Here is a 113,104-nt window from a genome sequence, read left to right as displayed (position 1 = left end):
GCTGGTGAACTCCGACATGGCCATCTACACGGTGGTGATCGCCGGCGTGTGGCAGTCGTCGGGCTTTGTCATGGCCCTGTTCCTGGCCGGCCTGCGCGGCATCGATGATGAAATCATCAAGGCGGCGCAAGTCGATGGCGCGTCCCTGCCGACGATCTACTGGCGCATCGTGATTCCCGCCATGCGTCCCGTGTTCTTCAGCGTGCTGCTGATCCTCGCGCATATCGCGATCAAGAGCTTCGACCTGGTCATCGCATTGACGGCTGGCGGACCTGGCAATTCGTCGTCCGTGCCGGCCATCTTCATGTACCAGTTTTCCTTCACCCGCGGCCAGCTGGGCCTGGGCTCGGCATCGGCAATGATGATGCTGGCCACCATCGTGGCCGTGCTCGTGCCGCTGATGTACCTGGAAACGCGCAGCGCAAAGGCGATGAGATGACACCTACCCGCAATAATCGCCTCACCCTCGGACGGGTTGTGGTATACCTGCTGCTGATTCTGTTTGCGGTGTACTACATCGTGCCCCTGTACGTGACCCTGTCGACGTCGTTCAAGTCGCTCGACGAGATCCGCAGCGGCAATCTGCTGGCCTTGCCGCACGTGTGGCAGTTCGATTCCTGGTCCAAGGCCTGGTCCTCGGCCTGCACGGGCGTCACCTGCGACGGCATGCAGCCGTTCTTCTGGAACTCGATCAAGATGGTGATTCCCGCCGTGCTGATCTCGACCTTCCTGGGCGCCTTCAACGGCTATGTGTTCGCGCACTGGCGCTTCCGCGGTTCGGAAATCCTGTTTGCCGCCTTGCTGGTGGGCTGCTTCATTCCGTTCCAGGTGGTGATCCTGCCGATGGCGCGCCTGCTGGGCGAATTCGGCCTGGCCAATACGACTACCGGCCTGGTCTTTGTCCACGTGGTGTATGGCACGGCGTTCACGACCCTGTTCTTCCGTAACTACTATATCGGCGTGCCGGAAGAATTGATCAAGGCGGCGCGCATCGACGGCGCCGGCTTCTTCCTGATCTTCCGCAAGATCGTGCTGCCGATTTCGGGTCCGATTTTCGTCGTCTGCATCATCTGGCAATTCACGCAGATCTGGAACGACTTCCTGTTCGGCATCGTCTTCGCCAGCGGCGATTCGCAGCCGATCACGGTGGGCTTGAACAACCTGGTCAACACGTCCACGGGCGTGAAGGAATACAACGTCAACATGGCGGCCGCGGTGATTGCCGCGCTGCCGACCCTGCTGGTCTATCTGGTCGCAGGCCGTTATTTTGTGCGCGGTCTGACCGCAGGCGCAGTCAAAGGTTAAGGAAAGAATATGTCCAGTTTATCGATACGCAGCATCCGCAAGGTGTACACGAATGGCGTCGAAGTCCTCAAGGGCATCGACATCGAGATCAAGGATGGCCAATTCCTGATCCTCGTCGGCGGCTCCGGCTCCGGCAAGTCGACCTTGCTCAACATGGTGGCCGGCCTGGAAAGCGTCACGTCGGGCGAAATCCTCATCGACGGCAAGGTCGTCAACGACCTGCCGCCGAAGGACCGCGACATCGCCATGGTGTTCCAGTCCTACGCGCTGTACCCGTCGATGACGGTGCGCGAAAACATCGCGTTTGGCTTGAACGTGAAAAAAGTGCCGAAGGCGGAGCAGGAAGAAATCGTCGCCCGCGTCGCCGAAACCCTGCAGATCACGCATTTGCTCGACCGTCGTCCGGCGCAGCTGTCGGGCGGACAGCGCCAGAGGGTCGCCATGGGCCGCGCCATTTCGCGCAAGCCGTCGCTGTTCCTGTTCGACGAACCGCTGTCGAACCTGGACGCCAAGCTGCGCGTGGAAATGCGCGCCGAGATCAAGCTGCTGCACCAGCGCCTGAAGGCCACCATCGTCTACGTCACGCATGACCAGATCGAAGCGATGACCATGGGCGACCTGATCGCCGTTATGAAGGATGGGGTAGTGCAGCAGCTGGGCACGCCGCAGGAAATCTACGACAATCCGGCCAACCTGTTCGTGGCCGGTTTCATCGGTTCGCCATCGATGAACTTCATCACCGTCAAGCCTGTCATCGAAGGCAACGAGGTGTTTGTCGCCATCGAGAACGCGGGCAAGAGCATGCGCCTGGCCTTGCCGTTCGCGGCCGACAAACTGCGCAGCTATGCGGGCCGCGACGTGATCCTGGGCGTGCGCCCGGAGCAGATCACGGACATGAGCAGCGCGCACGGCGACGTGGGCCAGGAACTCGGTTGCCTGATCGACCTGGTCGAGCCGACCGGCCCGGATACCTTGCTGACGACGCGCCTGAACGGCGCCGCCGTGACTTGCCGCACGCACCCGCGCGAAGCCGTGCTGCCAGGACAGACCATGCAGCTGTCGTTCAACCTGTCGAAAGCGGCCCTGTTCGATCCGGCCAACGGCGAGCGCATCGCCTAAGCGTCGTTATCCATGAAAACGGCCCGCCTGTCAGCTGACAGGCGGGCCGTTGTCGTTTGCGCCGCGCTTATTTCGCCAGAGATTTCTTGTACGCGATGGAATAGCTGAGCTTGCCCGTTGGCGTGACCAGGTCGTCCAGCGCCGCCTGGCTGAAGACGCCAGTCCAGCCCAGGGTTTGCGCCGTCACGCCGCGGCTGACGATATCATTCGCTTTCAGGCCGGCCATCGCCGTCGATGCGCTCTTGATGGTGGCCATGTAGCTGGCGGCGTCGCGTGTATCCGTCTTGGCCAGGTCGATGCCGGCCTGTGTGCGCAGCCAGTCTGCCCAGTAGAATTCGAGGAATTCCGTGGCTGTCGACGGCACCACGTAGCCGGCGTCGCGCGTGAAGTAGACGAGCGAGCGGTACGGGTCGTTGCCCAGCGACTTCAAGCCGATGGACGCGGGCAGCTGGCTGGTGGCGATCGCCTTGTTGCTGCCGTCTTTCAGCCAGACCTTGTTGACCTTTTTCATCTGCGCCCAGAAATCGTATTCATTGAGCTTGCTGAAATTGTCCGTCACCTTGACCCACACTTTCAGCTGCAGGTTCTGGCCATTGTCGGCGTCGCGGAAGGCGGAAAACGTATGGTGGCCGTCCGTCAGGTACAGGGTGCCGTTCGGGCCGATGACGACGGTCTTCATGTCGCCCGGCTTGGTGCCCACGGCAGCCTTGCACTGGAACGTCGACGGTGGATTGGTCAGGGTGGCGCCGGCCACGTTGGCCGTCTTGCTTACCACGTCGTCCTGGCCGTTGGCTTCGCACAGTTCGGCGAATTTCTTCGGCTTGTTGGTCTTGGCCATGACCAGGTCTTCCGCGCCATAGCGGCCCAGCTTGTAGTACACCTGGTCGTAGCCGATGGCCGGTTGCGTGGGGTGCAGTTCGTCGAGCGACACTTGCAGGAAGACGGGCGCTGCATCGGTGCCGGCAGCCGTGGCTGCCAGGACTTGCTGGCGCGCGCTGAGCACGGGCGGCGTTTCCAGCACGCTCTTGCCGGTGGCGAGCGGCGCGCCGCCATCGGTGATCTGCGCGACGATGCTGCCGCTGGCGTTGACGATATCGATATCCGTACCGTTCTGCTTTACCTGCAGGTTGTCGAGCAGGACGTCTGCCGGGTCCTTGCTGTTCGGCGTCAGGGGGCCATTGACGAAATCATAGCTGGCCGCCATGCCCAGGGTTTGCAGGGGCGCCGCCAGGGCCGTGCCCAGCTGCGTCTGCGCCGTTTGCAGGCGTGCCGCATCAATGGCGGCCAGGCTGGCGGGGGATGCGCTCGACGGGATGCTGCCCAGCAGTTGCATGGCGATGACGGAGGTGAGCGGCGTCAGGTTGACGGCGCTTTCCTTCAGCGACAGTGCGTACAGCGTGGTGCCGCCTGCCGGCGTGACGGAGACGAGGAAGGGCGCCTTCGCCGTGGCGGCCAGGGTGATGGCCGCTTTGCCGTTCGCGTCCGTGGTGCCGCTGCCGACGGCATTCTTGCCGGCGTCGAGCACGGTGACGGAGGCATTCGCCACGGCCTTGCCGGTGGCCACTACCACGTTCAGGATGCGTGCGGGGGCGACGGGCTCCACCGGGGCGACGGGCGCCGTGCTGGTATCGCGGTAGTCGTTGCCGCCGCAGGCGGCCAGGCTGGCGCCCAGCGCGAAGGCGATGGCAATGGATAAGGTGCTGCGGCGGATATTGTGCTTGTACATGGTGTCCCGTGATGTCGGCCTGAAAAGTGCCGACATGCTAGCGGGCGCAGATGTCAGGATGATGACACGCCGGGAGGTTACTGGCGCAGCAGCGACTTGCGGTAGCCGATGGCGTAGCCCAGCTTGCCCTTGTCTTCGGTCAGTTCGTCGAATGCTGCGTGGTCGATTTCGCGCAGCGCGCCAAGGTCCTCCGCGCGCTTGCCGCCGCTGACGATCTCCGCCGGTTGCAGCGCCACCATCGCCTGCGCGGCCAGCAGGATGGCGCTGGCATACGCGGCGGGATCAAGCAGATCGGCACGTTCCAGGTTGAGCGCCGGTTTGCGGCGCAGCCAGTCGGCCCAGTAGAATTCGAGGAATTCCGTGGCCTTGTCGGGCGGCTCGTAGCCGATCCCGCGCGTAAAGTAGACGAGCGAGCGGTACGGATCGTCGCCCAGGGCCTTCAGGCCGATGGCGGACGGCAGCTGCTGCGGCGTGATGGCCTGGTTGCGGCCGTTTTTCAGCCACACCTTGTTCTCTTCGCGCATGCGTGTCCAGAAGGCCGCTTCGCCCAGCGCGCTGAAATTGTCGCTGACCTTGACCCAGACCTTCAATCGATGATTGCGCCCGCCATCGGCATCCCGGAAAGTGGAAAACGTGTGGTGGCCATCGGTCAGGTACACGGTGCCGCGCGGGCCGATGACGACGCTTTTCATGTCGCCCGGACGGCTGCCCACGGCCGCCTTGCAGCGGTAGCCGGCCGGCGGCGCGGCCAGGGTGGCGCCGGCCACATTGGCCGTGCCGGGCAAGACGTCGCCCTGGCCATTGGCTTCGCACAGGTCGGCGAATTTCTTTGGCTTGGCGATGTCGGTGATGTGTTTTTCCTCGGCCGCATAGCGTCCCAGCTTGTAGTACACCTGGTCGTAGCCGATGGCCGGCTGGGTCGGATGCAGTTCATCGAGGCTTACCTGCAGGATGCGCGGCTGGGCGGCGCTGCCCACGACGGTGGCCATCAGCGCCTGCTGGCGCGCGCTCAGGACGGGGGCCGGCGCGACGGCGGCATCGCGAGCCCAGGCCATGCTGGCGAAAGACAGGGCCAGCGCGGCGGCGACCCGGGGAAATGCGGTGTGCATGCGACCTCCGAAGTGAGCGGTATGGCGTGCAGCATAGCGCGGCACGCGATTTCGCGCAGTCCGACAGGCGCATGCACTGCGCCATATCAAGATGGCTAATTAAAACCAGCGCTTAAAACCACGTTTCCACCTGCAGGCCGAACGAGGTGCCGCTGGTGGCGTTGCCGTACACGGGGCCCGATTCATTGGCCTTGTTGACGGCGGCCGTGGCGGCGTCGTTCCATTTGCCGTAGGTGACAAAGGCGCGCAGCTCGGGGCGCGACCAGTAACCTTTGCCGGCTGTCAGGGTGGGCGCGAAGGTCAGCTTGGTCAGGCGCTGCGCTGCGCCGCCCGTGGGCGAGGTCACGCGGTCCGTGCCCAGCTCGAATTGCAGCTTGAAGTTGTCGTTGACGGCATACACGGGGCGCACGCCCAGGGTGGTCCAGGTCGAACTGCCGCCCGTGGCGTCGGACTTGTCGCGCTGCACGATGGCGATCATTTCCGCGCTCCATTCCGGCGTCGGCTGTATCCACAGCGAATTGAAGATGCGCAGGCGCGTGACGTCGCTGCCGTTGCGGATCGAACCCGTCGTGCCCATGCGGTCGCAGCACTGGCCGCCGGCGCCCGTGCCCGGCCCCACGCCGTACTGGATGCCGAAGGTGTTGGCGCCGCCCCACACTTTATCCTGCTTGTGCAGCACGGTGGCCTGCCAGCCGCTGTGCGAGGTGCTGTCCTTCTTGTCGGGCGTGATGAGGGTGGTCAGCACTTCCAGCGTGCCATCCTGGTTGATGGGGATGCCCTGGTAGACGAGATTTTGCCGGATGGCCGAGTTGCCGGGCTTGTCGTTATCCTTGAAGAAGCCATAGCTGATGCGGCCCGGTCCCAGCTTGTACTGGTCGATGCCGCCGCCCGTGCCGTTCATATTGATGTATTGCAAGTCCAGCATGTGGATGTCGGGACGCATGTAGTAGCGCTTGCCGATCCAGGCCGTGCCGCCGTTGAGCATGGCGATGTTTTTCGCTTCCACGTACATCTTCGACATGCTCAGTTCCGAATCGCTGACGGCGGAGCTGGGCGTGTAGGCGGCCACCATGATATGGCCGACGAAGCTGACGCCATTGGGCGACTTGGCCATTTCCTTCTGGTATTCGAACTCGCCATAGGTGTCGCATTCGTTGCCGAGCCGGTAGCGCATGGTGTTGCCGCCCAGGCCGTAGCAACTTTGCGGGCCGCGGCTGTCCGAGCTCGAGCCGAGGCCGGCGCGGAAGTAGCCGTGGTATTCGCCTTCGGCATCGCTGGCGTGGGCGGCGCCGCTGGCCAGCAGCATAGTGCAGGCCAGGGCCAGCGAGGTCTTGATCGGGTGTTGCATGGAATCTCCTTGTCGTTATCAAAATGCGTGCTTGGGCACGTCGTACCGGATCGCTGCCGATCCAATCGGGGGACTGCCTGGGCGGAAAGCTCAGGCGGCCAAAATCTGTTTCGATGAAATCAGGTTGCCGGGTTCGCGCCGCGTGCGCGCCACGTCTTGCGCGTCGAACAGATGGAAGGCGCTGCTGGCGGCCGAGACCGTGAATGGCTGGCCCAGCGGCACGCGGTTGTTGCCGTCGCCGCGTATCACCAGTTCCTGGCCGTTGTCCAGTGCCAGGTAGATGAAGTTGGCTTCGCCCAGGTGTTCCACCAGGCTGACGACGCCCTGGAACTGGGCGCTGCCATCGCCGTTTTCCAGGATATGTTCGGCGCGCAGGCCGACCGTGACGGCATCGCCCGGCAGCAAGCCGGCCGGATCGACGAGGGCCGTGATTTCCTGGCCGCTGGCCAGCGCCACGCGCACGCCATCGTCCTGCGCGGCGATGACCTTGCCCTCGAAGAAATTCATCATCGGCGCGCCGATGAAGCCGGCCACGAAGCGGTTGGCCGGCTGCTGGTACAGCTCGAGCGGCGTGCCGGCCTGCTGGATATGGCCGCCATGCATGACGACGATCTTGTCGCCCAGGGTCATCGCCTCGACCTGGTCGTGCGTCACATACACGATGGTGGCGTTCAACTGGCGATGCAGCTTGGCAATTTCCAGCCGCGTCTGCACGCGCAGGGCCGCGTCGAGGTTGGACAGCGGCTCGTCGAACAGGAACAGCTGCGGTTCGCGCACGATGGCGCGGCCGATGGCCACGCGCTGGCGCTGGCCGCCCGACAGTTCGCGCGGCAGCCGTTCCAGCAGGTGGTCGATCTTCAGGATGGCGGCCGCGTGGCGCACGCGCTGGGCGATGGCTTCCTTGCTGGCGCCGGCGATCTTCAGGCCGAACGCCATGTTGCGGTACACGCTCATGTGCGGATACAGGGCATAGCTCTGGAAGACCATGGCGATGCCCCGTTCGGCCGGCGGCAAGTCGTTGACAACCTTGCCGCCGATGGACAAGGTGCCCTGCGAAATGCTTTCCAGGCCGCACAGCATGCGCAGCAAGGTCGATTTGCCGCAGCCGGAAGGGCCCACCAGCACGACGAATTCACCGTCGCGGATGTCGAGGTCGATGCCGGCCAGCACATTGTGGCGGCCGTCGTAGGATTTGGTCAGTTGTTGCAGGCTTACATGGGCCATGGCGCACCTATTATTTGACCGCGCCGGACGTCAGGCCGCGGATCAGTTGACGAGAGAAAATGACGTACATGATGAGCACGGGAATGACGGCCAGCGACAGCGCCGCCAGCACGGAGTTCCAGTCCGTCACGTATTGGCCGATGAATTGCTGCACGCCCAGGGTGACGGTCTTGGTGCGGTCCGATGGCGCCAGGATCAGCGGGAACCACAGGTCGTTCCAGGCGGGAATCATGGTGAACACGGCCACCGTGGCGATGGCGGGGCGGATCAGGGGCAGGATCACCTGGAAGAAGATGGCGAATTCGCCCACCCCGTCGCAGCGCGCCGCATCCTTCAGTTCGCGCGGCACCTGGCGCACGAATTCGGACAGAATCATCACGGCCAGCGGCAGGCCCTGCGCCGTGTACACGAGCACCAGCGCGCTCAGGGTGTTGATCAGGTCGAGCCGCACCACCAGTTCCAGGATGGACACCGTGCCGAGGCGGATGGGGATCATGATGCCCAGCGCCAGGTACAGGGTCAGCAGGCGGTTGCCCGTAAACGTGTATTCCGACAAGGCCCAGGCCGCCATGGCGCCGAATAGCACGATCAGCAGCAGCGACAGCAGAGTGACGAACAGGCTGTTGCCGAAGTACAGCAGGAAGTCGGAATTGGCAAGCACCTTGTGAAAGCCCACGAGCGAAAAGGTGGAGGGCGTGGGCAGGGCCAGCGGATTGTCGAAGATGGCGGCCCGCGTCTTGACCGAGTTGATCAGGATCAAGACGATGGGGAACAGGGCGATGATGGTGTAGCCGGCCAGGATCGCATGCACGGCGGCGCGGCCCAGGGGGCGGGTGGAAACGTTGCGCATGGCGGCCCTTACAGTTCGTAGCGTGTCAGCTTGCGCTGCACGAAAAAGAAATACACGCCCACGCCCACGAGGATCACGAGGAACATCATGGTGGCCACGGCGGCGCCCATGGTGGGGCTGCCCAGCTGGGCCTGATAGCCGAAGAAGGTGCGGTAAAAGAAGGTGCCGAGGATGTCGGTGGCGTAGTTCGGTCCCGCCAGCGCGCCTTTCACGGAATACACGAGATCGAAGGCGTTGAAATTGGCGACAAAGGTGAGGATGGTCACCAGTCCCAGGGTGGGCCAGATCAGCGGCAGCTTGATTTGCCAGAAGATGCGCATGGCGCTGGCCCCTTCCGCGTGGGCCGCCTCGATGATTTCCTCGGGCACGGCCAGCAGGGCCGCATAGATCAGCATCATGGGAATGCCGATATATTGCCAAACCGAAATGAGGGCGATGGTCAGCAGGGCCGTCGATTCCTGGCCCAGCCACGGCGCGAAGTAACTGCCGATGCCGACGCCATCCATCAGCGACTGGCCCACGCCCCACAGCGGCGACAGGATCAGCTGCCAGATGAAGCCGATGATGACGACGGACAGCAGGGTCGGCAGGAAGATCAGGGTGCGGTAGCTGCGTTCGCCCTTCAACCCCTTGAGGCTGAAGAGGGTGGCCAGCAGCAGGCCGATGGGATTTTGCAGCAGCATGTGAATGAGGAAGAACTTGCAGTTGTTCCACATCGCATTCCAGAAACTTTGCGACCATTGCGGGTCGAACAGGATGGTGGCGTAGTTGGCCAGGCCGGCAAAATGGTGCTGGCCGCTCTCGTCGGTCGTGTACAGGCCGAGACGCAGGGTATCGGCCAGGGGCAGGGCGCTGAACAGCGAGTAAATGACCAGCGCCGGTGCCAGGAACACGAGCACGTGCCATGGGAAAGCTTTTTTCACGGCGAAACTCCAGACGAAGAAAAGCACCGGCGGCGGGGCCGCCGGCAAAACCGTGCCACCGGCTGCCGCATCGCTTTGCTCAGGCCGGTTGCGCGGGGAGGAGGGAGGGATTTATTGCTGCTGCGGCTTGTACCACTTGGCAAAGCCGGACTGGATCTGGCGCGCCGCGTCCTTCGGCGCCAGCTTGCCGTTCAAGACCTGGGCGTTGACGTTCCACAGCTCGTTTTCCATGCTCGGTTCGCCACGGTTGAGGATTTGCGCGTTCAGGCGGATGGTCGAGGCGCAGCTGGCGCGCCAGCCGTTCATCTGCTTGGCCAGCGGGTCCTTGATGGAGATCAGATGGTTTGACAGCGAGAAGAAGCCCGTCACCTTGTTGGTGTAGATGTCGGCGAATTCCTGCGAACCGAGCCAGGCGAGGAATTTGTAGGCGTCTTCCTTGTTCTTCGACTTTTTGTTGACGCTCATGCCGATGTCCGTGTGGTCCGAGATATAGCACTTGTCGCCGGCCTTGCGCACGGGCGGGTTGAAGGCGCCCAGCTCCAGTTCCGGGTCTTGCTTGAAGTAGGCGATGTCCCAGGAGCCGGACGGGTAGATGGCGGCCTTGCCCAGCGCAAACTGGTTCTGGCTGTCGCCATAGGTTTGCGCGCTGGCCCCCTTGGACAGGTAGCTGCCCAGGCGGGCCTCGTATTCCCAGGCGGCGACGAATTGCGGGTCGGTAAATTTGGCCTTGCCGGCGATCAGCGCCTTGCGGCCTTCTTCACCCTTCCAGTAATTGGCGCCGATGCTGGTGAAGACCACCTGGTTCGCTTCCCACTGGTCGGCCGTGCCCAGCGCCAAGGGCGCATATTTGCCGCTTTTCTTGACCGTTTCCAGTACCTTGAAGAATTCCTCTTCCGTGGCGGGTGGCTGCAGTTTCAGTTCGCGGAAGATTTTTTTGTTGTACAGGAAACCATGCATGACGGAGGCGATCGGCATGCAGAAGGTGTCCTTGCCATCGTCCGTCTGCCACGCCACCTTGGCCGAGGCGGGGAAGTTATCCATGCCGGCCTTGCCGTCGAGCTTTTCCAGCTGGCCCCGCTTGTACAGGGCCAGCGAGACGTCGAACGGGCGGCAGGCCAGCAAGTCGCCTGCCGTGCCGCCGCTCAGGCGCGCGTTCAGGGTGGAATCGTATTCGGTGGGGGCCGTGGGCGAGAACTTGATCTCGATGCCAGGGTGCTTTTTCTGGAAGGCGGGAATGAGCACCGTTTCCCACAGGGTCTTGTCATCCACGCGCCAGCTTTCGATGGTCAGCGTGCCAGCTTGTGCCGTGCCGCTGGCCAGCAGCAGGGCCAGCAATGTGTTGCGCGCGGCCACGCCGCCTTTTGCATGCAGTTGCATGTCGTCTCCTTGTTGATGTTGGTCTTGTTTTACTGCCGGTTACGCTGCAGTTGGCGGACAGTAGCATCGGAGAAAATGTGACGCCAGCGCCCGGCATTGGGCCGATGTATTTTTCTTATCCTGTTGATTCAAAAGGATAATTTTCAAATGCGCAGGTGCGCTTGCTTACCTTTCCTTACCGTCATCCGCTGCCGTGGCGCGCCGCGCGGGGCGTCGGGTGGCTGGCCCGGTTTATCCTCCGCGCAAGATAGGGCAACAAAAGCTCACATTTCTTTACAAATCAAGGTACTAAATTACCAACATGCTGTTTTGTAGTTGGGCTATAGTTTGTCGCGACAAGAAAAAGGGGACAGGATTGAAGACGCCACCGCGCAGCACCGCCGACCGCCATGCCGGGGCCGCCCGCCGTCGCGGCGTGGCGGCGCTGGCGTTGCTGGCTGCCATGTTCTGCAGCGTGCCCTTGCGGGCCGAGCCGCTGCAAGTGCTGCACTGGTGGACGTCAACCGGCGAACGCCGCGCCGCCGACGTGCTGGTGGCACGCCTGGCGCAGGAAGGCGTCGAATGGCGCGACGCGGGGATTGCGGGCGGCGCCGGGGTCGGCGCGGGCAAGGTCTTGAAGAGCCGCGTGCTGGCCGGCAATTCGCCGGAAGTCATGCAGCTGATCGGCTATACCCTGGGCGAGTGGAGCGACCTGGGCTTGCTGCTGCAGCTCGACAGCGTCGCCGCCAGCAACAACTGGCGCGCGACCATGTATCCCACCGTGTGGGGATTGCTGCAAAACCGGGGCCATACGATGGGCGTGCCGGCCGGCATCCACCGCATCAATACCCTGTTTTACAACCGCAAGATATTCCAGCGCCTGGGCCTGGCCGTGCCGCGCAGCTGGAGCGACTTCGAGCGCGTGGCCGGCAAGCTGCGCCAGGCCGGCATCACGCCGCTGGCGCAAAGCAGCGAAGCGTGGCAGGTGGCGACCTTGTTTGAAACGCTGGTGCTGGCCGAATCGGGGCCCGCGTATTACCGCGCCCTGTTTGTCGACAAGAAAGCCGAAGCGTATGCCGACCCGCGCCTGCGCCACGCCTTGCAGCGGCTGAGGTCGCTGAAGCAGTGGATGGGCACGCCGCTGCGCGAACAGGGCTGGCCCGAAATGGCGCGCCAGGTGGGCGATGGCGAGGCGGCCATGTACATCATGGGCGACTGGGCGAAGGGAGAGCTGAACGCCTGGGGCCGCGCCACGGACGAAGTGTTCGGCTGCGCCGCCGCACCGGACACGGGCGACTACCACCTGTACAGCATCGATACGCTGGCCATGTTCGCGTCCGACTACACGCACCAGGGCGCGCAGGAAAAGCTGGCGCAGGTGGTCGCTTCGCTGCCCGTGCAGCTCGAATACAGCCAGGTGAAGGGCTCGATTCCCGCCTTGCGCCAGGCCGACCTGTCGCGTCTGGACAGCTGTGCACGCGCCTCGGCGCAGGCATTCGCGCGCGGCGCCGCGTTCCAGGCGCCCAGCCTCGTGCACCGCATGGCCACCGATGAAACCAGCAAGGACGCCATCATCGCCGAAGTGCACCGCTATTTCCTGGACGAGACGATCAGCGCGGCCGACGCCCAGCGCCGTATCGGCAGCATGTTGCAGGCGCTGAATAAAAAAGGACGAGACCATGTCACGCAAAATCCTGGTCGTTGACGACGATCAAAAGACCCGCATGCTGTTGAAGGCCTACCTGGAAAAGAACCAGTACGAGGTGGGCCTGGCGCACGATGGCGCCACCTTCCTGGCCGAATTCCACCGCCACGTCGACAGCCTGTCGCTGGTGATCCTCGACGTGATGCTGCCCGACACGGATGGCTTTGCCCTGTGCAAGGTAGTGCGCGCCCGCTCGAACGTGCCCATCATCATGCTGACGGCCAGCTCCGACGAGACGGACCGGGTGGTGGGGCTGGAACTGGGCGCCGACGACTACATCGCCAAGCCCTACAGCCCACGCGAATTGCTGGCGCGCATCAAGGCCATCCACCGCCGCACGGGCATCGACGCGGCCGCGCCGCCCCGCTATTACCGCTTCGTCGGTTTCACCCTCGACACGCTGGAGCGCACGGTGACGGATGCCGATGGCGAAGCGCTGCAGCTGACGGGCCTCGATTTCCAGCTGCTGCGCTACTTTGTCGAGCATCCTGGCGATATCCTCGACCGCAGCGTGCTGTGCGAGCAGACGCGGGGGCGCGACGCGGGGCCGCTCGACCGCTCGCTCGACGTGCAGGTCAGCCGGCTGCGCTTGCGCCTGAAGGACGATGGCAAGCAGCCCATGCTGATCAAGACGGTGCGCGGCGCCGGCTATGTCTTTTCGGCCGACGTGAGCAGTGCGCATGCCTGAGCGGGGCGCGCGCCGGCTGCTCGAGCGCCTGTTGCCGCCGTCGCTGCTGGGGCGCTTGTCCGTGGTGATGGTCGCCGGCGTGCTGGCCACGCAACTGGTGGGCAACCTGATCTGGGCCGCGCAGCTGCGCCGCGACTCGGCGGTGGAGGCGCGCATGGCTTCGCAGCACCTGGCCCGCAGCGCCGCCAGCACCATCCGTTTCTTCCTCAGCCTGCCGGCCAACTACCGCCCCATCCTGATCCAGCAATTTCGCGAGATGGGCGGCACGCGCTTCTTTGTCAACGTCAACCAGGGGCCGCTGGCCATCCGCGAAATCGCCCCGCACGCGCTGGCCGATACGGTGGTGGCCACAGTGGGCGCGGCGCTGAAGAACGACTTGCCGCAACTGGCCGGCTACCGCGTGGGTTTCGCCTGGCCGGGCGACCTGGTGGTGGCCGACAGCGGCGCGCACATCGGCGACTTGCCGGAAAACTGGGTGCAGCACATCTTGCTGCTGAAACCGAATCCCGCGCCCGTCCTCGTGATCCAGGCCGAGCTGGAGCCTGGCAACTGGCTGTACCTGGCGGCACTGATGCCCAACCCGTATTTCTTGCAAAGCAGTAATCCGTGGACACTGGACCGGGTATTGCTGCAAGCGTTGTCGCTGGCGGCCGTGCTGCTGCTGTCGATCCTCGTCGTACGCTGGACAACACGGCCGCTGGCCGCCTTGTCGGACGCGGCCGAAGCGTTTGGCCGTGGCGAGACGCCGCCGCCCCTGCCGCAGACGGGCAGCCGCGAGTTCGTGCAGACGGCGCGCGCCTTCAGCGGCATGCGCGAACGCATCCAGCGCTACCTGGAAGACCGCGAACGGCTGTTCGTCTCGATTTCGCACGACTTGCGCACGCCCATCACGCGCCTGAAATTGCGCACGGAGTTGCTCGACGACGATGTGCAGCGCAACGAATTCCACGATGACCTCGATGAGCTGGACATGATGGTCAAGGGCGCGCTGCAATGCGTGAAGGATAGCGATATCCATGAAAACGCCACCGAGGTGCGCCTGGACCCCTTGCTGCAGCGCATGGTGCGCGGGACCCAGCTGGCTGGCCATGAAGTGCATTACGCGGAGACGGGCCTGAGCGTGAAGGCCAAGCCCCTGGCCCTGAAGCGCGCCATCGGTAATCTGCTCGACAATGCCCTGTTTTATGGCAAGACGGCCCACCTGTCGGCGTGCCGCGAAGGCGTCAACGTGGTGATCCGCATCCGCGATGACGGCCCCGGCGTGGCCGAAGAGGCGTTCGCCAGCCTATTCCAGCCCTATGTGCGGCTGGAACATGGCCGCGAGCAAAACGCGCATGGCATGGGATTGGGGCTCGGTATCGCGCGCAGCATCATCCAGGCCCATGGCGGCGAGCTGACCCTGGCCAACCACCGCGACGGCGGCCTGGAAGCGACCATCCGCCTGCCGGCACACTGAAGTGCCGCCATGCCTGCCGCGTCAGTGCGGCGTGCCCAGCATGCGCAGGCAGGCGTCGGCCACGTCAGCGGCGAAGGCGCTGCTGTCCTGTAACTGCGCGGCGATGGCGTCGTCCGTCACGCCGTGCACGGCCGAGTAAATCATCAGGGCCGCCAGGCGCGGCTGCGGCAGGGGCCATGCGCCCGCCGCCGCGCCGCCCGCCAGGATGGCGCCGAGCTGGGCCAGGATGGCGTTCTTGTCGGCATTGTCCGCAGGGGCGATGCCGATGCTGCGCCGGTGGCTCGTGTAGACGATGTCGTGCAATTGCCAGGTGCGCAGGTAAGTGGCGACATTCGCCTGCACCCACGCGCGCAGCCGGCCTTCCCAGTCGTTGGGCATGCACAGGCTGATGGCCGCTTCCAGGCTGGCCAGGAAATGCTGCGTATAGCGTTCGGCCAGCGCCGCCAGCATCTCGTGCTTGGACGGAAAATAGTGATAGAACGTGCCTTTCGCCACGCCGGCCAGGCTGGTGATGTCGCTGACGGTGGTCGCGTCAACACCCTTGTCGAGGAACAGGCGCTCGGCGGCGGTCATCAATTCATCGAGGCGCACTTCGGCTGGTTTGGTGCGGGGGCGTGCGGGCGTGTCCGTGGCAGGGGCGGCGTCGTGCATGGCGCGGAGGAAAGTAGTCATGCGTCTAGTATAAGTGAAGCGCTGGCGCTGCCAAAGCTCACCTGTGCACACGATTGGTTTTTAATTGACCGACGGTCAGTCGATTGTTATGATGAAGGCAAACTCATACATCGGAACCACTCATGCAACGTTATCGCCGGGCGGCTCTGGTAGCCGCCGCCTACCTTGGAACCTTTCTTGCCTCGCTCGATATCAGCATCGTCAACGTGGCCTTGCCCACCTTGCAAACGGCGCTGGCGACGGATATGGCGGGCTTGCAGTGGGTGGTCAACGCCTACGCGCTGTGCCTGTCGGCCTGCATGCTGTCGGCCGGTCCGCTGGGCGATCGGCATGGGCACAAGCGCATCTGGCTGCTGGGCGTGGCGTTATTTACAGTGGGCTCGCTGCTGTGCGCGCTGGCCGCCAGCCTGCCGCTGCTGCTGGCGGGCCGGGCCGTGCAGGGCGTCGCGGGGGCCTTGCTGATCCCCGGCGCGATGCCGATATTGAGCCACGCGTTTCCCGACCCGCGCGAACGGGCGCACGTGATCGGCGGCTGGTCGGCTTTCAGCGCGCTGGCGCTGATCCTGGGGCCGCTGCTGGGCGGCATGCTGCTGGAGACCACGGGCTGGCAAAGCATCTTCCTGATCAACCTGCCGCTGGGATTGCTGGCCATGCTGCTGGGGGCCTGGGGCATCACGGAGCGCCATTACCGTGAGCAGGCGGCGCTGGACCGGACGGGGCAGGTACTCAGCATCGTCTGGCTCGGCGCGCTCACCTACGGCTTGATCGCGCTGGGCGAGGCGGGCGGACCGGGCGGCATGGCTGCCTGGCCATCGCTGGGCGTGGCGCTGCTGGCCTTCATCGCCTTCCTGGCCGTCGAAGCGCGCGCGCCGCGCCCCCTGTTGCCGCTGCGGCTGTTTCGCGACCGGCCCTTTGCGGTGATCAACCTGGCCTCGCTGGTGCTGGGGTTTGCCTGCTACAGCAGCCTGTTCTTTTTCTCGCTGTACCTGCAGCAAATCCAGGGCTGGCCGGCGGGCGCCAGCGGCTGGCGCATTTTGCCGCAGTTTGCGGCCATGGGCATCGTTTCCCTGTGCTTCGGCCGCCTCAGCCGCCACGTGTCCCTGCGGCGATTGATGCTGGCGGGCTATGTGCTGGCGGGGCTGGTGCTGCTGGCGACGGCGACCTTGGCGCCGCGGACGCCCTACGCCATCGTCGGCAGCCTGTTCGGCCTGCTGGGCCTGGCCATGGGATTGGCCGTGCCAGCCACGGGCTTGCTGGCGATGGCAGCCGTGGAAGGCGAGCGGGCCGCCATGGCATCGGCCATCATGAATGCCTTGCGCCAGACGGGGATGACCATGGGCGTGGCCGTGCTGGGCAGCGTGATGAGCTTGCGCGCCGCCACCCTGCTGGAGCGGGCGGGGCAGGTTGCCGCCCTGGCCGCCGGCTTTCAGCTGGCGATGCTGCTGGCAGGGCTGGCGTGCCTTGCCGTGGCCTTGCCGCTGTACTGCTTGCCGCCGAAGTAAGGCTCAGGCACGCAAGGCGCTGGGCACGCGTGGCGACGACATCAGGTCGCGGAACGCGGCCCAGTGTTCCGCGCGCGTCGCGCCCTGGCGCTCGACATAGGTTTTCGCCATGTCCTGGCCCAGGTTGTAATTGATGACGTACGCGCCCATGGCGTCGTAGAACTGCAGGCGCTGCGCGGATTTCTCGGCCGGGTACAGGCGCACGTTGACCAGCCATTCCAGTGCCTCTTCGCGGTTCAGGCTGCCTTCGAGGTACTGGCGCGCGATATCGTTGTCGGCATAGCTCAGTTTGGCCAGCAGCCCATTGAGTTGCGCATAGCGGGGCGCCAGCGCCGGATCGAGGCCGGCCAGCGGGTACAGCACCTGCTGTTCGAAAGCCAGCCGCTCCGCATCCGTGAAACTCAGTTCGATGCCGTAATTGGCCGTGCCTTCGGCAATCAGGGATTGCGGAGAATATAGCGGATAGATGCAGTATTCTATCCAGCCCTTGCCACGCACCAGGTCGCGCTCGAGCAGCACGTTGTAGACGTGGTGGCCCGGATACGCTTCGTGGCAGCCGAGGTCGACGGCGCGGTCTATGTACACGGGCAAGTCCGTATTGATCTGGATCACGCTCTGGTAGTTGCCCTTGTACCAGTTGTAGCCGCTCCACGGCTTGTCGGTGACGAATTCCAGCACGAAATCTTCGCCTTCGGGCAGGGCGATGTACTGCAAGGTGCGTTCGCGGCCCGCGCGGATGGCCGCATCCATGACGGCGCGTAGTTTGTCGGCGGGAATGACAAGTTGCGCGCGCAAGGCATTGACCCGGTCGCTGACCGTGCCGTCGCCAGGCAGCAGGGCATCGATCTGCGCCACCAGTTCTGCATAGTATGCGCGGCTGTGGTGGGGCGAGACGGCGTCGTACAGGCGCGCGCTTTCCGTATCGAAATCCAGGCGCGATCCCTGCAGCATGTCCGCCTTGGCCAGTACGGCTTGCAACTGCTTGCGCAGGTTGAGGGCGCGCAAGCAGGCGGCGTCGGTCAGCAGGGCCAGCGCCGCGTTTGCGCCATCCTTGATGCCGCTCAAACTCAGTTGCTGTTCTATCGCTTCTTGTTGCCATGCGGGCGGGCCGTAATACGCGTCCACATACGAGGCATCGTGCTGGCCCATGGCCAGGACCAGCTTCACGTAGCGTTCGGCCACGTCGGCAAGGGAAGGGGAGTTGCTGTCGTTATTCGTCATGGCGGCATGCTTCCTGGCGGTTGAACAGGTGCTTATTGTATAGCGCATCTGCATGCAGATGCGATGTACACACGCGACATCATTTCCCTATAACAATTAGAAAAACGCATCTTGATGTAGCTCAGTGAACCCGGCATTCGCGGCCTGTGTGCGCGGGTTTGGTAGCAAGATGGGCGGCCTACTTTTTTACATGTACACGTGATTTTCCCCTTGATCTTTCTTCGTTTATGGACGAATGTGATGTACGAGATACGGCACTACCTGACATCATCGGGCAGGGATCTGTATACGGAATGGCTGAAGCGCCAGCGCGACAATACGGCCAGGGTAGCCATCGTGCGCCGGGTACTGCGTATGATTCCCGGCAATTTTGGCGACCACAAGTTTTGCCGCGACGGTGTGTGGGAGTTGCGCATCGATGTGGGGCCTGGCTACCGCGTGTATTACGCCATCGCTGACGGGCAGATCATTTTATTATTGTGTGGCGGCGCAAGCGCGTGGAGACAAGCGCACGCAGTCGAAAGATATCGAATACGCCTGTGCCTGCTGGCATGATTGGAAGGAGAGGGAAGATGAAAGAGGACGTGAAAGAGGTTATGAGCAAACCACCAAGAGACCGCTCGCATGACGAGGCGATGGCCGAACTGTACCGCGACGATCCCGCTTTCGCCCTTGCATTGATCAACGATATCCTCGTCGATGGCGACCGCGGCGAACTGCTGGCCGTGCTACGGCAGCTGACGCGCGCCTTTGGCGGCGTGCCCGCCGTGGCGCAGGCGGCCAAGCTCAATCCTACGCAGCTGTACCGCACCTTGTCGCCCGATGGCAATCCCTCCTTGAGCACCTTGACGGCCATCCTCGATGCCATGGGCTTGCGCCTGGCCGTGGAACCCAGGCAGCCCGAGCGTCCATTTCCCGCGCCGGCTGCCTGAGTCCCAGTCTTGGGCTTAAAACTCCACGGGCCGTGCCTCGCGCATCGCCTGCGTCATGGCCAGGCCGATGCGCGTTGCTTCCGTCGCGTCGTGCAAGGTCAGCGACAAGGTGCGCCGGCCCAGTGCCGCATCCGTGAACTCCTGCGCCTCGATCAAAAAGGCGTCGGCGAAGCGGGCATAGAAGTCCGGCGTGCATTCATTGCGTACGCCATGCGCATCCGAAATTTCCACTCTGTTCAGTCGCGGATTGCTGCCCACGGCCAGGCGGCCGCCCGTGCCAAACACTTCCGTCAGGGTTTCGTGGCCGTGCGCCATGGTGCGCGAAGCCATGAAGCTGGCCATGCTGCCATCGGAAAATTCGACCGTCGCCAGGCCATTGTCCACGTCGCCGAACGCCTGCAAGCCCGTGTGGATGGCGTTGGTGCCGCTCGCATACACGCGTTTGGGCACGGGATTGCCCAGCAGCCAGCGCGCCAAGTCGATATCGTGCACGCTGCAATCGAGGAAGATGCCGCCGCTGGTGGGGGCGAAGCGCATGAAGGCGCCGCTGGGGTCGTTCTGGTCGCAGGTTTGCGAACGCACCAGATACGGCTTGCCGATCAGTCCTTGGGCGATCTTTTGCTGCGCGTCATGGTAGCTGGCATCGAAGCGGCGCACGAAGCCGATCATGATGGTCAGCTGCGGGTGGCGCGCCGCTTCCGCTTCCACCTTCAGGCAATCGGCCAGGTCCAGCGACAGCGGCTTTTCGCAAAACACGTGCTTGCCGGCGCGCAGGGCGGCGATGATCTGATCCGCATGCAGCGAGGTGGGCGTGACGAGGAAGACGGCGTCCAGGCCCGGGTGGGCCAGCAGGGCGTCGTAGTCGGCATAACCGGTGGTGATGCCGAGCGTGCTGGCTGCCCAGTCCAGTTCTGCTGGTACGGGGCTGCAGGCGGCCACGACTTCGGCATTTGGCACGCGCTGCGCCAGGTTGATGGCGTGGCGCTGGCCCAGCCGGCCCAGGCCGACGATGCCGACTTTTAATGTTGGGGATGACATGGTGTCTCCAGGTATTTTTATTATCGGTTTATAAAGTGACCACGCGCTGTTCGCGCCACGACAAGGTGGCCGCCTCGGCCAGTTCCAGTGCCTTCAAGCCATCGTGGACGGTGGTGCGCAGCGGCGTGCCGTGGGTGAGGGCGTCAAAGAAATGCGCCATTTCCTGCGCGTAGGCCACGCGATAACGTTCCAGGAAGAAGTCTTCCGGCTTGTCCACGCTGACATTCACCGAACCATAGGCCGTCACTTCCGTCGGCTTGTGGTTGCCCGCTTGCAGCATGCCGGCACTGCCCAGCACTTCGAAGCGCTGGTCGTAGCCGTAGGCGGCGCGGCGCGAGGCATTGATCTGGCACAAGCGTCCCTTGGCCGTGCGGATGGTGACGACGGCCGTGTCCAGGTCGCCCGCCTCGCCGATGGCGGGGTCGACCAGGCAGCTGCCCGTGGCGTGCACGCTGACGGCTTCATCGTCGAGTATCCAGCGGAAGATGTCGAAATCGTGGATCAGCATATCCTTGAAGATGCCGCCCGACACCTTGATGTAGCTGACGGGCGGAGGACCAGGGTCGCGGCTGGTGACGACCAGCAATTCGGGCGTGCCGATTTCGCCCGCTTCGATGCGTGTCTTGACTGCATTGAAAGTCGGGTCGTAGCGGCGCTGGAAACCCAGCATGCACAGTACCTTGGCTTCCTTGACGGCGGCGGCGCAGGCGCGCGCACGGTCGATGGTCAGGTCGACGGGTTTTTCGCAAAAGATGGCCTTGCCGGCGGCGGCCGAACGCAGGATCAGGTCCGCATGCGTGTCCGTGCTGGAAGCGATGACGACGGCCTTGATGGCGGGGTCGGCCAAGGCAGCCTCGACAGTCGCGCTGCTGCCGCCATGCAGTCCGGCCAGCGCGGCGGCCGCTTCCTGGTTGACGTCGACCACGTACTTGAACTGCACGCCGGGTTGGGCAGCCAGGTTGGCCGCGTGGATTTTGCCGATGCGTCCGGCGCCGAACAACGCTACTTCAATCATCATGTTCTCCTGGGGTGTGGATTTCTTCGATGTCGAGCTCTAATTTGTATGCCAGCGCGATGAACAGCGCCTGGCACAGGCAGATGGTGCTGGTCAGCGAACGGAAGGCGAAGGCACTGCCCTCGGTGACGGTGAGCAGCGCGTCGGCGGCCCGCGCGAGCGGGGCCAGTTTGCTGTCGGTAATCACGAGGACCTTGGCGCCCTTGTCTTGCGCCGCCTTGATGCACTGCTGGGTTTCCTTGCCGTAAGGCGAGAAACTGATGGCGATCGCCACATCGCGTTCGCGCACACTGCGCATCTGTTCGCGGTGCATGCCGCCCAGTCCGCTGATCAGGTGGACGCGCTTGTCCGTGTGTTCCAGTGCGTAGGCGATGTAGGAGGCGATCGGAAAGGACCGGCGCACGCCGATCACATAGATATTTTCCGCTTTCAGCAGCAGGTTGACGGCCGCTTCCAGCTGCGCGTCGTCGAGGCCGGCCGCCAAGTCATCGAGGCCGGCGCGGCTGGCGCCGACGAATTCGCGCGTCAGGTCGCCTGCGCTGAGGGCGGCGTCGCGCGTGGAAATGAGCTTGCGGATGCGCTGCTGGTAGTCGGGCGTGGCGCCGGCCTGGTCCGTGTATGCCTGGCGGAACACATCCTGCATTTCACTGAAACCCGTGTAGCCGAAGCGCTGCGCGAAACGCACGATGGCGGATGGCTGCACGTCGCAGGCGGCAGCGATATCGCTGATGCGCTCGAGCATCAGGCTGGCCCGGTGCTTTTCAATGTATTGGGCGATGACTTTCAGCTGGCGCGACAGGTTGTCGTACTCGGCGGCAATGTGCTGCATCAATTGTTCGATGGGGGCGGTGGCTGCCATGGTGTTTTCCTCTGTATGCTTGCTGGGCCGTAGGATTGCTGCGGCTGGTTCTGGCGAGAATTATAGGAGGGAAATCCAAAAATAGAAATGAATTTCTATTTAAATTTATTTTGAAAATTTTATTGCATTTGTCTTTTTTGTGGCCTAAGCTGTGCGCAGTGCATCGGTTCGTGTGCCGCAAGGCCAGCCCGGTGACACCCTTCATAAAAGCTCGCAACTATAAAAATTAATCCGTCTAGGAGACATTCATGCATAGCAATAAAAGCAAGGGTTTGATGAAGTGCCTGGCCATCGCCAGCCTGGGCCTGAGCCTGGGTTTGAGCACGGGCGCCAGCCATGCTGCCGGCGAGAAATTCGTCATGGTCAGCCACGCGCCGGACTCCGATTCCTGGTGGAACACCATCAAGAACGCCATCAAGCAAGCCGGTGAAGACTTCAACGTGTCCGTCGACTACCGCAATCCGCCGAATGGCGACCTGGCCGACATGGCGCGCCTGATCGAGCAGTCGGCCGCGCGCAATTACGATGGCTTGATCGCCGATATCGCCGACTTCAGCGTGCTGCAAAAACCGCTGGGTACGGTAGTGGCCAAGAAAATCATGCTCGTGACCATCAATTCGGGCACCATCGCGCAAAGCGAGCAGCTGAAAGCCATCATGCACGTGGGCCAGCCCGAATATGACGCGGGCCTGGGCGCCGGCAAGCGCGCCAAGGAGGCGGGCATCAAGTCGTTCGTGTGCGTGAATCACTATGCGATGAATGCCTCGTCGTTCGAACGCTGCCGCGGTTTTGCCGATGCGCTCGGCGTCGACTTCAAATCGTCCACGCTCGACACCAATGGCGTCGACCCTGGCGTGATCGAAAGCAAGGTCAGCGCCTATCTGCGCAGCAATCCGAAGACCCAGGCCGTGCTGGCGCTGGGACCGGATTCGGCGCCGGCCGCCATGCGCGCCGTCGAGAAGCTGGGCTTGAAAGGCAAGATGTATTTCGCCAGCTTTGACTTGTCGGAAGAAATCGCCAAGGGCATCAAGGATGGCAGCATCCAGTTCGCGATCGACCAGCAGCCCTACCTGCAAGGTTACATTCCTGTCGCCGTGATGGCCATCATGAAACAGCAAAAGATCACTGACCTGGCCAAGGTCAAGGAAATCCTGATCGCCAATCCGAAATACCAGGCGCGCCTGGCGGAATACGGCCTGACGCCCATCTACGGCCCACGCCACATCAGCTCAGGCCCCGGTTTCGTGACCAAGGAAAATATCTCCAAGGTCGAAAAATACGCCGGCCAATACCGCTAATCCACACAGTCGCCACCGGGAGTTGCCCAGCGCCGCACCGCCTCCCGCGGGCGGCGCATGGGAGGAACACGCCTGGCGCCAGCGATGCTGGCAGGAAAGTAATTGGAATTGGTAACAAGTATCACTGAAAGGACATCGTATGACTGCGCTCAAATCCAGCCTGGCTAGCCCCGGCAAGTATCCTCCTCCGCCTCCGGGCGCCTCCAGCAAGCCAGTTGCCGCCGCCGACGAGCGCGTGGGCACGACCAGCTGGGTCAAACGGTTTTTTGGCCGCCCCGAATTCGCCTCGATTTCCGGCGCGGTGCTCGTGTTTGCCTTCTTCGTTATCACGGCCGGCGATTCCGGCATGTTCAATCTCGATGGCGTCGTCAACTGGATGCAAGTGGCATCCTACCTGGGCATCATCGCCATCGGCGCCTGTCTGTTGATGATCGCCGGTGAATTCGACCTGTCGATCGGTTCCATGATCGGCTTTGCCGGCATGATGATCGCCATTCCGACGATCTATTTCCACTGGCCATTGTGGGCCGCCATCCTGTTCGCCTTTGCCGGTTCCATGGCGCTGGGCTGGCTCAACGGCTACATCGTCATCAAGACGCGCTTGCCATCGTTCATCGTTACCCTGGCGTTCCTGTTCATCCTGCGCGGCCTGACGCTGGCCCTGTCGATCATGTTTGCCAACCGCACCATCGTCAGCGGCGTGGGCGACCTGGCGGCGCAGGACTGGCTGGCCAGCCTGCTGTTCCACGGCAATGTGGCGACGGGCCTGTTCCAGTGGATGGGCGCGCATGGCTGGATCGCCGTGCTCGACGACGGCTCGCCGCTGGTGAAAGGCATTCCGAAAGTCATCGCCTGGTGGCTGGTGCTGGCTGCCGGCGCGGCATTCGTGTTGTCGCGTACCCGCTTCGGCAACTGGATGTTTGCCGTGGGCGGCGACGCCAACGCGGCCAAGAACGTGGGCGTGCCGGTGCGCAAGGTCAAGATCTCGCTGTTCGTCTTCACGGCCTTCTGTGCCTGCCTGTTTGCCACCTTGCAAGTATGCGACGTGGGTTCGGCCGCCGCCGACCGCGGCATGCAAAAGGAATTTGAAGCCATCATCGCGGCCGTGATCGGTGGCGCCTTGCTGACGGGCGGCTACGGTTCCGTCGTCGGCGCCTGCTTCGGCGCGCTGATCTTCGGCGTGGTGCAGATCGGCATCACTTATACCAACATCAATTCGGACTGGTTCCGCGTGTTCCTCGGCGTGATGCTGCTGATCGCGGTGCTGTTCAATAACTTTGTACGCTCACGCGTCACGGAAGCGAGATAAATCATGAGCGAGCATATTCTTGCCCTGGAAAACGTCAGCAAGCGTTTCGGCTCCGTGCTGGCCCTGCAAAACATCACCATGCGCTTGCGCGAGGGGGAGGTTCATTGTTTGCTGGGCGACAACGGCGCCGGCAAGTCGACTTTGATCAAGACCCTGGCCGGTGTGCACAAACCGACCGATGGCCAATACCTGGTCGATGGCAAGCCCGTCGTCTTCAATTCGCCCAGTGAAGCGCTGGACATGGGCGTGGCCACCGTCTACCAGGACCTGGCGCTGGTGCCGCTGCTGTCCGTGGCGCGCAATTTCTTCATGGGCCGCGAGCCGATGAAAAAGCTGCTGGGTCTGGTGCCCGTGATGGATATCGACTATGCGGCCGAGACGGCGCGCGACAAGCTGGCCGAGATGGGCATCATGGTGCGCGACCCGCACCAGGCCATCGGCACGATGTCGGGCGGCGAAAAGCAGTGCCTGGCCATCGCCCGCGCCATCCATTTCGGCGCCCGCGTGCTGATCCTCGACGAGCCGACGGCCGCCCTGGGCGTCAAGCAATCGTTCAATGTATTGAAACTGATTTACAAGGCGCGCGAGCGGGGCATTTCCGTGATCTTTATTACGCATAATGTGCACCATGCGTATCCGGTCGGCGACTCGTTCACTTTATTGAACCGGGGCAAGTCGCTGGGCACCTTCACCAAGGATACGGTGACCAAGGATGCCTTGCTGGACATGATGGCGGGCGGTGCGGAAATGCAAACGCTGATGAGTGAACTCGACGGTGTCACGATTTAAGGATAGCCATGAATAATTCCACACAATTTGCCCAGGGGCGAGCGCTGGACGTGATCTGCCTGGGCCGCCTGGCGGTGGACCTGTACGCGCAGCAGATCGGCAGCACCCTGGAAGACGCGACCAGCTTTGCCAAATACCTGGGCGGCTCGTCGGCGAACATCGCCTTCGGCACGGCGCGCCTGGGCTTGAAGTCCGCCATGCTGTCGAAGGTGGGCGACGATCACATGGGGCGTTTCCTCACCGACACCTTGTCGAAAGAGGGTTGCGATGTCAGCCATGTGGGCATCGACCGCGACCGCCTGACGGCCCTGGTGATGCTGGGCATCAAGGATAAAAACACGTTTCCGCTGATTTTCTACCGTGAAAATTGCGCCGACATGGCCATCGAAGCATCTTCGGTGGATGCGGCCTTCATTGGCTCGAGCAAGGCGCTGTTGATCACTGGCACGCATTTCTCCACGGCCGCCATGCACGCCGTCAGCACGCAGGCCCTTACATTGGCCCGCGCCAGCAACGTGCGCACCGTGCTCGACATCGATTACCGGCCCGTGCTGTGGGGCTTGTCGGGCAAGGCGGACGGCGAAACGCGTTTTGTTTCGAACGAAGGCGTCACCAAACATCTGCAAAGCATCTTGCCGCAGTTCGACTTGATCGTCGGCACGGAAGAGGAATTCATGATCGCCGGTGGCGGCGCCGACATCATGGCGTCCCTGCGCGCCGTGCGGTCCGCCACCCTGGCGACCCTCGTCGTCAAGCGCGGGCCGCTGGGCAGCGCCGTCATCGACAATGTGGTGCCGCACAGCCTCGATGACGCGTATAACTACCGTGGCGTGCGCGTGGAAGTATTGAACGTGCTGGGCGCGGGCGACGCGTTTCTCTCGGGCTTTCTGAAAGGCTGGCTGCGCGGCGAGGATTACGAAGCGTGCTGCCGCTACGCGAATGGCTGCGGCGCCTTGGTCGTGTCGCGCCACGGTTGCGCGCCGGCCATGCCTTCGCCCGTCGAGCTCGACTATTTCCTGGCCAACGCGGCCAGACTGACGCAGCCGGACCAGGACGCGACCTTGTCCCGTCTGCACCGCACGACGGTAGCGCGCAAGGAGTGGAATGAGCTGTGCGTGTTTGCCTTTGACCACCGCACGCAATTCTTTGAGCTGGCGCAACAGACGGGTGCACCCGAGTCCGCCATTGCGGCCCTGAAGCAATTGATGGTGCAAGCCGTGGCGCAGACGGAAACGGCCTTGCAGCTGGCCGGCAAGACTGGCGTGCTGATCGATGGCCGCTATGGCGTCGATGCCCTCAATGATGCGACGGGACGTGGCTGGTGGATCGGCCGTCCCGTGGAATTGCCGGGATCAAACCCGCTGCAATTCGACTGGGGCCGTTCCATCGGCTCGCACCTGCTCAGCTGGCCCAAGGAGCACGTGATCAAGTGCCTGGTGCAGCTGCACCCGGACGATGCTGTGGAAAACCGCCTGGAACAGGAAGCGCAGATCAAGGCCCTGTACGACGCGGCGCAAGTGAGCGGTCACGAACTGTTGCTGGAAGTGATACCGTCGGAAGCCTTGCCGCACGGCGACGACACGGTTTTGCGTGCCGTCAAGCGCCTGTACAACCTGGGTATTTACCCGGAATGGTGGAAGCTGGAAAGTATGTCTGCCCAACAATGGCAAGCCATCGATGCCCTCGTGCATGAGCGCGATCCGTATTGCCGTGGCGTCGTCCTGCTGGGTTTGAACGCGCCGATTGCCGCGCTGGCCGACAGTTTTGAGCAAGCCAGTGCCAGCACGACGTGCCGCGGCTTCATGGTGGGCCGCACCATCTTCCAGGAACCGAGCCGCCGCTGGCTGGCGGGTGAACTCGACGATGCGGGCCTGATCGCTGCAGTGCGCGCCAACTTCGAGCAGCTCATCGCCCTGTGGCAGCGTACGCGCAACCGCCTGGAGCGTGCAGCATGAGCGCCACGATCAGATTGACCATGGCGCAGGCGCTGGTGCGCTATCTGGCCGCCTTGCGGGTGGAAGGGGGCGAACCTTTGTTCGGCGGCGCCTTCGCCATCTTTGGCCACGGCAACGTGGCGGGATTGGGCGAGGCGCTGTACCAGTACCGTGACAGTTTCCCGACTTATCGCGCCCACAACGAGCAGGCGATGGCGCACGCGGCCATCGCTTACGCAAAAGCGCACATGCGCCGGCGCATGATGGCGGTGACCAGTTCCATCGGTCCCGGCGCCACCAACTTGCTGACGGCCGCCGCCCTGGCGCACGTGAATCGCTTGCCCGTGCTCTTGCTGCCCGGCGACGTATTCGTCTCGCGCGCACCCGATCCCGTGCTGCAGCAGCTGGAAGATGCCTCGGACGGCAGTGTCTCGGTGAATGATGCCTTCAAACCTTTATCGCGTTATTTCGACCGCATCGTCTATCCGGAGCAATTGCTCACCGCCTTGCCGCGTGCCATCGCCGCCTTGACGGACCCGGCCGCCTGCGGCCCCGTCACTTTATCTTTGCCGCAAGACGTGCAAACGATGGCGTATGACTATCCTGCCAGCTTTTTCGAACCGAGAGTCGTGCGTTTCCGCGCCTTGCCGCCTGTCGAGCAGGAGTTGGAAGAAGCGGTGTCGCTGTTGAAAAACGCCAAGCAGCCGCTGATCGTGGCTGGCGGCGGCGTGCTGTACGGCCAGGCCAGCGCCGCCTTGCAGGCGTTTGCCGAGCGCCATGGCATTCCCGTGGCGGAAACCCAGGCGGGCAAGAGCGCCTTGCCGTGGGATCATCCGCTGCAGCTGGGCGCCATCGGCGTGACGGGCTCGCCTGCCGCTAACGCGCTGGCGGCGGATGCGGACGTGGTGCTGGCCATCGGCACGCGCCTGCAGGATTTCACCACCGGCTCGAATTCCCTGTTTGCGCAGGCGCAACTGGTCAGCTTGAACGTCAACAGTTTTGACGTACTGAAACGTCGCGGCCTGGGCTTGCAGGCGGACGCGACGCTGGGCTTGCAAGGCCTGTCGCGGCTGCTTGGCAGCTGGAACAGCGCAGGGCAATGGATGGACCGCGCGCAGCAGGCGGGCAACGCCTGGCGCGCGACGGTGGCTGCCATCACCGGCAAGCGCGAGGTGGCCGGCTTGCCGTACGACGGCGAAGTCATCGGCGCCGTGCAGCGTTCCGCTCCCGATTCCACCAGCCGCGACATCGTCGTTTGCGCGGCGGGGACTCTGCCGGCCGAACTGCACAAGCTGTGGCGCACGTCGACGCCAGGCGGCTACCACATGGAATACGGCTATTCGTGCATGGGCTATGAAATCGCCGGCGGCCTCGGCGTCAAGATGGCAAAACCGGCAGCGGAGGTCATCGTCATGGTGGGCGACGGCAGTTATCTGATGATGAATTCGGAAATTGCCACTTCCGTCATGCTCGATAAAAAACTCATCATCGTCGTGCTCGACAACCGGGGCTATGGCTGCATCAACCGCCTGCAGCAGGCGTGCGGCAATGCTTCGTTCAACAATATGTTGCCCGATAGCGCGCCGCATATCGACTTTGCCCTGCATGCGCAATCGCTGGGCGCGCTGTCCGAACATGTGGGCTCGATTGCCGAACTGGAACAGGCGATGCTGCGCGCCCGCGCCGCTACGCGTACCTATCTGATCTGCATCGATACGGACGACACGCGCACGACCGAAGAGGGTGGTTGCTGGTGGGAAGTGGCCGTGCCCGAGGTCTCCACCCAGCCCGGCGTGCAGCTTGCGCGCGCCCATTATGAACTTGACCGCCAAGGACAACAAAAATGAACGCACCGACATGGAATGTGAAGATCGGCATCAACCCGATCTCGTGGATGAACGACGATTTGCCGTCGCTGGGGGGAGAAACCCCGCTGGAAACGGCCCTCAAGGAAGGCGCCGAGATCGGCTACGTGGGCTTTGAGCTGGGCAACAAGTTTCCGAAAGACGCCCCGTCCCTGAACGCCGTGCTGGGCAAGTATGGCCTGGCGTGTGTCTCCGGCTGGTATTCGGGGCGCCTGGCGCACCGCTCTGTCGAGGAAGAGATCGCCGCAGTGGCATCGCATCTGCGTTTGCTGGCGGACAGCGGCGCCACCGTGATGGTCTACGGCGAAGTGGCCGACGCCATCCAGGGCGAAGCGCGCGCCCTGTATAAGCGCCCCCGTTTCCAGTCGCAGCAGCAATGGCAGGAATATGCAAACAAATTGACGGCCTTTGCCGCCCACCTGCTGGCGCATGGAGTACGCCTGGCCTATCACCATCACATGGGCGCTTACGTGGAAACGCCGGCCGATGTGGACCAATTGATGGCCTTGACGGGACCCGAGGTCGGCTTGCTGTTCGACACGGGCCACATCACCTTTGCCGGCGGCGATGCGCTGGCAGTGCTGAATAAACATATCGATCGCATTTGCCACGTGCATTGCAAGGACGTGCGCCCCAACGTGGTGAAACTGGCCCGCAATGGCCACTGGAGTTTCCTGCAGGCCGTCATCAATGGCGCCTTCAGCGTGCCGGGCGACGGCAGCATCGACTTCCCGGCCATCCTGACGCGGCTGTATCTGCACGGCTACGAAGGCTGGCTGGTGGTGGAAGCGGAGCAAGACCCGGCCGTCGCGCCCAGCTACGAATACGCGAAGATGGGCCACGATTACCTGGCACGCCTGGTCGATGCGATTCCCCGCCTGGGCCGGGAGGCGGCATGAGCCCGCTGCTGGTGAAGGCCCGGCCGGGTTCCGCCATCGTCGAGGTGACACCCGAGTCGGCCGGCTGGACACATGTGGGCTTTGCCGCGCACCGGCTTCAAGCGGGCGAGTCATTGAACCTGGAGACAGGCAGCCGCGAACTGTGCATCGTCGTGCTGACGGGCACGGTCACCGTCAACGCGGACGGGCAGGAATGGCGCGAGATCGGCAAGCGCCAAAGCGTCTTCGAGGACCGCTCGCCGTATGCCGTGTATGTCCCATTGGAAACCAAGGTCAGCATCACGGCGGTGAGCAACGCGGAAGTGGCCCTGTGCAGCGCACCGGCCACGACCCAGCGTCCGGCACGCCTGATCGAGCCATCGTCCATGACGCGCTCCGTGCGCGGCAAGGGTGCCAACACGCGTTATGTGTGCGACATCCTGCCGCAGACGGCCGAGGCCGACGGCTTGCTGGTGGTGGAGGTGGTGACGCCATCCGGCCATTCGTCGAGCTATCCGCCGCATAAACACGACAGCGACAATGTACCGCTGGAAAGTTCGCTCGAGGAAACCTATTACCACCGCCTGAACCCGGAACAGGGCTTTGCCTTCCAGCGGGTCTACACGGATGACCGTTCCATCGATGAAGCCATGGCCGTGGAAAACCACGACGTGGTGATGGTGCCCAGGGGCTACCACCCTGTGACCGTGCCGTATGGCTACGATGGGTATTACCTGAACGTGATGGCCGGCCCGAAACGCGTGTGGCACTTTAAAAATGATCCGGCCCATGAGTGGCTGATGAATAGCAAATAAAGGAACTCCAATGACAACGCAACAGATCGGCCACTTTATCGGTGGCAACCCGATGGCTTCGCGCTCCGAGCGCATGAGCGACGTCTTCAATCCCGCCACGGGCGCCGTGACGGCGAAGGTGGCGCTGGCGACGCCTTCCGAATTGAACGCGGCCGTGGCCGCCGCCCATGCGGCGTTTCCCGCCTGGTCGCAAACCTCGCCCCTGCGCCGCGCCCGCGTGATGTTCAAGTTCAAGGAATTGCTGGAAGAGCACTCGGATCAATTGGCCGCCCTGATCACGGCAGAGCACGGCAAAGTGTTCACGGATGCCAAAGGGGAAGTGACGCGCGGCATCGAAGTGGTGGAATTTGCCTGCGGCATCCCGCAAATGATGAAGGGGGAGTATTCGGAGCAGGTGGCCGGCGGCATCGATGCCTGGTCCATCCGCCAGGCGCTCGGCGTGTGCGTCGGCATCACGCCCTTCAATTTTCCCGTGATGGTGCCGATGTGGATGTTCCCGATGGCAATTGCCTGCGGTAATACGTTCGTATTAAAGCCGTCGGAACGCGACCCATCGGCCAGCCTGCTGCTGGCGCAACTGTTGACGGATGCGGGTTTGCCGGACGGCGTCTTCAACGTGGTGCAGGGCGACAAGGAAGCCGTCGATGGCTTGTTGCATCACCCGGACGTGCGCGCCGTCAGCTTTGTCGGTTCCACGCCGATCGCCGAATATATCTACGCCACCGGCTGCGCGCAGGGCAAGCGCGTGCAGGCGCTGGGCGGCGCGAAAAACCACATGGTGGTCATGCCGGACGCGGATATTCCGCAAACCGTCGATGCCCTGATGGGCGCCGCCTTCGGTTCGGCGGGCGAGCGCTGCATGGCTATTTCGGTGGTGGTGGCGGTGGGCAATGTGGCGGACCAGCTGGTCGAGGCGCTGGTGCCGCGCATCGCCGCCCTCAAGATCACGCAGGGCATGGATTTAACAGCGGAAATGGGTCCTGTGGTCACGCAAGTGCACAAGGAGAAGATTGCCGGCTATATCGCCACGGGCGTCAAGGAAGGTGCCAAGTTGGTCAGTGACGGGCGCGGTTTCGTGTTGCCAGGCCACGAAAACGGCTTTTTCCTCGGCGGCAGCCTGTTCGACCATGTCACGCCGGAGATGACGATCTACAAGGAGGAAATCTTTGGCCCCGTGCTGTGCATCGTGCGCGTGCCCGATTTTGCCACGGCGCTGGACCTGGTCAATGCGCATGAATACGGCAATGGTACGGCGATCTACACGCGCGATGGGAATACGGCGCGCGAATACACGCACCGGGTGCAGGTGGGGATGGTGGGCATCAACGTGCCGATCCCCGTGCCGATGGCTTTCCACAGCTTCGGCGGCTGGAAGCGCAGCCTGTTCGGCGACCACCACGCGCATGGTCCGGAATCCGTGCGGTTCTACACGAAGCAGAAGGCGGTGACGCAGCGCTGGCCCGCTTCCACGGCTGCCGGCGCCGAATTTGCCATGCCGACATTGAAATAAGCCCATCCAAACTGCACGTCGGGTGCGAGCACATGCACCGCGTGCAGGTGGGGAGGGATGGGAAAAGCAGGGCGTCAACGTGCCGATCCCCGTGCCGATGGCTTTCCACAGCTTCGGCGGCTGGAAGCGCAGCCTGTTCGGCGACCACCACGCGCATGGTCCGGAATCCGTGCGTTTCTACACGAAGCAGAAGGCGGTGACGCAGCGCTGGCCCGCTTCCACGGGAGCCGGTGCCGAATTTGCCATGCCGACCCTGAAGTAAGGGGCGCTAGCGCTATCTGGTTCGCTTCTTGCTTACTGCAATGGTTGTGTTTAGCCATTGCAGATAGCCCTCCATGACGTCCAGCCGTACCCAGCCATTGCGCATCGTTGTCGTCAACACTATTGTCGAGCACGGCGTGCACGAGAATGCGGCATTGGCGGCCCAGGTGCAGCGTGGCAACGCCTTGCGCATCGGTTTGCTTGAATCGGGGTATGACATCGTCGCCTCCCTGCCAGCCGACCTCTACCTTCCCGAACGTATCGCCCAGTTGCAGCCCGACCTCATCATCATTGACGCCGAATCGGATGCGCGCGACGTACTCGAACACATCGTCATTGCCACGCGCGATGAGCGCCGCCCCATCGTGCTGTTTACCGAAGACGGCGCCACGGCCAGCATTGACGCGGCCATGGCGGCCGGCGTGTCCGCCTATATCGTGGCCGGCTTGCAGGCCGAGCGCATTCAACCCGTGCTGAACGTGGCCCTGGCGCGTTTTCGCCAGGAAGAAAAATTGCGCGCCGAATTGCTCGACACGCGGCACAAGCTGCTCGAGCGCAAGGTGATCGAGCGGGCCAAGGGCCTGTTGATGACGCATCACGGCTTGACGGAAGACCAGGCTTACCAGCGCTTGCGCAGCATGGCCATGAACAAGAAACTCAAACTGGCGGGAATTGCCCAGCGTATCCTCGACGTGGAGGACTTGCTGGGATGAATCGTCCATTTCCTGATACATGCTGGTGCAGTGCACCATTCCGGTGCGTTTCCAGCCTCCCTGGACGGGACGTGCACAGGCACGGTCCTTGCTGCTGGAAGGGGAGAGCCTTGCCCACGGTGGCGCGGAAAAACAGTACTTATCAGCAAGGAATGGTATGACAGAGCAAGCGGGCAAAGAGGCGGGACATGGTGCCCAGATGATGCGGTCCCTGCAGCCGGAAAAACAGACGATACGCATCGGCTACCTGCCGCTGGCCGATTGCGCCTCGCTGGTGATGGCGTCAAAGCTGGGCCTGGATGAAAAATACGGCATCAAGATCGAACTGAGCCGCGAGATGTCGTGGGCAGGCGTGCGCGACAAATTGAATAGCGGCGAACTCGACGTTGCCCACGTGTTGTACGGCCTCGTGTATGGCGTGCAGATGGGCATCGGCGGACAGCAGCACGACATGGCCGTGCTGATGAACCTCAATCACAGCGGCCAGGCCGTCACCCTGTCGGCGGCGCTGGCGCGCGAGGGCGCCCACGATGGCGCCACACTGGCGCGGCACATGCGCGCCGCAACGCGGCCATTTGCGTTTGCGCATACTTTCCCGACCGGCAACCACGCGATGCTGCTGCAATACTGGCTGGCTGCGCATGGCATCGACCCGCTGCGCGACGCGCGCGTGATGACGGTGCCGCCGTCGCAGATGGTGGCCGCCTTGCGCGCGGGCCAGATGGATGGCTTTTGCGCCGGGGAACCGTGGGGCTACAAGGCCATCGTCGATGGCGTCGGCGTGACAGCCACCACCAGCGGCGCCATCTGGCCCGACCATCCGGGCAAGGTGCTGGGCACCAGCGCCTCGTTTGCGCAGCAGCATCCGAACAGCTGCCGCGCCCTGATCGCCGCCGTGCTCGAGGCGGGGCGCTGGATCGACGCCACCGATGCCAACCGGCTGGCCATGGCGGCCATCCTGGCCGAGCCCGCTTACTTGAATACGCCGCAGGAAACGCTGGCGCCGCGCATTCTCGGTCATTATCAGGATGGCCTGGGCAAGACCTGGGACGAGGCGCACGGCTTGAAGTTTTATGGCGCCGGCGCCGTCAATTTCCCCTATCTGTCCGACGGCATGTGGTTCATGACCCAGCACCGGCGCTGGGGCTTGCTGCGCGACGAACCCGATTACCTGACGGTGGCAAGGCAAGTCAACCGCATCGACCTGTACCGCCAGGCGGCGGAAATGACGGCCACGCCCTTGCCCGCTTCACCGCTGCGCAGCTCGACCCTGTGCGACGGCGTCGTGTGGGACGGCAGCGCGCCGGAAGCGTACGCGGCATCGTTTGCCATCGGCCACTTTTTTTAATGGGAGATTTCATCATGGCACAACAAGGAAGCGTGACTTTGGTCGGCGCCGGCCCCGGCGACCCGGACCTGTTGACCATCAAGGCGGTGAAGGCCATCGCGCGGGCCGACGTGGTGCTGATCGACGACCTCGTCAACCCGGCCATCCTCGCGCATGCGGCGCCCGGCGTACGCGTGGTCGAGGTGGGCAAGCGGGGCGGCTGCGCTTCCACGCCGCAGGCCTTCATCGAACGCCTGATGCTGGCCGAAGCCCGCGCCGGCCTGCACGTGGTGCGCTTGAAAGGGGGCGACCCCTATCTGTTCGGGCGCGGCGGCGAAGAGCGCGCCTACCTGCGCAGCCACGGCGTGGCCGTCGAAGTAATCCCTGGCATCAGCAGCGGCCTGGCCGCGCCGTCCAGCATCGGCGTGCCGCTGACGCACCGCGGCTGGAGCCAGGGCGCCATCTTCGTCACGGGCCATGGCAAGGATAGCGCGTCCGAGCCGAACTGGACGGCACTGGCGCAGAGCAAGCTCACCCTCGTCATCTACATGGGCGTGGCCCGGGTGGCCGCCATCCAGGCCGGCTTGCTGGCCGGCGGCATGGCGCCAGGCACGCCCGTGGCCGTGGTGCAATCGGCCAGCTTGCCGGCGCAGCGCCAGTTGCTGAGTACCTTGCAAGCCTTGCCTGCCGACTTGCTGGCCAGCGGCCTGGGCAGCCCCAGCATCATCGTCGTGGGCGAGGTGGTGCGCTGCGCCGATGCCTGGGATGACCATGGCGCACAGGGCTTGCTGGCCGCGACCGTGTGATTTAGCGGATCGGCAGCGCCACGGGACGGATGGGGGCCGCGTCGCCGCCACGGAATTTCAATGAAGCGCCGATGAAGGCAAACTGGTAGACCCTGTCGCGCGACAGCGCTTCCAGGTCGACCAGTTCCAGGATGGGCGTGCCCTGCTGCGCCAGCAGATAGGTGTGCACGGGCAGGTAATTGCCTGCCACTTCGGACGGAAACGCTTCGAAACTGAGGTTGTCCGCACCGACCACCATGGCGCCGCCATCTTCCACGAGGAATTTTGCCGCGTCCAGCGACAGGCCGGGGGGATTGGCCATGTACGCTTGCGCCTGCTCATAGTGCTGCATGCGGCCCGTGCGTATCAGCACCACGTCGCCTTTTTCCAGCGTGACCTTCTGTTTTGCCAGCGCCGCGCGCAAGTCTTGCCGCGTGACCCGGTAATTGTCGGGCAGCTGTTGTAATCCCTTGGCCACGGCCACGTCGATCAGCACGCCGCGCGCGACGATGGGCGGCAGTTTTTCGGCCCCCGTCACGGTCCAGCCCCGGTCGCCCAGGTATTGCTCTTCCGTAAAACCATTCCAGATCTTGCCGTTCAATCCAAAGTGATTGAGGGCGTCGATATGTGTGCCCATGTGCGCATACATGGACACGGCCGAACCCGTATAACTGACGTGGCGGTTCATCTGTTCGCCCACGTTCATTGAGTCGGCCACCACGTTGCCCTTCGGCGTGTGCGTCATCCACATCTGGTAGGGTGGATCGCCGGCCGCCTGCCAGCTGGGCATGCCGACATAGAAATCGACGGCCAGGTCGTAGCTCTTGCCGCCGTCGATGCGCGCCAGGATGGCGGCGCGCGAGGCCGGTGTCATCAGGTTCAGGCGGCCGATCTCGTCTTTCGGCCCCCAGGGGCTGATGCCCACTTCCGGCAGGGCGGCGGCCGGGGTGGCCTGCGCTGTGCCGGCCAGCAGCGCCAGCAGCACGGTGGTCAGGGTGGCGGATGGTTTGAACATGGGGGTACTCCTTGCGTGACATGAATGAAGAAGCCGCCATCATATTATTTTCTAATTCATTGATAATCAGCGATAAAATAATAAGATATTCAACCATAAGGAAAGAATCATGGATGTCCTGGCGCACATGCGCGTGTTTCGCAAGGTGGTCGAGCGCGACAGCTTCAGCAAGGCGGCGCTGGACCTGAACCAGTCGGCGGCGGCCATCAGCAAGCAGGTGCGCCAGCTGGAGGCGCATCTGGCGACCGTGCTGCTGGTGCGCACGACGCGGCGCATGAGTTTGTCGGACGGCGGGCGCGCCTATTATCTGGAGTGCTGCCGCCTGCTCGATGAAATCGATGCGCTGGAACTGGCCACACGCGGCTGCGCCGGCAAGGTGGCGGGGCGGCTGCGCGTGAATGTACCGCTGTCGTTTGGCCTGAAGGTGCTGTCGCCGCTGCTGCCGGTGTTCATGGACCGCTATCCGGAAGTCAAAATCGAAATGACCCTGGACGACCGCCTGCGCGACGTGGTGGGCGAGGGCTATGACGTGTCGCTGCGCATCCGCGCCGCGCTGGCCGATTCGACCCTGGTGGCGCGCCGCCTGGGCGACGTCGAACAGATGATTTGCGCGGCGCCCGCCTACCTGGCGCGGCGTGGCACGCCCCGTCAGGCGCAGGATTTGCACGGCCACGATTGCCTGGCTTACCGCCTGGCCGACAGCCCCGGCATCTGGCAGCTGGCCGGCCCGGAAGGGAGCAGCAGCATCGTCCTGCCCGTGCGCTTTTCCGCCGACAGCAGCCTGCTGCTGGCCGACATGCTGGTGGCGGGCATCGGCGTGGGCGCGCTGCCGTCGTTCGTCGCCGCGCCGCTGCTGGCCAGCGGTGCCCTGGTGCGCGTGCTGCCGTCGCACGGCATGGCCAGGCGCGGCGTGTATGCCTTGATGCCCGACGGACGCCATGTGCAGGAAAAGGTGCGCGCCTTTTGCGACTTCCTGGCCGGTGAGCTGCGGGAGGCTTAAGCGCACGTTGTTTTCCAGTGCAACCATCATGCGCGCTTTTTTTCTTGCACAAGCGCGTCTGGCAGGAGCTTTGATAGTATCCTCGTACTTGCTGGGTGGCCGGAGCGCCGCACATTCGAGGAAACCGGAATAAGCGATTGACAATGCACACTTTGAGCAAGGGCGGGGCGGGATCAGGCATCAGGATCTGGGCGGGTGGCTTGCTGCTGGCATTGGTGGTGGGCGGCGCCCTGTATGCGGGTGCGGCGCGCACGGTCAATGACGACGCCGAACAGCGTTTCGACAATCTCACGCATGGCGCCCAGCATAGCCTGGCCACGCGCGTAAAAAGCTATTCCGACCTGCTGCGCGGCCTCGAAGCCCTGTTCCGCACCAGCGAGCACCTGACGCGCCGCCAGTTCCACGATTACGTGGCCGGCCTCGATATCGCGCGCCAGTTCCCTGCCATCGAATCGGTCAATTACGCGGTGGCCGTCCCGTCGGCGCAGCGCGCCGCCTTCATCGAGGCCGTGCGCAAAGACACCAGCCTGGCGCCGCGCGGCTATCCCGCATTCACCATCCGTCCGCCCGGCGAGCGGCCGGAATACGCGGTGCTCACTTACCTGGAACCCGACTCCCTGCTGGCCGAGCGCATGGGCGTCGATATCGGCGCCAACCCGCTGGTGGCGCAGGCCCTGGCGCAGGCGCGCGACAGCGGCGAGGTCGGCGCGTCGGGCCAGGTGATCATGATCAAGGGACCGCCCGCGCACGTGGGCCTGGGCATGCGCCTGCCCGTGTACCGCAATGGCATGCCGCAAGGCAGCGTGGCCGAGCGGCGCGCCGCCTATCAGGGATCCGTCGGCATCGGCTTTGGCGTGGCGCAGCTGGTGCACAGCGCACTCGAACGCAGCGCCCTGGAACCGCTGCACCTGACCCTGTACAGCGCCGCCGAGGCGCCGCCTGCCGACGGCGTCTGGCGCATCACGCCGCAGGACCGCCTGCTGTTCAACGACGGTGGCGACCTGACGGCCCCGCCGCCGCAGCCGGGCAGCGATGCCGACTATTTCGACCAGGTGCTGCCGGTGGCGTACCAGGGCGGCCTGTGGAAAGCCCATTTCCGCGTGCGCAAGGCGGAGCTGTACAGCCCCTTCGACCGCTATTTTCCATGGCTGGCGCTGGCCGTCGGCGTGGCCGGCACCCTGCTCATTTATGGCTATATCTTTACCTTGTACCGCTCGCGCCGCAACGCGGTGGCGCAGCGCACCTTGCTCGATACGGTGCTCGACAGCGTCGACGCCTACGTCTACATGAAGGATGCCGACCTGCGCTACCGCTACGTGAATGCGCGCACGGCGAAGATACTGGGCCGTTCGGCGGAGCAGCTGATCGGCCGCCAGGATGGCGAATTGATGCTCGGCGATGCGGCGGCATCCGCGCAGCGCACGGAGCGCCAGGTGTTCGACAGCGGCGCCAAGTTCGTCGGCGAGGAGCGCTTCGTCGATGCGCAAGGGCAGGTGCATCATCTGTGGAGCGTGAAGGTGCCATTGGGCTTGCCCGGTCCCGTCACGGGCCTGATCGGTTTGTCCACCGACGTGACGGAGCTGCACCGGCTGAAGGAGCAGGCCGACGCGGCCAGCCAGGCCAAGAGCGACTTCCTGTCGAACATGAGCCATGAGATCCGCACGCCGATGAACAGCATCATCGGCATGGCGCATCTGGCGCTGAAATCGGTAGCCGACGCGCGCCAGCGCGACTATCTGCAGAAAATCTTCCATTCGGGCCAGCATTTGCTGGGCCTGATCAACGACATCCTCGATTTTTCCAAGATCGAGGCGGGCAAGCTGGAACTGGAAGTGCTGGATTTCCGTCTCGACACCCTGCTGGCGAACATCGCCAGCCAGCTCGGCGATGCGGCCGCCGTCAAGGGTCTGGCACTGCAATTCGATATCGCGCCGGAACTGACGCAGCGCTGGCGTGGCGACCCGCTGCGCCTGGAGCAGGTCTTGCTGAACCTGGCCAGCAACGCCATCAAGTTTTCCGACAATGGCAGCATCTTCGTGCGCGTGCGCCAGTCCGAGGAGCGGGGCAGCCACAGCATGCTGCGCTTCGAAGTGCAGGACCGGGGCATCGGCATGAACCAGGACGAGGTGGCGCAGCTGTTCCGCTCTTTCCACCAGGCGGACCCGTCGACCACGCGCAAGTATGGCGGCAGCGGCCTGGGACTGGTGATCAGCAAGCAGCTGGTGGAGCTCATGGGTGGCAAGGTGGGCGTGTACAGCCAGCCTGGCCTGGGCAGCACCTTCTGGTTCACGGCGCGCCTGGAGAAAAGCACGCAGGCCAGCGACGAGCGCATCGCCGAAGTGGAGCCGGAAGTGCTGGGAGTGATACGCGGCGCGTCCATCCTGCTCGTGGAAGATAACGTCTTCAGCCAGCAGGTGGGCTGCGAATTGCTGGAAGACGCCGGCGCCACCGTCTGCGTCGCCTGCAATGGCCGCGAGGCGCTGGAATTGCTGGCCCACCAGCGCTATGACTGCGTGCTGATGGACGTGCAGATGCCGGAAATGGACGGCTTCGAGGCGACGCGCCGCATCCGCGCCGATCCGCAGCTTGCCGGCCTGCTGGTGATCGCCATGACGGCCAATGCGGGCAGCGAAGACCGCGCCCGCTGCCTGGCGGCGGGCATGGACGAATTCGTGACCAAGCCGATCGCCCCGAATCTGCTGTTTCACCTGCTGGCGAAATGGTTCCGCCTGCGTGGAGGCATTGGCGGCATCGGCCATGCGCGCGCGGGCGAGAGGCCGGCGGCAGCGCCGAAAGCGCCGCCATCGGCCGCGTCGCCGGAATTGCGCGACACGGCCATCCTCGACCTGGCCACGCTGGCGCTCACGTTTAGCAATGACGCCGTGAAGATGCGCAAGTACACCCAGCTGTTTCTCGATACGGCGCGCGACGGCATCGCCGAAATGGAGCAGGCCATGGCGCTGGAAGACCTGGGACGCCTGGCCGACCTGGGCCACCGCAGCAAATCGTCGGCGCTGGCCGTGGGCGCGCATGCCTTTGCGGGTCTGTGCACGTCGATCGAAGGCTTGCGTCTGGGCGGCGATCTGCAGCAGGCGCGCGCCTTGCTGACGGCGCTCGGGCCGGCGCTGGCGCAGGTGGCAGAACAAATTTCAGTGGAATTTGCCGCCAGCGACGCCCCCTGACGCAAGCAGCGGCGATAATATGCCTTTGACGTCTCTGGCCACCCGGCCGGAGGCGCGGCAACCCATCGGATCAGCATGCATACTCCCGTTACGCCCGGCCTCCTCATCCTGCATGGCAACCAGCTGGAACAGCTGCGCGCCGCTGTCTTCCAGTGGCTGCGCCAGCATCCGCTGGCGCCCCTGGAAACGGATATCTTCCTGGTGCAGTCAAACGGCGTGGCCGAGTGGCTGAAGATCGCCCTGGCCGAGGAGATGGGCGTGTGCGCCGCCACGCGCATCGCGCTGCCGGCGCGCCTGCTATGGGAAAGCTACCGGGGCATGCTGGGGCGCGAGCGCGTCCCGCGCGTGTCGCCGTTCGATAAGTCCCCGCTGACGTGGCGTTTGATGCGCCTGTTGCCGTCCTTGCTGGCCGACCCGGTCTTCGCGCCGCTGCGCTACTTCCTTGCCGATGGCGACAGCGAGCGCCGGCTGCAGCTGGCCGAGCGGCTGGCCGATTTGTTCGACCAGTACCAGGTCTACCGCGCCGACTGGCTGGCCGATTGGGCGGCGGGTAGCGACCAGTTGCGCACGGCGCGCGGTGTATCCATCGCATTGAAGGAAGACCAGCGCTGGCAGGCGCAGTTGTGGCGCGCCGTGGCTGCCGATGTCGAGGCGTTCGAGCGCGACACGGGCCGCGCCGACATCCACGACGCCTTCCTGGCAGCGATCGCCGCCGGCGATGCGCCTGCCGGCAAGCTGCCGCGCCGCGTCGTGCTGTTTGGCGTGTCGGCCTTGCCGTACCAGACCTTGCAGGCGCTGGCCGCGCTGGCGCGCCACACGCAGGTGGTGCTGGCCGTGCCCAATCCGTGCCAGTTTTACTGGGGCGACATCATCGACGGGCGCGACTTGCTGCGCGCGCAAAACAAGCGTCAGCGGCAGCGCAACGGCACCGACCTGGCGCAAATTCCGCTGGAAGAACTGCATGCGCACAGCCACCCGCTGCTGGCCAGCTGGGGCAGGCAAGGGCGCGATTTCATCCGCATGCTCGACGAATTCGACGAACACGCGCAAGCCGAGGGGCGCGACGACAGCCTGCGCATCGACCTGTTTGGCGAGGAAACGGGCGAGACCCTGCTGCAGCAGGTGCAGGTGGCGATCCGCGAACTGCGCCCGCTGGCCGAGCATGAGCAAGTGCCGCCCGAGCCAGGCGACCGCTCGATCGAATTCCACGTGGCGCACAGCGTGCAGCGCGAAGTAGAAGTGCTGCACGACCAGCTGCTGGCCATGTTCGCGCACAGCGCCCAGACGGGCTTGCGCCCGCGCGACGTGGTGGTGATGGTGCCCGACATCGACACTTTTACGGCCGCCATCCACGCCGTCTTCGGCCAGTACCGGCGCAATGACGAGCGTTTCATTCCGTTCGAGATCGGCGACGTGAAGGACCGCAGCGTCAATCCGCTGCTCGTCGCGCTCGAGTGGCTGCTGCAGCTGCCGCAGCAGCGCTGCCGCCAGAGCGAGGTGCGCGACTTGCTCGACGTGCCGGCGCTTGCCGCCCGCTTCGGCCTGCAGCCGGACGACCTGGCCACCCTGGGCGCGTGGATCGAAGGGGCCGGCGTGCGCTGGGGCCTGGACCAGGAACACCGCGCCGGCCTGGGGCTGGGCGCGGCCGGCGAGCAGAATGCGTGGATATTCGGCGTGCGGCGCATGCTGCTCGGCTATGCCAGCGGCAGTGGCGCCAGCTTTGGCGGCATCGAGCCGTATGCGGAAGTGGGCGGCCTCGATGCGGCGCTGGCGGGGTCCCTTGCGCAGCTGGTCGAGGCGCTGCTGCACTGGCGCACCGTGCTGGCAGGCGCGCGCACGCCAACCGAGTGGGGCGTGCAGGCGCGCGCGCTGCTGGCCGCCTTCTTTGATGCTGACGACGAGGGCGACCGTTTGACCCTGGCGCAGCTGGAAGGCGCATTGCAGGGCTGGCTGGAAACCTGCGAGCATGCGGGCTTTGTCGAGCAGGTACCGCTGTCCGTGCTGCGCGTGGCGTGGCTGGGCGCACTGGACGAGCCGACCCTGAACCATCAATTCGTCTCCGGCGGCGTCACGTTTTGCACCCTGATGCCGATGCGCGCCGTGCCGTTCCGCGTCGTCTGCCTGCTGGGCATGAACGATGGCGATTTCCCGCGCCGCGCGCAGAAGGCCGATTTCGACCTGCTGGCGCTGCCCGGCATGGCGCGCCCGGGCGACCGCTCGCGCCGCGACGATGACCGCTACCTGATGCTCGAAGCCTTGCTGGCCGCGCGCGACAAGCTGTACGTGAGCTGGGTGGGGCGCAATGTGCGCGACAATTCCGAGCAGCCGCCGTCCGTGCTGGTGTCGCAGCTGCGCGATTACCTGGCCGCCGGCTGGTCGCTGGACCGGCACCTTGTATCGCTCACCACCGAGCATGCGCTGCAGCCGTTCAGCCGCCGCTATTTCGAGGCCGATGGCTTGCTGACCTACGCGCGCGAATGGCGCGTGGCGCATGCCGATGCGGATGCGCAGGCCGAGGAACTGGCGCTTGGCCCTTACGAGCTCGATCCCGGCACGCGGCTGAAACTGGGCGAGCTGGCCAGCTTTTTGCGCCAGCCCGTCAAATACTTTTTCCGCCGCCGCTTGAGCGTGTATTTCGCCGATGCGGCCATGCTGGGCGAGGATGAAGAGCCGTTTGGCCTGAACGCGCTCGAGCGCTATCTGCTGGAAGACACCATGCTGGACGACGGCGGCGCCGTCGAAGCGCTCGATGACGTGCGCGCCAGCCTGGAAGCGCGCGCGGAAAAGCTGGCGCGCGAAGGCGTGCTGCCCATCGGTCTGATCGGCCGGCAAGTGCAGGCGCAATTGGTCGAGGCGCTGGTGCCCGTGCGCAGCGCGTGGCTGTCCTTGCGCGCCTCGTTTCCGTACGCGGCCGAGAAGCGCGCCATCAACTTGCCGTTTGGCGAGCTGCAGATCGACGACTGGCTCGACAAATTGTGCAGCAACGGGCAGGACACGGCCTGGCTGATGCAGATTTCCTCGAAGGTGACGGACAAGGGCGGCCTGGCGCGCGGCGACAAGCTGATGCTGATGTGGCTGCGCCAGCTGGCCGCCGCCGCCCTCGGTTTCCCCGTCACCGGCTACCTGGTGGCGCGCGACGCCATCGTCAGCATGGCGCCGCTCGATCCGGCTACGTCGCGCGATGCGCTGGCCACCTTGCTGGCGCTGTGGCGCGAAGGCATGAACCATCCGCTGCCGACGGCGTGCAAGACGGGCCTCGCGCTGGTGCAGCAGGGCGACCCGCGGGCCGTCTACGACGGCGGCTTTGAAGTCTCCGGCGAGCGCGAAGAACTGTGCCTGGCGCGCCTGTGGCCCGAGTTTTCCGCATTGGCCGCGGAAGAGGCCTGGGAAGACTGCACGCGCGAGCTGTATGGCCCGCTGGCCGACTGGCTGCAGGAACACATCACGATCGACCCTATCAGCGCGCCCGCAGACGGCGCGGGAGAAGAACCATGACGAGCCATCTGCTCAACCCCCTGGCGTTCCCGCTGCACGGCTCGCGCCTGATCGAAGCGTCGGCCGGCACGGGCAAGACCTGGACCATCGCCGCGCTGTACGTGCGGCTCGTGCTGGGGCATGGCGACGACGACAGCCGTTTTACGCGTCCCTTGCTGCCGGCCGACATCCTCGTGATGACGTTTACCCGCGCCGCCACGCGCGAATTGTCGAACCGCGTGCGCGAGCGCCTGATCGAAGCGGCCGCCTATTTTCGCCACGAATTTGGCATTGAATCCGGCGGCAGCGACCCCTTTCTCGACGCCTTGCTCGAGTCCTATCCGGACGAGAGCGAACGGCAAAAGGCCGCGCATCGGCTGATGCTGGCCGCCGAGACGATGGATGAAGCGGCCATTTTCACCATCGACGCCTGGTGCCAGCGCATGCTGCGCGAGCACGCGTTCGACAGCGGCAGCCTGTTCGACGAAGAACTGGTCAGCGACGAGCAAGCCCTGTTCGAGGATGCGGCCCACGATTACTGGCGCCAGCAAGTCTATCCCTTGCCGCCGCAGGCGCTCGACGTGCTGCTGGCCTGCTGGCCCGACGTCGGGGCGCTGAAGAAGGGCGCGCGCGAGCTGGCGCGCCGCGCGGACATCATGGGCATGGCGGACGAGGAACCGTTGTCCGCGCTGATCGCGCGCGAACAGCGGGCGCTGGCCGCGCAGCTGGCTACCCTGAAGGCGGGATGGGTCGAGCGCGTGGACAAGATGGCCGCCTGGATCAACGACCACCGCGCCGCCAATCCCAAGTGTTTTAACGGCGTCAAGATGAAGCCGGAGAACCTGGCGAAGTGGTTCGATGGCTTGCGCCGCTGGGCGCAAGACCCGCTGCTGCTGCAGCCGGCCATCACGGCCAAGGCGTGGGAGAGATTGACGCCGTTCGGCATCGAGGATGCGTTTGCCAAGAGTTTCACGGCCCAGGTGCCCGAGTGCTTCGAGCATACGGAAGGGCTGGGCATCGCCCTGGCGGGCCTCACGCCGCTGGCGCACAAGCTGCACCTGCATGCTGCGGCGGCCATCGCGCGACGCATGGACCAGCTAAAACGCCAGTCGCGCCAGTTCGGCTTTGCCGACATGCTGCAGCGCCTGCACGACGCGCTGGCCGGCGAGAATGGCACGGCCCTGCGCCAGCGCATCATCGACCAGTATCCGCTGGCCATGGTCGATGAATTCCAGGATACGGCGCCCGCCCAGTACCAGATTTTCAATCTGCTGTACCGCATTGCCGACAACGATCCGGCCCTGGGCCTGTTCCTGATCGGCGACCCGAAACAGTCGATCTACGGCTTTCGCGGCGCCGACATCCAGAGCTACCTGGCGGCGCGGCGCGCGACGACGGGACGCCATTACCAGCTGGGCACCAACTACCGTTCGACGGCGCCCCTGGTGGCGGCCGTCAACCAGCTGTTCCTGCACGCCGAGCGCGCCGAAGTGCCGCTTGGTGCCTTCCGCTACCGGAAAAATGGCGAGAACCCGCTGCCGTTCGAAGCCGTCGATGCCAAGGGCCGCGCCGAATACCTGGTGAACGCCAGCGGCCCGCTGCCGGCCCTGCTGGCCGCCTGCGCCAGCGATGAAGGGCTGCGCGGCGACAGCTACCGCGAGTATTTCGCGCAGCACTGCGCCGAACATATCGTCGCCATGCTGGGCGATGCGCAAGCCGGTTTTACTGGCCCCGACGGTTTTACGCGCCTGCAGCCGGCCGATATCGCCATCCTCGTGCGCGACCGCAAGGAAGCGGCCGCCATCCGCCGCGCGCTGGCGCGCCGCCGGGTCGCCAGCGTGTACCTGTCCGACAAGGATTCCGTCGTCGACAGCGAGGAAGCGCAAGATGTGCTGCGCTGGCTGGCGGCGTTGGCCAATCCGCTCGACGGGGGACTGGCGCGCGCCGCCTTTGCCACGCGCACCATCGGCCTGTCGCTGGGCGAGCTGGCGCGCCTGTCCAGCGATGAACTGGAATGGGAACGCAGGGTCGAGCAGTTGAAGGCCTTGCACCTGATCTGGCAGCGCCAGGGCGTGCTGGCCATGCTGCGCCGCTTCATCCACGAGCTGCAATTGCCCGCCATGCTGCTGCAGCAGACGGGCGGCGAGCGGCGGCTGACGAATCTGCTGCACCTGGCCGAACTGCTGCAATCGGCCAGCCGCCAGCTCGATGGCGAGCAGGCGCTGATACGCTGGCTGGCCGAGCAGATCGCCGGCGAAGGCGAGGGCGGCGACGAGCGCGTGCTGCGCCTGGAAAGCGATGCGGAGCTGGTCAAGGTCATCACCGTGCACAAGTCCAAGGGGCTCGAATATCCGCTCGTGTATCTGCCGTTCGCCGTCACGGCGCGCAAGGTGGATAAACGCAACCGCAGCTTCTTCGACTATGCGGGCGAGGATGGCGAACGCCGCCTCGACTTGTCCTTGTCCGACGAAGCCATGGCGGCGGTCGAAGAGGCGCGCATCGAGGAAGACCTGCGCCTGCTGTACGTGGCGCTGACGCGCGCGCGCCACTTCCTGTGGCTGGGCGTGGCCGCCCAGGCGGCGCGCAAGGCGGGCGAGAACACCTTGCACGAATCGGCGCTCGGCTACCTGCTGACGGGCGGCGACAAGCTGCCGTTTGACCAGTTGCTGCTGCGCTGGCAGCAGGTGGCGGGTGACTGCGACGCCATCTACGTGGGTTCTCTGGCGCAGCCCGATGCCTGCACGGTGCTGGACCGGGTCGAGCGGCGCCCCGAGTTGCGTCCCGCGCCCGTGTTCGTGGGCGAGTTCGAGCGCGACTGGTCGGTAGGCAGCTTTACGTCGCTGACGCGCCAGATCGGCGCCGTGGCGGCCGCGCACGTGCCGCAGCGGGCGCTGGAAGAAACCCTGCTGGAAGATGGCACGGCCGTCGCCGTGACTTCGCCGATGCACATGGGCGACGCGCCATGGCACCGCTTCCCGCGCGGCTCCGTGCCCGGCAATTTCCTGCACGAGCAGCTCGAGTGGATGGGCAGCGAAGGTTTTGACAGCGTCCACGAGGCGCACTTCGACACCCGTCTGGCCGCGCGCTGCGAGCGGGCCGGCTGGGGCCATCGCCAGGAAGACGCCATCGCCTGGCTCAGGGAAATCGCCCTCACGCCGTTGCCGCTGCTCGATGCGTCGCTGTCGCAGCTCGATAGCACCCTGTCCGAGATGGAGTTCTGGTTCCCCAGCGAGCATTTGTCCACGGGGGCGCTCGACCAGCTGTGCACGCGCCTGCTGCTCGATGGCGCGCCGCGTCCCGTGCTGCCGCGGCGCCAGCTGCACGGCATGCTGAAAGGCTTTGCCGACCTGGTCATCGAACGGGATGGCCGCTACTGGGTGCTCGACTACAAGTCGAATGCGCTGGGCGCCAACGATGGTGCCTACCACACGCAGGCGCTGGCCGCCGGCATGGCGCAGCACCGCTACGATATCCAGGGCGCCATCTATATGCTGGCCCTGCACCGGTTGCTGAAAAGCCGGCTCGGTGATGCCTATGATGCGGCTGAGCACCTGGGCGGCGCCATCTTCCTGTTCCTGCGCGGCATCGCGAATGCGGATACACATGGCTGCTACTGGCTGGCGCCGCAGCTGGAATTGCTGAACGGCCTCGATCAACTGTTAGAAGAAACGGAACACCATGCAGCATAATGAGCAGATGGATGCCTTGCAGATGGATGCCTTGTTGACCCACTTTGACGGCGTGGCCGAAGCGGGCCATCTGCGCCGCCTGAGCGCCGCCTTTGCCCGCTTCATCGCCAGCCTGAACGAGAATGCGCCGTATGCGCCGGCCGTGGCCGTGGCGTGCGTGGTGCTGTCCGAGCTGGAAGGGCGGGGGCACAGTTGTTTGATGCTGTTTGAACTGGCCAGCGAACCGTCGCAGTTGCTGGGCTGGAGCGAGGAGCTGTGGCATGCCGTGCTGGCCGTCTCCGGTCCGCTGCCGGACAGCGTCGATGGCTGGCGCGCGCTGCTGGCCGGCGCGCCGCAAGTGTGGCAGGTCGGTGCGGCCGATGCGCGCCAGCCGCTGGTGCTCGATGGCGACCGTTTGTATCTGCGCCGCTACTGGCGCGACGAAAGCCTGGTGGGCGAGAAAATCGCCCTCCGCGCACAGGATTTGATTGATCCCCCGCTGGCGCAGGTGCGGCAATGGCTCGACATCCTGTTCGACCAGCCCGCGCAGGATGGTGGCCCGGACTGGCAAAAAGTGGCGTGCGCGATCGCCCTGCGCGGCAAGGTGGCCATCATCACGGGCGGGCCGGGGACGGGCAAGACGTACACGGTGGCGAGCCTTTTGACACTGCTGTTTGCCGTCTCGCCGCAGCCGGAGCAGCTGCGCATCGCACTGGCCGCGCCGACGGGCAAGGCGGCCGCTCGCCTGAAACAGTCGATCGACAAGGCGCTGGAAGGCTTGGCGGCGAAGGCGGGCGATGCCTTGCCCCTGCAGGAACTGGCGCGGCGCATGGGGGCGGCCCGCACCCTGCATAGTTTGCTGGGTGCGCGGCCCGAGACGCGCGCCTTTGCCCATCACGCGGGCAATCCGCTCGACGTCGATGTGCTGATCGTCGATGAAGCGTCGATGGTGCACCTGGAGATGATGGCCAGCGTGCTCGATGCCTTGCCGTCCACGGCGATCCTGATACTGCTCGGCGACAAGGACCAACTGGCGTCCGTGGAAGCGGGCGCCGTGCTGGGCGACTTGTGCCACGACGCGCAGGCGGGCGGCTACACGGACGCCACCATCGCGTATGCGCAGGCGGCCAGCGGCGTGGCCATACCCGCTGATTTTGCCGGTGCCGCCGGCGCGCTGGCGCAGCAGACGGTGATGCTGCGCCACAGCCACCGCTTCAGCGGTCCGATCGGCGAGCTGGCGCTGGCCGTGAATGGCGGCAGGCCCGATCTGGCCAAAGCGTGCTTCGCCGGCGACAGCGGCGGCCAGCTGGCGTGGAGCGTGCCGGCGCAGCAGGAAGACGTGCTGCGCCTGGCCTTGCGCGGACGCGCCGACGCACCGGGCGGCTACCAGCCTTACCTGGAACTGGTGAATGCGGGCGGTGAAGGCTACGCGCAGCATGACGACTGGGTGCGCGCCGTGCTGCACAGTTTTGAATCGTTCCGCATCCTGTGCGCCGTGCGCGAAGGCGAGTGGGGCGTGGCGGGCCTGAACACGGCCATCGAACTGCGGCTGGAAAAGGATGGCTTGATACGCCGCAGCGAATGGTATGTGGGCCGTCCCGTGATGGTCACGCGCAACGACTACGGCACCGGCGTGTTCAATGGCGATATCGGCTTGACCTTGCGCGATCCTGCGCGACCCGGTTCCCTGCGCGTGTATTTTTTGGAGGGCGAGAATGTGCGCAGCGTGCTGGCCACGCGCCTGCGCCACGTGGAGACGGCGTTCGCCATGACGGTGCACAAATCGCAGGGCTCGGAATTTCGCCACACGGTGCTGGTGCTGCCGCAGGAAGGCGGCGCCATGCTGGCGCGCGAACTGGTCTACACGGGCATCACGCGCGCGCGCGACTTCTTTACCCTCGTCTCGCCCACGCAGGCCGTGCTGTTCGACGCGATCCTGCGCCGCACGCAGCGGGCCAGCGGCTTGAGGGGGCTGATCCGCTGATAGGTTGACAGGGTTCGATAGGTTTCCACACGGAAATATATGTGTTGTATTCCGAATATTGATGAAAATTGTTCCGATTTTTGTGTGAAAATGCTTGCGTAGAGAAAGCGGTGCAACAGCACTGTTTCACGCCATTAAAATCGAAACGAGGAGTCCATCATGTTGTCTTCCCTTCGCACGCGGCTGGTGCTCATTTGCGTGGCCATTGTCGTACTGTCCATGCTGGCCTTGTCGGTTGCCAATTACGTGACGACGCGCAGCAGCATGCTGGCGTCGTCGGATCAGCAGATGCAGCAACTGCTGCAAAGCCAGTCGGCCGTGCTGGCGCAATGGGTCGATGGCAAGAAAAAGGTCATGGCATCCGTTGTCATGTCCGCCGAGACGCCCGATCCGCTGCGCGCCTTCCAGATCGCGGAAAAGGCCGGCGATTTTGCGGAAGTGTTCATCGGCTATGCGGACAAGCGCTCCGTGTTTACCCATCCGGGCCGCCCGGCCGATTTCGATCCCACGGCGCGCGCCTGGTACACGGACACCGTCAAGGCGGGCGTGCCGATGCTCACGCCGCCGTATGTGGACGCGGCCAGCCACAAGCTGGTGGTGTCGTTTACGGCGCCCGTCGGCCCGAAAGAGGCGCTGCTGGGCGTGGCGGGCGCGGACGTGCTGCTCGATACGGTGATCGCCAACGTGGTGGCGATCAAGCCGACCCCGCACAGCTTTGCCTTCCTCGTCGACCAGAGCGGCACCATCATCGCCCATGCGAACAAGGACCTGAGCCTGCAGCCGGTGGCGAAACTCGATGCGGCGCTGTCGGCCGCGCAGGTCAACCGGCTGGAAAGCACGCGCACGAGCGAGGCCGTGCGCCTCAATGAGCGCGACGGCATGCTGTACGTCACGCGCGTGGCGGGCACCGACTGGCTGCTGGCCGTGGTGCTCGACCAGCAGGAAGCCATGCAAGCCTTGCAGACCATGCTGACGACAGCCACCGTCACTGCCGCGCTGCTGACCGGGCTGGCGGCGCTGCTGCTGTCGCTGCTGGTCTTTAAAATGCTCAAGCGCCTGGAGCTGGTGCGCGACGCGCTCGACGATATCGCCTCGGGCGAAGGCGATTTGACGCGCCGCCTCGACGCTTCCGGCGTGGATGAACTGGCGCAGATCGCCGGCGCCTTCAACCGCTTCATCGACAAGATCGCCGCCGTTCTCGTGAAAATCCGCACGGCCAGCGAATCGGTCAAGGTTTCCTCGTCGGAAATCGCCGCCGGCAACCAGGACCTGTCGTCGCGCACGGAACAGCAAGCCAGTTCGCTGGAAGAAACGGCCGCCTCGATGGAGGAGCTGACCAGCACGGTGAAACAGAATGCGGACAATGCGCGCCAGGCCAACCAGATGGCGCAATCGGCGTCCGGCGTGGCCAGCAAGGGCGGGCAAGTGGTGGCGCAGGTGGTCGATACCATGGCCTCGATCAACGATTCGTCGAAGAAGATCGTCGACATCATCAGCGTCATCGACGGCATCGCCTTCCAGACGAATATCCTCGCGCTCAATGCGGCCGTGGAGGCGGCGCGCGCGGGAGAGCAGGGGCGGGGCTTTGCCGTGGTGGCGACGGAGGTGCGCAGCCTGGCGCAACGCTCCGCCGGCGCGGCGAAGGAAATCAAGCTGCTGATCGACGATTCGGTGGGCAAGGTCGATTCGGGCGCGCGCCTCGTCGACGAGGCTGGCGCGACGATGCAGGAAATCGTCGACAGCGTGCGCCGCGTAACCGACATCATGGGCGAGATCACGGCCGCCAGCGCCGAGCAGAGTTCGGGCATCGAGCAGGTGAACCAGGCCATCGCGCAGATGGACCAGGTGACGCAGCAGAATGCGGCCCTGGTGGAAGAGGCTGCGGCTGCGGCGGAAAGCCTGCAAGACCAGGCCAGCACCCTGGCGCAGGTGGTGGGCGTGTTCAAGCTCGATGAGGGGCAGGCGCCGCCGCCGCAGCAGCAGCAGCAACCCGTTCGGCCCGTGGTGCGCGCCCCGATGGCGCCGCGCCTCGCCAGCACTCCGGCAAAGGCGGCGGCCGTCAAGCCGGAGCGCAGCGAGGAATGGGAGACTTTCTAAACTCTCAAGCGCGGCGGGGCGCCAGGGTCGGCGCCATCTGCCTGGCCACCTCGAAAAAGGCGTTGGTGGCGGGCGTATTCTGGCGCCGGTCGCGCACGGCCAGGCCCACCTTGCGGCTGACGGGTGGATTGAGCGGCAGGGCGACCAGTTCCGGATACTGCTCCCGCAGGCGCTGCGGCAGGGCCAGTTCTGCCACGATGGACAGGCCGTCGCCGCGGCTGACCATGTCGAGGATGGTGATCACCTGGCTGATGCGATAGGGCACGTTCGGCTGCAAGCCCGCGTTGGCGAACAGCGGTTCGATCAGGCAGGCGCATCCCGCCTCGGACATGATGAACGGCCCTTCGCACAGCTGCGCCAGGGTGATGGCGGTTTCGCTGGCCAGCGCATGGCTGCGCGGCACCAGCGCCATCATCTGGTCTTCCACCAGCGGCGCCGTGTCGAAGCGCTCGTCGGGCAGCACGACGAAGCCGACATCGACCCTGCGTTCGCGTATCCACTGCACCACTTCATGGTCTGCACCCTCGTCGATGCGCAAGTCGATGCCCGGATAGCGCTGGCGAAACTGGGCCGTGATGGCCGGCAGCAGATTCAACGATGACGTCGGGCCGAAGGAACCGATGCGCAGGGTGCCCTGGCGCTGGCCCAGCACGTCGGCCGCTTCCTGGCGCATGGCCTCCGACAAGCCGAGGATTTCGCGCGCGCGCACGAGCAGCTGGCGGCCCACGTCCGTCAGTTCGGCCGACGCCTGGTGGCGCACGATGAGGTCCACGCCCATCTCCTTTTCCAGCGCCTTCAAGGCGTGCGAGACGGCCGACTGGCTGATGCCCAGCTGCGCGGCGGCAGCGGAAAAGCCGTGCAATTCGGCCACCAGGGTAAAAATTTCCAGTTGCGTGAAGGTCATGGTGTGGTTTTGTTGAGTTATGAGTATTTACTCATTATTTCATGAGTTGATATTAGTATTAATATATATGGACGCCACCCGCCGCGCAAGCGGCCATACAGGATATTCCATGTCTTCTTCCGCCATACCATCAGCCGCCTTGCCTTCCGTGCAATCGCCGCTCGTCTACATCAAACTGATCTTTGTCGCCCTGTTCTGGGGCGGCACCTTTATCGCGGGGCGCGTGCTGGCGCAGCAGATGCCGCCCATGACGGCCGCCAGCGGGCGCTTCGGCGTGGCCGTGCTGTTGCTGGTCATGCTGGCGTGGAAACTGGAAGGGGGCTTGCCGCGCCTGGACCGCAAGCAGTTGGCAACGACGGCCGCGCTGGGCCTGACGGGCATTTTTTTATACAACCTGTGCTTCCTGGCGGCCCTGTCGCGCATGCCGGCGGGGCGCACGGCCCTGTTCGTGGCCCTGAACCCTATCGTCACGGCGCTGGCCTCGGCCATGCTGTTCCGCGAACGGCTCGGTTCCTTCAAGTGGCTGGGCATCATGCTGGCGTTTTGCGGTACGGCCATCGTCATCACGCGCGGCGATCTCGCCGGCGTGCTGCACGGCACGGGTGGCGGCATCGGCATGGGCGAGGTGTTCATGTTTTGCGGCATTTCCAGCTGGGCCGCCTACACCCTGATCGGCAGGGTCGCGCTGAAGGGCTTGAGCCCGATTGCCGCCACCACGTATGCGTCGATGTGGGGCCTGGCCTTTTTGCTGGTGGGGGCGGCCGTGGAATTCCCGAGCGTGCCATGGCACAGCTTTGGCTGGCAAGTGTGGGCCGCCATCGGCTATCTGGGCGTGTTCGGCACGGTGATCGGCTTTGTCTGGTATTACGAGGGTGTGAAAGCGCTGGGCCCGTCGCGCACGGCCGTCTTCAACAACCTCGTGCCCGTGTTCGGCATCGTGCTGGCGGCGGCGCTCTTGGGCGAGCCGGTGCTGGCCTCGATGCTGGTGGGCGGCGCGGTGACGATTGCCGGCGTGGTGATGACCAACCGGCAAGCGAAATAAGTATTTTCCCGATATGAAAGCACGCCTGAAAAACGTTCAGGGCAAGGCGCAGTGCCGCAGGCAGTACGACTAGTACGGCCAGGCACTGCAACGCCGCCATGGGCGTTTTCTCAGCCGTGCTTAACGTGCGCGGCGGCGTTTCGATGGTTTCGCCGGCGCTTTTTTGTGCCGGCTGACCGAGGCGCGCATCACTTTCGGTTCTTCGATGCCGTTCTCGGCCGCCAGCATGCGGCGGATGTTGACGGCGTCCATGGCGCGCACGGAATTGGCGCGCGCGTTGAGCAGGATCATGGTGGCGAACTTACCGGCCGACTTGATACGCATGATCAGGCAACGGCCCGCTTCATTCGTGTAGCCCGTTTTCGACAGGCCGATATCCCAGCCCTTGGCACCGACCAGGCGGTTCGTGTTGTGGTATTCCACGTCGCGGCCCTTGATCTGGATCACGTCCTTCGAATCCGTCGTGATGCGGCTGATTTCCGGGTAGCGCGAGGCGGCCACGGCCATCTTGACGAGGTCTGCTGCCGTCGACTGGTTGTTCGGCGACAAGCCCGTCGGCTCTTCGATCACGGTCTGGCGCATGCCCAGGGCCTTGATCTTGGCGTTGACAGCCACGGCAAATGCGGTGGGGCCGCCGGGGAAAGTGCGCGCCAGCGAGGCGGCGGCGCGGTTGTCGGACGACATCAGCGCCAGTTGCAGCACGTCATGACGGCTCAGCGTGGCGCCCACGGGCACGCGCGAGGTGCTGTGTTTCAAGGTATCGACATCCTCGCGGTCGATGCTGATCTCTTCCTGCATATTCGCCTTGGAGTCGAGCACGACCATGGCCGTCATGAGTTTGGTCAGCGAGGCGATGGGCACCACCACGTTGGAATTTTTTTCAAGCAAGACTTTGCCTGTGCCGTCTTCGACCACCAGTATCGACTGGGAACCGAAGGGCACGGCGATGGCCGCTGTCGAAAGCGTCATCAGCACCGCGGCGAACATTTTTTTGAGCATGGGATTGTATGTGGGAAAGCAGTTTTGGGGCGCCATCGTGGGCGCTGCGCGCAAATCCGGAAACGGGCCGCATGGGGACGCGGAGTGTATCTCGGAGGCAATATTTGCCAAGCTTAAACAATACCATTAAAGATCAAGCGATGTCTACGGTACAGGCCCGCGACAAGCGGTGTTGCGGCCAATTTGGCAAATAAATGGGGCTAATCTTGCCGTAGTGAAAATTGTTGCGCAATTATTGATTTCGCCTTGGAAACTTCGTATTATTTCAGCAATATTGGCAGCGAGGGTCCGGCAGGCGCCATGTACCTCGTCGTTGATGCCTGTCCCTTCGTGCTTCGTCGCCCCGCGCTATGTCCTGCCACGGTGGCGCCGTAGACTGCGTTCATGCCTGAATCACAGACCAAGGGAGCGCATCGTGTTAAAAAAATATACGGATTGGTACCGCAGCATCGACGAAGAATCGCTGCTGGTGCTGAAACATCCCGAGATGGCGGACCAGATCCAGGGAAGAGTGCGCCGCTACGTCGCCATGAAGCTGGTCAAGCTGACGCCGATCGAGCGCCAGCAATTGCACGATTTCCTGCTCAAGTACCGCGGCGCCGGTTTTTACATCGCCGCGTTCAAGCTGATGCTGCTGTTCAGCGCCATCGGCGTCACCCTGCACCTGCTGCTGCCGGCCCGGTTCGAATTGCTCAAGGCCCTGGTCTTCAGCAACGGCTTGGGTTTTGCGCTGGCGTGGGGCCTGGTGGGCGTCTGGTTCAATTACCGCAGTTCCGTGCGCTACAAGTTCAAGAAGCTTTTGTTGATCGTGTCGACCTGCGCGGCAGGGGTAGCGGCCGGCGTGCTGCTGGCCGGCTTGAGCGATACGGGTTCCATGGAAATGGCCTTCGAGCGCTTGCTGCGCGTGGGCGGCATTGCCTTGCTGGTGGCCGGGTTGTTTTATATGGTGCCGCTGGCGGTCGTGAGCACCTGGCGCAACCGCCAGTACGAAGCGCTGGCCCTGCAGCTGCAGCAGGATGCCGAGCGCGACCGCCTGGCGCGCGAACTGAGCGAATCGCAGCTGCGGCTGCTGCGCGCGCAGATCGAGCCGCATTTTCTGTTCAATACCCTGGGCGCCGTGCAGCAGCTGGCCGAGCAGGGAGCGCAAGGCGCCGGCCGGGCCGCGGCATTGACGGCCGACCTGATTGCCTTTTTGCGCGCCAGCATGGCGGAGATGCGCAGCGAGCAAGTGCCGCTGCAAAGCGAGTTCGACATGGTGGCTGCGTATTTGCGCGTGATGCAGGCGCGCATGGGCTCCCGCCTGCGCTATGCGCTGGACTTGCCGGCCGAATTTGCACACGCGACGATTCCCAGCATGATCTTGCTGACCCTGGCGGAAAATGCCATCAAGCACGGTATTGAACCGTCCTTGCGCGGCGGCGAGATCCGCCTGTCGGCGCTGCGGGTGGACGGCATGTTGCGCTTGCGCGTGCAGGACACGGGCATGGGCTTGCCGGCAAGCGCCGCGGGCAGCGCGCCGGAAGGCGGCCTGGGCCTGGAAAACGTGCGCAGCCGGCTGTCGCTGTCCGATCCGTCCGCCAGCCTGACCCTGCGCGACGGCGAAGAGGGGGGCGTGATCGCCGAGATATTGCTTCCCATTAAAATTGCATCCAGCCTGAAAGAACTTGCCGCATGAATGCCACCATCCTGATCGCCGAAGACGAGCCCCTGATGCGCGAACGCCTGCAAACGATGCTGGCGCTGGCCTGGCCCGAGGCACGCATCGTGCTGGTGGCGGAAAACGGCAACGATGCCTGGGACGGTTTCCTCGAGCATGAGCCGGACGTGGTCTTCCTCGACATCCGCATGCCTGGCCTGTCGGGCCTGGAAGTGGCCGAGCGCATCGGCGTGCGGGCGCACGTGGTATTTGTCACCGCGTATGACCAGTATGCCGTCGATGCCTTCGATGCGGGCGCCGTCGATTATCTGTTGAAGCCCGTGCAGGCCGAGCGCCTGCAGCGCGCGCTATCCCGGCTGCGCGACAAGCTGGGCGCGCAGCCGGCCGACATGGCCCACTTGCTGCAGTCGCTGCGCGCGGCGCTGCCGGCCGCGCCGCGCGAAAAATTGAAATGGATCAGGGCCAGCGTGGGCAAGCAGATCCGCCTGATCGACATTGACGACGTGCTGTTCTTTCAGGCCGACACCAAGTACACGCGCGTGGTGCTGGCCGGCTCGGAAGCGCTGGTGCGCACGCCGCTGAAGGATTTATTGGGTGGCCTCGATCCGGAACAGTTCTGGCAAATCCACCGCGGCACCATGGTCAACGTGAAAGCCATCGAGGCGGCCGAACGCATCGACGCCGAGCGCATGCAGGTGCTGCTGCGGGGCAGCACGGAAAAGCTGCCCGTCAGCCGCACGTTTACGTATTTGTTCAGAGATTGATATGATGGCAATGTTTTTAATCTGCCACTGAAATGGACATCTCATGACAATCTTGCGCCGCTGGTTCTCCGCCATCCTTCTTTCCTTGTTCGCTTGCACTGCCGCCACGGCAGCGCAGAAGGAGGAAAAGGTGGTGTATCACGTCAATGACGCCAGCAATGCCACGGCTGCGCTGAAAAATATCCGCAATCACCTGGACGCCAGTCCCCAAGCCACCATCGTGCTCGTCGCGCATGGCCCCGGCATCGATTTCCTGCTCGATGGCGCCGTCGACAAGAATGGCACTCCGTATGACGCAGTGGTGCGCGAGCTGACCAAGCGCGGCGTGAGTTTCCGTGTCTGCAATAACACCTTGCAAGGACGCAACATCGACCGCCAGCGCGTGCTGCCCGACGCCGTCATCGTGCCCTCGGGCGTGGCCGAGCTGAGCCGCTTGCAGTGGCAGGAAGGGTATGTGTATATCAAGCCCTGACGCACGCGCCGCTGCCGGATGGCAAGGGGCGCGGCGTTAGTGGGTGGGTAACCCTTACTGGATCTTGGCGATCGACACTTCCGTCGATTTCACCAGCGCGATGACTTCGCTGCCCACTTTCAAGTCCAGGTCCTTGATCGAGCGCGAGGTGATCACCGAGGTGACGATGCCGTGCGGCGTTTCCACGTCCACTTCCGAGACCACGGGCCCAAAGATGATTTCCTTGATCTTGCCGCGAAACTGGTTGCGTACATTCACTTCCGAGATAGCCATGATATTTCCTTTGAGCCCGTAATACGCCATGCGGCGCGACAAGGCCAGAGTACGGCCCGCGCACGCTTTTGACCACGAATCGATGCGCATATCGATATGCGCAAAGTGTGCGCCAGCGCTGCTGCAAGCATATTATTCGCCTATACTCAAGCATCTACCGGAGGTGTGCCATGCGTCCATTCCTGCTGTCGCTCTTGCTGTTGCCCCTGCTGTTGTCCACCTCGGCCGTGCTGGCGCAACCCATTGCCTCCCTGCAGCCGATGGCGTTCCTGGCCGGACATTGCTGGAAGGGCGAGTTTCCCGGCGGAAAACAAACGGATGAGCACTGTTTCCAGTGGCTGTATGGCGGCCAGATGCTGCGCGACGTGCACACGGTGCGCAGCCCCGGCAAGCCCGACTACGTGGGCGAAACCACGTATTACCACGATCCCGCCGCAGGCAAGGTAGCCTTCCTGTATGTGGAAAACAGCGGCGGCCATAGCCGCGGCACGATGCTGCCGGCGGACGGCGGCCTCGACTTTCCCGCCACGCAATACGTGGGGGCGAATGGCAAGACGCTGACCTATCGCGTGCGCTGGACGCCGTCGGGCGATGCCTATGAGGCGGCCAGCGAGATGCTGCTGGACGGGCGCTGGGTGCCGCAATTCAAGCTGCTGCTGAAGAAGCAGTGATGTGTGGAGGCATAAAAAAACCGGGACATGTCCCGGTTTTTGTTGATGCGGCGAAGATTACTTCTGATAAATCTTGTCGAACTCGCCACCATCGTCAAAGTGTTTCTTTTGTGCCTGTTTCCAGCCGCCAAAGACGTCGTCGATGGTGAACAGGGTGATCGGCTTGAAGCTGGCCGCGTATTTCTTGGCGACGGCCGCCGAACGGGGGCGCAGGTAGTGCTTGGCGACCAGTTCCTGGCCTGGTTCCGAGTACAGGTATTGCAGGTAGGCCGTGGCTTCCTTGCGGATGCCGCGGCGGTCGACGACCTTGTCGACGACGGCCACCGGCGACTCGGCCAGGATGGAGATGCTTGGATACACGACTTCGAAGTTGTCGCCGAATTCGGCGCGCACCAGTTGCACTTCATTTTCAAACGTCACCAGCACATCGCCGATTTCGCGCTGCGTGAAGGTGGTGGTGGCGCCGCGGCCGCCGCCGTCCAGCACGGGCACGTTCTTGAACAGTTTGGTGACGAGGTCGCGCGCCTGCGCTTCGCTGCCGCCTTTTTTCACGGCATAGCCCCAGGCCGCCAGGTAGGTGTAGCGGCCATTGCCCGAGGTTTTCGGATTCGGCACGATGACCTTGATGCCGGGCTTGGCCAGGTCGTCCCAATCCTTGATGTGTTTCGGGTTGCCTTTGCGCACCAGGTACACCATGGTTGAGTAAAACGGCGCCGCATTGTTCGGGAATTTCTTGGCCCAGTCGGCCACCACGAGGCCGCGGTCGACGAGGATGTCGATGTCATTGGCCTGGTTCATGGTCACGACGGATGCTTCCAGGCCATCGGCGACGGAGCGCGCCTGCTTGCTGGAGCCGCCGTGCGACTGCTTGATGGTGATGGTTTCGCCCGTTTTGGCTTTCCAATCAGCAATAAATGCGGGATTCACGTCCTTGAACAATTCGCGCATCACGTCGTAGGACGCGTTCAGCAAGACCACCGGTTCGGCGGCGCTGGCGGCCATCGGCAGGCTCATGGCGGCGGCGGAAGCAGCCAGGGCGCTGGCCAGGAACCAGCGGCGCGAGCGTTGGGTGAGCGTTGCTGCGGCAGTCGTTACGGCGTTGGAATGGGTCATATTGAACTCTTGTTGTGAGAATAGATAGACATAGTCTAAAATTCCGGCCGGAAAAGAAACGAATTTTTCGTAATATGCTTAGAGCCTATCCCAGCAGATGAATACATCCCCTTCTGGCGCCCCTCAGAAGCGGGGACTGCGTTGCTCGTCGTCGCGTGGCTCGCCACGCGTCCTCCTCACGCCTTGTCCGCGCTCCTGATGCGCTGCCAGCAGAAGACGCTCCCTGCGGGGATAGGCTCTTAGATTCGATTCCCGTTTGCGCTAAAAAACATATATCGATTTCTGGAAACATTCGTGGGCAAGATGCGCATCAGCACTTAGTCTGCAGGCATAGCGCCATAGGCAAAACCGGCCCGTGGCGTGCGGCAAAAAACCCGAAAGCGCCGCTTGGTGTATAGTCGAATCGCACGATACAGGGGGAAAACCGTCTGCATCGGCAACTGGAATATTTTGTGAGCGTACATGAGTCTTGAAATTCGTATTGCAACATCGACCGACGCTTTCGAGGCGTGCAACGTATTACGACGCTCCATCGTCGAATGCTGCAGCCTCGATCATCGGGACGATCCGGCCATCCTGGAAGCCTGGCTGGGCAATAAAACACCGCAGATGGTGGCGTGCTGGTTTGCGTCGCCGACTAATTTTTCGCTGGTCGCAGTCGAGGCGGGCGCCGTTGTCGGCGTCGGCTTGCTGACGCGCGCCGGCAAGCTGGCCCTGTGCTACCTGCTGCCCGAGGCGCAAGGCCGCGGCGCCGGCAAGGCGCTGGTGGAGCAACTCGAAGCGCAGGCGCGCGAGTGGGGCATCAAGGCCCTGCAACTGCACAGCACGGCCAGCAGCCAGGCCTTTTTCGTCAAGCAGGGTTATGTCGAGGCGGGCAATGTGCGTTCGCCATATGGCGTGGAAACGATTTTTTGCTGGAAACAGATTGATCCCACGGGCATCGCAAGCGGCGACCCCAAGCGCAAGCGCTTTTGCAACTGCAATTCGGCCTGACGCCCCGGCAGTCCCTCAGCCCGCCCATCCGGCGGCGGGCCATTTCTTCCCGTTCAATAATTCCCTCAGTAACTGATCTGGATATACACGCCTTGTGGCGCGGCATCATCTGCCGGCAGCAAGGTGCCGCCCGTAAACAGTTTCAGTTCGCCGGGTGCGAACGCCAGCCAATCCTCGTTTTGCGTCAGGGGATATGTGGCGATGACGGCGATCCTGTCGTCCAGGTGGTTGTGCTGGCGAAAGTCGATGCTGCGCTCGCAGTCGATCAGTTGCGCCACGGAAAACGGGTATTCGCGTATCACATAGTGCAAATGCGTGGAACAGTGGGCAAACAGCAGTTCGCCGTCCGACAGGATGAAATTGAAGGTGCCGTGCGCCGCAATGTCCTGGGCGACCTCGGCGATGGCGGCGCGCAAGTCGGCGCGCGGGGGTTCACCGAGGGGAAACTGCGTGCGCAAGGTGGCCAGCAGGTGGCAGAAGGCTTGTTCGCTGTCCGTGTCGCCGCTGGCGCGGTAGTGCGCATTCGCGGGCGCACGCCACGTTTTCAAGTCCCCATTGTGGGCGAAGGACCAGGTCTTGCCCCACAGGTCGCGGGCGAACGGGTGGGTATTTTCCTGGGCGATGCGGCCTTGCGTGGCCTTGCGGATGTGCGCGACGATGTTTTTCGCCTTCACGGGATGCTGCTGCACCTGGGCCGCCAGCGGCGAATCGATGGCCGCCAGGTGATCCGTCAGCAGGGTGCAGCCGCTGCTGGAATGATAGGCGATGCCCCAGCCGTCGCGGTGCTCGTCCGTGCGTCCGCCCCGTTCGGCAAAGCCGGCAAAGGAAAATCCCAGCGCCGCAGGCTTGCTGCTGTTCATTGCGAGTAACTGGCACATGGCGGCCCTTCCTGATGGTATCGGTATATGCCCACAGTAAAGGCTGGGCCAGGGGGCGGGAAGGAATGTTTCTGACTATCGTTATGCGCTGTCCGTTGTTGCGTCCATATTTGCTGGGTGCATATCAAATGGCGAAACCATTCGTTCTCCTTTGGTTTGCGCTGCCTTACTCTGCACACTTTGGCGCCGTCTTCCCCATGAGGGCAGCTGGCGCAGCCTTACGAAGGAGCACGTATGCCATTTCCCGTCCTGAAAAATTACCTGGCCCGCCTGTCGCATCAAACCCAGGCCGGCACCAGCGTCTGGCTCGACGGGGAGGGCCGGGCGCTGGGGCGCTTTTTCAATTGCACCATGACCAGCGCCTTCCAGCCGCTGCGCGAACTGGAAAGCGGCAAGCTGGTGGCGTTCGAAGGACTGGCGCGCAGCGTGTCGAAGGCGGACGAGGGCTTGTCGCTGTGGCGCTTGCTCGATCACGCGGCCAGCGACGATGAATCCGTGGAGCTGGACCGGCTGTGCCGCATGCTGCATGCCATTAATTTTTTCCGGCAGGCGGAAGCGGAGCAGGCCGACCTGTACCTGAATGTGCATGACCGCCTGCTGAGCGCCGTCAGCAGCAATCACGGTCACGCTTTCCAGCGCATCCTCGACGCGCTGGGCTTGCCCATCGAGCGCATCGTGCTGCAATTGCCGACGGTCACGCCGAACCAGGGCTGGCTGCTCAACTACGTGGCCGACAATTACCGCCGCAACGGTTTCCGCCTGGCCATCAACGTGGCCAACGTGCATGAGGCAACGGGCATGCTGGAGCGCTTGCACCCGCATGCGTTCAAGCTCGACGCGGGCAACCTCAGCGACGAGCAAGCCGTCGCCAGCTTCGTCACTGTGTGCCATGCGGCGAAAATCCTCGTCATTTTCAAGCGCCTCGACACGCCGGCCGCGCTGGCTGCGCTGCAACGCGTCGCCGCCATCACGGGCTTGCCCATCGTGGCCCAGGGTTATCTGCTCGACAAGCCATTGACGGCGCTGGCGCAGGCGAAAGGCGCCGGCGCCTCCGTCGCGGCTGCCGCCTGACGCAAAATGCCTTGAAATGAGGGTGACACGATAGGCATTGAGGGTTTTTCTTCGCGGCACAATACGCTATAGTATTCCCATCGTTAAATTGGACTGACTATGGCATCGCGCAGAAATTTTCTACACCACGGTATGGGCCTGGCCGCGCTGGGCCTGGTTGCCACTCCTCTCATCGGCTGCGCCTCGCGCACGGCCGCTCCCGCCTCGGCTTCGGCCAGCGCCAAGCCGCGCGCGCCGCGCACGGCCGTGCCGCCGCAGCCGACGCAACTGGCCAGCATCGACCGCTCGATCACCTCGCAGTCGCGCCAGGCCATCACCGAGATGGAACCGCCACCCGACATTTTCGATGCGCAGGCGCTGGACCTGGAATTCTGGCTCAAGCCCCGTACCCTGGAAGTGGTGCGCCCGGCCAGCAATGAAAAGGCCAAGCTGCTGTACTGGAAAGATGGCGAAGTCATCGATTCGGCCTACCAGGAACTGTGTCACTTGCTGCGCGACGTGAACGGCAAGAAGACGGCGCCCATCGATCCGAAACTGCTGGAAACCCTGTGGGGCACGCAAGCGTTCGTGGCCCGCTACGGCATCGAGCAGCCGCTGGAGATTTTGTCGGGCTACCGCACGGCGGAGTCGAACAGCAGGCTGCGCGAAGCGGGCGTGCCGGCCGCGCGCCAGTCGCTGCACATCTCGGGCCGCGCCGCCGACATCCGCGTGGCGAATCTGAACGCGGAAGTGCTCGGTTCGCTGGTGCGCAGCTTCAAGCAGGGCGGCGTGGGCTTCTATTACCGCAACGGCCCGCGTGGTGGCTGGATCCATGCGGACACCGGATTGCAGCGCGTCTGGAAAGGCTAAGAGTTTTTAGTCGTAATGGTAGGGCGGTTCCGGCACGCTGTCCGCGTGAGCCAGTTCCAGTTCGCGCATGCTGGCCGGACGCCCCCAGAAAATGCGCCAGCCCTGGCGCTGGCTGGCTTGCACTTCCGGGTGCGCTTGCAGGTAGCCGTCGATGAAGCGGGTAAAGTCGGAAATGTAGCCGCTGCGGCGGTAAGTTAATCGATGGCGCATGTGTACTCCCGAGTGTTGCTGTCGTTCCCCGTTTTGACCGCCCGTGCGCCCGAAAGTGCCGCACTTTCCACTTTTTCATGAAACTGTCCAGCCATAACATCGAACTGTTCCTGGCCGTCGTCGATGGCGGCTCGTTCTCGGCTGCCGCGCGCGCCTTGCGGCGGGCGCCGTCGGCCGTCAGCATGGCGATGGCCAATATCGAGGCGGAACTGGGCATCACCCTGTTCGACCGCGGCGCGCGCGAAGCCGTGCCCACGCCGGCCGCGCTGGCCCTGATACCGCACGCGCGCCTGATCGCCGAGCAATTGAAACAGTTGCACTTGCATGTACAGGAATTGTCGCAGGGACTGGAAAGCCGCATTTCGCTGGGCATCGCGGCCGAGCTCGACCATACTCCCTTCCTGGCCGCCGTGCGCGCGCTGTCGCAGCGCCACCCCTTGCTCGATATCGAGGTGCTGACGGCGCCGCAGGACGATGTGCTCGACATGCTGCACCGGGGCCGCATCAGCGCCTGCATGGCTTTCGCAGGCGGACGCATCAATCATGCGGAGCAGTTCCAGCTGGTCGGCAGCGATGCCTTGCTGGCGATTATCTCCACCCAGCATCCGCCCAGCGCGGCGGGCCAGCCCTTGTATATCGAGGAATTGGTGAACTTGCGCCAGATCATCGTGGCCAGCCGCGAACTCGACCTGGCCGATGCGCGCCCCGTGGTGGGGCTGTCCTATTGGCGCACGGACAGTTTGCCGATGGCGCTGGCGATGGTGGAAGCGGGACTGGGCTGGGGCAACTTTGCCGCCTCGGCCATCCAGCATTCTCTGGCGGCGGGGCGGGTGCGCTGCGTGGCGTTCAAGAATACGGGCAATGGCCTGGTCGTGCCCATCCACCTGGTGTGGATGAAGGACCGGCCGCTGGGCATGGCGGCGCGGTCCTTTCTTCAGTTGCTGAGCGCGTCGGAAACGGCCGCGCCCTGAGTATCGGGCGCCTCTTCCTTCGGCTGCTGCGCCGACAGGGGCACGCCGAACAGACCGTCGAAGAAATAGTTAAAAATGAAGCTGTAGCACGGGATGATCAGCATCAGGGCGAAATCGAGCACGAAGGCTTGCCACAGGCTGATGTTCAGCCACCAGGCGATCAGCGGGATCAGGTAGATGACCAGCGTGATCTGGAAGCCGATCGCATGCAGGATGCGGCGCCAGACCGTGCGCGTGCGCGACACTTGACGGATTTCCCAGTATTCGAACGCGGTGTTGTAGAGCAGGTTCCAGATCACGGCGATGCTGGTGATCATGATGGCCAGCGGCCCCGTGCTGGTGGGCGATTCGCCCGAAAGCAGGGTCAGCCAGAGCGTGGAAATGGCCATGCCGATGATTTCAAAAGCGGTGACGTAGACGATTTTGCGTTTAATGCCTTGCATGTAAAGCCTGTAAAGAAGAGATGGCGCGTATTTTAAGTCAGGCATGCTGATCTTTAAAGTCGATAGCTGTCAGTTTTTCTGATTGATTCGGCGTGGGAATACCATGCTTGCCCTGAACGGTGGATAATGGCGGCTGGCAGGCAACCGGTCCCGCCGCATCACCGCAGAAAAGGTCAACGAGCATGCAAGGCGCAGCAGACAGCAACATCCCCGAGGTTCCTGACACCCCCGCCAGTGCGGACGAACGTCCCCGTTTTCGCCCCCGTCCGTGGGAGCACCTGGAAACGCCATACGACGTGGAAGTGTGGATCGAAGAACATAACCGCAGCATGCAGGACAATATTCGCGCCACGGAAACGGGCGTGGGCATCTGCTTTACTTTGGCCGAAGGCGGCGATATCTATATGCAGACCAGCGCCGACGGCGCCGTCGTGCTCGACGTGACGCCGGACGCGGCCTGGGTGTCTCCCCTGATCAGCGCGGCCACGGGCTGCGAGACGCCGGACTCGTCGCTATGGATCTTGCCTGATGACAAATTGATCCAGCTGATCGTGGGGCTATCGAGCCTGGTAGCGAGCACCTTGCTGGTGGTGGGCCATGATTTCGGCTTGCGCCGCAGCCGCATGGGGCGCTGAACGGCCTTGTTGTAGAAGTGGCATCCATGGCAGGCTTGGCTCGACACTGCGCGTGGCGCATGCTAGTCTTGCAACTGCACCCACCTGGTTGCCAGGGCGGCGGTGCAAAGGATAGCCATGGACATACCACCGCTCGCGGTACCTGATCCGGATTCCTCCCAGCACAGCCATGACGGCGTGTTGGGGCATGCCGCGCCCCTGCTTGACGATGGCGTCTTCAGTCCGGAACGGGTGAAGGCTGAACGCGAGCAAGCCTATTTCAACGATTTATACCTGCTGGCGCCTGTCGCCTATTTCGTGCTCGGCCTCGATGGTGCGATCGTGCAGGTCAACCTGGTGGCGGCCGAATTGTTCGGCCTGGTGCGCGAGCGCCTTGGCCACGTGCTGTTCCGTTCGTATGTGCACGAGGCGTTCCGCCACGATTTCGAGCAGTTCGTGCAGCGCGTGCTCAATAGCAGCGAGCCCGAGCGCATCCAGCTGCAGGTACGGCTGCGCCCTGGCGCGCGCGAGGCGGGCTTGCCCGTCAGCCTGCTGGGCAGCGCAGATCCGAACGGCCAGGCGCTGCGCCTGGTGCTCGAGCAGGCCGAGGGCAAGCTGGCTGCGCTCGAACGCAGCGAAGAGCGCTTCCGGCGCATCGTGCACGGCGCCGAGGAGGGCATCTGGGAAATCGATGCGCAGGCGCTGACCAGCTTTGTCAATCCGAAGATGGCGCACATGCTCGGTTGCCAGATCGAGGATATGCTGGGCCAGCCGCTGGCCGCCTTCATGGATGACGAGGGGCGCGCCATCCTGGAGCGCAACATTGCGCGGCGCCAGGATGGCATCGCCGAGCGCCACGAATTCAAGTTCCTGCGGCGTGACGGCAGCACCTTGTGGGCCACCCTGGCCACCAATCCCATCTTCGATTCCAGCGGCACCTACCTGGGCGCGCTGGCGCTCGTCAGCGACATCACGGCCCAGCGCGCCGCGTCCGAGCGCATCTGGCGGCAAGCCAATTTCGACCCCTTGACGGGCTTGCCGAACCGCCACATGTTCCTCGACCGCTTGCAGCACGAGGCGCGCCACGCCAGCCGCGAAGGCGGTTGCCTGGCCCTGCTGTTCATCGACCTCGACCATTTCAAGCAGGTGAATGACCGTCTCGGCCACGAGAAGGGCGACATGCTGCTGCGCCAGGCGGCGCTGCGCATCAGCGAGCGCGTGCGCGCCACCGACACGGTAGCGCGCCTGGGCGGCGACGAGTTCACCGTCATCCTGGCCGGCGTGGGGCACCTGGGCGGCATCGAACGCGTGCTGCAGGAATTGACGACGGCGCTGGCCCTGCCTTTCGTGCTCGACGGCGACACGGCGCAAGTGTCGGCCAGCGTGGGCGTGGCGCTGTTTCCGGCCGACGCCGAGGCAACGGAAACCTTGCTGCGGCACGCCGACCAGGCCATGTATGCGGCCAAGAGTGCGGGGCGCAACGGCTACAGCTATTTCACGCCGGCCTTGCAGCAGGCGGCCGACCTGCGCCGCACCACGGTGCGCGAGATGCGCCTGGCGCTGGCGCAGGAGCAGTTCGAAGTGCATTACCAGCCCATCATCCGCCTGTGCGATGGCACGATCGAGCGGGCCGAGGCGCTGCTGCGCTGGCGCCATCCGCTGCGCGGCTTGCTCGTGCCTGCCGATTTCATCGCCTTTGCCGAGGCAAACGGCCTGATCATCGATATCGGCGAATGGGTGTTTCAGCAGGTAGTGCGCCAGGCGCGCCAGTGGCAGGGCGAGCATGGCGCCCCGTTCCCGATCTGTATCAACAAGTCGCCCGTGGAATTTCGCTGCGACGCCGCGCTGTACCAGGACTGGGGCAATGCCCTGGCGCGGGCGGGCCTGGCGCCGGGCGCCATCGTCATCGAAACAACAGAAGCCGTGCTGCTCGACAAGGCGCGCCAGGTGGGCGACCGCCTGCGCCAGTTCCGCGCCATGGGCCTGGCGCTGGCGCTCGACGATTTCGGCAGCGGCCAGGTATCGCTGGGATGCATCAAGAAGGCCGATATCGACTTTCTCAAGATCGACCGTTCGCTGGTCGGCGAACTGGGACGCGACGATGCCGGGCTGGGCTTGTGCGAGGCGATCATTGCACTGGCGCAGCGGCTGGGAGTGAAAGTCGTGGCCGAAGGCGTGGAGACGGCGTCGCAGCGCGATTTGCTGCGCGCCGCCGGCTGCGACTATGCGCAAGGATATTTCTTTTCCCGCGCGCTGCTGGCAGGGCAGATGGATGGCTTGCTGGCGGCTCAGCCGGCGGCTTGAAGCGTCGCTTGCGCCTGCCCATCGCCCTGCATCAGCTGTTCCACGGCGGCCAGGGTCTCGGCGGCATTGACCGTGGCCAGGGTCAGGCCGGGCGCCAGGATCACGCGGTAATGGCGGCTGGCCGGATAAAACCAGCGGTAGTTGTCGGTGCGGATGTAGTAGCCGACGATCTTCCTGTCATACGCCGAGGCGATGTGGATCACCGACGTGTCGGGCGACAGCACCAGTTCGCAGCGGCGGATCAGGGCCGCCAGCTCCAGGATGTGGCCGGTGGACGGCGCGGCCATCACGTTGGCATGGCCGGCGCCGCGCACGATCTCGGCGGCGCGCGCCTCGGTGCCCGGCGCGGCGATCACCAGCAGCGCATGGCGCGGGTAGCGCGCCGCCAGGGCCGCGCAGCAGCGCTGGGCATCGGCCACGCTGACCGTGCGTTGCGCATTGCTGCCCTGGAAATTCAGGCAAAACAGGCCTTCATGCGTGCGCAGCAGGGTATCGCAGGCGGCGTCGACCCGAGCCGCGTGCGCATCTACGCCGAACAGTTCATAGCGCATATCGATGTCGCGCAGCTCAAATTGCCCGAACGTGGCGAAATAGCTGTGCAGGATGTGGCGGCTGCGGTCGCAGGGCACCGTATGGTCGAACATGCCCAGATTCGCCGTTGAAGTGCCGTACTTGGGAATGGCAAAGCCCGTCAAATAGCGCGCACCCAGCCATTTGATGCGCAGCAGCAAGGGAATGGAAAAGCGGTTGTAGGGGTTGAAGATGATGTCATAGCGGCGTCGGCGCAGCTCGGCGATGGTGGTGCGCAAGTCGCGCAGCAGCGGCTGTTTGTCCCAGATGAGGATTTCGCCGACATGCGGATTATCGGCGAGCACCGCCCGGTTGGCGCTGCTGGCGGCCACGTCGATCTGCCAGTGCGGATAGTTTTTCTTCAGTTCGCGCAGCAGGGCCGTGGTGACGATCATGTCGCCGATCTTGTCGTTGCGCAAAATCAATACCTTGCGCACCTTGGCGATATCGAGGGGGTGCTTGCCGGATTTGCCCAGCAGGGCGTAGCTGATCAGCCGGGCGGCGGTCTTTATCAAGGGAACTCCGGAGGTGGATGACGGGATGCGCTGGCGTATGGGACAAAGCGCCAGCGACAGCAGCATCTTACGGATTTCCACCGTCCTGAGCTAGGGGGTGCGCCCCATTATTGCCGCGTGCGCCAAGTCAGCGCACGCGGCAGGGGGTTATTCCAGGCCCAGCAGCGCGACGACGCGCTCGCGGCTGATGCCGACCAGCGCCGAGCTGATCGCCAGCAGTGATTCATAGCCGGGCTGGCTGGCTTTTTCCGTGAAGTTTTCCGCCAAGGTATCCATGCTGACGTTGACTTGCTGCACCGGTTGCGCGCGGGCGACCCGTCCCGTCGCTTGCGCCAGGGCCAGGCTGACGGAGCTGCGCGCCGCCTGCAACTGCGCCAGCGCCTGCACCACTTGCTGCAAGGTGGCGCGCAGGGCTTCCACGTCGCCGGTACTCCATTCTTCCGGGGCGATGGCGGCCGGTTCCGCATCCGTGCGCACGCGGCTCATCTGGCCGGTCGGGTAGCGGATGCCGCTGCCGCGCACGGACAGGCTGTCGCGCACGCTGGCCCAGGCGGCTTCCGACGTGCTGAATACCAGTTCGCCATTCTCGCCCAGCTTGACGCCTATGCCTGACGGCATCAGTGCGCGGTCGAAGCGGGAGACGATTTCGTTCTCGCTCAGGCCAGGTTCGATATTCACCGAGCGCAAGGCCTGGCTCGCGCCGCCGACGGAAAAGGCCAGCACTTCCTGCGGGCCTTCCTGCAGGCTGGCCATGGTCAGGCCGCGGATGCTGAAGTTCTGCTGTGCCGCCTGCGGGCTGGTATAGCTGAGCTGTGCGTCGAGCGTGCCGCCCGAGGCGCTGGCGCGCTGGCGCCAGGTATTGCTGAACTGCCGTACTCTGGCCTCGACTTGCCCTTCGCGTCCCTGGCGCGCTGCCAGTTTGGCCGCCAGTTCGCTTTTCAGCGCTTGCAACTGGCTGCTGCTGCGTTCCAGGTAGTCGAGGGTTTGTTGTGCGTTAGAAATTTCCCCCTGCAGCTGGTGATCCCAGTTGCTCAGGCCACGCTGCAGGCTCGCCGTCGAACTCCTCGCTGCCGGCGCCTCGCTGCGCGCGCTGGCACTGCTTTTGACTGCGGCGGACGCGTCATCGACGACGCGGGCTGTGCCGGCGCCTTTGGCATTGACGCCGGAAGAGGAGGAAGTCTGAACGATTTGCATGATGGTCAGAGAAGATCAAACAGGGAAATAGTGCCAACCTTGGTGTAGGCTTTATAGGTTGCCTGCAGGGCCGTCTGGTAGCCGGTCAGTTCAATCGCCGCCGCGCCCATGTCGGTCTTTTTCAGGTCCAGCAGGGCTGAATTGTTCGACAGCGACACATTGGCCAGGTTGCCGGACAGCGTGGTGAGGATGTTTTGCGCGCCGCCGAAGATGGCGATCTTGCCAGAGAGCAAATCCATGCCATCATCGGTGCCGCCCAGGCCGTCGTTGACGATGGCGCGCACTGCCGGGTCGTTGGGGTTGACGCCCGGCGTGCCGAGCGTGGTGATGACCTGGTCGATCTTGTTGAGCCACACTTCCAGGTTCTTCACGTCGACGTTGGCCGCCTGCGTCACGCCATTGCCCACTACCACGGTCTGCGTGTCGGTGTTGCCGATGTAGCTGTAGCGCGAGCCGGCAGCTGCCGTCGGGTCGTATTTGATTGCGGGCTGGTCGGTCGCTGTGCCGGAAAACATGTAGCGGCCTTCCTGGTCTTTCAGGTTGGCCGTGTACAGCACGCTGTCGCGCATGGCCGTCAGCGATTGCGTCATCGCATTCAGGTCGCCCGGCGTATTGCTGCCGTCGGCGGCCCATACCAGCAAGTCGCGCGCCTGGCCCATGTCGGTGACCATGCTCGACAGGTAGTTTTCATTCTTCAGCAGGCGCACTTTCACCGTGGCGATATTGTCCTGGTACTGCGTGACCATGGCTTGCTCGCGCGTCAGGCGCGAAATGCGCACGTTGCCGATCGGATCGTCCGATGGCAGCTGGATGCGCAAGCCGGAAGACATTTGCTGCGTCAGGAAGTTGATGCGTTCCTGATTTTGCTGAAGCGAAATATTGATCAGCGATTGGTACTGGCTACTGGCGACACGCATGATCTTCTCCTTAACCCATCATTTGCAAAGTGGCGTCAAACAAGCTATTCGCCACGGAAATGACTTTCATGTTTGCTTGATACATATTTTGGAATTCGACCAGGCTCATCGCTTCTTCATCCTTGTTCACGCCGCTGGTGGACTTCCAGTCGTCGATCGCTTGGGCGCGCACCGTGTTGGCCGTCTTCAGCAAGGCCTGGTTCTGCTGGCTGTAAATGCCCAGCTTGCCGACCAGCTGCGTATCCGCGTCGCTCATCAGGACAGAACCGACCCAGCTGACGGTGATCGGCTGATTCTTGATCTCGATTAATTTCTGCAAGTTGCCGCTGTCGCCGGCCTGGCCCGTCAGCGACAGGGCCAGGTCCTTGGCGTTGAAGCCGGGGGTAATGCTCAGCTTGCCATTTGCGTAGGCAAGCAGGGGACCACCTGGGGTCCCGGCCATGGTCTTGCCCAGTGCCAGCTGTGCGTTGACCTTGTTGGTCAACTGGGTGGCCATGTCTTGCAGCGACTGCTGCAGCGGTTTCAGGGTATTTTGCTCGAACTCGCCCAGGCCGCCCATCTGCCCGCCGATGGCGACCGGGTCGAGCTTGTACGAGGACTTGGCGAAATCAAGGCTCAGCGTCTGTTCGCCGGTGTTCGTCATGTTGCTGCTCATGGTGCCGGCCAGGCTGCCGATCACCAGCGGCTGGCCCGACTTCAGCGCGATATTGCGCGAACCGTCCGGCTGGTCGAGGACCTCGATGCCCATTTGCGAGGCCAGGCCGTCGATCAGCTGGTCGCGCGCATCCATCAGCGACGACACATTCGTGCCGGCGGCGGTGGAGGTGCTGATGCGCTGGTTCAGCGCGGCGATATTGGCCAGGGTGGTATTGACTTGCGGCACGATCGCTGCGCGTTGCTGCTGCACCGACAGCAACTGGTTGCCCATGACGGTGCTGATGCTGTTGAAGCGCTGCGCCATGGCGTCGGCGGAGGTGACGATCTGCTGGCGCAGGGGCGTCGAGGTCGGGTCGACGGCCGAGGCGTTGAGGGCGGCGAAAAAGCCGTCGATGCCGTTGCTGATGCTGGAAGCATCGTCGCCCATCACGCGCTCGAGCTGCGTCAGGTAAGGTTGGGTCTGCGAACGGGCGCCCTGGTCGGACGCTGCGCGCCACATTTGCTGGCTTTTATAAGCATCGGCAAAGCGCAGCAGGGCGGACACTTCCACCCCATTGCCGGCCGAGCGCACGCCCGCGCCGGCACCAAGCGAGGACAACAGCACGCCCTGGCGCGTATAGCCCGCCGTTTGCAGGTTGGCGATGTTCTGGCTGGCCGCATTGAGTGCGGCCTGGGCGGCGATGCTGCCTGACAATGCATTGCTGATGATGCTCATTGGGCAAGTTTCTTTCGTGAAGAGAGTGGCGCGTGCGGGTGGGCAGGCATTGAATCGTTGTTACCTTGTACAGGCGACGCTTCAGACGGATTTATTAAGCGGGGCTGCAATATTGTCGGTCTTGACAGTGCTTTTGGCTGCCACCGGGGCGCTGGCCGCCGGCAGCAGCTGGCGCAGGATGGCGTCGGCGATGCCGAAGGCGCGCTGGCCGGCCATCTTGTCGGCCACCAGGTTGTCGGCCATTTCCAGCATGTCGCTGTTGACGGGATCCTTGAAGACGCTGTCCTCGCCCGCCATCTCGCGCGTGCCCGAACGCATCTGGCGCAGCATGTGCGAGATGAAGAACGCTTCGAACTTGACGGCCGCCTCGGTGGCCTTGGCCGCGTAGCGCGGATCGGCCGGCGTGGCGGCGGCAGGGGAGCGGTCGTCGAGCGCGGGGGGCAGGGCGCTGCTGCTGTCGTTTACATTCATTTCCATTCAGCTTTCAGTGTTCGTCAAAATGTTCAGGGCAAGGCGCATTGCCGAAGGCAGTACGAATGTACGACGAGGCAGTGCAACGCAGTCCTGGGCTTTTTGACGGGCACGTTAGATCACCACCAGTTCGCCTTCGATGGCTCCCGCCTGGTCGAGGGCTTGCAAAATTGCCATGATGTCATCGGGCGAGGCGCCCAGGCTGTTGACCACGTCGATGATCGATTGCAGCTTGGCGCCGGCCGGCCATTTGAACATATTGCCGTTGCCCTGGTCGACGGACACTTTGGATTGCGGCGTGACGGTGGTCTGGCCGCGGCCGAAGGGCGCCGGCTGGCTGACGGCCGAGCTTTCGGAAATGACGACCTTGAGCGAGCCGTGTGTGACGGCGGCCGCTTTCACGCGCAAGCCTTCGGCGATGACCACGGTGCCCGTGCGCGAATTGAATACCACTTTCGGCGTATCGACGCCGACATCGACGCTCAAGGCTTCGAGCTTGGCCATGAAGGCCACGCGCTGGGTCGGGTTTTCCGGCGCCAGCACTTCCACGCTGGTGGCGTCGCTGGTGGTGGCGACGGCGCCAAAGCGGCGGTTGACGGCTTCGACGATATTGATGGCCGTCTCGAAATGCGGGTGGCGCAGATTCAGGGTGACGGTCGGCTTGGTCGAGAAATCGCTGAGGATTTCGCGCTCGATGTTGCCGCCGTTGGGAATGCGGCCCGAGGTGGGCGTGTTGACGGTGACGGACGAACCGCTCTTGCCGGTGGCGTTCAAGCCGCCGACGACGACGTTGCCTTGCGCCAGCGCATACGTTTCATTGTCGGCCGCGCGCAATTGCGTCAGCAGCAAGGTGCCGCCGCGCAAGCTTTTCGCATCGCCCAAGGACGATACGGTCACGTCGATGGCCTGGCCACGGCGGTATCCCGGAGGAAACACGGCGCTGACCATGACGGTGGCGACGTTCTTGCTTTTCGATTCGGCGCCGTCCGGCATTTTCACGCCGAACTGCTTGAGCATGTTGACCACGGACTGGCTGGAAAACTTCACCTGCGTGGTGTCGCCGCTGCCGTTCAGGCCCACGACGAGGCCGTAGCCGACCAGCGGGTTGTCGCGCACGCCCTCGATGCTGACCAGGTTGCGCAGCACTTGCGCGGCGCTGGCAGGCAGGGCAAAGCCGGACAGCGCAGCGAGCATGGCTGCCAGGGGCAGGGCGGAACGAAATTTCATGAGGTCACCTTAAAACGGCATCCATGGGCCGACGAAGAAACGCGTCAGCCAGCCTGGTTTGTTGGCTTCGGCCAGGGTGCCCTGGCCGGAATAGGCGATCTGCGCATTGGCGATGCGCAACGAGGACACCTGGTTGTTGGAATCGATATCGGCCGCGCGCAGGTAGCCGCGCAGGCGCACGAATTCCTCGCCCTGGTTCAGGGTCAGGGTTTTTTCGCCCTGCACGCGCAGCAAGCCGTTCGGCAGCACTTCCTGCACGATCACCGTGATGGCGCCGGACAGCGCGTTTTGCTGCGTGCTGGTCGAGTCGCCGGCGAAGTTGCGGTCGGCAGACAGGTCGATGCCCGTCTTGGGGAAGGTCTTGCCGAGGATATTGGCCGCCTGCACGCCGACGGACGAACCCTTGTTGAACGAGGTGCCCGCCTTCTTGCTCGCCTGCGTGGTTTCCTGCAGGGCCACCGTGACGACGTCGCCGACGCGGAAAGCGCGGCTGTCGGAAGTCAGGGCCAGGCCCGCATCGGGATTGAAGACGCCGCCGGCCACGCCGCCGCGCGCAGCGCTGCGCGGCGCCACGGGCAGCGGCGTATCGGAAAAGCTGGGCGCCAGAGGGGCCACCGGCTGGCTGGCGCAACCGGCCGCCAGGACCAGCAGCAGCGCCGCTCCGGCTTTCAGTGCGGCCTTCATCAACGTGCCGCTTGCGCCAGGTATTGCAGCATATTGTCGGCGGCCGACAGCACCTTGGTATTCATTTCATAGGTGCGCTGGGCGGCGATCATGTCGACCATCTCTTCGACCACTTGCACGTTCGAGCCTTCCAGCGCGAATTGCTTCAATTTGCCCAGGGCGCCTTCGCCGGGACGGCCTTCCGTCGGTGTGCCGCTCGATGCCGTCTCCTGGAACAGGTTTTCACCGAGTGCCAGCAGGCCGGTCGGGTTGACGAAGCTGGAGAGGTTCAGCTGGCCCAGTTCGGTACCGGCGACATTGCCCGGCACGGTGGCCGTGACCATGCCGTTTTCACCGATGGTGATGGCCGTGGCGTTGTTCGGCACGGTGATCTGCGGCACCAGGGGCAAGCCCTGGGCGTTGACCATCACGCCGTTTTCATTGATGCCCAGCTGGCCGGCGCGCGTGTAGGCCGCTTCGCCGTTCGGGCGCAGCACTTGCAGGAAACCGTTGCCGGTGATGGCGACGTCGAATTCGCGGCTGGTCGTTTGCAGGCTGCCGGTGGTAAACACCTTTTGCGTGCCGACCATGTGCGTACCGTTACCCAGCTGCACGCCCGATGGCGAGAGGGTGTTGTCGGCGCGCTGCGTGCCCGGCTGTTGCTCGACCTGGTAAAACAGGTCTTCGAAGACGACGCGGTCGCGCTTGAAGCCGACCGTATTGACGTTGGCCAGGTTATTCGCGATGGCTTGCAGTTTGGCATCTTGTGCCTGCACGCCGGTCTTGCTGATCCACATTGCTGGATTCATGTATTGCTCCTAATAATAGATTGGCGTTGGGCTTAAGCGCCCAGCAGGCGGTTGCCCGATTCCGTCATGGAATCGCTGGCCTTGAAAACTTTCATCTGCATCTCGAAACTGCGGTTCAGGCTCATGGTGGCGACCATTTCCTCGACGGCCGAGACGTTGCTGCCTTCCAGATGGCGGTCGCGGATGCGTACCGTCGGATCAGCTTGCAGGTCTTCGCCGCCGCGCGCCACGATCAGGCCCGCTTCGTTCTTGGTCAGTTCGCCCGCTTCGGCGTTGACCAGCTTGAGCTTGTCGACCGTCTGCATCTGCGCAGTGCCCGGCACCTGGATGGAAATCGTGCCATCGCCGCCGATCGACAGGCTGGTGTGCTCGGGAATCGTGATCGGACCGCCTTCGCCCAGCACGGGCCGGCCGTTGATGGTCAGCGCGCCCGTTTCATCGAGGTCCATGGCGCCGGCGCGCGTGTAGGCTTCGCCGTTTTGCCACTGTACCGCGAGAAAGCCGGGGCCCGTGACTGCCACGTCGAGTTCGCGTCCCGTTTCCTTGATGGCGCCCGTGCGCGTGCCGATGGCGCTCGACTGCGTCTGCGTCATGTGGCGGTCGTCGTAGCCATAGCCGTTTTGCAACGGCTGGGCAGTGGACACTTCCAGGTTGGCGCGGAAGCCGCCCGTTTCGATGTTGGCCAGGTTGTTGGCGTGTACCTGCTGTGCCCGCAGGGCACGGTCGGCCCCGCTCATGGCGGTATAAATCAGCGCATCCATTGCTCTTTACCTTTGCGTATCGTGGATTACAGCGCTTGCATCAGCGATTGCAGCATGGCGTTCTCGGTCGAGATGACCTTCGAGTTGGCCTGGTAGTTACGCTGCGACGTCATCAGGCCCACCAGTTCGGAGGTGATGTCGACGTTCGACTGTTCCAGCGAGCTCGTCACCAGTTTGCCGGCCATGCCGACGCCCGGACGGTCATACATGGCGGTGCCGGAAGTGGTCGAGGCGACCCAGCTGGTATCGTTGACGGCCGTCAATGCGCCTTCGTCAGGGAAGGTAGCCAGGGCGATCACGCCGATGCTCTGTTTTTGGCCGTTCGTGTATTTCGCCACGACGGAGCCGTCATCGGCCAGTTCCACGCCCGTGTAGGTGCCCGAGGCATAGCCGTCGGCGCGGTCGGTCGAGGTGGTGGCTTCGCCGGCGAACTGGGTGGTGCCCGTGTAGTCAATGACGACCGACAGCGGCGCCGCGCCAGGCGGCGTCGGCAGCACTGGCGTGGCGCCCGTGCCGGTCACCAGCTTGCCGTTCGTGTCGAAGGTCATGCTCGTCACCGGCGTCACATCGGCGTTGTCGAAGGTGTAGTGCACGTCCACGCCCGTTGCCGTCTTGACGAAATACTGGCCCAGCGAGTGCTTGGCACCCAGCGAATCGTAGACGATCGAGGACTTGGCGCTGTTGTAGCTCAGTTCGTTGGTCTTGTTGAACGGCGGCGTTTTCACGGTCCATTCGGACGACATGTTGGCGGCATACGCCAGCTTGGTCGAGGCCACGGCGGGAATCTGGCCCGTTGGGATGAGCATGTCGCCCATGGTGCCCAAGGTGGTGCTGCCCTTGACGGCGGCATAACCCTGCACCAGGCGGCCATTCGCATCGATCAGCTTGCCTTCATTGCTGGCCGAAAAGATGCCGACGCGGCTGTAGGTCATCGTGTTCTGCGCATCGCGCGTGACGAAATAGCCGCGGCCATCGATGGCCGCGTCAAGCGCGCGGCCCGTGTTCAGCACGCCGCCATTGAGCGACATGCTTTGCGTCAGCGAGCCGATTTCCGTGCCCGTGGCGCGCGAACCGGCGTACATGGCCGAAAAGTTGGCGCGGCTGCTCTTGAAGCCGTAGGTGCCGGCGTTGGCGATATTGTTACTGGTGCTGTTCAACTGTTGGTTGATGGACTGGATACCGGACAGGGCGATGTCGAAACTCATGTTGACTTCCTTTAGTGAAGGACGAGATTAGTGTTCAGGAAACGAAGGGAAGGGCGGATCAGGCCGTCTTACCGTTAAAACCGGTGATCGCGCCAGGGTTGACTTCGCCCAGGTTCGACACGCTCAGAATCATGCTGCCGCCGGCCGACAGGCGCACGCTATTGAGCTTGCCTGCGATGTCGACCGTCGGTTTTTCGGTGCCACTGGTCGTCACCGCCATGGTATAGGTGCCAGCAGGCAAGCCCAGGGCCACGGGATCGATGGTGAACGGTACCGTGCCGGCACCTTTGGCGCCCAGTTCGATCTTGTATTCCTTGTCGTCGATGCCTTTCAGGGTCACCGTGGTCTTGGTGGTGCCGGCCGCGAGCGCGATGGTGCCGCTGACCTTGCTCTTGTCGAGCTGGACCGTTTCGCTGTTGACCATCACTTCGGAGCCCACTTGCGCGCCCAGGGCCAGCACCTGCATCGATTGCAGCACGCTGGCATTGGCGCTGGTCAGCGCCGACAGATTTTGCATCGCTTCCGTCTGCGCCTGCTGCGTCAATTGATTGACGAACTGGCTCGGATCGGTCGGCGCGAGGGGATCCTGATTCTTGATCTGGGCCACCAGCAATTTGGTGAACATATCCTGGGTAGCATTGCTTTGCGACTTGACGGCATTGCTGCCGCTGTTGCTGCCGCTGGTGTTGTTTGTAAAGAGATTGGTTTCCATGGATTATGCTTCACCTAATTTGAGGAGCGATTGCTGCATCGACTTGATGCGGCCCAGAACTTCGACATTGGTTTCAAACGCGCGCGACGCCGACATCATGTCGGTCATTTCGGCCACCTGATTGACGTTGGGGTAGAACACCATGCCATCGGCATTGGCCATCGGATGGCCCGGTTCATACACCTTGCGCAGCGGTTCATCGCTTTGCACCACGTCGAGCACCTGCACTCTTCCACCGGCGCCGCTGGCACCGGGGCCATCCATCACGGCCGCAAATACGGGCTTGCGCGCGCGGTAGGTTTCGCCTTCGGAACCGGCCACGGAATCGGCATTGGCCAGGTTGCTGGCGATGGTATTGAGGCGCACGGTTTGCGCCGCCATCGCCGAACCGGCGATCTTGGAAATATCCTGGAAGCTCATGCTGATCCTTATTGTCCGGAAATGGCCTTGGACAGACCCTTCAGTTTCATGTTGACGAAAGTCAGGCTGGTCTGGAAGTCGGTGGCATTCTGCGAGAACGCCGCCTGCTCGACGCCGATTTCGACGGTATTGCCGTCGCGGCTGGGGTGATAGGGGACGCGGTACAGGGCGCTGGCATCGTCATCGGTCGACAGCAGGCCGGCTTCGTTGTCCTGCAACTGCTGCAGGGCGCTGCCGAAATCCATGTCCATGGCCTGGAAGCCGGGCGTGTTTTCATTGGCGATGTTGGCGGCCAGTACGCGTGTGCGGTCGGCACGCAGCGCGAGCGCATCGGCGTGCACGCCCAGCGCATCCTTGAAATTAATCCCCATGGTCATCCTTTGTGTTGAATTCGTTCGTGCTTTTTGCGGTTCGGGCTAGAAAATAGGTGGTGCAGAGGTAAAATCCCAGCCTGGTCATGTTGACGCATGGTAAGGTCATGCCGCTTCAGTATCTTTGATTAAGGTTAGCAATGATTTACTTTGAGAACTATTCCGTGATGTGGAACAAGGCGCAATGTCGTCACATACTGCTTCCGGGCCTCTTTTTACTGACCAGCCTATATAGTAGTGCAGGACGCGCAGAATTGCCAGCCGACAATATATTTTCGCGTGTGGAACAATTGGCGCGCGAGCAATTGGCGCAGCAGGCAGCCTCGGCCGGACTGCTGGAACCGCAGTTTCAAGTCACCGTGGTAAAAAGCACGCGCCCCGTGCCGGCGTGCGCGGCGCCCGTTGCGCTGGAAACGGCGGACAGCCGGTCGGCGCAGCGCATGCGCTTTGTCGCAGTGTGTCCTGGGAGCAACGGTTGGCGTTATGAAATGCTGGCGCGCGGCAGCATCACGGCCCAGGTGGCCGTCACCAGCGTCCCCGTCACGGCCAATACGCCGTTGCAGGCGGGCGACGTGACCCTGGCGCGGCGCGACGTGACGATGGTGCCCGACAGTATTGCCTCCTTGCCCGGCGCCGTTGGCCTGTCGAGCCGGCGCAGTTTGCGTGCCGGCGAAGTGTTGCGTCAGGGACAACTGGCATCGCCCGTGCTGATCAAGCGGGGCAGTGCGGTGAATATCGTGGCGCGCAAGGAGCAGGTGGAAGTGAGCATGGCCGGCGAAGCGATGGATCCGGGCGCGCTGGGCGAGGTGATTCGCGTGCGCAACGCCACCAGCGGCACGGTGATACGTGCCAGGGTGGTCGATGCGGGCGTGGTGGAACCGGCCGAACTTCCCGGCCGTTAAGGAAAATCAGTCTGCGGCGGCCGTGCGCTGCAGACGCGTCGCCAGCTGCGTCAGCTTGGCGGCGTAATTCGGATCGGTGGCATAGCCGCCGCGCGCCAGGCCCTGCGCGAAGGCGCCCGCGTCGGCACCCGTGTTCAGGGCGGCACGGTAGCGCGGATTGTCGAGCAAGACCTGCGCATAGTCGCGGAAAGCGCTGGCCTGGTCCGGGTAGCTGCGGAAACGTTCCGTTTTCTTCAGGGCCGTGCCGCTGCCCGCCTCGTATTCGGTGGTGACATTGCTGGCCACGTCGCCCTGCCATTTGCCGCCGGCCTTGATGCCGAACAGATTATTCGTGTCCGCCCCCGTGCCCTGGCGCAGCGGACGCTGGCCCCAGCCCGATTCCAGTGCCGCGTGGGCGGCGACGATTTCCGGCGCCACGCCCAGGCGCGCGCCCGTTTCTTGCGTCCACGGCTTGATCGAGGCGAGAAATTGCTGCTGTACTTCGCCGATTTCTCCGCCCTGGTTGATGCTGCCCAGCACATTGACGGGCTGGCTCTGTTCCAGGTAGGCGCGGCCTTGCGGGTTCAGGCTGGTGGCATTGCCGCCGCCCTGTTCGATGAAGCGGGCCACTTCGCCCTGTACTTGCCGGAACACGCTGCTGAAGTTGCCGCTGGAACTGGTGGCGTCGGTGGCGCGCATATTGCTCTGCACGGCGGACGTGGCTGCCGTCGACGGCGTTGCCGCCGTGGCGCGGGTCAGGAAATCAGCCTGGCGCATACGTATCTTCCTCGCCATGCAGCACGCGCTGCATGATGCTGTACTGCTCTGTTAATAAATCACTGTTGCGGGCGTTCAGGCGTTTGCATTCAAGCACCATCTGCTCGAGCGCGGCCCAGTCGCGTTCGGCGCTCGTACGCGCGTCTTCTTGCAACAGCGCAAACAATTGGGCCATGTCGCCTTGCGGGCCCAGCAGGGCAGTGACGAGGCTGACCCGCTGGCGGCGGCGCGCATCGAGCGGTTCGACGGCGGCGATGACCTGGTCGGCCAGCGCCGTCAGCTGCGCACTCCGGTGGTGCAGGGTGGCCTGGAATTGCTCTTCCAATAAGGTTTGCAGGGCGGCATAGCCGATACTGTCGTCTTTCATGCCTTGCAGCACGCGGCGCACGGCTTCCTGGCGCGTGATGCCCTTGCGCGCTGCGGTCACGATTCACCGCCGTGGAAACGCTGGATCAAGCCTGCCAGTTTTGACGGATCGAACGGCAATTCGCCCTTCGCCAGCGCATCGCGCAGCATGGCCACGCGCTCGTGGTCGATCTCGGGCATGGCGCGCAGGGCGGCCATGGCCGGTTGCAGCACGGCCGATTGCAATTCCGCCCCGGCCGACGAGCCGCCCATGGCGCCGGCGGCGCCCGCGTTCTCGGCGATCGCCTCGGCCGGCGCGACGGCGCTGCTGCGCACGGCAGCACCGGTATTGCCGGAGGAGATTTTCATACGTTGTCCCTTGCCCTTAATTTGCATGCTCATCCCGCTCCTTCTTTGCGGGCAGGCCCAGTTTTTCGCGCAGGCGCTGCAAGGTGCCCGCATCCGGTTCACCCACTTGCAGTTCGTCGCCTTGCGGCTTTTGCCCGGCCATGCCGAACATGGCGGCGATGCTGTCTGCCTGGCCACGCGTCAATATTAACAGTTCGATGCGGCGGTTGATGCCGGCGCTGGCGTTTTTCACGTCCAGCGGCGCGCGGTCGGCCATGCCCACCACTTGCAGCACGCTGTCCGGACTCATGCTGCCGATCAGCAATTGCGCTCGCGCCGACATGGCGCGGTTGGCCGACAGGGTCCAGTTCGAATAGCCTTCATAGCCGTTATTGGCGTATTGCAAGGAATCCGTGTGGCCGACGATCAGCATCTGGTTTTCCATTTGCGCAAACACGGGACCCATCTGGCGCAGCAGCTTGCGGAAGCGGTCGGTCGGCACGGCGCTGCCGCGCACGAACATGCCTTGCTTGTCCGTATCGTGCAGCATGACGCGCAAGCCGTATGGCGTGATCACGGATTGCAGGTTGCTCTTGAGTCCCGCTTCGTCGCTGAGCTTGTCGAGCGCGCGCGACAAGGCCATCAAGTCTTCCGGTGACTGGTAGCTGACCTTGGTCTGGTTTTGCGGCGCTGAGCCGGCTTTGCCGTCCTGCATCTGCTTGCCTTCCGTGCGCGTGTCGCCCGAACCCTTGCGGGGCATGGGGAAGCGCTCGATCAGGCTGCCGCGCGGACCGCCACTCTGTTCCGGCATGACGCCCTGGCCTTCGCCCTGGCGGCTGCTGGCCGACGCATCCATCATGATTTCCTTCATTGCCTGCTGCTCGCGCGCGGCCATCAGCCACAGCACGAGGAACAGCGACAGCAGGGCCAGGCAAAAGTCGGCGAACGCTACTTTCCAGGCGCCGCCATGGCCATCGTCGTCATGCTTGCGGCCAGCACGCTTGATGATGGCCTGTTCATGTTTCTCATGCGGCTTTAGCACGGCGGCCTCCCCGGCCTTGGCCCTGCTCTTGTTCGGCGCCGCCATCTTCCAGCGCATTGATCCAGCTTTCCAGCTGGGCGAAGCTCGGCTTGATGTTCAGCTGCACCAGGCGGCGGCCCGCATCGATCGCCAGCAGGGGCGGCTTGCCCGCCACGTGCGTGACCAGCACGACCTTCACGCACTCCATGGTCGAGCCTTCTTCGCCCACCAATTGCTTCATCATGTTGCACATCGGATCGAGCACGCCGTAGCAAAAGAAGATGCCGATGAAGGTACCGACCATGGCGGCACCCACTTTTTCCGAAATTTCCGCCGCATCGGCGCCGTCGGCCACGGAATTCATGGCCATCACGATGCCCAGAACGGCAGCCAGGATACCGAAACCTGGCATGGCTTCGGCGATCTTGTGCAGGGACTTCGACGGTTGCAGCAATTCGTCGTGGATGGCTTCCAGTTCCTGCTCCAGCACGCCTTCGAGCTCATGCGCGTTGATCTTGCCCATCGCCATCAAACGGAAGTTGTCGACGATGAAGGCCAGCAGCTTCGGCTCTTCCAGCACCAGCGGATAGCGCTGGAACAGGGCGCTTTCGCGCGGTGCCTCGACGTGGGCGTCGAGCGCCTTCAGGCCGCCGGCGGCCGTTTGCAGCAGTTCATACATCAGCAGCAGCAACTGGCGCTGGAATTCCGAGCCTTGCTTCTTGTGCGTGACGATCTTGCGCATCTGGTGCAGCATTTCACCGAGTACATGCTTGGGATTGCCCAGCACCAGGGCGCCAACGGCGGCGCCGATGATGATGATCAACTCGACCGGTTGCCAGATCGCGTGGACGGTGCCGCCCATCAGGGCGAAGCCTCCGAATACACACCCCATCACGATTAAGATACCGATAATTACCATGTCAACTGCCTTTCTGCGTCATTGTGCTGCGTCAATTTGATGGATCTTGCTTACTCTTATGCGTCTTGCAGCATGGCTTTCATCTTGCCCAGCGCCGTTTTGTTGAGCTGGCAGACACGGGCGTCGCTCAGGTCCAGCACGGCGGCAATTTCTTTATAGCTCAGTTCGAATTCGTAATACATCTGCACCACGCGCTGTTCCCGTTCGTCCAGCGTGCGCAGCGCCTGTTCCAGGCTGCGCCGCACCATCAATTGCTCTTCCGGGCTCGGTGCGCTGTCGGCTTGCCCCAGGCTTTCCTGCAGCACTTCGTCGAAACTGGCGATCAGCTCGGCGTTTTCCGCCAATTGATATTCCTGGAACGCTTCCGGCGTCAGTTTCAGGGCCGCCATGATTTCCGCTTCCAGCGGCTCGCGCCCCAGGCGCCGGGTCAGGGCGCGCACGCTGTCGCGCAGGCGGTGGCTTTCCTGGCGCACGGCGCGCGGGCGCCAGTCCTGGCGCCGCAGTTCATCGAGGATGGCGCCACGGATGCGCAGGCTGGCATAGCTGCCGAAAGACTGGTCCGGCACGCCGTAGCGGCGCAGGGCTTCCAGCAGGCCCATCAGGCCAATCTGTTCCATGTCGTCGCGGTCGATGGCGCCCGACACCTGCGAATTGAGCTGGCGCACGATGCGTTTCACCAAAGGGGAGTACGCTACCAGATGTTGTTGCTCTTCAGCAACGCTGAGCACGGCCGCGCAAGCGCTGGCGGCGGCATATTCGCCGGCGCCATACGCTTCCTGGTATTGCTCTACATAGGCCAAGGGATCTCCCACTAGGTCGACTGGCGTGTTGGCTTATTCAATGATCAGCTTGCCGACCATGACTTCGGTGAAGGGTTTTTCCATCTGCTCGCGTTCATAGCTGACATTGAAGGCCTTGTTGATCTGTTCGGCATACTGCTCCACCGTCATGGTCTGTGCCTTTTCCATCGGAAAGCTCGACAGGGTGCTGACGGCGATCGAGCGCATCAACGGCAAGTGGTCCTTGGTCAGCTTTTCCTTTTCCTCGGTGGTGGCGATCACCAGGTCGGCCGACAGGTAATGCGTTTCACCGTCGCCGGGGCCGCGGCGCAGCATCACGATGACCTTGTCCAGGGTAATGAACTTGCGTGCCTTCTTGCCCGTGGCGGGCGGTGGCGGGGCTTTCGCTTCGGTGGCATCGGCATGGCCGGCAACCGGCTTGGCCAGGTACCACATGGCGCCGCCAGCCGCGCCGGCGGCCAGCACTGCCACGGCGACAAAGCCGCCGATCAGTTTCATTTTCATATTCATCAGGCGCTCTCTCGCTCGTGCATGGCGTAAGTGGTACTGGCAGTGCTGCCGTCGGACAGGGCGCGGCCCGGTTCGGCATCATCCTGCTGGCGGCCCGGTTGACGCTGGCCGCGTGCATCGCCTTCGGCAAACGCCTGGGCGGCCGGGCTGCGCGGGGTGGCGCCGATATTCACGGCCACCTCGGTGTACTGGCGCTGTGCCAGGTCGCTGCGCATGTTTTCGCCGATGCCTTGCAGCTGACGCAACACTTCCGAGTTCGACGCCGTGACGTTTACCTGCAGCGCGCCGGCCGTGTGGCGGATGGAAATTTCAATGCGTCCCAGCATGGGCGGGTCGAGGCGGATCGTCGCGTGTTCGCTGTTGCGGCCGATCTGCGTCTGCAGGCGTTCGCCCAGCGCTTCGCGCAGCGGTTCCTGCCATTGCTGTGCAGGGCCGTTGAGCTTGATGGTATCGCCGGCCGGGGCCGCCGTAGCCGTATTGCCGATGGCGCCCGTCAAGCCCAGGTTGGGCGCGGCTGGCGCGGGCGTTGCGGCGCTGCGTTCGCCATCGCGCGCGGCAGGGGCGACGACGGCGCTTGCCGGAGCGGCTTGCTGCAGCAGCGATTCGAACGGCTGTGCGGGCGCGCTGCCCTTGGCGGAGCTCGCCGGGATGGCTGCTGCCAGCGGTTCGCGCGTATCGCGGCCTGCCGGCTGCGCCGTTCCCTGTGCGGTGAGGGTGATTGCCGCCGGATGCAGGCTGATGTTGAGTGCCGGGTTGGCTTGCGCCACATTCGCCTGCGCTGGTGTCTGTGCCTGCGCGGCGGCGCGCGCCTCGGCTGCGGCCGCGTCCGTTGGCGGCAGCATCGCCACCGGCAGGCCGATGACGGGCGCTGCCATGGCAGGCAAGCCGCTGTCGGCCTGGCTGTCGCTGTCGCCATCCTTGACGGGGGCTGGCGCGGGCGTGCCGGCATCGGCCGACTCCCCGCCTGTCACATCGAGCACCTGCGCAAACAGGGGCAGGGCGGAGGGCGCGGCGCCGTTGCTGCCATAGCCTGGCGTGCCAGGCAAGGTGGCCGTCTGTGCCGGCGCTGGCGCCGAGGCTGGTGTCGGTGCCGCATTGGCCGCCGCTGCCGGAGCGGCCGGCGCCTTGTTGAAGTTCATGATCATGCTTGATTCCCGTCCGAGTCGTATTCGCCGAGCGCGGCGTAGGCGACCCAACCTTCCTTATTTGCCTGTAATGCACCCAAGTGTTGACCCAGGCGTTCTTTTTCCGCAGAGCAAATTTTAACCGCTTGCGCGTGAATTTTGCGCAATTGCAACAATTCTGTTTGTTCCAGCGCATTCCATGCGCCACGTTCGGCCAGCAGCGGAATGTTTTTCGCCAGGCTGGCCGAGAGTTTTTCCATCGCCTCCCAGTCCGCCTGGGCGACAGCCGCGCTCAAATGCCGGCTCAGCTGCTGCAGTGCAGCGCGCCTAGGCATTATTGGCCTGGACGCCCACCCAGCCACGCTTGATGGTGGTCATCAAGGTAGTCACTTCATCGATCAGCGTCGGGTCGAGCTTGATGCCGGCCGTGTACAGGCGAGCCACGCAATAGTCGTACAGGCGCGCCAGGTTGACCACCACTTCGCCGCCATTGTCGAAATCGAGCGAGCTCGACAGACCGTTGATGATCTGCGTGCATTTATCCAGGCTGATGGCCTTTTGCTCGTAGCGCTTGCCCACGATGTGCCCGCGCGCGCGCGCCAGTTCTTCCAGCAGGCCGTCCGTCAGCACCAGTACCAGTTCGACCGGTGTGGCGCGGGCGGTCTGGGAATCCAGGTTGACGGCATGGTAGCTGCCGTAAGCTTCATTGTTCAACATTATTCTCTTCTCGCTATGTTAACTGTGGCGGCGCGGCAGGCACGTCCGCCTTAGGATTTATCGTTACTAAACATGGCATCGAACATGTCCGAATTCCGGGTCATTTGCTCCTGCAATACTTGCAGTCGGGAATATTGGTCCAGGAAACGGGTGTAAGCAGTGTTGTACTGGTTGGTCAGGCGCTCGGCGCTCTTGGCCAGGCTTTTCTGCAACTTGTCCGTCGCTGCCATGCGCTGGGTGATCTGGCCTTTGGTGACATTGCTCCACTGTCCCAGCACCTTGTCCAGGCCGCCGAGCACGCCGGCTGGGGCCGACAGGCTGTTATTGCCGAACAGTTTATCCAGGCCGCCAGGATTGTCCGCCAGCTTGGCCGTCAGCTTGGCCGTATTCAGGCTGATCGTGCCGTCGCGCTGGGCGGTAATGCCATACGCTACCAGCGATACGCCATCGACGTTCAGGCGCAAGGCATCGCCCATGCTGGTGCGCAGGGCGTTCAGGCCGGAGTCGTGGGCAAAGATGCCGGCAGCGATATTTTTTTCCGGATTGCCGGGGCTGGCCAGGCCATCCATCACGCTTTTCAGCTTGTTGTAGGCATCGACGAAAGCTTGCACATTGGCAATGGTGCCGGCGCTGTCGGTGCCGACGGTCACGGTAACGGGGCTCTCGCCTGCCGTCATGGCCTTGGTGAACGTCATTTTCACGTCAGGCACGTTGGTGAAGGTATTCGATGCCTGGGTGATCTTGGTGCCGGAACCCTGCGCGCCCAGCCAGACGATGGCGTCCTTCGGTGCCGCGATGGCTTTTATGTCGCTCTGCAGCGCTGACTTCAGGCCCGCATCCGTCACGCTGTTGGTGTCGATCGAGACGGCATTGGCCACGCCGGTGAGATTCGACGTCAGCACCAGTTGCGCCTGGTTGCCGATATTGATGACGGAAGCGGTGACGCGCGCATTATTCTTGCTGTTGCCATTGATGGCGGCGGCGATTTCCTGCGGCGTCAGGTAGGCGTCGCCATCCTTGTTGGCGGCGGCCAGGTCGATGTCGAAAGCGTTGTCGGCGGTGACGGCAGCCAGCGGATCGCCGAGGCGGATGGTCATGTTGCCGCCGTTGGCTGGCGTGGTGCTGCTCAAGCCGCCATACGAGGTCTGGCTGGCCGTGGCCAGTTGTTCGACAAAGAACGCGTAGCTGCCAGGCGCCGCCTTGATGCCGGCCGTGCCCGTGCCATACGCGGTATTGCTGAAGGTGGCGGACTGGCTCAGCACCGATTTGCTGGACGTCATGGTCGTCATCGCCAGCTGGAATGCCGAGATGGCCGATTTCAGGTTGCCCAGCGCGCTGCTGGTGTTGTTGGCCAGCGTGGTCTGATTCGCCAGGGCTGCCTTTTGCGCCGCCACCGATTTGGTAGCCAATTGTTCTGCTGTGACGATCGGATCGTATCGTGGTGCGGTAATTACGTTTGCCATGCCAGACTCCTGAATAAAGGGATATACCGGTACAAGGCGACCCCCATTCCCGTTTCGTGAAGTTTTCCTGAAAGAAACTTACACAAACCTCATTTTACCTGCCCGCGGAACCAGAATTGCGTCGCCAGCTCGTCTTGCCGCTTGGCATCAACTCGGTGTTGCTCATTTGCAACATGTTTTTGCTTTTGCGTCAGCACCTGGTCCAGCACTTCGCGCTTGGCCCAGGCCGTATTCAGCGCGCGCTGCGAGACGGCCATGTTGGCTTCGTGCAGGTGCAGGTCGGTACGGTGCTGGTCGGCCATCTGCATCACGGCTTGCTTGAAGTTGCCGCAGTTGACGGACAGGGCCAGGGGCAGGGCGCCGCTGGGGCCGCTATCCGTGTACAGGCCCGTCAGGCGCTCCAGGTTTTTCTGGTAGCGCTCGCGCACGGCCGTCTGCGCCGCCATTTCGCCTTGCAGGCGTTCCACTTCGGTGCTGCGCAGGCCGACCAGGGTGGTCAGGTTGCGGATGGTATGCGCGTCGCTCACGTATGCTCCTAGGCCATGATCTGTTCAAGTTGTTCGATGCACGGTCCCATCGGCGCCTCTTCCTTGGTGCCCTGGCACAGGAAGGCTTCGATGGGCGCGTGCAGCTGGACGGCGCGGTCGGTGATCGGGTCGGCGCCGGGCACGTAGGCGCCCAGCGGGATCAGGTCGCGCACGCGCGCATGGCGCGCCATCGACGCTTTCAGCGCGCGCGACGCCTGCATGTGGCTGGGCGTGATCACCTGCGCCATGCAGCGGCTGATCGAGGCGGCGATGTCGATGGCGGGGTAGTGGCCCCGCTCGGCCAGTTCGCGCGTGAGCACGATGTGGCCGTCGAGAATCGCGCGCGCCGTGTCGACCACGGGGTCCTGCTGGTCGTCGCCTTCGGCCAGCACCGTGTAGATGGCGCTCATGCTGCCTTCCGGGTGGGCGCCATTGCCGGCGCTTTCCACTAGTTGCGGCAAGTTCGAGAAGACGGACGGCGGGTAGCCGCGCGTGGCCGGCGGCTCGCCCAGGGCCAGCGCCACTTCGCGCAAGGCCATGGCATAGCGCGTCAGCGAATCGACCAGCAGCAGCACGTGCTTGCCCTGGTCGCGGTAATGGGCGGCGATCGAATGGCACAGCTCTGTGGCCATGATGCGCATCAGGGGCGACTCATCGGCCGGTGCGATCACCAGCACGGCCTTTTTCAAGCCTTCGGCGCCGAGCGACTTTTCCACGAATTCGCGCACTTCGCGGCCCCGCTCGCCGATCAGGCCGACGACGACGACATCGGCCACCGTCTGGCGCGTGATCAGGCCCAGCAGCACGCTCTTGCCCACGCCGGAACCGGCCATCAGGCCCACGCGCTGCCCCTTGCCCAGGGTCAGCATGCTGTTGATCGCCCGCACGCCCACGTCCAGCGGTTCGACCACCGGTTGTTTCTTCAGGGGATTGATCTTCGGTGGCGTGACTTCCAGGATGTGTTCGCCACCGAGGCGGCCCAGGTCATCGATCGGCTCGCCGAGGCCATTGACCATGCGGCCCAGCCACGAGGGGCCGATCTGCAGGCTGGCCTTGTCGGGCAACGGGAGAACTCTGGCGCCGGTGGTCAGTCCTGTCGCCTTCTTGAACGGCATCAGGTAAGACAGTTTTTCGCGAAAACCGACGACTTGCGCATCGAGCCACTCGCCGCTCACCGTTTCAATTTGACAACGCTGGCCCGTGTGCAGGCGGCAGCCGGCGCTTTCCAGCAGCAGGCCGGACGCGCCGACCAGGCGGCCGGTCGGCGTCGCGACCGGGATATCGCCGATCTCGAAACTGCGCAGCGTGTCGGCGATCATGCAGGCGCGCCCTGGTCCGCGTGTTCGGCGGCCAGCGCCAGGTGGCTGCTGACCTGTTCCATGCAGGCGGACAGGCGCTGATGGCAGCCCGCGTCGACTTCATTGTCGCCCGCCTTGATGCGGCATTCGCCCGCGTCGAGGCGCGCGTCGGCGATCAGGTTCCAGCGCTTGGCGCGCTTCGGATCGAGTTCGCTGATGCGTTTTAATTCTTCCGGATTGAGGAAGACGTCGATTTCCTCGCGCGTGGGCGGCATCGAGGCCAGGGTCTCGTCGACCAGGGCCAGCAATTGCACCGGCTGCAGCGCCAGTTCCGCGCGGATCACCTGGCGCGCCACCTTGGCCACCAGGTCGACCACTTCCTTGCGCTGCGCTTCGCGGTAATCGGCGCGCACTTTTTTCAGGTCGCGCAAGATGGCGTCGACAGGGCGGGCCAGGCGGTCCAGGGCTACCAGGGTTTCATTGCGGCCTTCTTCGCGGCCCTGCGCCATGCCATCGTTGCGTCCGGTGTCGTAGCCGTCCTGCTGGCCTTGCACCAGGCCCACTTCGTAGCCGTCGCGCTGGCCCTGCTCGAAGCCTTCCGAGACGGATGCCTGCCACTGGCCGTCCGTGTCCTCGTTGGAGGCGCGCTGGCCGGCGGCGATGAATTGCGACAGGGGCGGGAAACGATACGAGCGGAAGTGTTTCATTCGATCACCGCTTCGGCAAACAGTTGCACTTCGATCTCGCCCGCATCGGCGAGGCCCTTGACGGTGGCCATGATTTCCTGGCGCGTCTGTTCGATGCGCGACAGCGGCACGGGGCCGGAACGGCGCATCATGTCTTCGAAGCTCTGCGCCTGGCGGCGCGGCATGGTTTTCAGCACGGCGTCGCGGATCGACGGTTCCGCGCCCTTGAGGGCGATGGCCCACTGTTCCATCGGCACGTCTTCCAGGATGCGCGTGAGCGTGACATCGCTCTGCGTGGCCAGGATCAGGAAGTCGTACATACTCAGCTCGATTTCCGACACGACGTCAGGGTCGTGCGCGCGCAGCAGTTCGACCAGCGCGGCGCGGTTGCCCGGCATGCGGTTGAGAATCTCGGCGGCCTGGCGGATGCCTTCCACGCTGGTGCTTTGCGTGTCGAGCGTGCCCAGGCAGCGGCCCACCAGTTCGTCGAGCTCGACCAGCAGGTCGCGGTCGATCTCGTCCAGGCGTGCCAGGTTCAGCAAGACCAGGTCGCGGCCTTCGACGGGCAGGGCATCGAGGATCTGGCCGGCCAGCGCGGGCGGCAGGAAGGCCAGGAATACGGCTTGCATCTGCACGTGCTCGTTGACGATGTATTCGGCCAGCCATTTCGGCGAAGCCCACTGCAGGCGCGCCATCTTGGGGCGGATCGCGTCGCCGTAAATATTGTTCAGCACACTATTTGCGATATCGCTGCCCAGCGCCATGTCCAGCGAGCGCTTCAGGTAGCTGCGCGAGGCGCCGTGCACGCCGCTTTGCTGGCGGTAGTCGTCGAAGAAGGTCTGCATGGCCGTTTTCACGGATTCGACCTTGATGCCGCTCATGCGCGACATCACTTGCGTGACTTCCAGCAATTCTTCACGCGACAGGCAGCGCAGCACATTGGCGGCCTGTTCTTCGCCGATGCTCAGCAGCACGATGGCCGCCTGTTCCACGGGGTTCAGGCTGACGCTTTCGTATTCTGCGCCGTCGGAGGGATTATTGTTGTTGAGTTCGGCCATTTTTCTGCATCCATTGTTTGACGACTTCGGCGACACGCTCGGGTTCTTTTTCAGCCAGCACTTTCAAGTGGTCGACCATCACGTCGACCGCCGAGCCAGGTGGCGGCAAGTCATAGTTTTCCAGCAGCGGCACGACCGGCATGTTGCCGGCGGCGGCCTCGCCTTCGAGCGCCAGCGGGCTGCCATTCACGCCCAGGGCAGGCGCGCCGGCGGCGGCCACGCCATTCGCGCCGGCGGCGCTGGCGCCGCCCAGTGCCAGGGCGGGATCGAGCTGTTTCAGTGGCGGCGGCGTCAGGCGCGTGGTCAGCAGGCGCAGCAGCGGACGCAGGATCAGGAAGTAGCCGAGGATGGCGCCCAGGGCGTACAGCAGCCAGCTGCTGAAATCGACGACGGTATCGCGCTCTTCCCACCACTGCGCCACGGGCGGCTTGGCCGGGAAGGCCAGCGCCGTCAGGCTCAGGCTGTCGCCGCGCTGGGCGTTGATGCCCAGGCCGCTGCTCAGCATTTTTTCAATATTGCCCAGTTCGGCAGGGGTCCAGCCCGTTTTCGGATTCGGTGCGGCGGCGCTGTTGAGGACGACGGCGACGCTGAGTTTTTCCAGGCGGCCACGGCTGCGCTTGATCTGCGTGATGCTGCGGTCGTAGGCGTACTGGCGCGTGGTGGCGTTCTTGCGGGCCGTGCCATCGTCGGATGGCTTCGGCGCGCCATCGGCGGGGGCGGCGCCGGCGGCGTCGGCCGGTGCCGGCACGGCGGCCGCTGGCGGACGGTTCGACAGGCTGCCGGGAATGCCGGCCACGGTGCGGTTGCGTTCCTGCTCTTCGCGCATCGCTTCGCTCGTTACTTTCGGGGCTTCGCCGTATTTTTCCAGCGTTTCGTCCACGCGGTCGTTGTTCACGGCGGCCGTCACGCTGAGCTTGAAGTTGTCTTCGCCGATGACCGGGCCCAGCAAGCCCGTGACGTTGCGGCGGATTTCATCCTGGAAGCGTTTCGCACCTTCGTTGCCGGCGGCCGAGGCATCGAAGCCGTCCGTCAGGTCGATGTGCGAGGACAGCAGGTTGCCGCTCTGGTCGACCAGGCTCACGCGCGTGGGCGCCAGGCTGGCGACGCTGCCGGCCACCATGTTGATGACGGCGGCGATCTGTTCCTGCGCCAGGGTGCGGCCCGGTTTCAGCGCCACCACGACGGAAGCGGACGATTTGTCGCCGTCGCTGGCGACAAACGAAGTCGATTTGGCAATCGACAGATGGACGCGCGCCGAAGCGATCGCGTCCATCGTCATGATGCTTTGCGCCAGTTCGCCTTCCAGGCCGCGGCGGAAGCGCACGTCCTGCACGAATTGGGAGACGCCCAGCGGGTCGTTCTTGTCCATCAGCTCCAGGCCGGCCGGCAGCTGCGCCGTCACGCCTTTCGATGCGAGCAGCATGCGCACCTTGCCCAGCATGGCGTCGGGCACCAGCACCTGGCCGCTGTCCGGATGCAGGCGGTAGGGGATGTGTTCCGCGTCCAGGGTGGCCATCATGTCCGTCACGGCCACTTTTTCGCGCGCGCCAAACACCGGCTTGTAGTTGGCCTGGTCGCGCCAGGCATACATGGTCACCATGGCGGTGATGCCGATGGCCAGCACGACGATGGGAACCAGGTTTTTCAGCAGGGCGGGCGGAATGGCGGGCTGGGCGCCAAGGCGCCAGCGCGCAAATGCGGACTTCATGGGGGTAATCACTTGGGGTAACTTTCGCTGGAAGGCTGGGCGTGGATCAGGACGTGAAGATTACAGAGGCAGTTTGATGAGTTCGTCGACGGCGCCCATGACCTTGTTGCGCACTTGCATCAACATGGAGAAGGACAGGCTCGCTTCCTGGCTGGCCAGCATGGCGCCGACCATGTCGTCGCTCTTGCCGCTGTCGACGTCGCTCATTTTTTGCGCGGCCATGCGGTCATCGCCGTTGACCTTGCCGATGGCGTCTTTCATGCTTTGCGCAAAGGAGAAGCCGGATTGTTCCGGCGCGCCGAACTGGGCGGCAGGCGCGATGCTGGCGCCCAGGGCGCGCGCGTCATTGCTCAGTGCTGCCAGATCGGCCTTGATCAGACCTGCGAGTTCGTTGCTCATCTTGCCCTCTACTTTCAATATGCGGTGACGTATCAATCAGAAATTACTGGTGTTGCCATTCCGGCAGGCATTACATCCAATGCCATCTCGCCCGGCCCGATTTCAGGACCCATCAGTTTTATCAGTTGCCACACCATCCGCTCAAGCAGACTCAAACAAACCCAGCAAACCCACGCCAACATGATTTACATGGCCATGACAACTAATATTTATCTGATAAAAGTTTCTGCTGGTGGCAATAAGAAGGACTGGAAACTGCCATAAAAACCGGAATCAGGTAAGCGGAATGGCGCACTGCAAATCACTATTTTGTCGCTATAAGCTTACCTCGGGGCAACTATAAAGTAAAGAGAGGATTGCCTCAAGGAATATTGATACATGGCAATATTTAGCATTTTCATGTATTGTTCAGCACCGTAGTCATCTAGCATGCGATACGATGCGCAATCGTTTGCTTGCGGATCGGTTTGCAAGGTCAAGATGATGCTGTATTTAATTTCGGGTGATCCGTATAATTTGTTCTGCCACCGCAATACGACATGACCCTCATGATAACCACTAAGACAGATCAAACTGTGCGCCATCAAGTCCTCGATTCTTGTCTGCTTGGACGTCCTGTCCATTTGCTGCATGTATTCGGCGCCCAGCTGCGCGACGACCTGGCCGTGGCCCTGCGCCAGCCGATGAGCCGTCGCTACTGGGGCAACTTCCAGATCGATGGCGTGAGCTTGTCGCGCGTGGAAAACGAGGACAGCGTGAACCGCTGGCTGAGTTTTTCCACGGCGGCCAGCCAGACGGGCTTTGCCCTTGAACGGCAGATACTCTTGAGCGTGCTGAACTATCGCTATGGTAGTGCCGGCGCCAAGGGTGCGCTGCCCGATCCGGCGCAGGTGCGCGTGACGGCCACGGAGGAGCGCCTCGCTGTGGTGCTGGGACAACAGTTGGTGAACAGCTTGTTTTCCCGCGTCCACAAGAACCTGCAAACCCTGGGCAAGAGCAGCGACATCGACACCAGTGCCGAGGTCGCCGTGCAGTCTGGCGTGCATCCGGCGCGCGGCAGCTGGATCGTCACCGTGGCGCTCAGCGACGTCGAGGCGGGGCAGAGCGGTCAGTTCTGGTTCTCGCTGGACAAGCGCCTGATGGCCGACGTGCTGCGCGGCCTGCTGCCCGAGCGCGCGCAAGCGAAGAAAGCCTTGCGTGGCAGCGTGCGCCCGCTCGCTTCGCGCCTGCAAGTGACCCTGGAAGGCCGGCTCGTCAGCAAACAGGTGCAACTGGGCGCCTTGTTCGACCTGCGCGTGGGCGACGTGATTCCCGTCAGCCTGAGCCGTACCGACGTCATGCTCGACGACTCCCGTTTATTTACAGCTGCTGTTTCCGAACACAAGGGCAAGCTCTGTTTAACCTCATTTGAAGATGTCGAATAATATGAATCTGAACGATACCAACCAGAGCGAAACCCTGCTGGAAGACCTGGGCGATGACATGATCATCGACCAGGGCGACGTGTCCGACGTGGCCAGCGGCCGCGCGCGGCGCGACATTCCGCAGATGATGCGCAAGATTCCCGTGACGCTGACCCTGGAAGTGGGCTCGGCCCGCATCTCGCTCGAAGAGCTGATGGCCATCGGCCCTGAAAGCGTGATCGAACTCGACATGCTGGCCGGCGAACCGCTGGTGATCAAGGTCAATGGCACGCCGATCGGCCGCGCCGAAGTGGTCGTGGCCGGCGAGAACTATGGCCTGAAAGTCATCGACCTCGACGGCCTCAATCTCGACCTGATGACAGCATGAAGCTGGCGGTACCCGGTTTGAGCCGGCGCCGCGGCGCGCTGGCTGCCGCGCTGGCTGTCCCCGTTCTGATGCTGTGCTGCGCCGCCGCCGGGGCGCAGGATTTATTGTCCGGCGTGGTGCCGGGCGCGAAGACCGACCTGTCGGTGAAGATGCAGATCCTGGTCGTCATGACCCTGCTCGGGCTGCTGCCCGTGATGGTCATGATGATGACCAGCTTTACCCGCTTCGTCATCGTGCTGTCCCTGCTGCGCCAGGCCCTGGGCCTGCAGCAGGGCTTGCCCAACCGCATCGTCACCGGCATCGCCCTGATTCTCACCTTGCTGGTGATGCGCCCCATCGGCGACCAGGTGTGGAAGGAAGCGTTCGTGCCGTACGACCGCGACCAGATCGGCATGCAGGAAGCCCTGAAGATCGCCGAAGTGCCGATTTCGCGCTTCATGCTGGCGCAGACGAGCAAGGCCGCGCTGGCGCAGATCGCGCACCTGGCCGGCGAGCCGTCGAGCATGCGCCCGCAAGACCACAGCTTCACGGTCAAGCTGGCCGCGTTTGTCTTGTCCGAACTCAAGACGGCGTTCCAGATCGGCTGCATGCTGTTCATCCCGTTCCTCATCATCGATCTGGTGGTGGCGTCCGTGCTGATGGCGATGGGCATGATGATGCTGTCGCCGCTGGTCATTTCGCTGCCGTTCAAGCTGCTGCTGTTCGTGCTGGTCGATGGCTGGACCCTGACCGTCAACACCTTAGTTACCAGCATACAGGGCTATTGATCCATGTTTACCCCTGAAGTCGCCGTCGACCTGATCATCGAAGCGCTGCATGTCGTCATGCTGCTGGTGGTGATCCTGGTCGTGCCGGGTTTGCTCATGGGCTTGCTGGTCGCGCTGGTGCAGGCGGCCACCTCGATCAATGAACAGACCATGAGTTTCCTGCCGCGCCTGCTGGTCACCTTGCTGGCCCTGATCCTGGCCGGACGCTGGATGGCCGGTTACCTGATGGATTATTGCGTGTCCATTTTTCAGCGCGCCGCCACCCTGGTCGGATAGCGCCGCGCGCCATGGATCAGATTTTCAATCAGGTGCTGCCGTTTCTGCTGGCCGTGTGGTGGCCGTTCTGCCGCATCCTGGCCATGCTCAGCGCCTCGCCCGTGATTGGCGACGCCATGGTGCCCGTCCCCGTGCGGGTGCTGCTGTCGCTGGTGCTGGCGATCCTGATGCTGCCCGTGATGCAGGCGTCGGGCGTGTCGCAGGACTTGCTGAAGATCGATCCGTTTTCCCTGCACGCCCTCGTCGCCACCCTGGAGCAGGCCATCATCGGCTTCGTCCTCGGTCTGGCCTTCCACTTCGCCATGTCCGTCATGTCGGTGCTCGGCTACCTGGTGTCGAGCCAGGTGGGCTTTTCGATGGCCGTCATGAACGATCCGCTCAACGGCACTTCGTCGGACGTGATCACGGGTTTGCTCACCATCATGTGCATGATCGTGTTTTTCGCCATCGACGGCCACCTGGTGCTGACGGGCGTGATCGGCGCCAGTTTCACGGCCTGGCCCGTGGGGCAGGGCTACGGGCCGCTGCTGCTGCAGACGGTGGCGTATAACGTGGCGTGGATCTTCGCCGCCGCGATGCTGCTGGCCTTGCCCATCGTCTTTTCCACCATGGTGGTGCAACTGGGCTTTGGCTTCCTGAACCGGGTGGCGCCGTCGCTGAACCTGTTTTCGCTGGGGTTTTCCATGATCACCATGTTCGGCCTGCTGATGCTGATACAGATCGTGCGCTTTATTCCTGAGCACTACATCGCCATGACCAACCGCGTGCTCGACATGATCCAGGAACAGATGCGGGTGGCCCATGGCGGATAGCAGCACTGGCGACAAGACAGAAAAGGCGTCAGCGCAGAAGCTGAAGAAATCGCGCCAGGAAGGGCAGGTGGTGCGTTCGCGCGACCTGTCGACGGCGCTGGGCATCCTGATCAGCATGAAGGTCTTCATTTACCTGCTGCCGGGCTATCTGCTGAGCTTTCGCGAGCTGTTTGCCATGGCCTTCATGCCGCTCGACAGCAAGGGCGCGCTGGAAAATGCCATGTCGATGGCGTTTACGACATCGGTGGGCTTGCTGATCAAGATGATCGTGCCGCTGTTTTGCGTGCCCCTGTTTGTTGTGCTCGGTTCATTGATTCCTGGCGGCTGGGTCATCAGCACGAAGAACTGGATGCCGAAGATGGAACGCCTGAGCCCCGCCAAGAACCTGGGCCGTCTGTTTGCGCCCAAGCATGCTTTTGAATTCGGCTTGTCCATCGCCAAGGCCGTCGTGCTGGGCATGGTGCTGGTGCATGTGAGCCGCTCCAGCCTGACGCAGTACGTGGACTTGCAGCACCGGCCCTTGCAGCAGGCCATGCTCGATGGCTCCGCGCTGATGCTCGACGGCCTGATGGCGCTCATTTCCGTCTTCGTCCTGTTTGCCATCATCGACGTGCCGGCGCAGGCGTTTTTCTTCGCCCGCAACCAGCGCATGAGCAAGCAGGATGTCAAGGAAGAGCATAAAAGCAGCGAAGGCCGGCCCGAAGTGCGCCAGCGCATCCGCCAGCTGCAGCAGCAGATCGGCCGGCGCAGCGTGCGCAAGACCGTGCCCGACGCCGACGTGGTGATCGTCAATCCCGAGCACTACGCCGTCGCGCTGAAGTATGACCAGGACCGCGCCGAGGCGCCGTTTGTCGTGGCCAAGGGCGTCGACGAGATGGCGCTGTATATCCGGCAAGTGGCGAAGGAGCACCATATTGAAACGCTGGAGTTGCCGCCGCTGGCGCGCGCCATCTACAACACCAGCCAGGTGCAGCAGCAGATTCCCGTGCAGCTGTACCAGGCCGTGTCGCAGGTGCTGAACTACATCCTGCAATTGAAAGCATTCCGGTCCGGGCAGCGTGCTGCCCAGCCCGTATTACCCACCGAGATGGCCGTGCCATCTCATCTGAGCGAGGTCGTACCGCCATGAATTTCCTGAACCGAGTGGTTGCTGAAATGCGCCGCCACAAGTTCGCCACGCCGCTGTTCCTGCTGGTGATCCTGGCAATGATCATCTTGCCGCTGCCGCCGGTGCTGCTCGATATCTTGTTCACTTTCAATATCGTGCTGGCACTGATCGTCATCCTCGTCAGCGTGTCGGCCAAGCGGCCGCTCGATTTCTCCGTCTTCCCGACGGTGATCCTGGCCACCACCATGCTCAGGCTGACCTTGAATGTGGCGTCGACGCGCGTGGTGCTGCTGCACGGCCATACGGGCGCGGATGCGGCCGGTAAGGTGATCGAGGCATTTGGTAACGTGGTGATCGGCGGTAACTTCGTCGTCGGTATCGTGGTCTTCGTGATCTTGATGATTATCAACTTCGCCGTCGTCACCAAGGGTGCCGAGCGTATCTCCGAAGTGTCCGCGCGCTTTACCCTCGACGCCTTGCCGGGCAAGCAGATGGCCATCGATGCCGACCTGAACGCCGGCTTGATCAACCAGGAAAAAGCCCAGATCCGCCGCAAGGACGTGGCCGCCGAAGCGGATTTCTACGGCGCCATGGACGGCGCGTCGAAGTTCGTGCGCGGCGATGCCGTCGCCAGTATCCTGATCCTGATCATCAACATGGTGGGCGGCGTGGCCATCGGCTCGCTGATGCACGACCTGTCGTTTGGCGATGCCTTCCGTCAATACGCACTCTTGACCATCGGTGATGGCCTGGTGGCGCAGATTCCGGCGCTGCTGCTGTCGGCCGCGGCCGCCATCCTGGTGACCCGCATCAGCGATTCGGGCGATTTCGAACAGCAAGTGGCAGGCCAGGTGCTGACGTCGCCAACGGTAATCTACAGCGCGGCCGGCATGATGGTGGCGCTGGCCCTGATTCCGGGCATGCCATGGTTCATGTTCATGACCTTTGCCGGCGTGCTGGCTTTTGTTGCCTGGCGCCTGACCAAGCGCGTGAAAGGACCCGACGCGGCCGGCATGGCCGCCATCGAGGCAGCCTTGCGCGACGAGCGTCCGGCCGAACTGGAGTGGCAGCAACTGCCTGCCGTGCAGCCCTTGATGGTGATGCTTGGCTACAAGCTGGTTGGCATGGTGGATAAAACGCAAGGCGAACCGCTGAACAAGCGCGTCAAGGGCGTGCGCCAGAGCTTGTCCGAGGCGATGGGCTTGCTGCTGCCGAATATCGGCGTGCGCGATGATCTGGCCCTGAAGCCGTCGCAATACGCCATCGTGCTGTCGGGCACCGTGGTGGCGCAGGCGGAAGTGCAGGCTGACCGCCTGATGGCGATCCCGTCGCCGAACGTGTATGGCCAGCTGGACGGCATTCCCGGCATCGAGCCGGCCTACGGCATGCCCGTCACGTGGATCGAACCGGGTGAAAAGGCGCATGCGCTGGGCCTCGGCTACCAGGTCATCGAGGCGCCCAGCGTGATCGCCACGCACTTGTCGAAGATGGTGCGCGAATACCTGCCTGAACTGTTCCGCCACGAAGACGTCTCGAACATGATGGAGCGCCTGACGGCCCTGTCGCCGAAACTGGCTGGCGCGCTTGACAAGGCGCTGACGCACACGCAACTGCTGCGCGTGTTCCGCGTCTTGCTGGCGGAAAATGTGTCGCTGAAAGATATCGTGCCTATCGCCACCACCTTGCTCGACAGCTCGGAAACGACCAAGGATCCGATCCTGCTGGCGGCCGAAGTGCGCTGCGCGCTGCGGCGCCAGATCGTCAGCGGGCTGTTTGGCCAGAAGATGGAAATGCAGGCGTTTAACCTGGGCGGCGAGCTGGAAAACATGCTGCTGGGCTCCCTGAACCAGGCACGCCAGTCGGGCAAGGTGACCCTGGATAACTATCCGATCGACCCGCATCTGCTGTCGCAGCTGCAAGTGAACATGCCGGTGGCGCGCGAACAGATGAAGCAGCAGGCCACGCCGCCGCTGCTGCTGGTGCTGCCGCAGATCCGTCCGCTGCTGGCCCGCTATGCGCGCCTGTTCGCGCCTGGCCTGCATGTGCTGTCATACAACGAAATCCCGGAAAACCGCGAAGTGAGCATCATCGGCACGGTGGGATAGGACGGTGACATGAAAAGAAAAACGGCGCTTCGGGCGCCGTTTTTTTTGCTGTATCAATTCTGTTGCGTCAATCCTGTTCGTCGATGGGCGGCAGCAGGTCGTGCTCCTGGCCGTCGGCCAGCAGCAGTACGGTGCCGCCTTGTGCCGTCTCTTCGTCGTCGCCATAGTCGTAACCGAGCGGCGCCGCCACTTCCTTCGAGACGGCGATGGTTTCCTCTTCGGCCGCCGCCGCGGCTTCGCTGGCAGCGGGCGCATCGGGATTGGCCGCCGCTTCCGCTTCCGGTTGCGTCAGCAGCAGCGCCACTTCGGCCATGGCGCGGAACAGGGCCAGCGACAGCGAGGCGGCGCCCGCCTGCATCGGGTAGTTGCCGTGCACGCGCTGGGCATGCAGCTGGCGGTTCAGGCGGCAGCGCACCACGCGCAGGCCCGCGCGCCGCACGGCGTCGGCGATCTCGGGCAGGGCCAGGCGCAAATGGCGCAATGCGGCTTCCTCGTCGGCGGCCAGTTCCAGCAGTACGCCGTCGCCGGCCGGCTCCATCTGGATCACGACCCGGCCGATGCCGATGATGATCAGTTCGACGCGCAGCGCCGCCTTGCCGCGCCGCCTGGGCGTTGCATCTTCGTCTTCGTCGCTGGCCAGCACGCGCAGCAGCAGGCGCTGGCCGCCCCAGCCATATACGGCGAAGCGCCATGCTTCGCTGTCGACGCTCAAGGGCGGGCGGGCGCCTTCGCGCAGCAGGGCCGGTTGCTGCTCGGCCATGAACAGGTTGCCCGGCACGTGCTGGCCGCGCGCCTGCTCCTGCAGGGCCGCATATTGCTCGCCATACGTCTTGACCATCACGCGCCACGAGGCGGCCAGCTGCGCCGCGTCGGGCGGTTGCCAGACCAGCTGGCGCGTGAAGAACAGTTGATTGACCTGCATGGCGCTGCTGTCGCGCGGCATGGCGCCGCCCGTGCCATCGGCATTCGGCTTGATGAGGGACGCCAGGCTGTCCTGTCCTTTCTGTTGCAGCTGGGCGGGCAGGGTGCCGGCGTCGGGCGCTGGCGCCATGTAGGGGCCGATGGGCACCAGCGGCTGGACCACGCCCGGCACCATCGGCGTCGCGGGGCTGACGTCGAAGCGCTGGGTAATCAGGGGCACCGGGTTGCCCGATGAGATGCGGTCTATCGCCATGCCATTGCTTCCTGCTGATACATATTCATCCGATCCGCCATCGCGCCCTGCCAGTCACTATTGTAATAAAGAAAGAATCAGCTTGCTCATGCTCTGGCTTTGCTTGAGCATGGCCGTGCTCGCTTGCAGCAGCATTTGGGCCGAGGTCATGTTGGCGCTTTCGGCCGCGTAATCGACATCCATGATGCGGCCGATGGCGGCCCTGGTATTGGTGATCATGTTCGACAGGTTGTTGTAGACGTGTCCGAGCCGGTTCGCGGTGGCGCCCAGCGCCGAACGCACGCTGCCGACCTTGTCGACGGCCGCCGCCAGCATGTCGATCATGCCGTTGGCGCTGCTGTTGCTGGTAAATTCGCTGCCGGCTGTGGCGCCCGGCGCGAAATTGACGGAGATCGCCTGCAGGGCGGCATCCAGGCCGGCCATGTCGCCCGCCACGTTGAACTGCATGGTCTCGCTGCCGGTGGCGCCGATCTGGAATGTCATGGCTTGCGACAGGGTGCCCTTGCCGGCGCTGCCGTTGCCCAGCAATAAAGTGCCGCCGTAGCGGGTGTTTGTCATCACGTTGTACAGCTCGGCGCCCAGCGCATCGTATTCGCCCTGCATGGCCTCGCGGTCCTTCTGGTTCGACGAGGCGTCCGCCGCCTGGGTGGCCAGGTCCTTCATGCGCACCAGCATGCTGGTGACTTCGCCAAACGCGCCTTCGGCCGTCTGCAGTAGGGAGGTACTGTTTTGCGTGTTGCGCATGGCCACTGCCATGCCGCTGGTCTGGGCGCTCAGCCTGGTGGCGATCTGCAAGCCTGCCGCATCGTCCATGGCCGAGTTGATGCGAAAACCGGTGGAGAGGCGCGTCATCGACGTCGACAGCATTTGCTGGGCCCAGCCCATGGCCCGCTGGGCTGACAGTGCGGCAGTATTGGTATGAATGCTCAGCACGCGGCGGCTCCAGTAGGCGATTGTTCGGTGTTCTACCTTGTATAGGCGACTATGCCGGCAACATCGTTAAACGTGATGGCAATTTAGTTCAATATGCGGGAAATGCCAGACACGGCAGGCGAAAAAAAAGCCAGACCGGAGTCTGGCTTCGAGAGACTGGCCGCGAGCGGCCAAGTCACTATTATTGCAGCAGGGACATGACCATCGAGGACATGCTGTTGCTTTGTTTCAGCATCGCGGTGCCAGCTTGCAGCAGCATTTGCGACGACGTCATGTTCGAGCTTTCGGTAGCGAAGTCGGTGTCCATGATGCGGCCGGTAGCGGCTTTGGTGTTGGTGGCGATGTTCGACAAGTTGGTGTTGACGTGGTCCAGACGGTTGGCCGTCGCGCCCAGTGCCGAACGCACGGTGCTGACGCTGTCGATGGCGGTAGCCAGCAGGCCGATGGTGGCATTGGCGGAAGCGGTCAGTTCCGTGGAAGTCGTCGTGCCTGCCGACGAGAAGTTCGTGCTCAAGCCGCTCAGGGCGGTATTCAGCGCGCTCAGATTGGCGGAGACGTCAAAGCTCATTTTTTCGGTCGAGCTGGCGCCGATCTGGAACGTCATCGAAGCCGACAGCGTGCCATTGCCGGCTGCGCCGTTGCCCAGCAGCTTGGTGCCGCCGAACGTGGTGTTGGTCATGACGTTGTACAGTTCCTGGCCCAATGCATTGTATTCAGCTTGCATGGCGGTCTTGTCGTTGGCGGTCGACGAGGCATCGGCTGCCTGGGTTGCCAAGTCTTTCATGCGTACCAGCATGTTGGTCACTTCGGCGAACGCGCCTTCAGCCGTTTGCAGCAGCGAGGTGCTGTTTTGCGTGTTGTTCATTGCAACGGTCATGCCGCTGGTTTGTGCTTTCAGGCGGGTTGCGATCTGCAGGCCGGCAGCATCGTCCATTGCCGAGTTGATGCGGAAGCCGGTGCTCAGGCGCGTCATCGAAGTCGACAGTTTGGATTGGGTATTCGTGATCGAATTTTGTGCCGACAGGGAGGCAGCGTTGGTGTGAAGGCTCAGCATGGTGTCATTCCTAATTGGGTGGTTGCGGTGAGGAGCGACTTTTAGCTGCTCCTATCAGTACAAGACGACCGTGCCGCCACCTTAATTAAATGCTTTAAGGAAATTTTTTGAAATAAATGCCATTTCTTGCTCCGCCGGCCTGTTTGGCCCGTGTTGCGGCATGCTTGCGCCAGCTGCGCACGAAAAAAAAGCCAGACCGGAGTCTGGCTTCGAGAGACTGGCCGCGAGCGGCCAAGTCACTATTATTGCAGCAGGGACATGACCATCGAGGACATGCTGTTGCTTTGTTTCAGCATCGCGGTGCCAGCTTGCAGCAGCATTTGCGACGACGTCATGTTCGAGCTTTCGGTAGCGAAGTCGGTGTCCATGATGCGGCCGGTAGCGGCTTTGGTGTTGGTGGCGATGTTCGACAAGTTGGTGTTGACGTGGTCCAGACGGTTAGCCGTCGCGCCCAGTGCCGAACGCACGGTGCTGACGCTGTCGATGGCGGCGGCCAGCTTGCCGATGGTGGCGTTGGCGGTGGCGGTCAGTTCCGTGGCGCCGGTCGATGCGGCAGCGGCGAAGTTGGTGCTCAGGCCCGTCAGAGCTGCGTTCAGCGAGGTCAGGTTGCCGGAAACGTCGAAGCTCATTTTTTCGGTCGAGCTGGCGCCGATCTGGAACGTCATCGATGCCGACAGCGTGCCAGCCGTAGCAGCCGAACCGTCGCCCAGCAGCTTGGTGCCGCCGAACGTGGTGTTGGTCATGACGTTGTACAGTTCCTGGCCCAATGCATTGTATTCAGCTTGCATGGCGGTCTTGTCGTTGGCGGTCGACGAGGCATCGGCTGCCTGGGTTGCCAAGTCTTTCATGCGTACCAGCATGTTGGTCACTTCGGCGAACGCGCCTTCAGCCGTTTGCAGCAGCGAGGTGCTGTTTTGCGTGTTGTTCATCGCAACGGTCATGCCGCTGGTTTGTGCTTTCAGGCGGGTTGCGATTTGCAGGCCGGCAGCATCGTCCATTGCCGAGTTGATGCGGAAGCCGGTGCTCAGGCGCGTCATCGAAGTCGACAGTTTGGATTGGGTATTCGTGATCGAATTTTGTGCCGACAGGGAGGCAGCGTTGGTGTGAAGGCTCAGCATGGTGTCATTCCTAATTGGGTGGTTGCGGTGAGGAGCGACTTTTAGCTGCTCCTATCAGTACAAGACGACCGGGCCGCGGCACTTATTAAATGCAATGAGGAAATATTTTTATTTTTTCCCCGCATATCGACTGACGGCTCAAACCGCTGGTGCCGGTGCCGTGGGGCCGCGCGTGCAGAGCAGGAAAATACTCGAGCATAAATCCGGATATTGCTGGCCTAATTGATAACAGCCATCCAGGTAGGCGGGAGAAATGATGTCTGTCTGCAGCAAGCGATCCCATTGGAAATTGGCCAGGGCCTTGAAGAAGATGCCGGAGCGGTGCACCACGTTCAGGCCAGCGGCGCGCGCATCGCGTTCCAGGGTATCGAGCGTGTAGGTGCAGCGGTGGCCATGTTCGGCCTCGGCCGGTGTGACGGCCGTATTGTGGCTGATCAAGCCCATTTTGACGGCGATCTGGCGCGACGGTGCGTTCGCGTTGGGGCAGACGAGGAAAAAACTGCCGCCGTCGGCCAGCCATTCGTCATTGATGCGCTTGAGCACCGCAACGGGATCATCGATATGTTCCAGCACGTGCGTGAGCACGATATTGTCATATTTGCGCGGCAGGACGGCCTGTTCGAAGCGCGAGACGATGATCTGCGCCGCCGTGCCCAGTTTCGCGCGTGCCTCCGCGGCGGCCACTTCGGACGCCTCGACGCAGGTGATGTCGTCGAAGTGGCTGGCCAGGCGCCGCGTCAGGTCGCCCTTGAAGCTGCCCAATTCAAGCAGGCTGCCAGGGCGGAAAAAAGGCTGGAACGACGTCAGCATATAGGGATGCATGACATCGAAATCGAAGCCGTACGCATATTTCCTGGCCTGGCTGTCGATCATTTCTTGATTGTAATCACGTGTATTGGTCATGGCGGTCTCGCTATGGGTGAATTAGTTGTAGCTGCATGCGCAGCATCGTGCCTTCCGCCGGGCCGGCCGGCAGGAACCCCGCTGCGCCATACAGGGCAAGTGCGGCATGGTTGTCGCCGGCCACTTCCAGGGAGGCGTGCCGCATGCCATCGCGGCGCGCCTGTTCCAGGCACAGTTCCAGCAGGCGGCCCGCGATGCCCAGGCGCCAAAAGTCGCTGAGTACGCTGACATTGCTGATGTGGACGGTTGCCGACGCGTCGTGTTGGTAGGCGGCCAGCAAGCCCGCCAGGCGCGGACCCGACCACGCCTCGTAGCGCAGTGCCCGCGCATGCAGCTTGCTGACATAGGCGCCCAACTCCGTGCGCGCGCGCAAAGCGGCCAAAAAACCGGCATCGCAGGCCAGGAAGTGGGCCAGCAGCGCGTCTTCACCCGCTTGCCCGTGCCGGTAGTCGAGCACTGGCATCATTGTTCCAGCACGGCCAGGCCGAAGCCGTGGCGGCCGAACTGGTTGCCGTTGTAGAGCAGGTAGACTGCGCCGTCGCATTCGAACACGTGCGGATAGCATTGCATGTCGCTATCCCATGCGCCATCAGTGCCGTGCAGCGCCGGTTGCTCGTCATCGCGCGTCCAGTTGACCAGGTCGTCGGACCAGGCATGGCCGATGCGGTAGCCGCGCCCGCTGTTGACACGGAAATCCGACGATTGGCGATAGCAGAAGAACATGTGGTGGCGTCCGTCGATCGTCACCACTGTGGGCAGGGCCTGGCTTTCGTCGGCGCCGAGCCGGTCGCTGATGATCTGGCGTGCCTCTTCCTTGGTCCAGTTGATGCCGTCGCTGGAGACGGCATGGCCGATCTTGTAGGTGCGGTCGGGCGCGCTGTCGGCGCTGTAGCGGCGCCAGCCCGTGCCGAAGATGTACCACATGTGGAACACGTCGCCGATGCGCTTGACGAAGCCATCGCCGACCAGGCAGGGTTCGTGCAGGGACGGGCCCAGTACGGGGCCTGGGCCGATGCGTTCGAACGTGAGGCCATCGTCATGGCTGATGGCCAGTCCGATGGCGGTATCCACGGACACGGAAACGCGCCGGTTCCAGCCGCAGGTGTAGCCATACACGGCGTCGCCATGGCGCATGACGCTCATGGGAAAAATGCCGTGTTCATCGAAGCATCCCAGGGCGCCCAGGGCGATGACGGGCTGCTGCGCCACTGCAATGACGGTACGCAAGTCCTTTTGCATGTCGACGAAGGCGATATGGCTCAGGTACTTGCCGTTCACGGGGTCCACCGCGCGGGTCGAGAAATAGATGCGCACGAAGTCGTCGAAGACCAGCGCCTGCGGCGACTGGGCGAAGTGCTGGCAGCCATTTGGCAGGACGTGTTCGGCGGGATCGAAGATATGGCCCAGCTTTTTCCACTGCAGGGTCTTGCTCATGCGAGGTTTCCTTCCAATACGGCCAGGCCGAAACCGTGGCGGCCCACCTGGTCGCCCAGGTAAGCCATGTAGATGCTGCCGTCGAGCTCGAAGACATGCGGATAGCTGATCATTTCAGCATCCCAGCCTTCCTCGGCCACGTCGATGCCCGCCTTGCTGTCGTCGCGCACCCAGTCGAGCAGGTTGCTGCTGGATGCGTAGCCGATGCGGTAGCCAAATTCCTTGCCGCGGTAATTGCCGCTATAGCGATAGCAAAAGAACATGTGATACTTGCCATTCGCATAAAACACGTCGGGGCTGGCTTGCGCCTCGTCGGCCTCGACGCGGCTATCGATCAGGTCGCGGTTGACCTTGTTCCAGTGCAGCCCATCGTCGGAGGTGGCCATGCGGATCTTGTAGACAGGCTCGGCGCGGCCATCGACCATCTTCCAGTTGCTGCCTGCGATATACCAGAGGTACCAGAGGTCGCCGAAACGGCGGATCTTCGGTCCGCTGAGGACGAATGGCTCGTCGGGCGTGTAGGGCAGCACGGGACCTTTGCCCAGCTTGCTGAAGGTGACGCCGTCGTCGTCGCTGACGGCGCCGCCGATGGCCACGTTGAAGGGCACGGATTCGCAGCGCGTCCAGCCCGCGTAATAGGCGCGCACCTGGCCGCCGTCGCGGATCACGGAGACAGGATAGGTGCCGAATTCATCGAACTCGCCCAGGCCGCCCAGGGCGAGAATCGGCTGCTCGCTGACCCGGCGTATCTTGAACAGGTCGCTGCGTTCGAGATCGACAAAGGCTGAATAGCTGACGTACTGGCCCTGTGCGTCGGGGCCTGGGCGGCACGAGAAGTACACGCGCACGTAGTCGTCGAACACGAGCGTGGCAGGCGCCTGGGCAAATTCCTTCAGCCAGGGCCGTCCTTCGACGGCCTGGGGCGTGAATACCTTGCCGAGTTTTTTCCAGCGGAAGGGCGCTTCGCGTGGGGAGGATTGAATCATTGTTATTCCTTGCTTGCGCCGGGCGCGTCCACGGCTGGCATGGCGTGGATGCCTGCACGGGCATGGTTAGAGGTCGTCATGGGCTGATGCTTGCGCGCTGCCGCTGTCAGGCAGGCGGATGAATGACATCATACTGATTCTGGATGGCAAGTTGCAATGTTTGCGGGGCATTGAACATCATGGCATCGACGATCGACAGCCACGGCACGAATTCGCCGCCGAACTGCGCATAGCTCGCCGGGCGCGGCTGGATGAATTCCAGGGCGATGCCGCGGGCCTGGAAGGCCTCCGCCTGGTACAGCTCCTGTCCGCCGGATGCATTGATGTAGCGCTGCGCGCCCACCGCCTGGCACAGGGCCAGCACCTTGTCCTGGCTCTTGAGTCCATGATCGATGGCAATGCCGGACGAGCGCACCAGGGGCGTGTCGATGCCCAGTTGGCGGCAGGTCGCTTGCAGGCTGTGCAGCAGGAAGTCGAACAGGTTGGCGGCAGGGTGGCGCACCACCGCTTCGAGCAGCGGAAAGATGTCCTGGAAGTGCGGCGCGCGCGCATACGCCGCCTTCAGCTGGTTCAGCAGCTTTTCCCCGTCAAACTGGGCCGAGACCTCGCGCTCGCCGATGTGCAGCTGGTCCGAGCCATTTTTCAGCGGCACGCTGAAGGTCGCGTCTTGCCCGTTGAGCAGCATGCGGTTGCGGTTGATCCAGCCTTTCTTCGTGTACTTGATGTTGTCGTACACGATGAACAGGTCGGCCGCCGCGATCAGCTGGTAATAGCCAATGTACGGCAGGAAATACGGCTGCATGATGGCCACTCTCATGCTGTTTTCAGCAGCGCCGCTGGCGCCCCGTGCATGGCGATGAGGTCGCTGATGGCGTCGATCTGCGCCGTTTCCAGGGTCGGGTACAGGGGCAGGCAAATCACCTGTTCCGCCGCTCTGCGGGCCACGGGCAGGTTGGCGGGCGCCGCCGATGGCATGCCGCGGTACATGGGGAAGTCACTGATGAGCGGGTAGAAATAGCGCCGCGCATAGATATTGTTTTCGCGCAGTATGGCAAACAGCGCGTCGCGGCTCAGCGGAAATTCCGGCCGCACGAGGATGGGGAAGTACGCGTGATTGGTGGTGGCGTCCAGCGCCGGCTGCAGGCAGTCGATGCCATGCACGGGCGCCAGGTTGCGCCGGTAGCGCGCATCGATTTCCTTGCGCTGGGCCAGTGCCGCATCGATATTTTTCAGCTGCAGCAGGCCGAAGGCGGCGTTGATTTCGCTCATCTTGCCGTTGATGCCAGGCGCCACCACCGTGACTTCGTCGACGAAGCCGAAATTTTTCAGGTGGTCGATGCGCTGCTTGGTCTTGGCGTCCGGCGAGATGATGGCACCGCCTTCGAAGGTGTTGAAGACCTTCGTGGCGTGAAAACTGAGGACGGACAGGTCGCCATGGTTGAGCACACTACCTCCCTGGTGGCGCACGCCGAACGCGTGTGCCGCGTCATAGATCACCTTGAGGTTGTAGTTGTCGGCGATCTTTTCAATGGCGGCGACGTCGCATGGCCGGCCGTAGCAGTGCACCGGCATGATGGCGGTGGTTTGCGGCGTGATGGCGGCCTCGATCTTGGCCGGGTCGAGGTTCAGGCTGTCCGGATCGATATCGACGAACACGGGCTTGATGCTGTTCCACAGCAGCGAGTGCGCGGTGGCGACAAACGAATACGGCGTGGTGATGACTTCACCGTTGATGCGCAGCGCCTGCAGCGCCGTCATCAGCGCCAGGGTGCCATTGGCGAACAGGCTGATGTATTTCACGCCCAGGTAGTCGCACAATGCCTGTTCGAGTTGCTGGTGGAACGGGCCGCCATTCGTCAGGATCTTGTTTTCCCAGATGGTTTCCAGATAGGGCAGGAAGTCCTGCAAGTCAGGCAGCAGCGGCTGCGTGACATACACGGGTTTCTTGTTTTGCGTGCTCATGCGAGTCCAATCGGCGGGTTGGGGACGGCCACGGGGGCCTCGAACGAGACGGGCGGCAAGCCTTCGCACCAGCGCTGCCACATGATACGCAGGCTGTTTTCCAGGCCTTCCGTAATCAGCTTGGGGTTGCCCATGGCCGATTGTTCCAGGCGGTGGCGCATGCTGTAGCGGTAGGCGCCCAGCAGCATTGGGTTGGCCGCCATGGCCTGCGCCTTGCGCACATAGTCGTCGTCATCCTTGGCGATGAATTCTTCCAGTCCCACCTGCAGCAGGATCGACGTGCCGGCGCGGCTGGGCATGGTGGCGCCAGCCGTCGTCAGGGTGGGCACGCCCATCCACAGCGCGTGGAAGGTCGTCGTGCCGCCACCGTACGGGAAAGTGTCGAGGCAGATATCGACGCGATGGTGCATTGCCATGAACTGCGTCATGCCCGTGCGGCCCTCGAAGGTCAGGCGTTCCGGCGCGATGCCTTCTTCCTCGAACCAGTCCATGAGCAGCGGATACGGCGTGGAAGTGGGCATGGCCGCGATCAGCATGCGGGCATCCGGAATGGCGCGCAGCAGCATGGACCAGCGCGCGATGACCTGGCGGTTGATCTTGCTGAGGCGGTTGAAGCTGCCGAAGGTGAGGTAGCCATTCGCCAGCGCGGGAGCAGGGTGGATGCCGGGTGCATATTCCGATGGCAGGAACGGCGAGCAGGCCGGCAGCAGGACCAGCTTTTCCGTGAATTGACTGTCGAGTATGCCGTCCGGCGCGAAATAGGGATCGGTCAGGTAATAATCCATGGCGCGCAGGCCCGTCGTCAGCGGATAGCCGATCCAGCTGGCCTGGATGGGGGCCGGCTTGCTGGCAAAGACCAGCAGGCGGTTCTTGCCCGTGTGGCCCGACAGGTCGATCAGGATGTCGATGCCGTCGTCGCGGATCTGCTGCGCCAGTTCGAGGTCGGTCATCTGCTCGACCTGGCGCCAGTGGGGGATGACTTCGCGCAAGCGCTGCGTGACGTGGTCATCCTGCGCATTGTTATGGTAGGCATGCAGCGACAGTCCCGCTTCGGCGCGGATATTCTCCAGCACCGGGATGATGAAATGTGGCACGGGATGGTTGTGCAGGTCGCCCGAGACCAGGCCCACTTTCAGGGTGCGCAGCGGGTCGCGCGCATTGCCGTGCTCCTTGACACTTTTCGCCACATGCGTCTCGAACGTATCGCTAAAGCGCAGATGCTCGGCAAACAGGCTGGCCGCATCGAGCTTGGCGCTGTGCGACAGCAGGAACAGGTAGTTGCTGAACAGGGTCTCCCACAGCGGGCACACTTTCAGGCCGGCGCGGCAGGTTTCGATGGCTTCATCGATGCGGCCGAGATTGCTCAGGGTGGCGCTGATGTTGACATAGGCGTCGCGAAAGTCGGGATTCAGGGCCAGCGCCGCGCGGTAGCATTCCAGCGCCGCAGTTGGCGCATTGGTCAGCGCGTGGCAGTTGCCGAGCGCGAAGTGGGCGCGCTCGTACGCGGGGTCGAGCGCAACCGCCGCCTGGTAGTGTGTCTGCGCCTGCGCATAGTTTTTTTGCGCCTGGAACACGGAGCCCAGGTTGCACATGGCCGAGACGTTCTTCGGGTTGAGTTCCAGCGCGCGCAGATAGGCGGCATGGGCTTCGTCGTAGCGCTGCAGTGCCTGCAGCGCTACGCCGAGATTGTTGTGTACCTCGTCGTTGTCCGGTTCGCGCTCGGTCGCGCCGTGATAGGCTTCGACGGCCAAGGCATAGCGGCGGATGGTGTTGTAATAATCGCCCAGCTGGTTGTAGGCGAGGGCGCTGCCAGGCGCCAGGTCGATCGCGCGCTGGAAGTACAGCAGCGCATTGTCCTGCTCTTCGGCGGCGCCGTAGACGATGGCCAGCTGGCCGCAGGCCTGGGCATCGCCGGGTTGCAGAAGCTGCGCGCGCTGGCACAAGGCGATGGCCGACGCATAATTTTTTTCCTGGCATTGCAGCAATCCCAGGCTGCTCAGCGCCTGCACGAAGTTGCCATCGATGGCCAGTGCCTGTTCATAGGCGGCGATGGCATCGCTGACGTGGCCCTGCGATTGCAGCGCGCGGGCCAGGTTGTTGTACAGCATGGCTTCGTTCGGTGTTGCCTCGATGGCGCGCCGGTAGCTGGCCGCTGCGCCCGTGAAGTCGTCCGCTTCATGCAGCGCGCTGGCCAGGTTGGCATGCACGGCGGTGTTATGCGGCGCCAGCTGCAGCACGGCGCGGTAACTGAAAATGGCGGCTTGCCATTGTTTCAGGTCTTGCTGGGCGTTGCCGAGATTGAGGTAGACTTCCGCGTCGCCGGGCAGCAGAGCCAGCGCCGCCTTGTAGCTGGCGATGGCGTCGTCATTGCGCTGCATGGCCTTTAACGTATTGCCAAGATTGAAGTGGGCCTTGGCATAATCGGGGCGCAGCGCCAGCGCCTGCCGGTAAGCCTGCTCGGCCTGCTCCAGTTGGCCCAGCGACTGCAAGGTCACGGCCAGGTTGCCATAAGCTTCGACAAAGTCCGGATTCAGCTGCAGCGCGCGCGTGTAACTGGCGACGGCCTCCTCGTGCATGCCGCGCGCCTGGCAGGCGGTGCCCAGGTTGCCATGCGCTTCGGCGTCGTGCGGCGCCAGCTCCACGGTGCGTTGCCATGCCTGCAGCGCATCCTTGCCCTGCTGTTGCAGCGCGGTGCCCAGCACGCTCCAGGCAA

The 113,104-nt window shown here is 63.5% G+C and carries 107 protein-coding genes and 1 pseudogene (2 of these 108 only partly in view); 47 read left to right on the top strand and 61 right to left on the bottom strand.

From position 1 onward, the window contains the following. The 3 genes in view from IGS58_RS16260 to IGS58_RS16250 are tightly spaced (at most 9 nt apart) and all read left to right on the top strand, a layout consistent with a single transcriptional unit that may run on beyond the window. Positions 1 to 439, top strand: partial view of a carbohydrate ABC transporter permease gene (locus IGS58_RS16260; RefSeq protein WP_034777935.1) — the end only. The gene continues 446 nt to the left of window position 1, outside the view; only the last 439 of its 885 coding nucleotides appear in the window; its start codon lies off the left edge, out of view; it ends in the stop codon at positions 437 to 439. After that, positions 436 to 1,305 (top strand): carbohydrate ABC transporter permease, encoded by an 870-nt coding sequence (locus tag IGS58_RS16255; protein ID WP_034777933.1) that lies wholly within the window; start codon positions 436 to 438, stop codon positions 1,303 to 1,305. Before IGS58_RS16260 ends, IGS58_RS16255 begins: the two co-directional genes overlap by 4 nt. Positions 1,306 to 1,314: 9 nt before the next feature. Beyond that, positions 1,315 to 2,424, top strand: a complete 1,110-nt coding sequence (locus tag IGS58_RS16250) for an ABC transporter ATP-binding protein (protein ID WP_070253664.1) — start codon at positions 1,315 to 1,317, stop codon at positions 2,422 to 2,424. A gap of 67 nt (positions 2,425 to 2,491) precedes the next feature. Here the strand turns inward: IGS58_RS16250 and IGS58_RS16245 are convergent, their stop codons facing one another. From IGS58_RS16245 to IGS58_RS16215, 7 genes are all read right to left on the bottom strand, one after another. Continuing rightward, a complete protein-coding gene (locus tag IGS58_RS16245) occupies positions 2,492 to 4,150 on the bottom strand; it encodes a ParB-like protein (RefSeq protein ID WP_230522035.1) in 1,659 nt (552 codons plus the stop codon). 77 nt (positions 4,151 to 4,227) lie between these two features. Then, on the bottom strand, positions 4,228 to 5,259 hold the full coding sequence (locus IGS58_RS16240; protein ID WP_230522034.1) for a ParB/Srx family N-terminal domain-containing protein: 1,032 nt from the start codon (positions 5,257 to 5,259) through the stop codon (positions 4,228 to 4,230). 112 nt (positions 5,260 to 5,371) lie between these two features. Next, positions 5,372 to 6,607 carry a maltoporin gene (locus IGS58_RS16235; protein WP_230522033.1) on the bottom strand — a complete coding sequence of 412 codons (1,236 nt, stop codon included), beginning with the start codon at positions 6,605 to 6,607 and terminating at the stop codon, positions 5,372 to 5,374. Between the two features lie 90 nt (positions 6,608 to 6,697). Next, a complete protein-coding gene (locus IGS58_RS16230) occupies positions 6,698 to 7,831 on the bottom strand; it encodes an ABC transporter ATP-binding protein (protein WP_230522032.1) in 1,134 nt (377 codons plus the stop codon). Positions 7,832 to 7,841: 10 nt separating this feature from the next. Beyond that, the gene (locus tag IGS58_RS16225) at positions 7,842 to 8,681 is read right to left on the bottom strand and encodes a carbohydrate ABC transporter permease (RefSeq protein ID WP_230522031.1); all 840 of its coding nucleotides are present in this window, start codon (positions 8,679 to 8,681) and stop codon (positions 7,842 to 7,844) included. Between the two features lie 8 nt (positions 8,682 to 8,689). After that, entirely contained in the window at positions 8,690 to 9,604 is a 915-nt protein-coding gene (locus IGS58_RS16220; RefSeq protein WP_034758088.1) for a carbohydrate ABC transporter permease, read from the bottom strand. A 111-nt stretch (positions 9,605 to 9,715) separates the two neighbouring features. Continuing rightward, on the bottom strand, positions 9,716 to 10,981 hold the full coding sequence (locus tag IGS58_RS16215; RefSeq protein ID WP_034777923.1) for an ABC transporter substrate-binding protein: 1,266 nt from the start codon (positions 10,979 to 10,981) through the stop codon (positions 9,716 to 9,718). A gap of 355 nt (positions 10,982 to 11,336) precedes the next feature. On the opposite strand from IGS58_RS16215, the gene IGS58_RS16210 reads away from it, so the two are divergent. From IGS58_RS16210 to IGS58_RS16200, 3 genes are read left to right on the top strand one after another with little or no spacing between them, the layout of a single operon-like run. After that, complete coding sequence (locus IGS58_RS16210; RefSeq protein WP_230522030.1) at positions 11,337 to 12,665, top strand: ABC transporter substrate-binding protein; 1,329 nt, start codon at positions 11,337 to 11,339, stop codon at positions 12,663 to 12,665. Beyond that, positions 12,640 to 13,353, top strand: coding sequence for a response regulator (locus IGS58_RS16205; RefSeq protein ID WP_034777921.1), 714 nt, complete (start codon positions 12,640 to 12,642; stop codon positions 13,351 to 13,353). The genes IGS58_RS16210 and IGS58_RS16205 overlap by 26 nt, the downstream gene beginning before the upstream one ends. Next, a complete protein-coding gene (locus IGS58_RS16200; protein ID WP_230522029.1) occupies positions 13,346 to 14,809 on the top strand; it encodes an ATP-binding protein in 1,464 nt (487 codons plus the stop codon). The genes IGS58_RS16205 and IGS58_RS16200 overlap by 8 nt, the downstream gene beginning before the upstream one ends. 21 nt (positions 14,810 to 14,830) lie before the next feature. On the opposite strand, the gene IGS58_RS16195 is transcribed toward IGS58_RS16200, so the two are convergent. Beyond that, positions 14,831 to 15,481 carry a TetR/AcrR family transcriptional regulator gene (locus IGS58_RS16195; protein ID WP_230522028.1) on the bottom strand — a complete coding sequence of 217 codons (651 nt, stop codon included), beginning with the start codon at positions 15,479 to 15,481 and terminating at the stop codon, positions 14,831 to 14,833. Between the two features lie 122 nt (positions 15,482 to 15,603). Here IGS58_RS16195 and IGS58_RS16190 point away from each other — a divergent pair, with 122 nt between their 5' ends. After that, a complete protein-coding gene (locus IGS58_RS16190; protein ID WP_230522027.1) occupies positions 15,604 to 16,983 on the top strand; it encodes an MFS transporter in 1,380 nt (459 codons plus the stop codon). Between the two features lie 3 nt (positions 16,984 to 16,986). Here IGS58_RS16190 and IGS58_RS16185 read toward each other — a convergent pair whose 3' ends face one another. Then, a complete protein-coding gene (locus IGS58_RS16185; RefSeq protein ID WP_230522026.1) occupies positions 16,987 to 18,204 on the bottom strand; it encodes a hypothetical protein in 1,218 nt (405 codons plus the stop codon). A 240-nt stretch (positions 18,205 to 18,444) separates the two neighbouring features. On the opposite strand from IGS58_RS16185, the gene IGS58_RS16180 reads away from it, so the two are divergent. Beyond that, entirely contained in the window at positions 18,445 to 18,759 is a 315-nt protein-coding gene (locus IGS58_RS16180; protein WP_442908367.1) for a type II toxin-antitoxin system RelE/ParE family toxin, read from the top strand. A gap of 41 nt (positions 18,760 to 18,800) precedes the next feature. Then, positions 18,801 to 19,136, top strand: a complete 336-nt coding sequence (locus IGS58_RS16175) for a helix-turn-helix domain-containing transcriptional regulator (RefSeq protein ID WP_099387406.1) — start codon at positions 18,801 to 18,803, stop codon at positions 19,134 to 19,136. A 15-nt stretch (positions 19,137 to 19,151) separates the two neighbouring features. On the opposite strand, the gene IGS58_RS16170 is transcribed toward IGS58_RS16175, so the two are convergent. From IGS58_RS16170 to IGS58_RS16160, 3 genes are read right to left on the bottom strand one after another with little or no spacing between them, the layout of a single operon-like run. Further along, positions 19,152 to 20,174 carry a Gfo/Idh/MocA family oxidoreductase gene (locus IGS58_RS16170; RefSeq protein WP_035817889.1) on the bottom strand — a complete coding sequence of 341 codons (1,023 nt, stop codon included), beginning with the start codon at positions 20,172 to 20,174 and terminating at the stop codon, positions 19,152 to 19,154. A 28-nt stretch (positions 20,175 to 20,202) separates the two neighbouring features. Next, positions 20,203 to 21,189 carry an inositol 2-dehydrogenase gene (gene iolG, locus IGS58_RS16165; RefSeq protein WP_081345411.1) on the bottom strand — a complete coding sequence of 329 codons (987 nt, stop codon included), beginning with the start codon at positions 21,187 to 21,189 and terminating at the stop codon, positions 20,203 to 20,205. After that, on the bottom strand, positions 21,182 to 22,048 hold the full coding sequence (locus tag IGS58_RS16160; RefSeq protein WP_034757651.1) for a MurR/RpiR family transcriptional regulator: 867 nt from the start codon (positions 22,046 to 22,048) through the stop codon (positions 21,182 to 21,184). Before IGS58_RS16160 ends, iolG begins: the two co-directional genes overlap by 8 nt. A gap of 248 nt (positions 22,049 to 22,296) precedes the next feature. Between IGS58_RS16160 and IGS58_RS16155 the strand changes: the two genes are divergently transcribed. From IGS58_RS16155 to cobA, 12 genes and pseudogenes are all read left to right on the top strand, one after another. Beyond that, complete coding sequence (locus IGS58_RS16155) at positions 22,297 to 23,346, top strand: sugar ABC transporter substrate-binding protein (RefSeq protein ID WP_034757655.1); 1,050 nt, start codon at positions 22,297 to 22,299, stop codon at positions 23,344 to 23,346. 139 nt (positions 23,347 to 23,485) lie between these two features. After that, positions 23,486 to 24,655, top strand: coding sequence for an ABC transporter permease (locus IGS58_RS16150; RefSeq protein ID WP_034777904.1), 1,170 nt, complete (start codon positions 23,486 to 23,488; stop codon positions 24,653 to 24,655). Positions 24,656 to 24,658: 3 nt separating this feature from the next. Then, the gene (locus tag IGS58_RS16145; protein WP_176383050.1) at positions 24,659 to 25,444 is read left to right on the top strand and encodes an ATP-binding cassette domain-containing protein; all 786 of its coding nucleotides are present in this window, start codon (positions 24,659 to 24,661) and stop codon (positions 25,442 to 25,444) included. An 8-nt stretch (positions 25,445 to 25,452) separates the two neighbouring features. Next, on the top strand, positions 25,453 to 27,399 hold the full coding sequence (locus tag IGS58_RS16140; RefSeq protein ID WP_070253655.1) for a bifunctional 5-dehydro-2-deoxygluconokinase/5-dehydro-2-deoxyphosphogluconate aldolase: 1,947 nt from the start codon (positions 25,453 to 25,455) through the stop codon (positions 27,397 to 27,399). Continuing rightward, complete coding sequence (iolD, locus tag IGS58_RS16135; RefSeq protein ID WP_230522025.1) at positions 27,396 to 29,225, top strand: 3D-(3,5/4)-trihydroxycyclohexane-1,2-dione acylhydrolase (decyclizing); 1,830 nt, start codon at positions 27,396 to 27,398, stop codon at positions 29,223 to 29,225. Before IGS58_RS16140 ends, iolD begins: the two co-directional genes overlap by 4 nt. Beyond that, a complete protein-coding gene (gene iolE, locus IGS58_RS16130; RefSeq protein WP_070253653.1) occupies positions 29,222 to 30,142 on the top strand; it encodes a myo-inosose-2 dehydratase in 921 nt (306 codons plus the stop codon). The genes iolD and iolE overlap by 4 nt, the downstream gene beginning before the upstream one ends. Beyond that, positions 30,139 to 30,936 (top strand): 5-deoxy-glucuronate isomerase, encoded by a 798-nt coding sequence (gene iolB / locus IGS58_RS16125; RefSeq protein ID WP_230522024.1) that lies wholly within the window; start codon positions 30,139 to 30,141, stop codon positions 30,934 to 30,936. The genes iolE and iolB overlap by 4 nt, the downstream gene beginning before the upstream one ends. A gap of 10 nt (positions 30,937 to 30,946) precedes the next feature. Beyond that, positions 30,947 to 32,446 (top strand): CoA-acylating methylmalonate-semialdehyde dehydrogenase, encoded by a 1,500-nt coding sequence (locus IGS58_RS16120; protein ID WP_268989837.1) that lies wholly within the window; start codon positions 30,947 to 30,949, stop codon positions 32,444 to 32,446. Positions 32,447 to 32,516: 70 nt separating this feature from the next. Then, a pseudogene (locus IGS58_RS16115) lies at positions 32,517 to 32,708 on the top strand (methylmalonate-semialdehyde dehydrogenase (CoA acylating)); the annotation flags it as partial. Positions 32,709 to 32,781: 73 nt separating this feature from the next. Next, positions 32,782 to 33,420 (top strand): ANTAR domain-containing response regulator, encoded by a 639-nt coding sequence (locus IGS58_RS16110; protein ID WP_230522023.1) that lies wholly within the window; start codon positions 32,782 to 32,784, stop codon positions 33,418 to 33,420. Positions 33,421 to 33,577: 157 nt separating this feature from the next. After that, entirely contained in the window at positions 33,578 to 34,768 is a 1,191-nt protein-coding gene (locus IGS58_RS16105) for a CmpA/NrtA family ABC transporter substrate-binding protein (protein ID WP_442908366.1), read from the top strand. 14 nt (positions 34,769 to 34,782) lie between these two features. Next, complete coding sequence (gene cobA / locus IGS58_RS16100; RefSeq protein WP_070253683.1) at positions 34,783 to 35,553, top strand: uroporphyrinogen-III C-methyltransferase; 771 nt, start codon at positions 34,783 to 34,785, stop codon at positions 35,551 to 35,553. Position 35,554: 1 nt separating this feature from the next. On the opposite strand, the gene IGS58_RS16095 is transcribed toward cobA, so the two are convergent. Continuing rightward, the gene (locus IGS58_RS16095) at positions 35,555 to 36,547 is read right to left on the bottom strand and encodes a cyclase family protein (protein WP_230522021.1); all 993 of its coding nucleotides are present in this window, start codon (positions 36,545 to 36,547) and stop codon (positions 35,555 to 35,557) included. Positions 36,548 to 36,656: 109 nt separating this feature from the next. On the opposite strand from IGS58_RS16095, the gene IGS58_RS16090 reads away from it, so the two are divergent. From IGS58_RS16090 to IGS58_RS16065, 6 genes are all read left to right on the top strand, one after another. Further along, on the top strand, positions 36,657 to 37,547 hold the full coding sequence (locus IGS58_RS16090; protein WP_230522020.1) for a LysR family transcriptional regulator: 891 nt from the start codon (positions 36,657 to 36,659) through the stop codon (positions 37,545 to 37,547). A gap of 143 nt (positions 37,548 to 37,690) precedes the next feature. Further along, entirely contained in the window at positions 37,691 to 40,729 is a 3,039-nt protein-coding gene (locus IGS58_RS16085) for a CHASE domain-containing protein (RefSeq protein ID WP_230522019.1), read from the top strand. Between the two features lie 75 nt (positions 40,730 to 40,804). Further along, complete coding sequence (gene recC / locus IGS58_RS16080) at positions 40,805 to 44,224, top strand: exodeoxyribonuclease V subunit gamma (protein ID WP_230522018.1); 3,420 nt, start codon at positions 40,805 to 40,807, stop codon at positions 44,222 to 44,224. Beyond that, positions 44,221 to 47,892, top strand: coding sequence for an exodeoxyribonuclease V subunit beta (gene recB, locus IGS58_RS16075; protein WP_230522017.1), 3,672 nt, complete (start codon positions 44,221 to 44,223; stop codon positions 47,890 to 47,892). Before recC ends, recB begins: the two co-directional genes overlap by 4 nt. Beyond that, the gene (gene recD / locus IGS58_RS16070) at positions 47,882 to 49,855 is read left to right on the top strand and encodes an exodeoxyribonuclease V subunit alpha (protein WP_230522016.1); all 1,974 of its coding nucleotides are present in this window, start codon (positions 47,882 to 47,884) and stop codon (positions 49,853 to 49,855) included. Before recB ends, recD begins: the two co-directional genes overlap by 11 nt. Before the next feature lie 159 nt (positions 49,856 to 50,014). After that, complete coding sequence (locus IGS58_RS16065) at positions 50,015 to 51,952, top strand: methyl-accepting chemotaxis protein (RefSeq protein ID WP_230522015.1); 1,938 nt, start codon at positions 50,015 to 50,017, stop codon at positions 51,950 to 51,952. 4 nt (positions 51,953 to 51,956) lie between these two features. On the opposite strand, the gene IGS58_RS16060 is transcribed toward IGS58_RS16065, so the two are convergent. Continuing rightward, complete coding sequence (locus IGS58_RS16060; protein WP_070253645.1) at positions 51,957 to 52,856, bottom strand: LysR family transcriptional regulator; 900 nt, start codon at positions 52,854 to 52,856, stop codon at positions 51,957 to 51,959. A 109-nt stretch (positions 52,857 to 52,965) separates the two neighbouring features. Between IGS58_RS16060 and IGS58_RS16055 the strand changes: the two genes are divergently transcribed. After that, complete coding sequence (locus IGS58_RS16055) at positions 52,966 to 53,898, top strand: DMT family transporter (protein ID WP_230522014.1); 933 nt, start codon at positions 52,966 to 52,968, stop codon at positions 53,896 to 53,898. A gap of 120 nt (positions 53,899 to 54,018) precedes the next feature. Here the strand turns inward: IGS58_RS16055 and IGS58_RS16050 are convergent, their stop codons facing one another. Beyond that, positions 54,019 to 54,897 (bottom strand): serine hydrolase, encoded by an 879-nt coding sequence (locus tag IGS58_RS16050; protein ID WP_034778183.1) that lies wholly within the window; start codon positions 54,895 to 54,897, stop codon positions 54,019 to 54,021. Between the two features lie 415 nt (positions 54,898 to 55,312). Between IGS58_RS16050 and IGS58_RS29195 the strand changes: the two genes are divergently transcribed. From IGS58_RS29195 to IGS58_RS16035, 3 genes are read left to right on the top strand one after another with little or no spacing between them, the layout of a single operon-like run. Next, positions 55,313 to 56,572: a sensor histidine kinase gene (locus IGS58_RS29195; RefSeq protein WP_230522013.1), complete on the top strand. Its 1,260-nt coding sequence runs from the start codon at positions 55,313 to 55,315 to the stop codon at positions 56,570 to 56,572. After that, positions 56,569 to 57,318 (top strand): LytR/AlgR family response regulator transcription factor, encoded by a 750-nt coding sequence (locus IGS58_RS16040; protein WP_034777866.1) that lies wholly within the window; start codon positions 56,569 to 56,571, stop codon positions 57,316 to 57,318. Before IGS58_RS29195 ends, IGS58_RS16040 begins: the two co-directional genes overlap by 4 nt. 43 nt (positions 57,319 to 57,361) lie before the next feature. Further along, on the top strand, positions 57,362 to 57,790 hold the full coding sequence (locus tag IGS58_RS16035) for a DsrE family protein (RefSeq protein WP_230522012.1): 429 nt from the start codon (positions 57,362 to 57,364) through the stop codon (positions 57,788 to 57,790). A 54-nt stretch (positions 57,791 to 57,844) separates the two neighbouring features. Here IGS58_RS16035 and IGS58_RS16030 read toward each other — a convergent pair whose 3' ends face one another. Continuing rightward, positions 57,845 to 58,063: a TOBE domain-containing protein gene (locus IGS58_RS16030; RefSeq protein WP_034757699.1), complete on the bottom strand. Its 219-nt coding sequence runs from the start codon at positions 58,061 to 58,063 to the stop codon at positions 57,845 to 57,847. A gap of 170 nt (positions 58,064 to 58,233) precedes the next feature. On the opposite strand from IGS58_RS16030, the gene IGS58_RS16025 reads away from it, so the two are divergent. Beyond that, positions 58,234 to 58,734, top strand: a complete 501-nt coding sequence (locus IGS58_RS16025) for a hypothetical protein (protein ID WP_230522011.1) — start codon at positions 58,234 to 58,236, stop codon at positions 58,732 to 58,734. Between the two features lie 57 nt (positions 58,735 to 58,791). Here IGS58_RS16025 and IGS58_RS16020 read toward each other — a convergent pair whose 3' ends face one another. Then, entirely contained in the window at positions 58,792 to 59,748 is a 957-nt protein-coding gene (locus IGS58_RS16020) for a sulfate ABC transporter substrate-binding protein (RefSeq protein ID WP_046685513.1), read from the bottom strand. 561 nt (positions 59,749 to 60,309) lie between these two features. On the opposite strand from IGS58_RS16020, the gene IGS58_RS16015 reads away from it, so the two are divergent. After that, positions 60,310 to 60,840 carry a GNAT family N-acetyltransferase gene (locus IGS58_RS16015; RefSeq protein WP_070253641.1) on the top strand — a complete coding sequence of 177 codons (531 nt, stop codon included), beginning with the start codon at positions 60,310 to 60,312 and terminating at the stop codon, positions 60,838 to 60,840. A gap of 65 nt (positions 60,841 to 60,905) precedes the next feature. Here the strand turns inward: IGS58_RS16015 and IGS58_RS16010 are convergent, their stop codons facing one another. Beyond that, positions 60,906 to 61,718 carry a class II glutamine amidotransferase gene (locus tag IGS58_RS16010; protein ID WP_268989836.1) on the bottom strand — a complete coding sequence of 271 codons (813 nt, stop codon included), beginning with the start codon at positions 61,716 to 61,718 and terminating at the stop codon, positions 60,906 to 60,908. A 234-nt stretch (positions 61,719 to 61,952) separates the two neighbouring features. Between IGS58_RS16010 and IGS58_RS16005 the strand changes: the two genes are divergently transcribed. Together IGS58_RS16005 and IGS58_RS16000 are read left to right on the top strand one after the other, a co-directional pair. After that, positions 61,953 to 62,789 carry an EAL domain-containing protein gene (locus IGS58_RS16005; protein WP_230522010.1) on the top strand — a complete coding sequence of 279 codons (837 nt, stop codon included), beginning with the start codon at positions 61,953 to 61,955 and terminating at the stop codon, positions 62,787 to 62,789. A gap of 99 nt (positions 62,790 to 62,888) precedes the next feature. Beyond that, entirely contained in the window at positions 62,889 to 63,638 is a 750-nt protein-coding gene (locus IGS58_RS16000; protein ID WP_371933510.1) for a YcbK family protein, read from the top strand. 6 nt (positions 63,639 to 63,644) lie between these two features. Here the strand turns inward: IGS58_RS16000 and IGS58_RS15995 are convergent, their stop codons facing one another. Beyond that, positions 63,645 to 63,848 (bottom strand): DUF3460 family protein, encoded by a 204-nt coding sequence (locus IGS58_RS15995; protein ID WP_230522009.1) that lies wholly within the window; start codon positions 63,846 to 63,848, stop codon positions 63,645 to 63,647. A gap of 77 nt (positions 63,849 to 63,925) precedes the next feature. Here IGS58_RS15995 and IGS58_RS15990 point away from each other — a divergent pair, with 77 nt between their 5' ends. Further along, positions 63,926 to 64,819, top strand: coding sequence for a LysR family transcriptional regulator (locus IGS58_RS15990; RefSeq protein ID WP_230522008.1), 894 nt, complete (start codon positions 63,926 to 63,928; stop codon positions 64,817 to 64,819). Here IGS58_RS15990 and IGS58_RS15985 read toward each other — a convergent pair. Beyond that, positions 64,783 to 65,262, bottom strand: coding sequence for a PACE efflux transporter (locus IGS58_RS15985; protein ID WP_230522007.1), 480 nt, complete (start codon positions 65,260 to 65,262; stop codon positions 64,783 to 64,785). The two genes, IGS58_RS15990 and IGS58_RS15985, sit on opposite strands and share 37 nt — an antisense overlap. Positions 65,263 to 65,444: 182 nt before the next feature. Between IGS58_RS15985 and IGS58_RS15980 the strand changes: the two genes are divergently transcribed. Then, the gene (locus tag IGS58_RS15980) at positions 65,445 to 65,897 is read left to right on the top strand and encodes a hypothetical protein (protein WP_034787797.1); all 453 of its coding nucleotides are present in this window, start codon (positions 65,445 to 65,447) and stop codon (positions 65,895 to 65,897) included. A 117-nt stretch (positions 65,898 to 66,014) separates the two neighbouring features. Next, a complete protein-coding gene (locus IGS58_RS15975) occupies positions 66,015 to 68,180 on the top strand; it encodes a putative bifunctional diguanylate cyclase/phosphodiesterase (RefSeq protein WP_230522006.1) in 2,166 nt (721 codons plus the stop codon). On the opposite strand, the gene IGS58_RS15970 is transcribed toward IGS58_RS15975, so the two are convergent. The 13 genes from IGS58_RS15970 to flgB form a co-directional block, all read right to left on the bottom strand. Next, on the bottom strand, positions 68,165 to 69,265 hold the full coding sequence (locus IGS58_RS15970) for a glycosyltransferase family 9 protein (RefSeq protein ID WP_230522005.1): 1,101 nt from the start codon (positions 69,263 to 69,265) through the stop codon (positions 68,165 to 68,167). The genes IGS58_RS15975 and IGS58_RS15970 overlap by 16 nt on opposite strands. A gap of 147 nt (positions 69,266 to 69,412) precedes the next feature. Further along, positions 69,413 to 70,459: a hypothetical protein gene (locus tag IGS58_RS15965; protein ID WP_230522004.1), complete on the bottom strand. Its 1,047-nt coding sequence runs from the start codon at positions 70,457 to 70,459 to the stop codon at positions 69,413 to 69,415. A 5-nt stretch (positions 70,460 to 70,464) separates the two neighbouring features. Next, complete coding sequence (gene flgL, locus IGS58_RS15960) at positions 70,465 to 71,376, bottom strand: flagellar hook-associated protein FlgL (RefSeq protein ID WP_034787818.1); 912 nt, start codon at positions 71,374 to 71,376, stop codon at positions 70,465 to 70,467. Positions 71,377 to 71,386: 10 nt separating this feature from the next. After that, entirely contained in the window at positions 71,387 to 72,748 is a 1,362-nt protein-coding gene (gene flgK / locus IGS58_RS15955) for a flagellar hook-associated protein FlgK (protein ID WP_070253634.1), read from the bottom strand. 81 nt (positions 72,749 to 72,829) lie between these two features. After that, positions 72,830 to 73,225, bottom strand: a complete 396-nt coding sequence (locus IGS58_RS15950; protein WP_442908365.1) for a rod-binding protein — start codon at positions 73,223 to 73,225, stop codon at positions 72,830 to 72,832. Positions 73,226 to 73,333: 108 nt separating this feature from the next. Continuing rightward, complete coding sequence (locus tag IGS58_RS15945) at positions 73,334 to 74,446, bottom strand: flagellar basal body P-ring protein FlgI (protein WP_034787825.1); 1,113 nt, start codon at positions 74,444 to 74,446, stop codon at positions 73,334 to 73,336. A 9-nt stretch (positions 74,447 to 74,455) separates the two neighbouring features. Continuing rightward, on the bottom strand, positions 74,456 to 75,130 hold the full coding sequence (gene flgH / locus IGS58_RS15940) for a flagellar basal body L-ring protein FlgH (RefSeq protein ID WP_034787828.1): 675 nt from the start codon (positions 75,128 to 75,130) through the stop codon (positions 74,456 to 74,458). Beyond that, positions 75,130 to 75,918, bottom strand: a complete 789-nt coding sequence (gene flgG / locus IGS58_RS15935; RefSeq protein WP_167468652.1) for a flagellar basal-body rod protein FlgG — start codon at positions 75,916 to 75,918, stop codon at positions 75,130 to 75,132. The genes flgH and flgG overlap by 1 nt, the downstream gene beginning before the upstream one ends. A gap of 32 nt (positions 75,919 to 75,950) precedes the next feature. Continuing rightward, positions 75,951 to 76,679, bottom strand: coding sequence for a flagellar basal body rod protein FlgF (locus IGS58_RS15930; protein WP_034787834.1), 729 nt, complete (start codon positions 76,677 to 76,679; stop codon positions 75,951 to 75,953). A 26-nt stretch (positions 76,680 to 76,705) separates the two neighbouring features. Further along, complete coding sequence (locus IGS58_RS15925) at positions 76,706 to 77,884, bottom strand: flagellar hook protein FlgE (protein ID WP_070253632.1); 1,179 nt, start codon at positions 77,882 to 77,884, stop codon at positions 76,706 to 76,708. A 58-nt stretch (positions 77,885 to 77,942) separates the two neighbouring features. After that, positions 77,943 to 78,596 (bottom strand): flagellar hook capping FlgD N-terminal domain-containing protein, encoded by a 654-nt coding sequence (locus tag IGS58_RS15920; protein WP_230522003.1) that lies wholly within the window; start codon positions 78,594 to 78,596, stop codon positions 77,943 to 77,945. 3 nt (positions 78,597 to 78,599) lie between these two features. Beyond that, the gene (gene flgC, locus IGS58_RS15915; protein WP_034757795.1) at positions 78,600 to 79,016 is read right to left on the bottom strand and encodes a flagellar basal body rod protein FlgC; all 417 of its coding nucleotides are present in this window, start codon (positions 79,014 to 79,016) and stop codon (positions 78,600 to 78,602) included. Between the two features lie 8 nt (positions 79,017 to 79,024). After that, positions 79,025 to 79,387 carry a flagellar basal body rod protein FlgB gene (gene flgB / locus IGS58_RS15910; RefSeq protein WP_034758109.1) on the bottom strand — a complete coding sequence of 121 codons (363 nt, stop codon included), beginning with the start codon at positions 79,385 to 79,387 and terminating at the stop codon, positions 79,025 to 79,027. Between the two features lie 254 nt (positions 79,388 to 79,641). Between flgB and flgA the strand changes: the two genes are divergently transcribed. Next, on the top strand, positions 79,642 to 80,289 hold the full coding sequence (gene flgA / locus IGS58_RS15905) for a flagellar basal body P-ring formation chaperone FlgA (protein ID WP_052140608.1): 648 nt from the start codon (positions 79,642 to 79,644) through the stop codon (positions 80,287 to 80,289). Positions 80,290 to 80,295: 6 nt separating this feature from the next. On the opposite strand, the gene IGS58_RS15900 is transcribed toward flgA, so the two are convergent. The 17 genes from IGS58_RS15900 to IGS58_RS15820 all read right to left on the bottom strand — a co-directional run bounded on the left by IGS58_RS15900 (position 80,296) and on the right by IGS58_RS15820 (position 93,968). Further along, positions 80,296 to 81,045, bottom strand: coding sequence for a glycoside hydrolase family 73 protein (locus IGS58_RS15900; protein WP_230522002.1), 750 nt, complete (start codon positions 81,043 to 81,045; stop codon positions 80,296 to 80,298). Next, entirely contained in the window at positions 81,032 to 81,472 is a 441-nt protein-coding gene (gene flgN, locus IGS58_RS15895) for a flagellar export chaperone FlgN (RefSeq protein WP_081345406.1), read from the bottom strand. Before flgN ends, IGS58_RS15900 begins: the two co-directional genes overlap by 14 nt. After that, on the bottom strand, positions 81,469 to 81,759 hold the full coding sequence (gene flgM / locus IGS58_RS15890) for a flagellar biosynthesis anti-sigma factor FlgM (RefSeq protein ID WP_034757812.1): 291 nt from the start codon (positions 81,757 to 81,759) through the stop codon (positions 81,469 to 81,471). The genes flgN and flgM overlap by 4 nt, the downstream gene beginning before the upstream one ends. Positions 81,760 to 81,775: 16 nt before the next feature. Then, positions 81,776 to 82,780 (bottom strand): flagellar motor protein MotB, encoded by a 1,005-nt coding sequence (locus IGS58_RS15885; protein WP_034787914.1) that lies wholly within the window; start codon positions 82,778 to 82,780, stop codon positions 81,776 to 81,778. Continuing rightward, the gene (gene motA / locus IGS58_RS15880; protein WP_034757817.1) at positions 82,764 to 83,678 is read right to left on the bottom strand and encodes a flagellar motor stator protein MotA; all 915 of its coding nucleotides are present in this window, start codon (positions 83,676 to 83,678) and stop codon (positions 82,764 to 82,766) included. Before motA ends, IGS58_RS15885 begins: the two co-directional genes overlap by 17 nt. A 56-nt stretch (positions 83,679 to 83,734) precedes the next feature. After that, a complete protein-coding gene (locus tag IGS58_RS15875; RefSeq protein WP_034787845.1) occupies positions 83,735 to 84,478 on the bottom strand; it encodes a FliA/WhiG family RNA polymerase sigma factor in 744 nt (247 codons plus the stop codon). A gap of 33 nt (positions 84,479 to 84,511) precedes the next feature. After that, positions 84,512 to 84,988 carry a flagellar basal body-associated FliL family protein gene (locus IGS58_RS15870; protein WP_081345405.1) on the bottom strand — a complete coding sequence of 159 codons (477 nt, stop codon included), beginning with the start codon at positions 84,986 to 84,988 and terminating at the stop codon, positions 84,512 to 84,514. After that, the gene (locus IGS58_RS15865) at positions 84,988 to 86,133 is read right to left on the bottom strand and encodes a flagellar hook-length control protein FliK (protein WP_230522001.1); all 1,146 of its coding nucleotides are present in this window, start codon (positions 86,131 to 86,133) and stop codon (positions 84,988 to 84,990) included. Before IGS58_RS15865 ends, IGS58_RS15870 begins: the two co-directional genes overlap by 1 nt. Beyond that, positions 86,130 to 86,408 carry a hypothetical protein gene (locus IGS58_RS15860; protein ID WP_230522000.1) on the bottom strand — a complete coding sequence of 93 codons (279 nt, stop codon included), beginning with the start codon at positions 86,406 to 86,408 and terminating at the stop codon, positions 86,130 to 86,132. The genes IGS58_RS15865 and IGS58_RS15860 overlap by 4 nt, the downstream gene beginning before the upstream one ends. Before the next feature lie 31 nt (positions 86,409 to 86,439). Continuing rightward, positions 86,440 to 86,829, bottom strand: coding sequence for a flagellar export chaperone FliS (gene fliS, locus IGS58_RS15855; RefSeq protein WP_034757830.1), 390 nt, complete (start codon positions 86,827 to 86,829; stop codon positions 86,440 to 86,442). A 50-nt stretch (positions 86,830 to 86,879) separates the two neighbouring features. Next, positions 86,880 to 88,292, bottom strand: coding sequence for a flagellar filament capping protein FliD (gene fliD / locus IGS58_RS15850; RefSeq protein WP_034787851.1), 1,413 nt, complete (start codon positions 88,290 to 88,292; stop codon positions 86,880 to 86,882). An 89-nt stretch (positions 88,293 to 88,381) separates the two neighbouring features. Further along, entirely contained in the window at positions 88,382 to 88,819 is a 438-nt protein-coding gene (locus IGS58_RS15845; RefSeq protein WP_046684908.1) for a flagellar export protein FliJ, read from the bottom strand. A gap of 8 nt (positions 88,820 to 88,827) precedes the next feature. Beyond that, on the bottom strand, positions 88,828 to 90,138 hold the full coding sequence (gene fliI / locus IGS58_RS15840; protein WP_034787854.1) for a flagellar protein export ATPase FliI: 1,311 nt from the start codon (positions 90,136 to 90,138) through the stop codon (positions 88,828 to 88,830). Further along, the gene (fliH, locus tag IGS58_RS15835; RefSeq protein WP_034787861.1) at positions 90,135 to 90,824 is read right to left on the bottom strand and encodes a flagellar assembly protein FliH; all 690 of its coding nucleotides are present in this window, start codon (positions 90,822 to 90,824) and stop codon (positions 90,135 to 90,137) included. The genes fliI and fliH overlap by 4 nt, the downstream gene beginning before the upstream one ends. Continuing rightward, positions 90,821 to 91,861, bottom strand: coding sequence for a flagellar motor switch protein FliG (locus tag IGS58_RS15830; protein ID WP_035818015.1), 1,041 nt, complete (start codon positions 91,859 to 91,861; stop codon positions 90,821 to 90,823). The genes fliH and IGS58_RS15830 overlap by 4 nt, the downstream gene beginning before the upstream one ends. Beyond that, positions 91,839 to 93,569: a flagellar basal-body MS-ring/collar protein FliF gene (gene fliF / locus IGS58_RS15825; protein ID WP_230521999.1), complete on the bottom strand. Its 1,731-nt coding sequence runs from the start codon at positions 93,567 to 93,569 to the stop codon at positions 91,839 to 91,841. The genes IGS58_RS15830 and fliF overlap by 23 nt, the downstream gene beginning before the upstream one ends. 60 nt (positions 93,570 to 93,629) lie before the next feature. After that, the gene (locus tag IGS58_RS15820) at positions 93,630 to 93,968 is read right to left on the bottom strand and encodes a flagellar hook-basal body complex protein FliE (protein WP_034787870.1); all 339 of its coding nucleotides are present in this window, start codon (positions 93,966 to 93,968) and stop codon (positions 93,630 to 93,632) included. Between the two features lie 24 nt (positions 93,969 to 93,992). Between IGS58_RS15820 and IGS58_RS15815 the strand changes: the two genes are divergently transcribed. The 8 genes from IGS58_RS15815 to IGS58_RS15780 all read left to right on the top strand — a co-directional run bounded on the left by IGS58_RS15815 (position 93,993) and on the right by IGS58_RS15780 (position 100,827). Beyond that, positions 93,993 to 94,232: a hypothetical protein gene (locus tag IGS58_RS15815; protein ID WP_230521998.1), complete on the top strand. Its 240-nt coding sequence runs from the start codon at positions 93,993 to 93,995 to the stop codon at positions 94,230 to 94,232. A 359-nt stretch (positions 94,233 to 94,591) separates the two neighbouring features. Continuing rightward, a complete protein-coding gene (locus tag IGS58_RS15810) occupies positions 94,592 to 95,392 on the top strand; it encodes a FliM/FliN family flagellar motor switch protein (protein ID WP_034787875.1) in 801 nt (266 codons plus the stop codon). A gap of 1 nt (position 95,393) precedes the next feature. Continuing rightward, on the top strand, positions 95,394 to 95,759 hold the full coding sequence (locus IGS58_RS15805; RefSeq protein WP_070253622.1) for a FliM/FliN family flagellar motor switch protein: 366 nt from the start codon (positions 95,394 to 95,396) through the stop codon (positions 95,757 to 95,759). Next, complete coding sequence (gene fliP / locus IGS58_RS15800; RefSeq protein WP_034787879.1) at positions 95,756 to 96,526, top strand: flagellar type III secretion system pore protein FliP; 771 nt, start codon at positions 95,756 to 95,758, stop codon at positions 96,524 to 96,526. The genes IGS58_RS15805 and fliP overlap by 4 nt, the downstream gene beginning before the upstream one ends. 3 nt (positions 96,527 to 96,529) lie before the next feature. Then, the gene (locus IGS58_RS15795; protein ID WP_034757874.1) at positions 96,530 to 96,802 is read left to right on the top strand and encodes a flagellar biosynthetic protein FliQ; all 273 of its coding nucleotides are present in this window, start codon (positions 96,530 to 96,532) and stop codon (positions 96,800 to 96,802) included. Between the two features lie 11 nt (positions 96,803 to 96,813). Continuing rightward, positions 96,814 to 97,614, top strand: coding sequence for a flagellar biosynthetic protein FliR (locus IGS58_RS15790; protein ID WP_070253621.1), 801 nt, complete (start codon positions 96,814 to 96,816; stop codon positions 97,612 to 97,614). Beyond that, complete coding sequence (flhB, locus tag IGS58_RS15785; protein ID WP_034787883.1) at positions 97,604 to 98,743, top strand: flagellar type III secretion system protein FlhB; 1,140 nt, start codon at positions 97,604 to 97,606, stop codon at positions 98,741 to 98,743. The genes IGS58_RS15790 and flhB overlap by 11 nt, the downstream gene beginning before the upstream one ends. Further along, entirely contained in the window at positions 98,740 to 100,827 is a 2,088-nt protein-coding gene (locus tag IGS58_RS15780) for a flagellar biosynthesis protein FlhA (protein ID WP_070253620.1), read from the top strand. The genes flhB and IGS58_RS15780 overlap by 4 nt, the downstream gene beginning before the upstream one ends. Positions 100,828 to 100,894: 67 nt before the next feature. Here the strand turns inward: IGS58_RS15780 and IGS58_RS15775 are convergent, their stop codons facing one another. The 11 genes from IGS58_RS15775 to IGS58_RS15725 all read right to left on the bottom strand — a co-directional run. Then, the gene (locus IGS58_RS15775; protein WP_230521997.1) at positions 100,895 to 102,001 is read right to left on the bottom strand and encodes a hypothetical protein; all 1,107 of its coding nucleotides are present in this window, start codon (positions 101,999 to 102,001) and stop codon (positions 100,895 to 100,897) included. 57 nt (positions 102,002 to 102,058) lie between these two features. Further along, positions 102,059 to 102,934, bottom strand: a complete 876-nt coding sequence (locus IGS58_RS15770) for a flagellin N-terminal helical domain-containing protein (RefSeq protein WP_230521996.1) — start codon at positions 102,932 to 102,934, stop codon at positions 102,059 to 102,061. Positions 102,935 to 103,115: 181 nt separating this feature from the next. Beyond that, positions 103,116 to 103,988 (bottom strand): flagellin N-terminal helical domain-containing protein, encoded by an 873-nt coding sequence (locus IGS58_RS15765; protein WP_070253617.1) that lies wholly within the window; start codon positions 103,986 to 103,988, stop codon positions 103,116 to 103,118. A 242-nt stretch (positions 103,989 to 104,230) separates the two neighbouring features. Beyond that, the gene (locus tag IGS58_RS15760; protein WP_070253616.1) at positions 104,231 to 105,106 is read right to left on the bottom strand and encodes a flagellin N-terminal helical domain-containing protein; all 876 of its coding nucleotides are present in this window, start codon (positions 105,104 to 105,106) and stop codon (positions 104,231 to 104,233) included. 138 nt (positions 105,107 to 105,244) lie between these two features. Beyond that, positions 105,245 to 106,009, bottom strand: a complete 765-nt coding sequence (locus IGS58_RS15755; protein ID WP_034784226.1) for a class I SAM-dependent methyltransferase — start codon at positions 106,007 to 106,009, stop codon at positions 105,245 to 105,247. A 10-nt stretch (positions 106,010 to 106,019) separates the two neighbouring features. Further along, positions 106,020 to 106,472 carry a GNAT family N-acetyltransferase gene (locus tag IGS58_RS15750; protein ID WP_230521995.1) on the bottom strand — a complete coding sequence of 151 codons (453 nt, stop codon included), beginning with the start codon at positions 106,470 to 106,472 and terminating at the stop codon, positions 106,020 to 106,022. After that, positions 106,472 to 107,443: a hypothetical protein gene (locus IGS58_RS15745; RefSeq protein WP_034784225.1), complete on the bottom strand. Its 972-nt coding sequence runs from the start codon at positions 107,441 to 107,443 to the stop codon at positions 106,472 to 106,474. Before IGS58_RS15745 ends, IGS58_RS15750 begins: the two co-directional genes overlap by 1 nt. Continuing rightward, complete coding sequence (locus IGS58_RS15740; protein WP_070253613.1) at positions 107,440 to 108,429, bottom strand: glycosylase; 990 nt, start codon at positions 108,427 to 108,429, stop codon at positions 107,440 to 107,442. The genes IGS58_RS15745 and IGS58_RS15740 overlap by 4 nt, the downstream gene beginning before the upstream one ends. A gap of 106 nt (positions 108,430 to 108,535) precedes the next feature. Next, entirely contained in the window at positions 108,536 to 109,246 is a 711-nt protein-coding gene (locus tag IGS58_RS15735; RefSeq protein ID WP_070253611.1) for a WbqC family protein, read from the bottom strand. After that, positions 109,243 to 110,391: a dTDP-4-amino-4,6-dideoxy-D-glucose aminotransferase VioA gene (gene vioA / locus IGS58_RS15730; RefSeq protein ID WP_230521994.1), complete on the bottom strand. Its 1,149-nt coding sequence runs from the start codon at positions 110,389 to 110,391 to the stop codon at positions 109,243 to 109,245. Before vioA ends, IGS58_RS15735 begins: the two co-directional genes overlap by 4 nt. Then, on the bottom strand, positions 110,388 to 113,104 hold the 3' portion of the coding sequence (locus tag IGS58_RS15725) for a tetratricopeptide repeat protein (RefSeq protein WP_230521993.1). Its footprint extends 496 nt past the window's final position; only the last 2,717 of its 3,213 coding nucleotides appear in the window; its start codon lies beyond the right edge, outside the window; its stop codon occupies positions 110,388 to 110,390. Before IGS58_RS15725 ends, vioA begins: the two co-directional genes overlap by 4 nt.

It is taken from the genome of Janthinobacterium sp. EB271-G4-7A (assembly GCF_020858075.1).
Lineage (GTDB): Bacteria > Pseudomonadota > Gammaproteobacteria > Burkholderiales > Burkholderiaceae_D > Janthinobacterium > Janthinobacterium lividum.
Note: the sequence above shows the minus strand (reverse complement) of the source record. Positions and strands in the feature narration are given on the sequence as shown.

Coding starts and splice junctions, on each gene's coding strand:
- IGS58_RS16195 (WP_230522028.1), bottom strand. CDS start 15,481: ATGACTACTTTCCTCCGCGCCATGCACGACGCCGCCCCTGCCACGGAC.
- IGS58_RS16005 (WP_230522010.1), top strand. CDS start 61,953: ATGCCATTTCCCGTCCTGAAAAATTACCTGGCCCGCCTGTCGCATCAA.
- IGS58_RS16020 (WP_046685513.1), bottom strand. CDS start 59,748: ATGAGCCTGCCGATGGCCGCCAGCGCCGCCGAACCGGTGGTCTTGCTG.
- IGS58_RS16245 (WP_230522035.1), bottom strand. CDS start 4,150: ATGTACAAGCACAATATCCGCCGCAGCACCTTATCCATTGCCATCGCC.
- IGS58_RS15980 (WP_034787797.1), top strand. CDS start 65,445: ATGCAAGGCGCAGCAGACAGCAACATCCCCGAGGTTCCTGACACCCCC.
- IGS58_RS16060 (WP_070253645.1), bottom strand. CDS start 52,856: ATGACCTTCACGCAACTGGAAATTTTTACCCTGGTGGCCGAATTGCAC.
- IGS58_RS15865 (WP_230522001.1), bottom strand. CDS start 86,133: ATGATCATGAACTTCAACAAGGCGCCGGCCGCTCCGGCAGCGGCGGCC.
- IGS58_RS16085 (WP_230522019.1), top strand. CDS start 37,691: ATGCACACTTTGAGCAAGGGCGGGGCGGGATCAGGCATCAGGATCTGG.
- flhB (WP_034787883.1), top strand. CDS start 97,604: ATGGCGGATAGCAGCACTGGCGACAAGACAGAAAAGGCGTCAGCGCAG.
- IGS58_RS16190 (WP_230522027.1), top strand. CDS start 15,604: ATGCAACGTTATCGCCGGGCGGCTCTGGTAGCCGCCGCCTACCTTGGA.
- fliF (WP_230521999.1), bottom strand. CDS start 93,569: ATGAAGTCCGCATTTGCGCGCTGGCGCCTTGGCGCCCAGCCCGCCATT.
- IGS58_RS16180 (WP_442908367.1), top strand. CDS start 18,445: ATGTACGAGATACGGCACTACCTGACATCATCGGGCAGGGATCTGTAT.
- IGS58_RS16025 (WP_230522011.1), top strand. CDS start 58,234: ATGCGTCCATTCCTGCTGTCGCTCTTGCTGTTGCCCCTGCTGTTGTCC.
- IGS58_RS16050 (WP_034778183.1), bottom strand. CDS start 54,897: ATGCTCAAAAAAATGTTCGCCGCGGTGCTGATGACGCTTTCGACAGCG.
- fliD (WP_034787851.1), bottom strand. CDS start 88,292: ATGGCAAACGTAATTACCGCACCACGATACGATCCGATCGTCACAGCA.
- IGS58_RS15925 (WP_070253632.1), bottom strand. CDS start 77,884: ATGAGTTTCGACATCGCCCTGTCCGGTATCCAGTCCATCAACCAACAG.
- IGS58_RS16030 (WP_034757699.1), bottom strand. CDS start 58,063: ATGGCTATCTCGGAAGTGAATGTACGCAACCAGTTTCGCGGCAAGATC.
- IGS58_RS15775 (WP_230521997.1), bottom strand. CDS start 102,001: ATGGCGATAGACCGCATCTCATCGGGCAACCCGGTGCCCCTGATTACC.
- IGS58_RS16090 (WP_230522020.1), top strand. CDS start 36,657: ATGGATGTCCTGGCGCACATGCGCGTGTTTCGCAAGGTGGTCGAGCGC.
- IGS58_RS15780 (WP_070253620.1), top strand. CDS start 98,740: ATGAATTTCCTGAACCGAGTGGTTGCTGAAATGCGCCGCCACAAGTTC.
- IGS58_RS15995 (WP_230522009.1), bottom strand. CDS start 63,848: ATGCGCCATCGATTAACTTACCGCCGCAGCGGCTACATTTCCGACTTT.
- IGS58_RS16110 (WP_230522023.1), top strand. CDS start 32,782: ATGACGTCCAGCCGTACCCAGCCATTGCGCATCGTTGTCGTCAACACT.
- recB (WP_230522017.1), top strand. CDS start 44,221: ATGACGAGCCATCTGCTCAACCCCCTGGCGTTCCCGCTGCACGGCTCG.
- IGS58_RS16205 (WP_034777921.1), top strand. CDS start 12,640: ATGTCACGCAAAATCCTGGTCGTTGACGACGATCAAAAGACCCGCATG.
- IGS58_RS16160 (WP_034757651.1), bottom strand. CDS start 22,048: ATGGCAGCCACCGCCCCCATCGAACAATTGATGCAGCACATTGCCGCC.
- IGS58_RS16155 (WP_034757655.1), top strand. CDS start 22,297: ATGCATAGCAATAAAAGCAAGGGTTTGATGAAGTGCCTGGCCATCGCC.
- IGS58_RS16105 (WP_442908366.1), top strand. CDS start 33,578: ATGACAGAGCAAGCGGGCAAAGAGGCGGGACATGGTGCCCAGATGATG.
- IGS58_RS15830 (WP_035818015.1), bottom strand. CDS start 91,861: ATGGCCGAACTCAACAACAATAATCCCTCCGACGGCGCAGAATACGAA.
- IGS58_RS16000 (WP_371933510.1), top strand. CDS start 62,889: ATGGCATCGCGCAGAAATTTTCTACACCACGGTATGGGCCTGGCCGCG.
- IGS58_RS16150 (WP_034777904.1), top strand. CDS start 23,486: ATGACTGCGCTCAAATCCAGCCTGGCTAGCCCCGGCAAGTATCCTCCT.
- flgB (WP_034758109.1), bottom strand. CDS start 79,387: ATGGGGATTAATTTCAAGGATGCGCTGGGCGTGCACGCCGATGCGCTC.
- fliI (WP_034787854.1), bottom strand. CDS start 90,138: ATGATCGCCGACACGCTGCGCAGTTTCGAGATCGGCGATATCCCGGTC.
- IGS58_RS16040 (WP_034777866.1), top strand. CDS start 56,569: ATGAATGCCACCATCCTGATCGCCGAAGACGAGCCCCTGATGCGCGAA.
- flgH (WP_034787828.1), bottom strand. CDS start 75,130: ATGAAGGCCGCACTGAAAGCCGGAGCGGCGCTGCTGCTGGTCCTGGCG.
- flgM (WP_034757812.1), bottom strand. CDS start 81,759: ATGAAAATCTCCTCCGGCAATACCGGTGCTGCCGTGCGCAGCAGCGCC.
- IGS58_RS16065 (WP_230522015.1), top strand. CDS start 50,015: ATGTTGTCTTCCCTTCGCACGCGGCTGGTGCTCATTTGCGTGGCCATT.
- IGS58_RS16235 (WP_230522033.1), bottom strand. CDS start 6,607: ATGCAACACCCGATCAAGACCTCGCTGGCCCTGGCCTGCACTATGCTG.
- IGS58_RS15765 (WP_070253617.1), bottom strand. CDS start 103,988: ATGCTGAGCCTTCACACCAACGCTGCCTCCCTGTCGGCACAAAATTCG.
- IGS58_RS16120 (WP_268989837.1), top strand. CDS start 30,947: ATGACAACGCAACAGATCGGCCACTTTATCGGTGGCAACCCGATGGCT.
- IGS58_RS15740 (WP_070253613.1), bottom strand. CDS start 108,429: ATGATTCAATCCTCCCCACGCGAAGCGCCCTTCCGCTGGAAAAAACTC.
- IGS58_RS16015 (WP_070253641.1), top strand. CDS start 60,310: ATGAGTCTTGAAATTCGTATTGCAACATCGACCGACGCTTTCGAGGCG.
- motA (WP_034757817.1), bottom strand. CDS start 83,678: ATGGTAATTATCGGTATCTTAATCGTGATGGGGTGTGTATTCGGAGGC.
- cobA (WP_070253683.1), top strand. CDS start 34,783: ATGGCACAACAAGGAAGCGTGACTTTGGTCGGCGCCGGCCCCGGCGAC.
- IGS58_RS16145 (WP_176383050.1), top strand. CDS start 24,659: ATGAGCGAGCATATTCTTGCCCTGGAAAACGTCAGCAAGCGTTTCGGC.
- iolG (WP_081345411.1), bottom strand. CDS start 21,189: ATGATTGAAGTAGCGTTGTTCGGCGCCGGACGCATCGGCAAAATCCAC.
- IGS58_RS15755 (WP_034784226.1), bottom strand. CDS start 106,009: ATGACCAATACACGTGATTACAATCAAGAAATGATCGACAGCCAGGCC.
- IGS58_RS15985 (WP_230522007.1), bottom strand. CDS start 65,262: ATGCAAGGCATTAAACGCAAAATCGTCTACGTCACCGCTTTTGAAATC.
- IGS58_RS15805 (WP_070253622.1), top strand. CDS start 95,394: ATGAATCTGAACGATACCAACCAGAGCGAAACCCTGCTGGAAGACCTG.
- fliH (WP_034787861.1), bottom strand. CDS start 90,824: ATGAAACACTTCCGCTCGTATCGTTTCCCGCCCCTGTCGCAATTCATC.
- IGS58_RS16250 (WP_070253664.1), top strand. CDS start 1,315: ATGTCCAGTTTATCGATACGCAGCATCCGCAAGGTGTACACGAATGGC.
- iolE (WP_070253653.1), top strand. CDS start 29,222: ATGAACGCACCGACATGGAATGTGAAGATCGGCATCAACCCGATCTCG.
- IGS58_RS15975 (WP_230522006.1), top strand. CDS start 66,015: ATGGACATACCACCGCTCGCGGTACCTGATCCGGATTCCTCCCAGCAC.
- iolD (WP_230522025.1), top strand. CDS start 27,396: ATGAGCGCCACGATCAGATTGACCATGGCGCAGGCGCTGGTGCGCTAT.
- IGS58_RS15870 (WP_081345405.1), bottom strand. CDS start 84,988: ATGAATATGAAAATGAAACTGATCGGCGGCTTTGTCGCCGTGGCAGTG.
- IGS58_RS16140 (WP_070253655.1), top strand. CDS start 25,453: ATGAATAATTCCACACAATTTGCCCAGGGGCGAGCGCTGGACGTGATC.
- IGS58_RS16175 (WP_099387406.1), top strand. CDS start 18,801: ATGAGCAAACCACCAAGAGACCGCTCGCATGACGAGGCGATGGCCGAA.
- flgC (WP_034757795.1), bottom strand. CDS start 79,016: ATGAGCTTCCAGGATATTTCCAAGATCGCCGGTTCGGCGATGGCGGCG.
- IGS58_RS16170 (WP_035817889.1), bottom strand. CDS start 20,174: ATGTCATCCCCAACATTAAAAGTCGGCATCGTCGGCCTGGGCCGGCTG.
- IGS58_RS16200 (WP_230522029.1), top strand. CDS start 13,346: ATGCCTGAGCGGGGCGCGCGCCGGCTGCTCGAGCGCCTGTTGCCGCCG.
- IGS58_RS15760 (WP_070253616.1), bottom strand. CDS start 105,106: ATGCTGAGCCTTCACACCAACGCTGCCTCCCTGTCGGCACAAAATTCG.
- IGS58_RS16035 (WP_230522012.1), top strand. CDS start 57,362: ATGACAATCTTGCGCCGCTGGTTCTCCGCCATCCTTCTTTCCTTGTTC.
- IGS58_RS16055 (WP_230522014.1), top strand. CDS start 52,966: ATGTCTTCTTCCGCCATACCATCAGCCGCCTTGCCTTCCGTGCAATCG.
- IGS58_RS15795 (WP_034757874.1), top strand. CDS start 96,530: ATGTTTACCCCTGAAGTCGCCGTCGACCTGATCATCGAAGCGCTGCAT.
- recD (WP_230522016.1), top strand. CDS start 47,882: ATGCAGCATAATGAGCAGATGGATGCCTTGCAGATGGATGCCTTGTTG.
- IGS58_RS15965 (WP_230522004.1), bottom strand. CDS start 70,459: ATGCAAATCGTTCAGACTTCCTCCTCTTCCGGCGTCAATGCCAAAGGC.
- fliS (WP_034757830.1), bottom strand. CDS start 86,829: ATGTTGAACAATGAAGCTTACGGCAGCTACCATGCCGTCAACCTGGAT.
- IGS58_RS16230 (WP_230522032.1), bottom strand. CDS start 7,831: ATGGCCCATGTAAGCCTGCAACAACTGACCAAATCCTACGACGGCCGC.
- IGS58_RS15750 (WP_230521995.1), bottom strand. CDS start 106,472: ATGCCAGTGCTCGACTACCGGCACGGGCAAGCGGGTGAAGACGCGCTG.
- IGS58_RS15990 (WP_230522008.1), top strand. CDS start 63,926: ATGAAACTGTCCAGCCATAACATCGAACTGTTCCTGGCCGTCGTCGAT.
- IGS58_RS15920 (WP_230522003.1), bottom strand. CDS start 78,596: ATGGAAACCAATCTCTTTACAAACAACACCAGCGGCAGCAACAGCGGC.
- IGS58_RS15790 (WP_070253621.1), top strand. CDS start 96,814: ATGGATCAGATTTTCAATCAGGTGCTGCCGTTTCTGCTGGCCGTGTGG.
- IGS58_RS16185 (WP_230522026.1), bottom strand. CDS start 18,204: ATGACGAATAACGACAGCAACTCCCCTTCCCTTGCCGACGTGGCCGAA.
- IGS58_RS16215 (WP_034777923.1), bottom strand. CDS start 10,981: ATGCAACTGCATGCAAAAGGCGGCGTGGCCGCGCGCAACACATTGCTG.
- IGS58_RS15930 (WP_034787834.1), bottom strand. CDS start 76,679: ATGGATGCGCTGATTTATACCGCCATGAGCGGGGCCGACCGTGCCCTG.
- flgL (WP_034787818.1), bottom strand. CDS start 71,376: ATGCGTGTCGCCAGTAGCCAGTACCAATCGCTGATCAATATTTCGCTT.
- iolB (WP_230522024.1), top strand. CDS start 30,139: ATGAGCCCGCTGCTGGTGAAGGCCCGGCCGGGTTCCGCCATCGTCGAG.
- IGS58_RS15820 (WP_034787870.1), bottom strand. CDS start 93,968: ATGAGCAACGAACTCGCAGGTCTGATCAAGGCCGATCTGGCAGCACTG.
- IGS58_RS15945 (WP_034787825.1), bottom strand. CDS start 74,446: ATGAAATTTCGTTCCGCCCTGCCCCTGGCAGCCATGCTCGCTGCGCTG.
- IGS58_RS15950 (WP_442908365.1), bottom strand. CDS start 73,225: ATGGAAATGAATGTAAACGACAGCAGCAGCGCCCTGCCCCCCGCGCTC.
- IGS58_RS15900 (WP_230522002.1), bottom strand. CDS start 81,045: ATGCGCCAGGCTGATTTCCTGACCCGCGCCACGGCGGCAACGCCGTCG.
- flgG (WP_167468652.1), bottom strand. CDS start 75,918: ATGAATCCAGCAATGTGGATCAGCAAGACCGGCGTGCAGGCACAAGAT.
- flgK (WP_070253634.1), bottom strand. CDS start 72,748: ATGAGCATCATCAGCAATGCATTGTCAGGCAGCATCGCCGCCCAGGCC.
- vioA (WP_230521994.1), bottom strand. CDS start 110,391: ATGAGCACGCAAAACAAGAAACCCGTGTATGTCACGCAGCCGCTGCTG.
- IGS58_RS16010 (WP_268989836.1), bottom strand. CDS start 61,718: ATGTGCCAGTTACTCGCAATGAACAGCAGCAAGCCTGCGGCGCTGGGA.
- IGS58_RS15745 (WP_034784225.1), bottom strand. CDS start 107,443: ATGAGCAAGACCCTGCAGTGGAAAAAGCTGGGCCATATCTTCGATCCC.
- recC (WP_230522018.1), top strand. CDS start 40,805: ATGCATACTCCCGTTACGCCCGGCCTCCTCATCCTGCATGGCAACCAG.
- IGS58_RS16095 (WP_230522021.1), bottom strand. CDS start 36,547: ATGTTCAAACCATCCGCCACCCTGACCACCGTGCTGCTGGCGCTGCTG.
- IGS58_RS16225 (WP_230522031.1), bottom strand. CDS start 8,681: ATGCGCAACGTTTCCACCCGCCCCCTGGGCCGCGCCGCCGTGCATGCG.
- IGS58_RS16255 (WP_034777933.1), top strand. CDS start 436: ATGACACCTACCCGCAATAATCGCCTCACCCTCGGACGGGTTGTGGTA.
- fliP (WP_034787879.1), top strand. CDS start 95,756: ATGAAGCTGGCGGTACCCGGTTTGAGCCGGCGCCGCGGCGCGCTGGCT.
- IGS58_RS15735 (WP_070253611.1), bottom strand. CDS start 109,246: ATGAGAGTGGCCATCATGCAGCCGTATTTCCTGCCGTACATTGGCTAT.
- IGS58_RS16240 (WP_230522034.1), bottom strand. CDS start 5,259: ATGCACACCGCATTTCCCCGGGTCGCCGCCGCGCTGGCCCTGTCTTTC.